Annotated in this window: 104 protein-coding genes (2 of these 104 only partly in view); 54 read left to right on the plus strand and 50 right to left on the minus strand. The window is 51.5% G+C overall.

Annotated elements, in window-relative coordinates:
* The 7 genes from GWC94_RS04660 to GWC94_RS04690 form a co-directional block, all read left to right on the plus strand.
* Positions 1 to 870, plus strand: partial view of a DEAD/DEAH box helicase gene (locus tag GWC94_RS04660; protein WP_161833863.1) — the 3' portion only. It extends 804 nt beyond the left edge of the window; only the last 870 of its 1,674 coding nucleotides appear in the window; its start codon lies off the left edge, out of view; the stop codon is at positions 868 to 870.
* Positions 871 to 964: 94 nt separating this feature from the next.
* The gene (locus GWC94_RS04665) at positions 965 to 2,050 is read left to right on the plus strand and encodes a chorismate mutase (RefSeq protein ID WP_161833865.1); all 1,086 of its coding nucleotides are present in this window, start codon (positions 965 to 967) and stop codon (positions 2,048 to 2,050) included.
* Between the two features lie 21 nt (positions 2,051 to 2,071).
* Complete coding sequence (aroB, locus tag GWC94_RS04670; protein WP_161833867.1) at positions 2,072 to 3,103, plus strand: 3-dehydroquinate synthase; 1,032 nt, start codon at positions 2,072 to 2,074, stop codon at positions 3,101 to 3,103.
* Entirely contained in the window at positions 3,100 to 4,368 is a 1,269-nt protein-coding gene (gene aroA / locus GWC94_RS04675) for a 3-phosphoshikimate 1-carboxyvinyltransferase (protein ID WP_161833868.1), read from the plus strand. Before aroB ends, aroA begins: the two co-directional genes overlap by 4 nt.
* Positions 4,369 to 4,483: 115 nt before the next feature.
* Positions 4,484 to 5,479, plus strand: coding sequence for a chorismate synthase (locus GWC94_RS04680; RefSeq protein WP_161833869.1), 996 nt, complete (start codon positions 4,484 to 4,486; stop codon positions 5,477 to 5,479).
* Positions 5,476 to 5,784, plus strand: coding sequence for a DUF952 domain-containing protein (locus GWC94_RS04685; RefSeq protein ID WP_161833870.1), 309 nt, complete (start codon positions 5,476 to 5,478; stop codon positions 5,782 to 5,784). Before GWC94_RS04680 ends, GWC94_RS04685 begins: the two co-directional genes overlap by 4 nt.
* A 5-nt stretch (positions 5,785 to 5,789) precedes the next feature.
* The gene (locus GWC94_RS04690) at positions 5,790 to 6,089 is read left to right on the plus strand and encodes a thiamine-binding protein (RefSeq protein ID WP_161833871.1); all 300 of its coding nucleotides are present in this window, start codon (positions 5,790 to 5,792) and stop codon (positions 6,087 to 6,089) included.
* On the opposite strand, the gene GWC94_RS04695 is transcribed toward GWC94_RS04690, so the two are convergent.
* Positions 6,083 to 6,436 carry a hypothetical protein gene (locus GWC94_RS04695; RefSeq protein ID WP_161833873.1) on the minus strand — a complete coding sequence of 118 codons (354 nt, stop codon included), beginning with the start codon at positions 6,434 to 6,436 and terminating at the stop codon, positions 6,083 to 6,085. The two genes, GWC94_RS04690 and GWC94_RS04695, sit on opposite strands and share 7 nt — an antisense overlap.
* 199 nt (positions 6,437 to 6,635) lie before the next feature.
* Between GWC94_RS04695 and GWC94_RS04700 the strand changes: the two genes are divergently transcribed.
* Both GWC94_RS04700 and GWC94_RS04705 read left to right on the plus strand, forming a co-directional pair.
* Positions 6,636 to 7,874, plus strand: a complete 1,239-nt coding sequence (locus tag GWC94_RS04700; protein ID WP_161833874.1) for a septal ring lytic transglycosylase RlpA family protein — start codon at positions 6,636 to 6,638, stop codon at positions 7,872 to 7,874.
* Positions 7,875 to 7,959: 85 nt separating this feature from the next.
* Complete coding sequence (locus tag GWC94_RS04705; protein ID WP_161833875.1) at positions 7,960 to 9,318, plus strand: OmpA family protein; 1,359 nt, start codon at positions 7,960 to 7,962, stop codon at positions 9,316 to 9,318.
* Positions 9,319 to 9,847: 529 nt separating this feature from the next.
* On the opposite strand, the gene murB is transcribed toward GWC94_RS04705, so the two are convergent.
* From murB to GWC94_RS04750, 9 genes are all read right to left on the minus strand, one after another.
* Positions 9,848 to 10,858, minus strand: a complete 1,011-nt coding sequence (gene murB / locus GWC94_RS04710; RefSeq protein WP_161833876.1) for a UDP-N-acetylmuramate dehydrogenase — start codon at positions 10,856 to 10,858, stop codon at positions 9,848 to 9,850.
* A gap of 9 nt (positions 10,859 to 10,867) precedes the next feature.
* Complete coding sequence (gene priA / locus GWC94_RS04715; protein WP_161833877.1) at positions 10,868 to 13,318, minus strand: replication restart helicase PriA; 2,451 nt, start codon at positions 13,316 to 13,318, stop codon at positions 10,868 to 10,870.
* 9 nt (positions 13,319 to 13,327) lie between these two features.
* Positions 13,328 to 14,086: a lysophospholipid acyltransferase family protein gene (locus GWC94_RS04720; RefSeq protein WP_235918459.1), complete on the minus strand. Its 759-nt coding sequence runs from the start codon at positions 14,084 to 14,086 to the stop codon at positions 13,328 to 13,330.
* A gap of 129 nt (positions 14,087 to 14,215) precedes the next feature.
* Complete coding sequence (locus tag GWC94_RS04725; protein ID WP_161833878.1) at positions 14,216 to 15,250, minus strand: porin; 1,035 nt, start codon at positions 15,248 to 15,250, stop codon at positions 14,216 to 14,218.
* A 162-nt stretch (positions 15,251 to 15,412) separates the two neighbouring features.
* A complete protein-coding gene (locus tag GWC94_RS04730; protein WP_161833879.1) occupies positions 15,413 to 16,759 on the minus strand; it encodes an ammonium transporter in 1,347 nt (448 codons plus the stop codon).
* A 216-nt stretch (positions 16,760 to 16,975) separates the two neighbouring features.
* Positions 16,976 to 18,448 (minus strand): glutamate synthase subunit beta, encoded by a 1,473-nt coding sequence (locus tag GWC94_RS04735; protein ID WP_161833880.1) that lies wholly within the window; start codon positions 18,446 to 18,448, stop codon positions 16,976 to 16,978.
* Positions 18,449 to 18,592: 144 nt separating this feature from the next.
* A complete protein-coding gene (gene gltB / locus GWC94_RS04740) occupies positions 18,593 to 23,125 on the minus strand; it encodes a glutamate synthase large subunit (protein WP_161833882.1) in 4,533 nt (1,510 codons plus the stop codon).
* Between the two features lie 168 nt (positions 23,126 to 23,293).
* On the minus strand, positions 23,294 to 24,115 hold the full coding sequence (gene ispE, locus GWC94_RS04745; RefSeq protein WP_161833883.1) for a 4-(cytidine 5'-diphospho)-2-C-methyl-D-erythritol kinase: 822 nt from the start codon (positions 24,113 to 24,115) through the stop codon (positions 23,294 to 23,296).
* Positions 24,112 to 24,699: a bifunctional nuclease family protein gene (locus GWC94_RS04750; RefSeq protein ID WP_161833885.1), complete on the minus strand. Its 588-nt coding sequence runs from the start codon at positions 24,697 to 24,699 to the stop codon at positions 24,112 to 24,114. The genes ispE and GWC94_RS04750 overlap by 4 nt, the downstream gene beginning before the upstream one ends.
* Positions 24,700 to 24,900: 201 nt before the next feature.
* Between GWC94_RS04750 and abc-f the strand changes: the two genes are divergently transcribed.
* The gene (gene abc-f, locus GWC94_RS04755; RefSeq protein WP_161833886.1) at positions 24,901 to 26,808 is read left to right on the plus strand and encodes a ribosomal protection-like ABC-F family protein; all 1,908 of its coding nucleotides are present in this window, start codon (positions 24,901 to 24,903) and stop codon (positions 26,806 to 26,808) included.
* Between the two features lie 146 nt (positions 26,809 to 26,954).
* Here abc-f and GWC94_RS04760 read toward each other — a convergent pair whose 3' ends face one another.
* The gene (locus tag GWC94_RS04760) at positions 26,955 to 27,389 is read right to left on the minus strand and encodes an FKBP-type peptidyl-prolyl cis-trans isomerase (RefSeq protein WP_161833887.1); all 435 of its coding nucleotides are present in this window, start codon (positions 27,387 to 27,389) and stop codon (positions 26,955 to 26,957) included.
* Positions 27,390 to 27,575: 186 nt separating this feature from the next.
* Between GWC94_RS04760 and GWC94_RS04765 the strand changes: the two genes are divergently transcribed.
* Genes GWC94_RS04765 through GWC94_RS04775 form a run of 3 tightly spaced genes read left to right on the plus strand, consistent with a single transcriptional unit; the run spans position 27,576 to position 31,449 of the window.
* Entirely contained in the window at positions 27,576 to 28,436 is an 861-nt protein-coding gene (locus tag GWC94_RS04765) for a GLPGLI family protein (protein WP_161833889.1), read from the plus strand.
* A gap of 60 nt (positions 28,437 to 28,496) precedes the next feature.
* The gene (locus tag GWC94_RS04770; RefSeq protein WP_161833890.1) at positions 28,497 to 28,751 is read left to right on the plus strand and encodes a hypothetical protein; all 255 of its coding nucleotides are present in this window, start codon (positions 28,497 to 28,499) and stop codon (positions 28,749 to 28,751) included.
* 40 nt (positions 28,752 to 28,791) lie between these two features.
* Positions 28,792 to 31,449 (plus strand): TonB-dependent receptor, encoded by a 2,658-nt coding sequence (locus GWC94_RS04775; RefSeq protein ID WP_161833892.1) that lies wholly within the window; start codon positions 28,792 to 28,794, stop codon positions 31,447 to 31,449.
* 111 nt (positions 31,450 to 31,560) lie between these two features.
* On the opposite strand, the gene GWC94_RS04780 is transcribed toward GWC94_RS04775, so the two are convergent.
* Entirely contained in the window at positions 31,561 to 32,607 is a 1,047-nt protein-coding gene (locus GWC94_RS04780; RefSeq protein WP_202628643.1) for an NAD(P)-dependent alcohol dehydrogenase, read from the minus strand.
* Positions 32,608 to 32,692: 85 nt separating this feature from the next.
* Here GWC94_RS04780 and GWC94_RS04785 point away from each other — a divergent pair, with 85 nt between their 5' ends.
* Entirely contained in the window at positions 32,693 to 33,682 is a 990-nt protein-coding gene (locus GWC94_RS04785) for an aldo/keto reductase (RefSeq protein WP_161833893.1), read from the plus strand.
* Positions 33,683 to 33,748: 66 nt separating this feature from the next.
* Here the strand turns inward: GWC94_RS04785 and GWC94_RS04790 are convergent, their stop codons facing one another.
* Positions 33,749 to 35,002, minus strand: a complete 1,254-nt coding sequence (locus GWC94_RS04790; RefSeq protein ID WP_161833895.1) for a serine hydrolase — start codon at positions 35,000 to 35,002, stop codon at positions 33,749 to 33,751.
* 42 nt (positions 35,003 to 35,044) lie between these two features.
* Entirely contained in the window at positions 35,045 to 35,314 is a 270-nt protein-coding gene (locus tag GWC94_RS04795) for a hypothetical protein (protein WP_161833897.1), read from the minus strand.
* Between the two features lie 225 nt (positions 35,315 to 35,539).
* On the opposite strand from GWC94_RS04795, the gene GWC94_RS04800 reads away from it, so the two are divergent.
* The gene (locus GWC94_RS04800; protein ID WP_161833898.1) at positions 35,540 to 35,944 is read left to right on the plus strand and encodes a hypothetical protein; all 405 of its coding nucleotides are present in this window, start codon (positions 35,540 to 35,542) and stop codon (positions 35,942 to 35,944) included.
* 178 nt (positions 35,945 to 36,122) lie between these two features.
* On the opposite strand, the gene gcvP is transcribed toward GWC94_RS04800, so the two are convergent.
* Positions 36,123 to 38,984 carry an aminomethyl-transferring glycine dehydrogenase gene (gene gcvP / locus GWC94_RS04805; protein WP_161833899.1) on the minus strand — a complete coding sequence of 954 codons (2,862 nt, stop codon included), beginning with the start codon at positions 38,982 to 38,984 and terminating at the stop codon, positions 36,123 to 36,125.
* 100 nt (positions 38,985 to 39,084) lie between these two features.
* Complete coding sequence (locus GWC94_RS04810; RefSeq protein WP_161833900.1) at positions 39,085 to 40,062, minus strand: sterol desaturase family protein; 978 nt, start codon at positions 40,060 to 40,062, stop codon at positions 39,085 to 39,087.
* Positions 40,063 to 40,165: 103 nt separating this feature from the next.
* Between GWC94_RS04810 and GWC94_RS04815 the strand changes: the two genes are divergently transcribed.
* Entirely contained in the window at positions 40,166 to 40,648 is a 483-nt protein-coding gene (locus GWC94_RS04815) for a YkgJ family cysteine cluster protein (protein ID WP_161833901.1), read from the plus strand.
* Positions 40,649 to 40,713: 65 nt separating this feature from the next.
* Here the strand turns inward: GWC94_RS04815 and GWC94_RS04820 are convergent, their stop codons facing one another.
* The 3 genes from GWC94_RS04820 to folK are packed head-to-tail and all read right to left on the minus strand — an operon-like array spanning position 40,714 to position 43,135.
* On the minus strand, positions 40,714 to 41,955 hold the full coding sequence (locus tag GWC94_RS04820; protein WP_161833902.1) for an MFS transporter: 1,242 nt from the start codon (positions 41,953 to 41,955) through the stop codon (positions 40,714 to 40,716).
* A gap of 29 nt (positions 41,956 to 41,984) precedes the next feature.
* Positions 41,985 to 42,617: a deoxynucleoside kinase gene (locus tag GWC94_RS04825; RefSeq protein ID WP_161833903.1), complete on the minus strand. Its 633-nt coding sequence runs from the start codon at positions 42,615 to 42,617 to the stop codon at positions 41,985 to 41,987.
* Between the two features lie 29 nt (positions 42,618 to 42,646).
* On the minus strand, positions 42,647 to 43,135 hold the full coding sequence (gene folK, locus GWC94_RS04830) for a 2-amino-4-hydroxy-6-hydroxymethyldihydropteridine diphosphokinase (RefSeq protein WP_235918460.1): 489 nt from the start codon (positions 43,133 to 43,135) through the stop codon (positions 42,647 to 42,649).
* 63 nt (positions 43,136 to 43,198) lie between these two features.
* Here folK and sppA point away from each other — a divergent pair, with 63 nt between their 5' ends.
* Positions 43,199 to 44,953, plus strand: coding sequence for a signal peptide peptidase SppA (gene sppA / locus GWC94_RS04835; RefSeq protein ID WP_161833905.1), 1,755 nt, complete (start codon positions 43,199 to 43,201; stop codon positions 44,951 to 44,953).
* On the opposite strand, the gene GWC94_RS04840 is transcribed toward sppA, so the two are convergent.
* Together GWC94_RS04840 and GWC94_RS04845 are read right to left on the minus strand one after the other, a co-directional pair.
* Positions 44,946 to 45,440 (minus strand): RES family NAD+ phosphorylase, encoded by a 495-nt coding sequence (locus GWC94_RS04840; RefSeq protein ID WP_161833906.1) that lies wholly within the window; start codon positions 45,438 to 45,440, stop codon positions 44,946 to 44,948. The genes sppA and GWC94_RS04840 overlap by 8 nt on opposite strands.
* Positions 45,437 to 45,877 carry an antitoxin Xre-like helix-turn-helix domain-containing protein gene (locus GWC94_RS04845; RefSeq protein WP_161833907.1) on the minus strand — a complete coding sequence of 147 codons (441 nt, stop codon included), beginning with the start codon at positions 45,875 to 45,877 and terminating at the stop codon, positions 45,437 to 45,439. The genes GWC94_RS04840 and GWC94_RS04845 overlap by 4 nt, the downstream gene beginning before the upstream one ends.
* A gap of 108 nt (positions 45,878 to 45,985) precedes the next feature.
* Here GWC94_RS04845 and GWC94_RS04850 point away from each other — a divergent pair, with 108 nt between their 5' ends.
* Both GWC94_RS04850 and GWC94_RS04855 read left to right on the plus strand, forming a co-directional pair.
* On the plus strand, positions 45,986 to 47,092 hold the full coding sequence (locus GWC94_RS04850) for an ABC transporter permease (RefSeq protein ID WP_161833908.1): 1,107 nt from the start codon (positions 45,986 to 45,988) through the stop codon (positions 47,090 to 47,092).
* A gap of 1 nt (position 47,093) precedes the next feature.
* A complete protein-coding gene (locus tag GWC94_RS04855) occupies positions 47,094 to 47,588 on the plus strand; it encodes an SRPBCC family protein (protein WP_161833909.1) in 495 nt (164 codons plus the stop codon).
* 21 nt (positions 47,589 to 47,609) lie between these two features.
* On the opposite strand, the gene bioA is transcribed toward GWC94_RS04855, so the two are convergent.
* Positions 47,610 to 48,878: an adenosylmethionine--8-amino-7-oxononanoate transaminase gene (bioA, locus tag GWC94_RS04860; protein WP_161833910.1), complete on the minus strand. Its 1,269-nt coding sequence runs from the start codon at positions 48,876 to 48,878 to the stop codon at positions 47,610 to 47,612.
* Between the two features lie 52 nt (positions 48,879 to 48,930).
* Between bioA and GWC94_RS04865 the strand changes: the two genes are divergently transcribed.
* A complete protein-coding gene (locus GWC94_RS04865; RefSeq protein WP_235918461.1) occupies positions 48,931 to 49,527 on the plus strand; it encodes an RNA polymerase sigma factor in 597 nt (198 codons plus the stop codon).
* Positions 49,517 to 50,926, plus strand: coding sequence for a hypothetical protein (locus GWC94_RS04870; RefSeq protein WP_161833911.1), 1,410 nt, complete (start codon positions 49,517 to 49,519; stop codon positions 50,924 to 50,926). Before GWC94_RS04865 ends, GWC94_RS04870 begins: the two co-directional genes overlap by 11 nt.
* An 11-nt stretch (positions 50,927 to 50,937) precedes the next feature.
* Here the strand turns inward: GWC94_RS04870 and queG are convergent, their stop codons facing one another.
* The 3 genes from queG to GWC94_RS04885 are packed head-to-tail and all read right to left on the minus strand — an operon-like array spanning position 50,938 to position 53,275.
* Positions 50,938 to 51,867 (minus strand): tRNA epoxyqueuosine(34) reductase QueG, encoded by a 930-nt coding sequence (gene queG / locus GWC94_RS04875; protein WP_161833912.1) that lies wholly within the window; start codon positions 51,865 to 51,867, stop codon positions 50,938 to 50,940.
* 18 nt (positions 51,868 to 51,885) lie between these two features.
* Positions 51,886 to 52,251, minus strand: a complete 366-nt coding sequence (locus GWC94_RS04880; protein WP_161833913.1) for a hypothetical protein — start codon at positions 52,249 to 52,251, stop codon at positions 51,886 to 51,888.
* Positions 52,252 to 52,261: 10 nt separating this feature from the next.
* Positions 52,262 to 53,275, minus strand: coding sequence for a serine hydrolase domain-containing protein (locus GWC94_RS04885; RefSeq protein WP_161833914.1), 1,014 nt, complete (start codon positions 53,273 to 53,275; stop codon positions 52,262 to 52,264).
* A gap of 129 nt (positions 53,276 to 53,404) precedes the next feature.
* Between GWC94_RS04885 and clpB the strand changes: the two genes are divergently transcribed.
* From clpB to GWC94_RS04910, 5 genes are all read left to right on the plus strand, one after another.
* The gene (gene clpB, locus GWC94_RS04890) at positions 53,405 to 56,014 is read left to right on the plus strand and encodes an ATP-dependent chaperone ClpB (protein ID WP_161833915.1); all 2,610 of its coding nucleotides are present in this window, start codon (positions 53,405 to 53,407) and stop codon (positions 56,012 to 56,014) included.
* A gap of 451 nt (positions 56,015 to 56,465) precedes the next feature.
* Complete coding sequence (locus tag GWC94_RS04895; protein WP_161833916.1) at positions 56,466 to 56,843, plus strand: hypothetical protein; 378 nt, start codon at positions 56,466 to 56,468, stop codon at positions 56,841 to 56,843.
* A gap of 43 nt (positions 56,844 to 56,886) precedes the next feature.
* Positions 56,887 to 61,248 (plus strand): CusA/CzcA family heavy metal efflux RND transporter, encoded by a 4,362-nt coding sequence (locus GWC94_RS04900; protein ID WP_161833917.1) that lies wholly within the window; start codon positions 56,887 to 56,889, stop codon positions 61,246 to 61,248.
* Between the two features lie 6 nt (positions 61,249 to 61,254).
* On the plus strand, positions 61,255 to 62,376 hold the full coding sequence (locus GWC94_RS04905; RefSeq protein WP_161833918.1) for an efflux RND transporter periplasmic adaptor subunit: 1,122 nt from the start codon (positions 61,255 to 61,257) through the stop codon (positions 62,374 to 62,376).
* 63 nt (positions 62,377 to 62,439) lie between these two features.
* A complete protein-coding gene (locus GWC94_RS04910; protein ID WP_161833919.1) occupies positions 62,440 to 62,952 on the plus strand; it encodes a YdeI/OmpD-associated family protein in 513 nt (170 codons plus the stop codon).
* Between the two features lie 87 nt (positions 62,953 to 63,039).
* Here GWC94_RS04910 and GWC94_RS04915 read toward each other — a convergent pair whose 3' ends face one another.
* Entirely contained in the window at positions 63,040 to 63,801 is a 762-nt protein-coding gene (locus GWC94_RS04915; RefSeq protein ID WP_161833920.1) for an NIPSNAP family protein, read from the minus strand.
* A 161-nt stretch (positions 63,802 to 63,962) separates the two neighbouring features.
* Between GWC94_RS04915 and GWC94_RS04920 the strand changes: the two genes are divergently transcribed.
* Together GWC94_RS04920 and GWC94_RS04925 are read left to right on the plus strand one after the other, a co-directional pair.
* Positions 63,963 to 64,832: a DUF4382 domain-containing protein gene (locus tag GWC94_RS04920; protein ID WP_161833921.1), complete on the plus strand. Its 870-nt coding sequence runs from the start codon at positions 63,963 to 63,965 to the stop codon at positions 64,830 to 64,832.
* 184 nt (positions 64,833 to 65,016) lie between these two features.
* The gene (locus GWC94_RS04925) at positions 65,017 to 66,234 is read left to right on the plus strand and encodes a TCR/Tet family MFS transporter (RefSeq protein ID WP_161833922.1); all 1,218 of its coding nucleotides are present in this window, start codon (positions 65,017 to 65,019) and stop codon (positions 66,232 to 66,234) included.
* 44 nt (positions 66,235 to 66,278) lie between these two features.
* On the opposite strand, the gene GWC94_RS04930 is transcribed toward GWC94_RS04925, so the two are convergent.
* Positions 66,279 to 66,926 carry an SMI1/KNR4 family protein gene (locus tag GWC94_RS04930; protein WP_161833923.1) on the minus strand — a complete coding sequence of 216 codons (648 nt, stop codon included), beginning with the start codon at positions 66,924 to 66,926 and terminating at the stop codon, positions 66,279 to 66,281.
* Positions 66,927 to 66,946: 20 nt separating this feature from the next.
* Positions 66,947 to 68,764, minus strand: a complete 1,818-nt coding sequence (locus GWC94_RS04935) for a M61 family metallopeptidase (RefSeq protein ID WP_161833924.1) — start codon at positions 68,762 to 68,764, stop codon at positions 66,947 to 66,949.
* A gap of 212 nt (positions 68,765 to 68,976) precedes the next feature.
* Between GWC94_RS04935 and GWC94_RS04940 the strand changes: the two genes are divergently transcribed.
* The 7 genes from GWC94_RS04940 to GWC94_RS04970 all read left to right on the plus strand — a co-directional run bounded on the left by GWC94_RS04940 (position 68,977) and on the right by GWC94_RS04970 (position 74,576).
* Positions 68,977 to 69,180, plus strand: coding sequence for a cold-shock protein (locus tag GWC94_RS04940; RefSeq protein WP_161833925.1), 204 nt, complete (start codon positions 68,977 to 68,979; stop codon positions 69,178 to 69,180).
* 102 nt (positions 69,181 to 69,282) lie between these two features.
* Positions 69,283 to 70,104 carry a purine-nucleoside phosphorylase gene (locus tag GWC94_RS04945; protein ID WP_161833926.1) on the plus strand — a complete coding sequence of 274 codons (822 nt, stop codon included), beginning with the start codon at positions 69,283 to 69,285 and terminating at the stop codon, positions 70,102 to 70,104.
* Between the two features lie 63 nt (positions 70,105 to 70,167).
* Positions 70,168 to 72,219, plus strand: coding sequence for a putative porin (locus GWC94_RS04950; RefSeq protein ID WP_161833927.1), 2,052 nt, complete (start codon positions 70,168 to 70,170; stop codon positions 72,217 to 72,219).
* A 46-nt stretch (positions 72,220 to 72,265) separates the two neighbouring features.
* Positions 72,266 to 72,649 (plus strand): HYC_CC_PP family protein, encoded by a 384-nt coding sequence (locus tag GWC94_RS04955; RefSeq protein WP_161833928.1) that lies wholly within the window; start codon positions 72,266 to 72,268, stop codon positions 72,647 to 72,649.
* Positions 72,650 to 72,743: 94 nt separating this feature from the next.
* Positions 72,744 to 73,175, plus strand: a complete 432-nt coding sequence (locus GWC94_RS04960) for a heavy-metal-associated domain-containing protein (protein WP_161833929.1) — start codon at positions 72,744 to 72,746, stop codon at positions 73,173 to 73,175.
* 65 nt (positions 73,176 to 73,240) lie between these two features.
* Complete coding sequence (locus GWC94_RS04965; protein ID WP_161833930.1) at positions 73,241 to 73,753, plus strand: heavy-metal-associated domain-containing protein; 513 nt, start codon at positions 73,241 to 73,243, stop codon at positions 73,751 to 73,753.
* 10 nt (positions 73,754 to 73,763) lie between these two features.
* Positions 73,764 to 74,576, plus strand: coding sequence for a hypothetical protein (locus tag GWC94_RS04970; protein ID WP_161833931.1), 813 nt, complete (start codon positions 73,764 to 73,766; stop codon positions 74,574 to 74,576).
* An 83-nt stretch (positions 74,577 to 74,659) separates the two neighbouring features.
* Here GWC94_RS04970 and GWC94_RS04975 read toward each other — a convergent pair whose 3' ends face one another.
* Together GWC94_RS04975 and pafA are read right to left on the minus strand one after the other, a co-directional pair.
* Positions 74,660 to 75,631 (minus strand): YitT family protein, encoded by a 972-nt coding sequence (locus GWC94_RS04975; protein WP_161833932.1) that lies wholly within the window; start codon positions 75,629 to 75,631, stop codon positions 74,660 to 74,662.
* A 184-nt stretch (positions 75,632 to 75,815) separates the two neighbouring features.
* Entirely contained in the window at positions 75,816 to 77,462 is a 1,647-nt protein-coding gene (gene pafA, locus GWC94_RS04980) for an alkaline phosphatase PafA (protein ID WP_161833933.1), read from the minus strand.
* A gap of 131 nt (positions 77,463 to 77,593) precedes the next feature.
* Between pafA and GWC94_RS04985 the strand changes: the two genes are divergently transcribed.
* On the plus strand, positions 77,594 to 78,853 hold the full coding sequence (locus tag GWC94_RS04985) for an aminotransferase class I/II-fold pyridoxal phosphate-dependent enzyme (RefSeq protein ID WP_161833934.1): 1,260 nt from the start codon (positions 77,594 to 77,596) through the stop codon (positions 78,851 to 78,853).
* Between the two features lie 88 nt (positions 78,854 to 78,941).
* Here GWC94_RS04985 and GWC94_RS04990 read toward each other — a convergent pair whose 3' ends face one another.
* The 3 genes from GWC94_RS04990 to GWC94_RS05000 all read right to left on the minus strand — a co-directional run bounded on the left by GWC94_RS04990 (position 78,942) and on the right by GWC94_RS05000 (position 81,859).
* The gene (locus GWC94_RS04990; RefSeq protein WP_161833935.1) at positions 78,942 to 79,784 is read right to left on the minus strand and encodes a DUF2911 domain-containing protein; all 843 of its coding nucleotides are present in this window, start codon (positions 79,782 to 79,784) and stop codon (positions 78,942 to 78,944) included.
* Between the two features lie 123 nt (positions 79,785 to 79,907).
* The gene (locus GWC94_RS04995; RefSeq protein ID WP_161833936.1) at positions 79,908 to 81,293 is read right to left on the minus strand and encodes a carboxypeptidase-like regulatory domain-containing protein; all 1,386 of its coding nucleotides are present in this window, start codon (positions 81,291 to 81,293) and stop codon (positions 79,908 to 79,910) included.
* Positions 81,290 to 81,859: an RNA polymerase sigma factor gene (locus tag GWC94_RS05000; RefSeq protein WP_235918462.1), complete on the minus strand. Its 570-nt coding sequence runs from the start codon at positions 81,857 to 81,859 to the stop codon at positions 81,290 to 81,292. The genes GWC94_RS04995 and GWC94_RS05000 overlap by 4 nt, the downstream gene beginning before the upstream one ends.
* Positions 81,860 to 81,937: 78 nt before the next feature.
* Between GWC94_RS05000 and GWC94_RS05005 the strand changes: the two genes are divergently transcribed.
* Positions 81,938 to 83,866: a vWA domain-containing protein gene (locus tag GWC94_RS05005; RefSeq protein ID WP_161833937.1), complete on the plus strand. Its 1,929-nt coding sequence runs from the start codon at positions 81,938 to 81,940 to the stop codon at positions 83,864 to 83,866.
* Between the two features lie 75 nt (positions 83,867 to 83,941).
* Here GWC94_RS05005 and xerD read toward each other — a convergent pair whose 3' ends face one another.
* Positions 83,942 to 84,841 (minus strand): site-specific tyrosine recombinase XerD, encoded by a 900-nt coding sequence (xerD, locus tag GWC94_RS05010; protein WP_161833938.1) that lies wholly within the window; start codon positions 84,839 to 84,841, stop codon positions 83,942 to 83,944.
* Positions 84,842 to 84,939: 98 nt separating this feature from the next.
* Between xerD and GWC94_RS05015 the strand changes: the two genes are divergently transcribed.
* Positions 84,940 to 85,452 carry a YkgJ family cysteine cluster protein gene (locus tag GWC94_RS05015; RefSeq protein WP_161833939.1) on the plus strand — a complete coding sequence of 171 codons (513 nt, stop codon included), beginning with the start codon at positions 84,940 to 84,942 and terminating at the stop codon, positions 85,450 to 85,452.
* Positions 85,453 to 85,647: 195 nt separating this feature from the next.
* Here the strand turns inward: GWC94_RS05015 and GWC94_RS05020 are convergent, their stop codons facing one another.
* Positions 85,648 to 86,007, minus strand: coding sequence for a YraN family protein (locus GWC94_RS05020; RefSeq protein WP_161833940.1), 360 nt, complete (start codon positions 86,005 to 86,007; stop codon positions 85,648 to 85,650).
* Between the two features lie 73 nt (positions 86,008 to 86,080).
* Here GWC94_RS05020 and manA point away from each other — a divergent pair, with 73 nt between their 5' ends.
* Both manA and GWC94_RS05030 read left to right on the plus strand, forming a co-directional pair.
* The gene (gene manA, locus GWC94_RS05025; RefSeq protein ID WP_161833941.1) at positions 86,081 to 87,283 is read left to right on the plus strand and encodes a mannose-6-phosphate isomerase, class I; all 1,203 of its coding nucleotides are present in this window, start codon (positions 86,081 to 86,083) and stop codon (positions 87,281 to 87,283) included.
* Positions 87,284 to 87,360: 77 nt separating this feature from the next.
* Positions 87,361 to 87,939 carry a DUF6580 family putative transport protein gene (locus GWC94_RS05030; protein ID WP_161833942.1) on the plus strand — a complete coding sequence of 193 codons (579 nt, stop codon included), beginning with the start codon at positions 87,361 to 87,363 and terminating at the stop codon, positions 87,937 to 87,939.
* A gap of 6 nt (positions 87,940 to 87,945) precedes the next feature.
* On the opposite strand, the gene GWC94_RS05035 is transcribed toward GWC94_RS05030, so the two are convergent.
* From GWC94_RS05035 to GWC94_RS05050, 4 genes are all read right to left on the minus strand, one after another.
* Positions 87,946 to 88,599: a Dph6-related ATP pyrophosphatase gene (locus tag GWC94_RS05035; RefSeq protein ID WP_161833943.1), complete on the minus strand. Its 654-nt coding sequence runs from the start codon at positions 88,597 to 88,599 to the stop codon at positions 87,946 to 87,948.
* A gap of 55 nt (positions 88,600 to 88,654) precedes the next feature.
* The gene (rnhA, locus tag GWC94_RS05040) at positions 88,655 to 89,152 is read right to left on the minus strand and encodes a ribonuclease HI (protein WP_161833944.1); all 498 of its coding nucleotides are present in this window, start codon (positions 89,150 to 89,152) and stop codon (positions 88,655 to 88,657) included.
* A 63-nt stretch (positions 89,153 to 89,215) separates the two neighbouring features.
* On the minus strand, positions 89,216 to 90,001 hold the full coding sequence (locus tag GWC94_RS05045; RefSeq protein WP_161833945.1) for a PhzF family phenazine biosynthesis protein: 786 nt from the start codon (positions 89,999 to 90,001) through the stop codon (positions 89,216 to 89,218).
* Between the two features lie 79 nt (positions 90,002 to 90,080).
* A complete protein-coding gene (locus tag GWC94_RS05050) occupies positions 90,081 to 91,706 on the minus strand; it encodes an acyl-CoA carboxylase subunit beta (RefSeq protein ID WP_161833946.1) in 1,626 nt (541 codons plus the stop codon).
* Positions 91,707 to 91,845: 139 nt separating this feature from the next.
* Here GWC94_RS05050 and GWC94_RS05055 point away from each other — a divergent pair, with 139 nt between their 5' ends.
* From GWC94_RS05055 to GWC94_RS05075, 5 genes are all read left to right on the plus strand, one after another.
* A complete protein-coding gene (locus tag GWC94_RS05055) occupies positions 91,846 to 94,656 on the plus strand; it encodes a 4-alpha-glucanotransferase (RefSeq protein WP_235918463.1) in 2,811 nt (936 codons plus the stop codon).
* Positions 94,657 to 94,719: 63 nt separating this feature from the next.
* Positions 94,720 to 95,733 carry a dipeptide epimerase gene (locus tag GWC94_RS05060; RefSeq protein WP_161833947.1) on the plus strand — a complete coding sequence of 338 codons (1,014 nt, stop codon included), beginning with the start codon at positions 94,720 to 94,722 and terminating at the stop codon, positions 95,731 to 95,733.
* A 228-nt stretch (positions 95,734 to 95,961) separates the two neighbouring features.
* Positions 95,962 to 96,513: a hypothetical protein gene (locus GWC94_RS05065; RefSeq protein WP_161833948.1), complete on the plus strand. Its 552-nt coding sequence runs from the start codon at positions 95,962 to 95,964 to the stop codon at positions 96,511 to 96,513.
* A 143-nt stretch (positions 96,514 to 96,656) separates the two neighbouring features.
* Positions 96,657 to 97,262: a TrmH family RNA methyltransferase gene (locus tag GWC94_RS05070; RefSeq protein ID WP_161833949.1), complete on the plus strand. Its 606-nt coding sequence runs from the start codon at positions 96,657 to 96,659 to the stop codon at positions 97,260 to 97,262.
* Complete coding sequence (locus GWC94_RS05075) at positions 97,259 to 97,738, plus strand: TlpA disulfide reductase family protein (protein ID WP_161833950.1); 480 nt, start codon at positions 97,259 to 97,261, stop codon at positions 97,736 to 97,738. The genes GWC94_RS05070 and GWC94_RS05075 overlap by 4 nt, the downstream gene beginning before the upstream one ends.
* A gap of 110 nt (positions 97,739 to 97,848) precedes the next feature.
* Here the strand turns inward: GWC94_RS05075 and GWC94_RS05080 are convergent, their stop codons facing one another.
* The 9 genes from GWC94_RS05080 to miaB form a co-directional block, all read right to left on the minus strand.
* The gene (locus GWC94_RS05080) at positions 97,849 to 98,040 is read right to left on the minus strand and encodes a hypothetical protein (protein WP_161833951.1); all 192 of its coding nucleotides are present in this window, start codon (positions 98,038 to 98,040) and stop codon (positions 97,849 to 97,851) included.
* A 74-nt stretch (positions 98,041 to 98,114) separates the two neighbouring features.
* Entirely contained in the window at positions 98,115 to 98,714 is a 600-nt protein-coding gene (locus GWC94_RS05085; protein WP_161833952.1) for a thioredoxin family protein, read from the minus strand.
* A gap of 47 nt (positions 98,715 to 98,761) precedes the next feature.
* Positions 98,762 to 99,778 carry a YihY/virulence factor BrkB family protein gene (locus tag GWC94_RS05090; protein ID WP_161833953.1) on the minus strand — a complete coding sequence of 339 codons (1,017 nt, stop codon included), beginning with the start codon at positions 99,776 to 99,778 and terminating at the stop codon, positions 98,762 to 98,764.
* 2 nt (positions 99,779 to 99,780) lie between these two features.
* Positions 99,781 to 100,815 (minus strand): endolytic transglycosylase MltG, encoded by a 1,035-nt coding sequence (gene mltG, locus GWC94_RS05095; protein ID WP_161833954.1) that lies wholly within the window; start codon positions 100,813 to 100,815, stop codon positions 99,781 to 99,783.
* Positions 100,816 to 100,881: 66 nt separating this feature from the next.
* On the minus strand, positions 100,882 to 101,238 hold the full coding sequence (gene secG / locus GWC94_RS05100; protein WP_161833955.1) for a preprotein translocase subunit SecG: 357 nt from the start codon (positions 101,236 to 101,238) through the stop codon (positions 100,882 to 100,884).
* Positions 101,235 to 102,110 carry a hypothetical protein gene (locus tag GWC94_RS05105; protein WP_161833956.1) on the minus strand — a complete coding sequence of 292 codons (876 nt, stop codon included), beginning with the start codon at positions 102,108 to 102,110 and terminating at the stop codon, positions 101,235 to 101,237. The genes secG and GWC94_RS05105 overlap by 4 nt, the downstream gene beginning before the upstream one ends.
* A gap of 20 nt (positions 102,111 to 102,130) precedes the next feature.
* Positions 102,131 to 102,646, minus strand: coding sequence for an LPS assembly lipoprotein LptE (gene lptE, locus GWC94_RS05110; protein ID WP_161833957.1), 516 nt, complete (start codon positions 102,644 to 102,646; stop codon positions 102,131 to 102,133).
* 82 nt (positions 102,647 to 102,728) lie between these two features.
* Positions 102,729 to 104,006: a sigma-54 interaction domain-containing protein gene (locus tag GWC94_RS05115; RefSeq protein ID WP_161833958.1), complete on the minus strand. Its 1,278-nt coding sequence runs from the start codon at positions 104,004 to 104,006 to the stop codon at positions 102,729 to 102,731.
* 62 nt (positions 104,007 to 104,068) lie between these two features.
* On the minus strand, positions 104,069 to 105,505 hold the full coding sequence (gene miaB / locus GWC94_RS05120; RefSeq protein ID WP_161833959.1) for a tRNA (N6-isopentenyl adenosine(37)-C2)-methylthiotransferase MiaB: 1,437 nt from the start codon (positions 105,503 to 105,505) through the stop codon (positions 104,069 to 104,071).
* A 113-nt stretch (positions 105,506 to 105,618) separates the two neighbouring features.
* On the opposite strand from miaB, the gene GWC94_RS05125 reads away from it, so the two are divergent.
* On the plus strand, positions 105,619 to 106,593 hold the full coding sequence (locus GWC94_RS05125; protein ID WP_161833960.1) for a DUF3078 domain-containing protein: 975 nt from the start codon (positions 105,619 to 105,621) through the stop codon (positions 106,591 to 106,593).
* A 123-nt stretch (positions 106,594 to 106,716) separates the two neighbouring features.
* On the opposite strand, the gene GWC94_RS05130 is transcribed toward GWC94_RS05125, so the two are convergent.
* On the minus strand, positions 106,717 to 107,838 hold the full coding sequence (locus GWC94_RS05130) for a 5-(carboxyamino)imidazole ribonucleotide synthase (protein ID WP_161833961.1): 1,122 nt from the start codon (positions 107,836 to 107,838) through the stop codon (positions 106,717 to 106,719).
* A gap of 290 nt (positions 107,839 to 108,128) precedes the next feature.
* On the opposite strand from GWC94_RS05130, the gene hppD reads away from it, so the two are divergent.
* Positions 108,129 to 109,250, plus strand: coding sequence for a 4-hydroxyphenylpyruvate dioxygenase (gene hppD, locus GWC94_RS05135; RefSeq protein ID WP_161833962.1), 1,122 nt, complete (start codon positions 108,129 to 108,131; stop codon positions 109,248 to 109,250).
* Positions 109,251 to 109,494: 244 nt separating this feature from the next.
* Complete coding sequence (locus GWC94_RS05140; RefSeq protein ID WP_161833963.1) at positions 109,495 to 110,244, plus strand: L,D-transpeptidase family protein; 750 nt, start codon at positions 109,495 to 109,497, stop codon at positions 110,242 to 110,244.
* Positions 110,245 to 110,271: 27 nt separating this feature from the next.
* Here the strand turns inward: GWC94_RS05140 and GWC94_RS05145 are convergent, their stop codons facing one another.
* A complete protein-coding gene (locus GWC94_RS05145; RefSeq protein ID WP_161833964.1) occupies positions 110,272 to 111,519 on the minus strand; it encodes an aspartate kinase in 1,248 nt (415 codons plus the stop codon).
* Positions 111,520 to 111,726: 207 nt separating this feature from the next.
* On the opposite strand from GWC94_RS05145, the gene GWC94_RS05150 reads away from it, so the two are divergent.
* The 6 genes from GWC94_RS05150 to GWC94_RS05175 form a co-directional block, all read left to right on the plus strand.
* Positions 111,727 to 112,221, plus strand: a complete 495-nt coding sequence (locus tag GWC94_RS05150; RefSeq protein ID WP_161833965.1) for a CAP domain-containing protein — start codon at positions 111,727 to 111,729, stop codon at positions 112,219 to 112,221.
* A gap of 168 nt (positions 112,222 to 112,389) precedes the next feature.
* Complete coding sequence (gene fbp / locus GWC94_RS05155) at positions 112,390 to 113,400, plus strand: class 1 fructose-bisphosphatase (protein ID WP_161833966.1); 1,011 nt, start codon at positions 112,390 to 112,392, stop codon at positions 113,398 to 113,400.
* A gap of 45 nt (positions 113,401 to 113,445) precedes the next feature.
* Positions 113,446 to 113,925 (plus strand): hypothetical protein, encoded by a 480-nt coding sequence (locus GWC94_RS05160; RefSeq protein ID WP_161833967.1) that lies wholly within the window; start codon positions 113,446 to 113,448, stop codon positions 113,923 to 113,925.
* 2 nt (positions 113,926 to 113,927) lie between these two features.
* Entirely contained in the window at positions 113,928 to 114,689 is a 762-nt protein-coding gene (locus GWC94_RS05165) for an ABC transporter ATP-binding protein (RefSeq protein WP_161833968.1), read from the plus strand.
* A gap of 37 nt (positions 114,690 to 114,726) precedes the next feature.
* On the plus strand, positions 114,727 to 115,254 hold the full coding sequence (locus tag GWC94_RS05170; protein ID WP_161833969.1) for a YfiT family bacillithiol transferase: 528 nt from the start codon (positions 114,727 to 114,729) through the stop codon (positions 115,252 to 115,254).
* Positions 115,254 to 115,343, plus strand: partial view of an NUDIX hydrolase gene (locus GWC94_RS05175; RefSeq protein WP_161833970.1) — the 5' end (the start) only. It continues 474 nt past the right edge of the window; the window shows 90 of its 564 coding nt (coding positions 1-90); its start codon is at positions 115,254 to 115,256; its stop codon lies beyond the right edge, outside the window. The genes GWC94_RS05170 and GWC94_RS05175 overlap by 1 nt, the downstream gene beginning before the upstream one ends.

A 115,343-nucleotide genomic window follows, 5' to 3' on the forward strand; every position in this document is an offset into this window, starting at 1 on the left:
TACGATATCGATGCACTGCATGGCGACCTTACCCAGGTGCAGCGCGACAAAGTGATGGGACAGTTCCGCGACAAGAGCCTGCAACTGCTGATCGCAACCGATGTGGCGGCCCGAGGCATCGATGTGCAGGGTATTACCCATGTAATCAACTATGAGCTGCCCGACGATGTGGAAGTGTATACGCACAGAAGCGGCCGTACCGGTCGCGCAGGTGCACAGGGTATCTGTATCTCTATTGTACATGCCAAGGAAATGTACAAGCTGAAACAGATCGAGCGCGTGAACCAATCACAGTTCCACAAACTGGATATACCCAGCGGAAAAGACGTCTGCCGCAAGCAGTTCTTTCATTTCATGGACAAATTACTGTCTGCCGATATCAGCCATGGCGACTATGAGACCTATGTGCCGATGCTGGCCGAAAAATTTTCGGAAATCAGCAAGGAAGAAGTGCTCAAGCGCGTGGCGGCTATGGAATTTGACCGTTTTCTCAAATATTATGAGAATGCGGAAGACCTGAATATCCGTGAGCGCGACCGTTCAAAACGTGACGAAGCGCCAAGAAGAAAGGACGAACAGGGTGGCCGCGGAGACGGACGCAAACAATTCAGTCGCGGAGGCGGTTACAGTCGCCTGTTCGTGAACCTTGGCACAAAAGATGGTTTTTACAAAGCCAGTTTCCTGCAATTCATACTCGATATGAGCGACCTGCGCAAAGAAGTGCTGGGCAAGATCGACATGAAGGACATGAACAGCTGGATCGAGATCGAAAAAGGAGCCGCCCAGCAGATGATCCGTTCGCTGGATGGCAAGAATTACAAGGGAAGACGTATCCGGATGAACGATGCGGATACGGGCGGAAGACGATGAGGAAAAGCTGACTGGTTGATAGGTTGACAGGCGCACTGCAACTTATGACGGTTACTTTTCAGCTAATCAACTGGTCAACTGATCAACACTATATATGGAACAAGCAACAGCACAACTCTCAGCCATCGATGCCTTATTACAGAAAAGGCCGCTGGTGATCTCCGGCCCCTGCAGCGCGGAGACGGAAGAACAGGTAGTAGAAACGGCCAACCGCCTCGCCGCAACAGGTAAAGTAGACATACTGCGTGCCGGTATCTGGAAGCCACGTACGCGTCCGGGCAGTTTTGAAGGCATAGGCACCAAGGGGCTGCCCTGGCTGCAGCGCGCCAGAAAAGAGTCTGGGCTGCCGGTAGCCATCGAAGTGGCAACGGGTAAACAGGTGGAAGATGCCCTGCATTTTGATGTGGATATACTCTGGATCGGTGCACGCACCACGGTAAACCCCTTCAGCGTGCAGGAAGTGGCCGACGCATTGCGCGGCGTCGACATTCCCGTACTCATCAAAAATCCGATCAACCCCGATCTTGAATTATGGGTTGGCGCAGTGGAGCGCGTGGCCAAGGCAGGTATTAAAAATATCGGGCTGATACATCGTGGATTCAGCTCCTACGGCAATACAGAATACCGCAATGCACCGATGTGGCACCTGGCCATCGAGATGAAACGCCGCAATCCGGGCATGCTCCTGATCAATGACCCCTCGCATATCAGCGGACGCAGGGACATACTGCTGGACGTAGCGCAGAAAGCGATCGACCTCGATTTCGACGGACTGATCATTGAGAGCCATATCGACCCCGATAATGCATGGAGCGATGCCAAACAGCAGATCACACCCGAGAAATTGGGCGAAATGATCGGAAGCATCATCTGGCGTAAAGAAGACATCAATTCGGAGGAACTGCATGCGGCCATGGAAAAAATGCGGGCACAGATCAACCAGCTGGATGATGAACTGCTGCAGTTACTGGGTCAGCGTATGAAAGTGGCAGATAAGATCGGCCAGTACAAAAAGGACAACAACATTACCATCCTCCAGACAAACCGCTGGAACGCCATACTGGAAAGAGCGTATGCAAAAGGAGAGCAGGCGGGACTGAGCAAAGAATTCATCACCAAGTATTTTGACGCGGTGCATATGGAAAGTATCAATCACCAGAACAAGATCATGAATTCCTGATCCGGATCGCTGACAGTCTGCATGAAAAAACAATTTCAATTCTCGACGGCCAAGGTTGATTATTATTTCGATACCGGGTTTTCCTACCTGGAAAAACTGGTATCGAAAGACCAGGCCGTGATACTCACAGACACCCACGTGTTTGCCGCGCACAAAAAGTTGTTCAAAAACTGGCGCACCATTGTGATCGAGGCCGGCGAACAACATAAAAACCAGGCAACGGCAGACTCGGTGATCGAACAGCTGATCGCATGGGAGGCCGACCGGAAAACAACACTGATAGGCGTTGGCGGCGGCGTGGTAACGGATATGGCAGGATATGTTGCGGGTATTTATATGCGTGGTATACCCTGCGGTTTTGTACCCACCTCCCTGCTGGCCATGGTGGATGCCTCCATCGGCGGCAAGAACGGGATCGATGTGGGTGTATATAAGAATATGGTGGGACTGATCAGGCAGCCCCGGTTTCTGCTGTTTGACACAGGATTGCTGCGCACACTGCCCCTTGCTGAATGGCAGAACGGCTTTGCCGAGATCATCAAACACGCCTGTATCAGGGATGCAGCCATGTTCCGGTTGTTGGAGTCACATAAAGTTTCCGATTTCAGGAAAGACACGAAACTGCTGAATGCAATCGTAAAACGCAACGTGCTGATCAAGACAAAAGTGGTGGCAAACGACGAGTTTGAGCAGGGCGAACGCAAACTGCTCAATTTCGGACATACGCTGGGGCATGCCATCGAGAACATGTACCAGCTGAGCCATGGGCAGGCCATCAGTGTCGGCATGACCTATGCGGCAGTGTTATCGCAGCAGCTTACGGGGTTTAAACAGGCGCCGGAAGTAACAGCCTTGCTTGGCAGGTATGGGTTGCCCACACAGTATGATTTTGACCGTGCAAAAGCATTTGCCATCCTGAAACAGGATAAGAAAAAGAACAGGGACAGCATTCACTATATATTGCTGGAAAAGATCGGTAAGGGCACCATGCAGCTGTTGCCGTTTACCGGACTTGAAACATTATTGGCCAAAGACAAGACTGACGGAAAATGATAGCCAGAGTACAACCTTCGCAACTCCAGGGAACCATCACCGCCGCGGCGGGTAAAAGCAGCATGCAGCGTGCATGCGCGGCGGGCTTACTGACAAAAGGAAATACCACGCTTCTGAACCCGGGCAAGAGCAACGACGATCTGGCCGCCATCGATGTCATCCGGAAACTGGGCGCATCCGTTCAATACGATGCGGAAGGAAACCTGCTGATCCGTTCCGAGGGAGTCAGGCCGTTAGACAACGAAGTGAACTGTGGCGAGAGCGGCCTTGGTATCCGTATGTTCACACCCATCGCCGCTTTGAGCGATCAGCCGATCACCCTGAATGGATCGGGCAGCCTGCTCACAAGACCTATGGATTTCTTTGACGGGATATTACCACAGGTAGGCGTGAAAGTGAATTCCAATAACGGCAAACTGCCCTTGCAGATACAGGGGCCTTTACAGCCTGCCGATATAACCGTGGATGGATCGCTGAGTTCGCAGTTCCTCACCGGATTGCTCATGGCCTATGGCGCTGCAGGCGCAAAGAACATGACCATCCATGTGACTGACCTGAAAAGCAAACCGTATATCGATCTCACCCTTCAGGTAATGAAACATTTTGGGTGGGAAGTGACCCACGACAATTACCGGTCGTTTTCGTTTTCAGGCACCACCCCGGCTTTACCGGACACCAGCTACGCCGTGGAGGGCGACTGGAGCGGTGCGGCTTTTCTGCTGGTGGCAGGCGCCATCGCGGGACCGATCACGGTCAAAGGACTGAATCTGCAGTCCACCCAGGCCGACAGGGCGGTGCTGCAGGCATTGATCGACTGCGGATGCAGTATCTCTATCCAGGACGAACAGATACATATCGGCCCGATGCCGCTCAAAGCCTTTCATTTTAATGCAAATGATTGTCCCGATCTGTTCCCGCCGCTGGTGGCCCTGGCTGCCTACTGTGAGGGAACCACAACGATAGAAGGCGTAAACCGCCTCACCCATAAAGAAAGCAACCGGGCATTGACCCTGCAGGAAGAATTTGGTAAATTGGGCATCGCGGTTACGTTGCAGGACGACCTGATGCTGATCAAAGGAGGCACCGGTGTAAAAGCCGCAGCCACCCATTCACACCACGATCACCGAATCGCCATGGCCTGCGCCGTGGCAGCATTGAGAGCAGACGGAGAAATTAGCATAGACCAGGCCGAGGCGATCAATAAATCCTACCCGGATTTTTACGATCACCTGGCGCATCTGGGAGCAGGTGTGAGAACGGAATAGTTGAATGGCGGAATGATTATCTTGTTAAATGGCTGTTTCAACCATTTAACCATGTAACCATGTAACCATTCAAACAGTCAACCCACCCACTCCCTTAACCATTCAACCCCGCCCCATGAACAGTTTTGGCCGCTTATTCCGCATCCACATTTTTGGCGAATCGCATGGAGAATGCGTAGGACTGACCATCGACGGCTGCCCGGCAGGGTTACCGCTTGCCGTGGAAGATTTCCTGGAAGATATTGAACGCAGAAAAGGCGGTATGCAGAAAGGCACCACACCGCGTAAGGAAGACGACCTGCCGCTGTTCAAGACCGGTATGTTTAACGGACGCACCACCGGCGCCCCGCTTACCATCCTGTTCGAAAACAAGAATACCCGCAGCGGCGATTATGAAAAACAACGCGCGGTGCCCAGGCCCGGTCATGCTGATTTTACCGCACATGCCAAATACGGCGGTTTTGAGGATTTCCGCGGAGGAGGACATTTCAGCGGCCGCTTAACGGTTTGCCTGGTGGCCGCCGGGGTCATCGCCAAGAAACTGCTGAAAGAGATCAGCATACGGTCAACCATACTCGAGATAGGCGGCGAAACGGATCTCGACAAAGGCCTCGAAAAAGCCATCGCGGCCAAAGACAGTATCGGCGGTATTGTGGAATGCAGGGTAAACGGGCTGCCGGTTGGACTGGGAGAACATTTTTTCGACTCGGCAGAATCCCTGCTGGCGCATATGGCCTTTTCCATCCCCGCCGTAAAAGGGGTGGAGTTCGGCGCCGGTTTTGCGGCAGCCAGGATGTTTGGTTCGGAACACAACGATGCCATCGAGGATGCCACGGGAAAAACCCGTACCAACCATGCAGGCGGCATCGTTGGCGGTATCACCAACGGCAACGAACTGGTGTACCGGGTGGTGATAAAACCCACTTCTTCCACACCCAAGGAGCAACAAACCTGGAATTGGGAGACAAACGAGATAGACAGTTTTTCGGTGAAAGGCCGTCACGACCTGTGTATCGCGCTCAGGGTGCCGGTGGTGCTGGAGGCCGCCACTGCCATTGTACTGGCCGACCTGATGCTGCTGGCACAAAACAATAAACCGGTTTGGTCATGAATCATCCCCGCTATATCTACCACATCACCACCGCCGAAAAATGGACGGCCGCCCAACTGACCGGACAGTACGAAGCCGATTCCCTGCAAACGGAAGGCTTTATCCATTGCAGCACCGAAGAACAGCTGGCGGGGGTATTGCAACGGTATTACCAGGGAAAGAAAGGCCTGCTGCAGCTGCAGATAGACAGCCGGCTGTTGGTATCTGAGCTGCGGTACGAGCTGTCACCATCCATCGGCCAGGAGTTTCCGCATATTTATGGGTCGTTGAATATCAGCGCAATTGTGTCAGTAACGCAAATTTAATTATCATGCACCAGTTCCTTGTTAACGCATCCATCCAGGTATTGCCGGTTGTTCAGGACAGGCATCCGTATGAGTGGGTGGATGAGGCCATCGACATCATCAAACAATCCGGTATCAGGTACGAGGTTGGTCCGTTTGCCACGGTGATCGAAGGCCGGTACCAGGCCGTGATGCAGGTGATCGACCAGGTCAACGAATACCTCTACAGCCGGAACTGCGGGGAATGGATCACCAGCGTACAGATCCAGGTGCGCAGCGAAGGCGATATCACCGGCGAAGAAAAAACAGCCAAGTTCACTCAATAAAACCGGCGTCCCCAATACCGGTACCCCGCTATACGGGCATATTTTGTTCCGCCCCGATAGTGGTGTGGATAAACCCGTCCCTGGCCACCCGGATCCGTATGGTATATTTTTTCTTCCTGATTGATTTTCAGTAACATATCGATCTTACCGGATAATCCGGTGAAAGATACAAATGCGGTATCGCTGCTGGTGCTGAACGGAAAATAGCCGGCCAGTGCATGCTGCATCAGTTTTCTAGTGGAACCAGGTGCGCCGGCAGCTGAGCGCCTGCCGTTTGTCGTAATCCCATGAAAATCGTGCAGCAGCAGGTGCGATACCGCCCGCCACCAATCCGGAAGTTCTCTCAATAGTTTTAATTATTCATTTATAATCAATTAATTAAAAAGTTTATCGATAATTTATATTGAAATATTTATTTGGTTTTGGCATAATCTTTGACCTTTCCGGGGCGGTTCAAAAAATAACCTGGGAACCACTGTTTTCCGCAAGGGATTGGTTATTTTACCGGTTCGGAAACAGGGTGGAAAGTCAAATTACGGATTCATTATGAACTATTTCCTTAACCTGATCATATCGTTGACGCTGTGTTTACCCCTGCTGGCGCAGCGGGATTCGATCCCGGCAAAAACGCCGGCAGCCGATACCACCAAGCCGGCCTTCACCAAAACGGGCAGGCCGCTTACCGGCCGGATAGCGGTCTACGAAGCCGATCTTGACGGTGTAAGGACGGCTTCGGGTGAGGTATTCCAGCACGTAAGGCTCACCATTGCCAATAACGCCTTTCCACTGAACAGCTGGGTGTTGCTGACCAATCCCGGCAGCGGGCGCACGATCATTGCCCGGATCAATGACCGGCTACCCAAAAAGCAGGGCTCCAAAGCGGTTATTGCCAATGTTACCAGGGCTATCGTGGATACCCTGGCTATGATATCAGCTGATTTTACTAACATAAAAATAGAGTCAATTCTTCCAATTGACTCATTATCATTTCATAAATATTATTTTGACTCAGCCAGGCTGGCCCTGGCCGGGGTCAGGGCATTCCGTGCGGCGGGTAAGGCGGTGAACGGCATCGCGAGTTTTTACAGCGCCAACCTGGACGGCACACTCACTTCCACCGGCGAGCGGTACCGGAACCACAAGATGACCGCGGCAAGCAATCATTTTAAACTGAACACCTGGGTGCAGGTTACCAATACCCGGAATAACCGGTCGGTGATCGTCCGGATCAACGACCGGATGCATCCCCGCATGAAGCGCAAAGGGCGGGTGGTGGATATGAGCGTGGAAGCGGCCCGGCAGCTCGACTATATCGAAGACGGGCTTACCAAAGTGATCGTTCAGCCGATTGAATTCTTCCTTGCCCCGCCAACGCAGCGCGGCGACAGCATTGTGATCAACCTGGATTCCCTGCGCATCAAAGACTCACTGCATACGGCCGATTCCATGGGCCGGGCGGTGCCGCCGGCCGCGGGTCTGCGTACGGGCACGGCCAGTTTTTACAGCGCCAAGTTCGACGGGCGTAAAACATCCACAGGCGAAGTATTCCGCAACAACGGCATGACGGCTGCCAGCAACGATTTTGACCTGCGCACCTGGGTAAGGGTTACCAACCTGAACAACAACCGCTCGGTGGTGGTTAAGATCAACGACCGGATGCATAAGAAGATGCAGCAAAAAGGAAGGGTGGTGGATCTAAGCAGGAACGCCGCCCGGCAATTGGGCTTCCTGAACGCCGGACTGGCAAAAGTGAAAGTGGAGATCGTAGAGGAGGATGCGCTTTGATAAATTGGGTATAAGTATCACAAATTCTTTATTTTTTTAGTGCATAGCTCCGTGTATTTTTGTTCTCACTACTAAAAAACTGTTTATGAAGAAACTTCTTTTATCTCTGGCGGCTGTTGGTTTGGCGGCGGTTTCGTTTGCACAGACCCCCGTCAGCTATAAAAAACGCCCGAGCCTGGGCATGAACTTCCTGCTAAAAGACATGGGCACGGCCATCCTGATCGACAGGACCTCGGTGACCGAAGTGCTTTCTAAAGGACAGTGGACCCCGATCAGGGATATGTCGCCCGGCATGAGCCTGAGTTACTACCAGGGACTTTCCAATTACATTGATTTCAACACCAACCTCAGCGGTTCCTTTCTGCAATATCCTTTCTCCTATAATTCCGGCGTAACCAGGCCCAACAACAGCAAATTCCTGCTGGAACTGGATGCGAATGCCAATTTCAAATTGCTCCCCGATAAGTATACCGTGGTGCCTTACCTGTCTTTTGGCGTGGGTACATCCATGTATGCCGGAACCTATTTCGCAGCGTATGCACCGATGGGTGCGGGTCTGCAGATCAACCTGGGACAGGAAACTTTTGTGAATACCCGTTTTGTGTACAATGCCATGGTTTCGTCTCTTTCCGTAAACCACTTTACATACACCATCGGGATCAGTTCTCCGTTGAAAGACAGGGAGGAACTGGTAACGCCTCCTCCTCCGGCTCCTGCGGCACCGATTGATCCTGACACCGATAACGACGGTATCAAAGACAGCCAGGATAAATGTCCTACGGTTCCGGGTATCGCCAAATACAATGGCTGCCCTGTTCCCGATACGGATGGGGATGGTATCAACGACGAGAACGACAAATGCCCGCAGGTGAAAGGCCTGGCCAAATACGATGGCTGCCCGGTTCCTGACCGCGATAAAGACGGTATCAATGACGAGGAAGACAAATGTCCCGATGTATTCGGCGTAGCCCGTTACCAGGGTTGCCCCGTTCCCGACCGCGACAAAGACGGCATCAACGATGAGGAAGACAAATGTCCTGATGTACCGGGTGTTCGTGAAAACCAGGGTTGCCCTGTGGTGAAAGAAGAGATCGTAAAACGTGTGAATACCAGTGCACGTAATATTTTCTTCCAGACAAACAGCGCCAAACTGCTGCCCAAATCATTCAAGGCACTCGACGATGTGGTGTCGGTGCTGAACGAAGACAAAAACCTGAAACTAGATATTGAGGGACATACGGATATTACCGGTGGTGATAAGATCAACGTACCGCTGAGCAAGAACCGCGCGAAATCAGTGTACGATTACGTAGTGTCCAAAGGTATCGATGCCTCCAGGCTCAGTTCCGAAGGGTTCAGCTCTTCACGCCCTATTGCAGATAACAAAACGGTGAAAGGAAGGGCGCTGAACAGACGTACAGAAATGAAGCTGCGGTATTACTGATCGCATAAATTTGTCAGTTAATAAACCGGAGAGGATCGTAATGGTCCTCTCTTTTTGTTGGTAGCCACAATCTCTGTGTGTCTCCGTGATTCTGTGTCTCTGTGTTGAAAAAAAACTCAACCCTGCGGTGGTATGGATAGATGGAGGAGGTTTAACACAGAGACACAGAATCACGGAGGTACACGGAGATTGGGTGTTATAGGTATCGATGCCTCCAGGCTCAGTTCTGAAGGGTTCAGCTTCGCGCCCTATTGCAGATAACAAAACGGTGAAAGGAAGGGCGCTGAACAGACGTACAGAAATGAAGCTGCGGTATTACTGATCGCATAAATTTGTCAGTTAATAAACCGGAGAGGATCGTAATGGTCCTCTCTTTTTGTTGGTAGCCACAATCTCTGTGTGTCTCCGTGATTCTGTGTCTCTGTGTTGAAAAAAAACTCAACCCTGCGGTGGTATGGATAGATGGAGGAGGTTTAACACAGAGACACAGAGACACGGAGGCACGGAGGTACACGGAGTTTGGGTGTTATCAGATCATATTCACTTCCCGCTCGAGCGGGATGGAGAAGCGCTCACGCACACTTTGAATGATCTTTTCCGATAGTGCGTAGATATCGCTGCCGCTGGCATGACCGTAGTTGACCAGCACAAGTGCCTGTTTTTCGTAGCAGCCGGCATCGCCTTCCCGGTATCCCTTCCAGCCCGCTTTCTCGATCAGCCAGCCGGCAGGCACCTTGGTTTGCGAAGGTGCGGCAGCAAAACCCGGCATATCGGCATAGCTGCCAAGCAGGCGCTGGTATTGTTCCGTGGGAATAATTGGATTCTTGAAAAAGCTTCCGGCATTGCCGATCTTTTTCGGGTCGGGAAGTTTGCTGCTGCGTATGCGTATAACCGCTTCGGCGATGGCCTGTATACTTAAGGAAGTTACCCCTATGCGTTCCAGTTCCTGTTCGATCACCCCATAACCTGTATTGAACACCGGCACTTTGTTTAAACGGAAAGTCACGTTCAGTATCACAAACTGGTCCTTGTATTTTTTCTTGAACACGCTTTCCCGGTAACCAAAGGCGCAATCGTTCAGCGAGAATGTCTGCAGGCTCCGGTCACCTATATGCCAGGCATCGAGCGAGTGAAAAACATCTTTGATCTCCACGCCGTAGGCGCCAATGTTCTGCATGGGCGAGGCACCCGCGTTGCCGGGTATCAGGCTCAGGTTTTCGAGGCCTGCGTAATTCCGCTGCAAACAGTATTGCACAAATTCATGCCAGTTTTCTCCCGCCTGTACGGTTACATAATAATGCTGCTCGTCTTCCGCAACCAGTTCCATGCCCCTGAGTTCATTCTTTAAAACGATGCCGTTGAAATCTCCTGTAAAAAGCAGGTTGCTGCCCCCGCCGAGTACCAACCGTTGTTCCTGGCCGAAATCCCCGAGTAATTCCTGCAGTTGCGGGCATGAGGCAAATGCCGCAAAATATTTTGCACTGGCATCGATGCCGAAACTGTTGTAAGCTTGTAAAGACTGGTTGGCGATGACTTGCATGCAATGTGTTTATACGGGATCGATATCGGGTAAGATGGTTACGCTGCGGTAGCGTTTGTTAGACTGGATGATCACGGTCTGCTGTCTGATCTCCTGTTTGCCCTGTTTGATCAGACGCGCATCTTTTGGCAGTTTCAGCAATACCTCCCAGATATACTGGTTACGCACCCGATCCACCACCGGCTGTGCGGGCCCCTGTATATATCCGCCAAAGTTCGGCAGCAAACCCTGTACCATGATGTTGGCGGCTTCCTCGGCCAGGTGTTTCTCACGGTGTTTGAAAACAAGTCGTATCAGCCTGGTAAACGGCGGGTAGGCAAACTGCTTCCGGTTGGCGATTTCGTAGCGGTACAATAAACTGAAATCATGTGCCCTTACAAACTGCAGCACCGGGTGCTGGGCATTGCTTACCTGCACAAGCACTTTTCCGTGTCCGTCTTTTCTCCCGGCCCTGCCGCTCACCTGTTCCATCAGTTGGTAGGCGCGTTCGTTTACCCTGAAATCGGTAAAGTTCAGTATACCGTCGGCGTCTACGATGCCCACCAGGTTCACGCTTTCAAAATCCAGTCCTTTTACCACCATCTGTGTTCCTACCAGGATATCGATGCGGTGCTGTTCAAACAATTTGATCAGTGCATCGTGATCGTGTTTTCCTTTTACGCTGTCGTAATCCATCCTGGCAGTCCTGGCGTTGGGAAACTGTTCGGCCACCAGTTCCTCTATTTTCTCGGTGCCGAAATTCTTCTGGTTAAAATGGTGGCTGCCGCAGGCTGCACAGGTCTGGATCACCGGGTAGCTGGTACCGCAGTAGTGGCAGGCAAGCTGGTTTTTGAATTTATGATAGGTAAGCGTTACATCGCATTGCTGGCAATGGGGTATCCATCCGCAGGTATCACAGATCAGGTAGGGCGAATAGCCCCTGCGGTTCTGGAAAAGTATCACCTGTTTCTGTTGCTGCAGCGATTCGCCGATCGCATCGATCAGGGGCTGCGTCAGGGGTGTTTTTCCCTTGCCGGGCAGCCGGGTAAGATCAATGGTTTCGATGGACGGCAGCGGCACGGGGTGATAACGCTCGGGTAAACTGGCCAACCCGTATTTGCCCTGTTCGCAATTGAAATAACTTTCGATGGAGGGCGTGGCGCTGCCCAGCAGCACTTTGGCCCGGAACAAAGAGGCATAATAAATGGCGGCATCCCTTGCATGGTAACGCGGCGCAGGGTCCTGTTGTTTGTAGGAGGGGTCCTGCTCTTCGTCGGCAATGATCAGTCCCAGGTCTGCAAAAGGCAGGAACAGCGAAGACCGTGCGCCAAGTACGATCTTTGTTTCGCCGCTTTTTACTTTGTTCCATATTTCCACCCGCTCGTTGGGATTGAATTTGGAATGATAAATGGCGATATGACCGCCGAAGTATTTCTGCAGCCTGCGTATGATCTGCGAGGTAAGCGCTATCTCGGGCAGCATATACAGCACCTGCCTGCCCTCGCTGAAACAGGATTCAATGAGTTTGGCGTAGATCTCTGTCTTGCCGCTGGCGGTAACACCGTGCAGCAGGCACACATTGGTGCCGCCGAACTGTGTGTTGATCTCGTTCAGCGCCTGCTGCTGCCGGTCAGAGAGCCGGAAATCCATCTGTACCGTTTTCGGCAGGGCCTGTATCCGGTCGGTTGCCCTTTTTTCGATACGCAGGATCTGCTTATCGGCAAGGGCTTTCAGCTGCGCGGCGCTGGCATTGGCTTTTTTGAGCAGCTGTGATTGGGTTACCTCGCCTTCTGTCCGCACCAGGTGCAGATAGGCGAGGAGCAGTTCCATTTGCTTGGGTGCACGGCTCCAGTTGTTCAGGAGATCGGACAGCTGGTCTTCATCGCGGTATTGCGGATCCAGCATAATATAGGTTTCGGTCTTGACCCGGTATTTTTCTTTCAGTTCCTCCCAAACATAGCATACGCCTTTATCGATCAGCTTGCGGATAACAGGGTATACATGGGAGGAATCGAGCAGCTGCTGCACTTCGGATAAACGGAGTTCCTTTTTTATTTCCAGCGCTTCTGCAACAATGTATTCGTTATCCGAGAGGTCGCTGAAATTGCCGGATCGCTCCTCGTTCCATTGCAGTATGCTCTCGCTGGACAGTTTGAGGTTGGATGGAATGGCCGCCTGCATCACTTCTCCTTCACTGCACAGGTAATAATCCGCCATCCATTCCCATAAGGCAAGCTGCTGCGGATGCACCAGTGGGTCCGTATCCAGGATGTTGATGATCTCCTTGGGTTTGAAAGCCTCGGGCTGTGCCACGATTTTTTTTACGATACCCGCGTAGCGTTTGTTCCTGCCAAGTGTTACCTCCACACGCAGACCGGGTTGTATGGCGGACTGTAAATGCTCGGGAACCGACCAGGTGTAATTCTTGGGAAGCGCTAACGGTATAATGACTTCAACGAACAATACGGCAAATTTTTCCAAAAATAAGCTTTAGGCAGAAGGATACCTGCGGTATCGCCTCAGGCCGGCATCCATCATATCGTATACTTTTTGTTTCAGCATGCCGATATCCCGGGATGACAGACCCTGCACGGGAACTTCTTCCAGGTAAACCACGCGGTTGGGCCCCGGCGTCAGTTCAAACAGTCCGCGGTAATGCAGCCTGTCCGGCGTATCCACAAAAAGCATGGGTTTGATAGGGGTCTGTGTTTCGATGGCGATGCGGAAGGCCCCGTCAAAAAAAACTTTAAGCGGTTTGCCCGTTTCGTTAAATGTGCCTTCGGGGAAAAGAAATATCGAGATATGCTGCCTGAGTGCGGCTTTCAGCGCCCGCACGCTTTTGGCCCTGGTCTCGGGATTGCTTCTGTCAACCAGTATCACCGCTGCGCGATAGATCCATCCAAATACGGGTATCCGTATCATCTCTGCTTTGCCAAGCACACGAACCGGCTGGTGGGCGGTCATTACGATGGGCGGTATGTCCATATAGGAAATATGGTTGGCAACAAAAATGTATTGCCGGCTCCTGTCGTGCGGTGTTTCATAAATTTCCTGGTGAGAGATGCCGGTCAGGAAATACCAGATGGTGCCCCATAGCCTGCATAACTGGTAAATGATATTGCCACCCCTGACCTTGCCAAACAGCAGCGAGAGCATGACAAAAGGAAATACGAGGAGCATGATCACGATGAACATCAGCAGCGCATACAGACAATACAGGTATTGAATAAGCCGCAGCAGGGGTTTCATGAACCGAAAATACCCCCTAATTCATAACCGGCATCAATAATTGGTGTTCCTGAATAAAGAAAGGGCAACAATGGTGTTGCTCTTTCTTTGTTCGATCAGAAGAATGATTGCTTGTTTATCCGCCGCGTATTAAAATTTGTAGGTGGCCGCCAGGATAAATGTTCCTGTTCCCTTGATGGGAGCGCCCTTGCTGTCGGTAAATACCTTGCCGCTGGCATTGTCAAGCCGCAGCTCGGGAATAACGGTCAGGTGGTTATCGATCTTTGCATTTCCCGAAAGCGTGAGTGCAAACATTTTGTTGGCTGATCCCAGCAGGGGGTTGATCTTCCTGTCGTCAAAATAATCCGCACGCAGTGTCAGTCCGAAGGCAGACACGGGGTCGTAGTTCAGGTATACCGCATGACTTTTCCAGCTGGAATTCTGTGTGCCCTGTTTGGTGGACTGCAGGTTTCCGTCGTAAACGATATTGAACTGGTCGCTGATCACGCCGTTCACCACCAGGTTAATATGCGTGAGTCCGGTGGCTCCCTGGAAGTTCAGCCAGGCTTTCAGTTTATCATTTTTGGTTGCCGTGCTCAGCTGTGCCAGCACCACTTTTACGGTAGAGGTAGTGGTTACATAATCCGTGGGGTTGGCGATGCCGAGCATCAGCGCAGTTTTGCCGCCCAGCGATATATCCGCTTTCAGACCGGTGTGGAAGAAAGGGCCATACGAAAACCCGTAAGACATGCTGTAATTGCGGTTGGCATAGGCATCCAGCAGTTCCCAGCCCACATGTGTGGCCCATTTGCCAAATGTGAACTTCACTTTATCGGAGGGTGCATAGCTTACAAATGCCTGTTTGATGGCCGTGAGCGTATTACCCACATCGTTATACGAAAACTCCTGCGCCCTTCTGCCAAAACCGATATCGGCGGTGGCAGACACCTTGCCATAACTATGGTCAACGCGAAGCGATGCCATACCGAGTTCAAATGAATTCTGCGAGTTGGTAAAACTGGTGAGGTTATTGGTTGCACCGGGCGGGTTGGAAAAATTAAAACGATAGTAAGCATCTATCGAACCGGTGAAACTGGTTGTTGATTTTTTTGCCGAATCAGTCTGTGCATACATCGTAACACAGCCGAAAATTCCGAGACATGCAGCAGAAATTTTGTGTAACATTGCAATGGGTTTTATGATTAACAAATAGGTACAGCCGCTAAACCTGGTCAGAGGTTTACCATATGGCTGTACCTTATTTTTTAAGGGTTTAATAACCGGATGAACAAACCTGGTCAGAGGGGTTCATCCGGTCTCACTCGTTAGGTATAGGAAACAGCGATCCTATGCGATCTGTGGGGTTCTTCCGTATTTCTCATCGTGCTGCGAAGCATCCAGTCCGATCTCTTCTTCCTCGCTGCTTACACGAAGCGGCAGTACAAAATTGATGAACTTGAAGATGGCAAACGATACCACAAAACTGTAGGTAACCACAATCAGCATCGCCTTCAGCTGTGTAAGAAAGAAAGAAGCGTTACCGTACAGCAGGCCATCGGCGCCGGCTGCGTTCACGGTCTTTGTGGCAAAAATGCCTGTCATCAGCATACCCACCATACCACCCACACCGTGGCAGGGGAACACATCGAGTGTATCGTCGAGGCTTGTCTTGGTTTTCCAGTAAGAGATCAGGTTGGAGATGATGGCCGCCACAACGCCGATAAAGATGCTCTGCGGAATGGCTACAAAACCGGCTGCGGGAGTGATGGCAACCAGGCCAACCACGGCGCCGATACAGAAACCGAGTACAGAAGGTTTTTTACCGCGCAGTACATCAAAGAACATCCAGGAAAGACCAGCGGCTGCTGCAGCTGTATTGGTGGTGGCGAAGGCGGACACCGCAAGAGAAGATGCGCCTACGGCCGAACCGGCGTTAAAGCCAAACCAGCCAAACCAGAGCAATCCGGTTCCGATCAGTACATAGGGGATATTGGCAGGGGGCACTTCGATATGGCTCATGTGCGACTGCCGGCGTTTCAGCACCAGCGCGCCGGCAAGGGCCGCGCAGCCGGCAGAGATATGCACTACGGTGCCGCCTGCAAAATCAAGCACGCCCATTTTGAAGAGAAAACCATCGGGATGCCAGGTCCAGTGCGCGATGGGGGCGTATACCAGCAGGCTGAACAGGGCGATGAACAGGATATAGGCCGTGAACCGAATCCGCTCAGCTACGGCGCCTACCACCAGACCGGGGGTAATGATCGCAAACATCAGCTGGAACAGCGCGAACAGTGTCAGCGGGATGGTGGGTGCCAGGCTCCAGGGAGCGCCCGATGCCACGTTCTTAAAGAAAAGATGCGGGGTAGGGTCTCCCACAAAACCGCCGATGGAAGGGCCGAAACAAAGGCCGTACCCGATCACCACCCAGATGATGCTGACCACTCCGGCAGCCACCACGCTTTTAATCATGGTTGAGATCACATTCTTGCGGTGTACCATACCGCCATAAAAAAAGGCAAGACCGGGTGTCATCAGAAATACCAGGGCCGTTGCCACGATCATCCAGGCAATATCAGCCGTGCTGTACTTGCCGCCATCATCAAAAGCAGGAAAAGAGGGAATAAAGATCGCTGCGATGGCCACAGCCACCAGCACTAAGAATGGTGCCAGTTGTTTAAATGTCAGTTTTTGCATCTCCACAGGGTTTAGTGATATAATAAAAAATATATATGAATTATTATTTCACTAAAGTAGAAAGAAAAAATGATTTAGTTAATAAAAATATTAACATTTTTATTTTTACTATACAAAATATAAGATCCGGGCAGTTTTTTGGAAATCGGTCAAAATCCCCTGTAAAATAAAAAATCCCGCCACCGGCGGGATTTAAGAACAAATGATATTGCAAAATTAAATATTTGTAAGAAAACTGCGATCCTTGCTTTCCAGCACCGAATGGCCCATCAGGTATTCGTCTACTTTACGGGCGCATTCCCGGCCCTCGCTTATGGCCCATACCACCAGCGACTGTCCCCGGCGCATATCACCCGCCGTAAAGATCTTGGGGATACTGGTCTGGTAGGTTTGCTCGCCGGCTTTTACATTGCCTCTTTCATCCAGGTCTATTTCCAGTTGCCTGATCAATCCTTCGTGTTGGGGGTGAACAAATCCCATGGCCAGTAAGGCCAGCTCGCAGGGTATTTCGCGTTCCGAGCCGCTGACTTCTTCAAAACTGGCGGGGCCGCCGCCTGCAGGTGTTTTCCATTCCAGGTCTACCACTTTCAGCGCTTTCAGCTGTCCGCCGGCATCCCCCACAAATGCCTTGGTGGCGATGGCCCAATGCCGGTGCGCACCTTCTTCATGCGAGGAAGTTGTTTTCAGCAGCATAGGATAGGATGGCCAGGGCATGGAACTCGTTCTGTTCTCGGGCGGTTTGGGTAACAACTCAAACTGGGTTACCGACAAAGCGCCGTGGCGGTTGGAAGTGCCCACGCAATCGCTTCCGGTATCGCCGCCGCCGATCACCACCACGTTTTTTGCCGTGGCAAAAATATCTTCTTCCTCCACCGCTTTCTCGCTTACCCGTTTGTTCTGCTGTTTCAGGAAATCCATCGCGTAATAAACACCTTTCAGTTCCCTGCCGGGTACCGGCAGGTTGCGCGGAATGGTAGACCCTCCGGCCAGTACCACCGCCTGCGATTCGCGCAGCAGGTCGTTGATGCTGGTATTGCCACCCACATTGGCATTGCACCTGAAAATAATGCCTTCCTCTTCCATCAGCGCAATACGCCTGTCAACCACCCATTTCTCGAGTTTGAAATCAGGAATGCCATAGCGAAGCAATCCACCCGGTGCATCGTCTCTTTCGTATACGGTAACGGTATGTCCGGCATAGTTAAGCTGCGCCGCAACCGCAAGACCCGCCGGTCCCGATCCCACCACGGCTATTTTTTTGCCGGTACGGAGATTGGGTTTGCGCGGTTTTACAAATCCTTTGTCGAATGCGATTTCGATAATGTGTTTTTCGATCTCCTCGATGGCCACAGGCGGCTGGTTGATACCCAGTACGCAGGCGCTTTCGCAGGGAGCAGGACAGATTCTTCCGGTAAACTCGGGAAAATTATTGGTGGCGCTCAGGATATCGTAGGCTTCTTCCCAGCTTTTGCGGTACACCGCGTCGTTGAACTCGGGTATGATATTGCCCAGCGGGCATCCGCTGTGACAGAACGGTACGCCGCAGTTCATACACCTGGCCGACTGCTCATTCAGTTTCTGTTCGGGAAAACGCTCCACGAATTCGTTATAGTCATGGATGCGCTCTTTGGCCGCTCTTTTTCCCGGCAGTTCCCTCGTAAATTCTATAAAACCTGTTGGTTTACCCATATCGTCGCTTTTATTCCTTGGCTGAATTTGGTTGATTATGGATTGGCGGATGATGTATTTGTGGATTTTTTCGGGAACGCGCGTTACCGCTGCATTCGGATAATCCGTAATCCACGAATCCGTAATCCATACATCCGCAAATCATTATTTTTCGCTTTTCACTTTTGCTTTTTCGGTTCGTTCGCTCATTACCTTTTTATAGTCTCTCGGGAACACTTTGATGAAATGCTTCAATTGGTTCTCGAAATCATCCAGCAGGAATTTGGCAACCGTGCTTCCGGTATAGGCATAGTGCTTTGTGATCATATCGTTCAGCGTTCTGGCATCCTCCTGGTCAAGCGGGTCGAGGTCTACCATTTCGGTATTGCAGTTCTGTTCAAAACGCGAACGTACATCATATACATAGGCAATACCACCGCTCATACCCGCGGCAAAGTTCCTGCCTGTGCCGCCGAGTATCACGGCAAGTCCGCCCGTCATGTATTCGCATCCGTGATCGCCCACGCCTTCCACCACTACCCGCGCGCCTGAATTGCGTACAGCAAATCTTTCCCCGGCCTTACCGCGGATAAATGCTTCGCCCGAAGTGGCGCCGTAGAAAGCCACGTTGCCGATCAGTATGTTCTCTTCCGGAACAAAGGATGCCTGCTTGGAAGGATACACGATCAGCTTTGCGCCGCTCAGTCCCTTTCCAAAATAATCGTTTGCATCGCCTTCCAGTTCCAGCGTTACGCCTTTTGTATTGAAAGCGCCGAAGCTTTGTCCCGCAGTGCCATTGAAGGTAAAGTGAATGGTATCCTCGGGTAACCCCTCGGCCTTGTACTTTTTCGTGATCTCGTTTGAAAGGATCGTTCCCACCGTTCTGTCCGTATTCTTTATCGGGAAGGAGGCAGCCACACGCTGGCCGTTGTTGATGGCAGCCTGTGCGGCTTTCAGCAGTTTCCAGTCAAGCACATCGCTGATGCCGTGGTCCTGTTCTTCCTGCTTGTACAGCCCGGTTTCGGCAGAAGCGGGTTCCTTGTACAGTATCGCCGACAGGTCGAGCTGGCCGTATTTCCAGTGGTGGATATCGTCGCGCATTTCCAGGTTTTCCACCTGGCCGATCATTTCGTTAATGGTGCGGAAACCCAGCTCGGCCATGATCTCTCTCAGTTCTTCGGTGATAAAACGGAAGAAATTGACCACATGATCCGGGTCTCCCGTAAAGCGTTTGCGCAGTTCGGGGTCCTGTGTGGCAACGCCCACCGGACAGGTGTTCAGGTGGCATTTGCGCATCATGATACAGCCTTCCACGATCAATGCCGCCGTGGCCACGCCCCATTCTTCTGCGCCGAGCAGCGTTGCGATCGCGATATCGCGGCCTGTTTTCATCTGTCCGTCGGCCTGTAATACCACCCTGCTGCGGAGTTTGTTCCGTACCAGCGTCTGGTGCGATTCCGACAGACCCAGTTCCCAGGGTAAGCCGGCATGTTTGATGGAACTGATGGGAGAGGCGCCGGTTCCGCCATCGTGGCCCGATACCAGCACCACATCGGCTTTTGCTTTTGCCACGCCCGCCGCGATGGTACCCACACCGGCTTTCGACACCAGTTTTACATTGATACGTGCCGCGCGGTTGGCATTCTTGAGGTCGAAGATCAGCTGGGCCAGGTCTTCGATGGAATAAATATCGTGGTGCGGCGGGGGCGAGATCAGTCCCACACCCGGTGTGGCATGTCTTGTTTTACCGATCCAGTCATCCACTTTATGCCCGGGCAGCTGGCCGCCTTCGCCTGGCTTGGCACCCTGCGCCATTTTGATCTGCAGTTCGTCTGCTTCGGTAAGATAATAGCTGGTAACGCCAAAACGCGCCGATGCCACCTGTTTGATGGCCGAGCGCATGGAGTCGCCGTTGGCGAGGGGCTGGTAACGGATCTCGTCTTCGCCGCCTTCGCCCGTATTGCTTTTGCCGCCCAAACGGTTCATGGCCACCGCAAGCGTGGTATGCGCCTCCCAGGAGATGGAGCCGAACGACATAGCGCCGGTGGCGAAACGCCTGTAAATATTCTCTGCCGGTTCTACCTCGTCGATCGATAGGGACGGCCTGTTGTGTTTAAACCGGAACTGGCTGCGCAGTGTGCAGGCTTTTTCGGCCTGGTCGTTCACCAGTCTCGAATATTTCTTGAAGCTGGTGTAGTCGTTTGATTTTGTGGCGTGCTGCAGCAGGTGTATCGTCTGCGGGTTGAACAGGTGAAATTCGCCCTTGCGTTTCCACTGGTAAACACCGCCCACCGGCAGCCTGTCCACCGGCAGTTCCTTGCGGCTGAAGGCAAAGAAATGTTTGGAAAGGGTTTCTTTCGCGATCTCGTCAAGTCCCATGCCCTGTATGCGTGATGTGGCGCCGGTGAAATACTGGTCTACCACCGATCTGTTCAGTCCGATGATCTCGAATATCTGCGCGCCCTGGTAAGACTGCAGTGTGGAGATGCCCATTTTAGAGAACACTTTGAGCAGTCCTTCGTTCACCGCCTTGATATAGTTCTTCTTCAGGTATTCGGGATCGAGATCTGTCTGCATTTTGCCGTCCAGGCGCATATCGCGGATAGACGACAGTGCCAGGTAGGGGTTGATGGCGGTGGCGCCGAAAGCCAGCAGACAGGCAAAATGATGCACTTCCCATACATCGCCCGCTTCTACGATGATGCCTACCTGCCCGCGGTACCCCTTCCTGATCAGGTGGTGGTGTACGGCAGCCGTGGCCAGTAAAGAGGGTATGGGTGCGTGATCGGAATCGATCGCCCGGTCGGTCAGGATCACCACTTCAAATCCGTCTTCCACCGCATCGGTGGCATAACGGCACAAACGGTCGAGGCCCGCTTTCAGCGAGCCCGGTTTGCCATCGGCGCGGAAATAGGTCTGCAGGGTTTTTGCCTGGAAGATACCGGTATCGATACTCCTGATCTGTTCCAGTTCGTGGTTGTTCAGCACGGGGTGTTTCAGCGCAACGCTATGGCAGGCCAGCGGGTCTTCCACCAGCAGGTTGCCATTGCTGCCCGCAAAGGTGGCGAGCGACATCACCATTCTTTCCCGTATGGGATCGATAGGCGGGTTAGTAACCTGCGCAAAAAGCTGTTTGAAATAACTGCTCAGGTGCTGCGGCTGATCGCTCAATACCGCCAGCGGAACGTCTGTGCCCATGGAACCGATCGGCTCTTTTCCGTCGATGGCCATCGGTGCAATGATGGTGTCCAGGTCTTCGGTTGAATAGCCGAATGCTTTCTGGTATTTGAATACCTGCTCGTGTTCCAGGTGTGTGAACATTACCCGGGGTTCGGGCAGTTCCTCGAGGCGTATCTTGTATTTGTTGAGCCATTCTGCATAAGGTTTCTGCGAGCAGATGGATTGTTTGAGTTCTTCATCGCTGATGATCCTTCCCTGTTCCATATCCACTACAAACATCTTGCCCGGCTGCAGCCTGCCTTTTTCTTTTACCAGCGATGGGTCGATGGGTAATACCCCGGTTTCGGAGGCCATGATCACCCTGTCGTCGTGCGTAACGGTATAGCGGGAGGGGCGCAGACCATTGCGGTCCAGCGTGGCGCCGATCATCCTGCCATCGGTAAAGGAGATCGAGGCCGGGCCGTCCCATGGCTCCATCATACAGGCGTGGAATTCGTAGAATGCTTTTTTTACAGGATCCATCTGCTCGTTGCCGTCCCATGCTTCGGGTATCAGCATCATCATCACATGCGGTAACGAACGGCCGGTAAGCGTCAGCAGTTCTATCATATTGTCAAGACAGGCCGAATCGGATTGTCCGCCCGTTACGATCGGCAGCAGCATATCCATTTCTTCCTTGGTAAAATAGGGCGAAGTAAACCCTTTCTCGCTGGTGCGAAGCCAGTTAAGGTTGCCCTGCAGCGTATTGATCTCGCCGTTGTGCGCAATATAACGGAAAGGCTGCGCCAGTTTCCAGGAAGGGAAGGTATTGGTGGCGAAACGGGAATGCACCAGTCCGAATGCAGACACCATTCTCTTATCACTCAGATCGGGAAAATAATTCCTGACCTGCATACTGGTGAGCTGGCCTTTGTAAATAATGGTTTTGTACGACAGCGAAGAAATATAAAAACCGATCTCATCCTGTCTTACCGTGTTGCGGATGGTATGACTCGCATAATTGCGGAGCACGAACAGTTTTCTTTCGAAATCATCGGGGTTGGTGATGGCATCCGGACAGGTCACGAACACCTGCTCCATACAGGGTTCTACAGACAATGCGGTCTGACCGATGTCTTCTTTGTTAACCGGCACTTTGCGGTAAGTGAGTATCTCCAGCCCTAATTTTTCGGCAGAGCGGTTAAAGATGGCGCGGCATTCTTCGCGAAGCCTGATCTCTTTGGGAAAGAACAGAAAACCCACCCCGTATTTACCAAAGGAGGGAAGGTGCACACCCAGTTTGAGGCATTCGTCAAAAAAGAATTCATGCGGGATCTGCAGCATGATACCGGCGCCATCGCCGGTATTGCTTTCACAGCCGCAGGCACCGCGGTGTTCCATATTCTCCAGCACGGTCAGTGCATCCGAAATATAGTCGTGGGATTTATTGCCTTTGATATTTGCTACGAATCCTATACCACAGGCGTCACGTTCATACGAAGGATCATACAATCCCCCGTTTTGAGTAGGCACAAGCATGTCAACCGAATTTTGAGACTTGAATAAAAGGCAGGCAATCGTTGCGGAAAATTACAAAAAAATCCGGGTTTGTCAAAACCGATCAGGACTAATTATCCAGAAACGTGAATAATATTTAATAAAACGTTGGAGTTATTGAAAAATGTCTTATCATAAAACTAACATTTGTTAACCTGTGGTATAGGTGGTATACCCGGCAGGAAACGCCGGCAGGGGCTGGTGGTTGCGGTTAAACAGCCCGTATACGGCACTTCCGCTTCCGCTCATGGAAGCGTATACGGCGCCTGCTTCGTACAGTGTTTTTTTGATCGCCGCGATCTCGGGGTGCAGGGCGCAAACAGTGGCTTCAAAATCGTTCGTGAGCAGCTGCTTCCACCGGTCAACCGGAGAATTGATAAGGGTGGCGAGTGATTGTTCGGGTTGCCGGGGCTGTATACCGGAAAAAGCGGCGGCGGTAGACACATGTATGCCGGGATGCACCAGTACAAAGCGGTAGACGGAAAGATCCAGTGCCAGCGGCTGCAGCTTTTCGCCCCTTCCGGTGGCGTGGCAGGGGCGGTTCAGGATAAAGAACGGACAGTCGCTGCCCAGCCGGAGGGCGTAGTCCAGCAACTGATCGGTGGAAAGAGGAAGCTGAAAAAAATCGTTGAGCAAACGCAAAGCGAATGCACCGTCGGAGCTGCCGCCGCCGAGACCGGCGCCCATCGGGATATTTTTATGCAGGTGCATGCGCACAGGGCCGATCTGCGGAAAGTCTTTTTTAAGCAGGTGCCAGGCTTTTACACAGAGGTTCTGTTCCGGCGCCGCTGAAACGGGAATACCGGATGTGGTGAGCGAAACGGCTTCATCGCCGCCGGCGCCCTGGATACATTCCAGCGCATCCTGCCATGCCAGCGGGTAAAAAATGGTTTCAAGATCGTGGTACCCGTCTTCCCGTTTGCGGGTGATATGCAGTCCCAGGTTGATCTTGCAGTTAGGGAACAGGATCATTTTCTTTTGTTGATCTCGTCGCGGATAGAGATGGCCCGGATATAGTCTTCCTGCTCCAGCACTTCGTTCAGCAGGGTTTCCAGTTCGTCGAGGTTCATCGCGCTCAGGTCTTCGCGGGCGCTGCCGGTTTCTTCTACACCCACGGCTTCGGGTTTGGGCTTTTTGGGATTGCTGTCTTCCATCAGGATACCGGCGCTTTCCAGTATGTTCTCATAGGTGTAAATAGGACAGCCGAATCGTACCGCCAGGGCCAGCGCATCGCTGGTGCGGCTGTCGATCTCAATGGTATCATGTTCGGTGAAACAAACCAGTTTGGAGTAAAAGATGCCTTCCTGCAGGTCGCTGATCACGATCTCCTGGAGTTCTACGCTGAAGGCGTTCATGAAGTTTTTCATCAGGTCGTGGGTGAGCGGGCGACTGGGTTGCATATGTTCGAGCGCCACGGCAATGGCCTGGGCTTCAAAACCGCCGATTACGATCGGCAGCCTGCGTAAACCGTTGACCTCGCCCAAAACCACCGCATAGGAATGCGTTTGCGTAATACTGTGCGACAGAGCCACAATTTCCAGTTCGATCTTCTTCATAGCGGATACGAAAGTAACGAATTTGAAAATTTGACAATTTGAAAATTTGAAAATGGGTTTGGGGGCGGATTGTCGCATGGTTGAATTGTTTAATGGATAGAAGCCCCCCGGCAAGCAATACAACCATGCTCTCATTTTCAAATTGTCTAATTGTCAAATTTTCAAATTGTCTCATCTTCAAATTAACCCCACCTTTGCCGCATGCATTATGTTTCTGTCGAGGGTCTGACCAAGAGTTATGGCATCAACCCGCTCTTCCGTAATATTTCGTTTCATCTCAGTGAGGGCGATAAAATTGCCCTGATCGCCCGGAACGGGGTGGGTAAATCCACTTTGCTCCGCATCCTGAACGGCACCGAAACGGCCGATGAAGGAAAACTGTTTATTCACAAAGACGTAACGGTGGCGCTGTTTGAACAGGATCCCGTATTTGATGAGGAAAAAACCGTACTGGAAAATATCTTTCATAATGACCACCCCGTGCTGAATGTGATACGGGAGTACGAAGTGGCCAGCGAGAACGAGGACGGTGAAAAACTTGCGCAGCTTTTTGTGCGGATGGATGAACTGGGCGCCTGGGATTTTGAGGTAAAAGTGAAACAGATATTGTCGAAGCTCAATATTCATCACCTGGCCCAGCCGGTAAAAGACCTCAGCGGCGGACAGCGGAAACGGATTGCACTGGCCAAAACCCTGATCGATATCGGGTTTGACCACAAACATACCCTGCTGATGATGGACGAGCCTACCAACCACCTGGATGTTGGTATGATCGAATGGCTTGAAAATTACCTGAACCAGGAAAACGTAACCCTGCTGCTGGTAACACATGACCGCTATTTTCTCGATGCGGTCTGCGGGGAAATATGGGAGCTCGAAAGAGAGAACATGTATGTGTATACCGGCGATTATGAGAACTACGTAGAGAAAAAAGCAGCCCGCATAGAAAGCGAACTGGCCAGCATCGATAAAGCAAAGAACGAATACCGCAAAGAACTGGAATGGATGCGCAAACAGCCCAAGGCCCGTACCACCAAGAGCAAGGCCAGGCAGGACAGGTTCTATGATGTGGAGAGCCGCGCCAAACAGAAAATAGAAGACGCACAACTGCAATTGCAGGTCAAGATGAGCCGGCTGGGGGGTAAAGTGGTGGAGATGAAAAAAGTGTATAAGAGTTACGGTGACCTGGCGGTGCTGAAAGGGTTTGATTACAATTTCAGCAAAGGTGAGCGGATAGGTATCATTGGTAAGAACGGCGTAGGAAAATCAACGTTCCTGAACATCATACAGCAGATTGAATCTGCTGATAGCGGCAAGATCAATATTGGCGACACGGTGATATTCGGTAATTTCTCGCAGCAGGGACTGGTGATCAGGGAGAATATGCGGGTGATAGAATACGTGAAGACCTTTGCAGAGAACTTCCCGCTGGCCAATGGCGGCAGTCTGAGCGCCGCGCAGTTCCTCGAGTTATTTCTGTTTACGCCCGATAAGCAGTATACCTATCTTGAATCGCTGAGTGGCGGAGAAAAGAAAAGACTGCAACTGCTTACCATACTGTTTCGCAACCCCAACTTCCTGATACTCGATGAGCCTACCAATGACCTCGATCTGCCCACATTGGCGGTTCTGGAGAATTTTCTCAGCGAATACCAGGGCTGCGTACTGATCGTAAGCCACGACCGTTATTTTATGGACCGCCTTGTGGATCATCTCTTCGTATTTGAAGGCGATGGTGTGGTAACCGATTTTCCGGGTAACTATACGCAGTACCGTTTATCGCAGAAAGAACAGGAGCGCAACGAGGCAGCGGGCACAAAAACCGAAGCCTTACAAAGAAAAACAGACAGCCCCGGAAAAGAGAACGGAAGCGACGCGGCACCGGCGGAAGCGCGGAAGAAAAAAGGATTCAAGGAAAAACGCGAATTTGAAACCCTGGAAAAAGAACTGCCGTTGCTGGAAAAAGAAAAAGCGGTCATCACCGAAAAAATGAGCAGCGGAAATCTTCCCTTCGATGAACTGCAGCAGCTCAGCGAAAGAATGACCGCCATCACCAACGAAATAGAAGAGAAGGAAATGCGCTGGCTGGAGTTGAGTGAGATGGACTAAGCGATTGGGGGATGATGGATTGGTGGATTACGGATTAGTGGATTATGGATTTTTCCGGCGGACAATACCTGTTCTCTGCGGCCAGGAACCTGCGACGGAGAGAAAAAACGCGATCCGTTAATCCGTAATCCACTAATCCGTAATTCTCACGTAAAGCTAATCAGCTCCACATCAAACACCAGTGTGCTGTTGGGTCCTATCTGTGCGCTTACCTGCCTGTCGCCGTAACCGAGATGCGGTGGAATGAAAAAACGCCATTTACTGCCGGTGGGCATCAGCTGCAGACCTTCTGTCCAGCCTTTGATCACCATATTCAGCGGAAAGCTTGCGGGTCTTCCTCTTTGCACCGAAGAGTCGAAAACGGTGCCGTCTGTCAGGGTGCCGTGGTAATGACAGGTAACGGTATTCATTTCATTTGGCTTGGGACCATTGCCCTCTGTGAGTACTTCGTATTGCAAACCGCTTGGCAGTTCTACAACATCCGGCCTGTTTTTATTGGATGCCAGGAATTCCTGTCCCGCCTGCAGGTTGGCGGCTGCTTTCTGCGCTTTTGCCTGCGCCAGTTGTTCTGCTGCTCCCATACGTGTGTTTTTGCGAAGGTAAGGGAACTGTTGTATGGAATGCAGGAATTGTGAAGCGGCTCCTGATATCCCCCAAAAGCGTCTGAGGCCGTTTTCTGTGACCTGGTCGGTGAGAAAAAACTATATTGCAGAAACAGCCGGCTCACTCCCCCCTGGCCGGTTGCATCCATCTTATAACCATTGTTTATGAAAAAAATCCTTGCCCTTATTCCGGGCGCGTTCTTTTGCGTGACCGTATCAGCCCAAACCGATCAGGCCCTGGCCACGGCGCGTTATACGCTTACACATGTGTCAGACACCACCCAGCCCGAGAAGCCCCTGGTTCAAAAATTCATCCTGTACCTCGGCAGCAGCATGAGCCGTTATGCAAACGATATGCAGAACGGTCCGGGCGGCAACATCGTCAGCCTGGGTGCGCTGCGTAATGTAACAACAACCGGGGTCGGCAATATACAGGCTGTTTCGGTTCCTGCCGGTGATATGAAAAACTGGCAGCTGGCCAACTCCTATATCAAACTGTCGGCTGAAAACAGGCTGTCGTACCTGGCTATGGCAGGTATGAAACTGTTTTCGGTGGAGGAGCCCGCACCCGCGATCGACTGGGCGATAGCGCCCGATACCCGGCAGATCATGGGGATGCCATGTCAGAAAGCAAACGGCCGGTTCAAGGGAAGGGATTACGAAGCCTGGTTTGCGGCGCAGCTGCCCTACAGCAACGGTCCGTGGAAACTGGGCGGACTGCCCGGGCTGATACTGGAAGCCTACGATACCAAAAAAGAAGTGGTATTTACGTTAACGGAATTCAAAGCGGTAAAAGATACCGCAATTGAAATTGCCATTCCGGCAACCGCTATTAAAACCACGCCGAAAGAATACAAACAATACCGCGAAGCGTTAATGCAGCAGGTGGCAGCCGGTGGCGTAACTGATGTTGCAGCGGGTACACTGCGGTTCTCGGGCACTGTTTCAGGCGGAATAACGTCTGCAGGACAGGCAACCAGGCCAAGACAATTCAATAATCCGATAGAAAAAGAAGAGAAAAACTAATAAAATAGTTATATAACTAAATAAATAGTTTATTTTGCGGACAACCAGTAAAAACTGTTTATGAAAAATATGATTGTTTGCCTGTTCCTATGCCTGCTGGCATGGGGCGCCGGCGCGCAGATCAGCGGCCAGGCGTTTGCATCGGTCAAATACCGCTTCACCCATATCAATGATACAAGCCAGCCCGGTGATCCGTATACCGAAACGATGATCCTGCTGCTGGGAAAGCAATACAGTGCTTACCAGAGTTATGATAAAATGGTGCGCGACTCGGTGGGCGGAAAGGTGTTTATGGTGGTCCGCCAAAACGCATGAAAATATTGAATAATCCCCTCGAAAAAAACCATCCCTGATCATGAAGCTGAGCTACAGGATACTGATGGTGCTGCTCCCGGTCTGTGCCGCGGCTTCGCTGCACGCGCAGGTAACGGCCTCCGGCATGGTAGCGGACAGCAGCGGCAAACCGGTAGCAGCCGCAAGCGTAACGCTGGTAAAAAAGAACGGGGTGATACTTGCATTCGCCATCACCAATGCAGGCGGCGGTTACAAACTGCGGCATACGGCTGCTTCTGTAAAAGATACCCTTTCGGTGACCGTCAGCGCGCTGGGTTTTGCCAAACAAACGGTGGCATTGGTTTCGGCCGACCAGCGATCCGATTTCAGGCTGCGCGGAACAAAGGAGGTATTGCCCAATGTAACGGTAAACAGCCGGTCCATGCTGCGCAGGGAAGGCGATACACTGAACTACGATGTGGCTTCTTTCAGCGAGAAACAGGACCGCACCATTGGCGATGTGATCAAAAAACTGCCGGGCGTGGAGGTGGATGACAGGGGGCAGATATCCTACGGTGGAAAACCGATCAACCGTTTTTATATCGAGGGTGATAACCTGCTCGACGGAAAATACAATATTGCCACCAAAAGCATTCCCTCCGATGCGGTATCAAAAGTGCAGGTACTCGAGAATCACCAGCCGGCAAAAGTGCTGAAAGACCTGGTGCCGAGCGACCAGGCTGCCATGAACATTGTGCTGAAAGACAAAGCCCGTCTTCGCCTGATGGGTACCGGGGATGCGGCGGCGGGAACACCGGGTGTATACAATGCTTCCGCAAATCTGATGCTGTTCAGGAAACAGGTGAAATTCATCAACTATACCAAACTGAATAACACCGGCAACGACCTGGCCGATGATGTGACCAATTTTTTCGGATCGGAAAATACACCGCCGGCTTCGCTGATGAGCGCCAGTACGGCAGGTACGCCTGATATTTCGCGGAAACGTTCGCTGTTCAATAATGCCGTGCTGGTTACGGCCAACGATCTGGTAAACCTGAAAAAAGACTGGCAGCTGCGTATCAATGCACATTTTCTTGCCGACAAACAATTTCAGTCTTACCGCTACCGTGCAACCTATTATCTGCCGAACGATACCGTTCGGTATGCCGAAGCACTGGACAGCAGGAAATCGACCAATACCTTCAATACGCAGTTTACGCTGACCGCCAACCGCGAAGATTATTTACTGAATAATGTGACCATACTGGAAAACACCCCGCAGGAAATTTCCTCCAGCCTGTTAGCCACGGGCAACGGTGCGTTGGCGCAGAAGTTTAGCGGAACCACTGCGAATATCTCCAACCGGTTTAATTTAATCCGCAAGCTGCGCAGGGGATCCAGTTATGAGCTGTATTCATTTCTCAACCGGGTATCCAATCCCGCCACATTACAGGTGCGCCCGGGCTTATTTGCCGCGCAGCTGAACAACGGACAGCCTTATGCGGGACTTGAACAAACAGGCGCCGTGCCTACCTGGTATACGGAGAATTACCTCAGTTTCGGGATCCCCGGTTCCAAATTAAAGCAGCGGTACCGCGTAGGGTTCAATTACCAGCAGCAGGAACTGAATTCGCTGTTATCATCCGAGCAGAACAGCGGCAGTAAAGCGCTGGTGGCCGACAGTTTTATCAACCGGCTCGAGTGGAACAGACTGCGTGTGTATGTGCAGGCGGATTATTCGTATATCACTGATAAGATCGTTTTTTCCCTCTCACTGCCGCTTGTGTACCAGAACATACGGTATACAGGCAGAAAGCAAAGCGGTAACCTGCGCGATTTTCCGGTAACACCGAGGGTAAGCTTACGGTACAATACGGGTCAGGAAGACTTTGTTTCGCTGGGGTATTCGTATGGCAACAACTGGGGTGGTATCGACCAGGTGTACGACGGGTATATCATGCGCAGCTACCGCGATTTTTATTCCAACGGCAGTTTGCTGAACGAGTCAACAAGCCATAGTCTCAGCGCTTCCTACAATTTCAGGAACACACTTAAGATATTTTTCTTTTCGCTGGGTGTTTCGTACAGCGTTTTTGAGCGCAATACCATCAGCCGGCAGCAGATCAGCTCACTGGTGCAACAGGCGAGTCTGATTCCTTTCAACAACGGTTATTCAAGTATCGCAACTTCTGCCAGCATCAGCAAATACCTGTTTCCGCTGATGACAACCATCGGCGGCAAGCTGGGCTGGTCAAGATCCAGGGCCAACCAGTTCCAGAACGGAGACCTGCTGGCCGTGCAGAACGATATGTATGTTGCGGGACTGAACACCAACACCAAATTTGCAAGCTGGCTGACCGTTGGATACAACGGCAGTTTTACCGCCAGCAATGCCAGTCTGCCGGACGGCGGTAAACGCTCTGCCACACCGGCGGTGAAAAAATGGCTGCATTCTGCAGATGCAGCCATTACGCTGAGCAAAACGCTCACGGCAAAACTGGCAGCCGATAATTATACATATCTCGTACCCGGTGCACAGGATGTGCGGGTAACTTTTGCCGATCTGTACCTGACGTATTATCTCGACAAATTAAAATCCAATATCGAATTCTCTTTAACGAATATCATGGGCACGGATGAGTATACCAATGTATCCATGTCTGCCAACAGCATTTCAAGCGCGGCCTATACCATCCGTCCGCGGATGGCGTTGCTGAAATGCTATTTCAGGTTCTGATGCAGGGTGGCCGGGCGGCGCTGTCGGGTGGTTCTTATGCATGGCTGTTTTCTTCATGTGCTTATGAAAAATACGAAATGCAAACCCGATGGCCCGGCCCGGCCATACCATTTATTTCAGGGTGGCGATATCGATCACAAAGCGGTAACGTACATCGCCCCTGATCACTTTCTCGTAAGCTTCGTTGATGTCTTTGATATCGATGACTTCCACATCCGACACGATATTGTGTTCGGCGCAGAAATCGAGCATCTCCTGTGTTTCGGCAATACCGCCGATCAGTGAGCCGATGATGCTGCGGCGTTTCATGATCAGGTTAAAGGCAGGTACCTCAGACGGGGATGGCGGAACACCCACCACGATCATGGTTCCGTTGGTGCCGAGCAGGTTGAGGTAGTCGCCATATTGATGCGGCGCTGAAACCGTATTCAGTATCACATCAAAATAACTGGCTTTCTCCTTCATTGCCTTTGTATCGGTGGTAAGCAGAAAATGATGCGCTCCCAGTTTTTTTGCATCGGCTTCTTTGGAAGGCGACGTGCTGAGCATGGTCACTTCCGCACCAAATGCGGCGGCAAATTTTACACCCATATGCCCGAGTCCGCCAAGACCCACAACGCCCACTTTCTGTCCCTTGCCCACTTTTACATAGCGGAGCGGTGAATACGTGGTAATGCCCGCGCAAAGCAATGGCGCCACACCTGCCAGCGGCAGTTTGGGTGATATCTGCAGCGTGTAGTTTTCATCCACCACGATTTGTGTGGAATACCCGCCGTAAGTGGGTGCGCCGGTCTTTTTTTCCCTGCCGTTATAGGTGCCTACCATGCCTTCATCACAATATTGTTCAATGCCGGCCTTACAGTTTGGACAGCTGCGGCAGGAATCGACAAAGCAACCCACGCCGGCCAGGTCGCCCACTTTAAATTTGGTTACCTTATCGCCAACATGCGTAATGCGGCCAACGATCTCGTGACCCGGTACCATCGGAAAAATGGAGCCGCCCCATTCATCGCGTACCTGGTGAATATCGGAGTGACAGACACCGCAGTACAGTATCTCTATCTGAACATCGTGGACGCCGGGTTCTCTTCTTTCCAGACCGAAAGGGGTTAGGGGAGTGGTGGCAGACTGCGCTGCATATGCTTTTGTTGCTATCATGTGTTTTGTTTGTGTATACAAATATCGCAAAGAATTCCTCATGACGGATCAGCGGTTTTTATGAACTTTATATAAACGAATGTTTATGGCGATAAGAAAACTGGGTTCTCAGGGACTCGAAGCTTCACAGCTGGGTTTGGGTTGTATGGGTATGAGTGAATTCTACGGTGAGACGGATGATACCGAGAGCCTGGACGTATTGCATAAGGCGCTGGATCTGGGTGTGAATTTCTGGGACACGGCGGATGTATACGGACCGTTCACGAACGAGGTGCTTGTAGGAAAAGCGCTGAAGGGAGTCCGCGACAGGATTGTACTGGCCACCAAGTTTGGCATTCTTCGCGACCCGTCTGATCCCGCCAAACGCGGGTTCAGCGGTAAACCCGCGTATGTGCAATCGGCCTGCGAAGCGAGTTTGAAAAGACTGGATACGGATATCATCGACCTGTATTACCTGCACAGGGTAGACCCCGAAACGCCGATAGAAGAAACCGTGGAGGCCATGGCAAAACTGGTGCAGCAGGGAAAAGTGAGAGCGATCGGTCTGAGCGAGGTATCGGTGAATACCCTGCGCAGGGCACACGCGGTATTTCCGGTAACGGCGGTGCAAAGCGAGTATTCCCTGTGGACAAGAGACCCCGAAGAAGGGATGCTGGATGCATGCCGGGAACTGGGTATCGCATTTGTGGCGTACAGCCCTCTGGGCCGCGGGTTTCTCGGCGGACAGATCCGGAAATTTGAAGACCTGGCGCAGGATGATTATCGCAGGTTTTCTCCGCGTTTCCAGGGAGATAATTTTGACAAAAACCTGGCGCTGGTGCAAAAAGTGGAGGAGATTGCGGTCGAAAAAGGCTGCACGTCTTCCCAACTGGCCATTGCCTGGGTGATGGCCCAGGGCGACCATATTTTTCCGATACCGGGTACCAAGCGTCTGAAATACCTCCAGGAAAACATCGGGTCACTGAATGTGCAGCTTACCCAATCCGACCTGGAAAGAATAGACGCCGTTTTCCCTCCCGGTATCGCCAGCGGTCTTCGCTATCCCGAAAATATGATGGGCAGGATCAATGCATAAAGGCGCTGCGGAAAATTGCAAAGAATCCCCATCGGCAATCGGCCATCACAAATCGGCAATTTCCCCCTACCGGTAGCTGAGCCTGAACTCGTCCAGTACCGGTTTGTATTTCCTGGGTCGGGTTAATTCGTACTGGTAAATGATCTCACCGATCTCTCTGAAAAAGGGGTAGCCGGTTTCGTTGTATTCGTATTTGTTGTCATTCAGCACTCCATCCCTGTTTACATAAATATTGGCGCTGATCATGAACTCCGTATTGTGCAGGAAATCGACGATATAGGCGGCATCCGTCAGGTAGCCGTACGACCAGCCCGGTTTATTGAAGATGCGGATATAGGGAGGCGGTTTCTGTTTGCCGGCCTTGTACAGAAAGAACTTGGTGTAGCTGTCAAAGAACTCCGTGGTATCGTAATTGGGAAACCTGCTTTCAGACGGAAGTTCCGACATGTACTGCAGCAGGAACTGTCTGTCTTCAGCGCCCAGCCTGAAACGTCTTCTGGCAGGAACGGACCCGGGAAAGACGACGGATTGCAGCATATACTGCAGGTCTTCCAGCGGGAAATTGTTGTGACGGGTAAAATCCATCGGCGCATGGATCAGCGAATCGTTTTTGTCCCAATGCGCCTGTCCCACCAGTACCTGTTTGCTGTAGTCAAATGCCAGGGTGCTGTACGCAGGCGGTATCGTATACAGCGTCTGCGTATCCTTTACAAAACGGATGGGGTTGGTATGCCGGTTCTCTTCCTCTGTCATCCCAACAAACCTTCTTACGATACGCGTGTCCAGGTAGCCTTTTTTTTGTAAGGTTTCATTGAGGGATTGCTGCCCGTTGAATTCATACAAACGGTTATAGGCATCGTTATCGCTTACCAGGAATATTTTCTTTACATATTGTGCAACAGAGGGCAGTCCGTTGCCGGCAGAGCTGTCTGCATGCACCACCGTCTGGTGATGCCAGCCGCTGTCGGTCAGCATAGGCGTATACTTGTCTACACCGTACCGCTTGAGTGCATGTATCTTTTCGAGTGCAGCCAGCGCCACCGGCAGCTTTACGGTTGAGGCAGGGTTATAATACCGGTCCCTGTCGGTATGCAGGTAGTATTGCTCAAACGAAGGCCGGTTCCGGCTGTCGCGGCTGATCTGCGTATAGATGATCTGGTACTGAAAACTGTCGGGGTGATCCAGCACTTTTTTCAGGAGGGGAGAAGCTTTGCTGTACAGGAGCTGCTTCAGCCATTCGCTGTTTTTTTCCTGCGCCTCTGCCGGAAGAGACACGGCAATACAGCAACAGGTGACCAGCAGGGACAGGATGTTTTTCATGGCAGACAGGTATGGGCCGTCAAATATAACGAACCCTGCAGATCAGCTTCTTTTTGCCTGTTGCAGCAGGTAGGCGGCTTCCACCAGTTTCTCGAGTTTTTCGTACAATTCGAGGATGGCTTCGCGTTCCGGCCTGCCCAGCTGTTTTTGAAAACCGCCGGTAACGCTGGTTTTCAGCCAAAGCCATAGCAACCGGCGAACATCATCGATGTCTGCGAAATCAAAGAGCTCGTCTGCAACCAGCAGCGGGTTGCGGATTTCTTCGGGGGATAAGACCGTAAGGCTTACCTGCCGTTTGGTGGATACAGGCATGGCAATAAGGTTTAGTTGGGCCTGTCTTACGATGCAATGGGTAGGTTCGAATATTGCCTGCGGTAAATACGCCCGTGAAAAATAAGGCAATAATGCGTATAAATCCTGTTGCAGGATTTATGAGCGACTGTTTATTTCGTAATGACTAATACAAACACAATATTATGATTTGGTCTATGAAATCAGGAAAAAATAATACCCTATTTTCTAACGTATTTATACCTGATGAGATTAGTTGACAGATTACAGGAATACCTGTGTTTTCACGGTATCACTGCCTATGCTTTTGAGCATAGCTGTGCGCTTTCCAACGGGTACCTGGGTAAACAACTGCGGGGCAAGGGCGCCATCGGCTCCGATATACTCGAGCGGATCAAGCAGCAATACCCGGATCTGAGCCTGGTATGGCTGGTAACCGGCAAAGGCAGCATGCTGCTTTCGCCCTATGCCACCGGCCCGGAAAGGAAGCTGCTCGACCTGAACGAAGAGCAGCAGGTTTATTTCACTTCAAAAGACGATGTTATCGGCGTTCTCAACAAACAAATAGAGAAACTCGAGAAAACGATAGACGATAAAGACAGGATCATCCAGCTGATGGAGAAGGAGCGGAAGGGCTGGAGGGGCGGGTGAGTTGTAATAGTCAAATGGCTAAATGGTTGAATGGTTACATGGTTAAATGGTTGCAGGGTGGTATCGCAGCAGCATTGCCTACACGGCACGCTGCTGCATAGCCACTACCTTCCTTCAACAATTGAACCATGTAACCATTTAACAATCCAACCATTTAGCAATGTACCCATTCCCCTCCTTATGCATACGCCTCGGTGGGCTCGCAGGTGCAGATCAGGTTGCGATCGCCATGGGTATTGTTTACCCGGGCTACACTTGGCCAGAACTTATTAAGGGTTACATAGTATAACGGAAAAGCCGCTTCCCGCCTGGTATATCCGTGGTTCCATTCTTCAGCACATATAACCGCCTGGGTATGGGGTGCATTTTTCAGGGGATTATCTGTCTTATCCGATTTTCCCGACTCGATCGCCGTGATCTCTTCGTGTATAGCGATCAGGGCATCGCAGAAACGATCCAGCTCTGCTTTGTCCTCGCTCTCTGTTGGCTCCACCATGATGGTGCCGGCCACGGGGAAACTCAGCGTTGGCGCATGAAAACCATAGTCGATCAGTCGTTTCGCCACATCTTCCGCTTCCACGCCCGCGCTTTGTTTAAAAGGCCGCAGGTCCACGATGAATTCGTGCGCACAGGAGCCATTGGTTCCGGTATACAGTATCTTATAATGTTTCTCCAGTCTTGCCTTCATATAGTTGGCATTCAGGATAGCGTATTCGGTGGCCATGCGCACGCCATCGGCGCCCAGCATTTTGATATAGCCATAGCTGATCAGCAGTATGCTCGCTGAGCCATACGGAGCGGCGCTGACAGCCCCCTTTGTTTTATTTTCAACATGTCCTGGTAAATACGGGGCAAGTTTTTCATTCACGCAGATAGGTCCCATGCCCGGTCCGCCACCGCCATGAGGTATCGCAAATGTTTTGTGCAGGTTCAGGTGGCAGACATCCGCACCGATTGAGCCCGGGCTGGTCAGTCCCACCTGCGCATTCATATTGGCGCCGTCCATATATACCAGTCCGCCGTTCTCATGAACGATCCGGCAGATATCCTTGATGGTTTCTTCAAATACACCGTGCGTAGAGGGGTAGGTAACCATCAGCGCACCCAGTGTGTCTTTGTATTGCACTGCTTTTGCCTGCAGGTCGGCCACATCGATATTGCCTGCTTCGTCGCATTTCACCACAACCACTGTAAAGCCCACCATTACCGCGCTGGCAGGATTGGTGCCGTGCGCGCTGATCGGTATCAGCACCACATTGCGGTGAGCTTCGTTACGGGCAATATGGTAATCGCGGATACTCAGCAGACCGGCATATTCGCCCTGTGCGCCGCTGTTGGGCTGCAGGCTGCAGGCGCTGAATCCCGTGATCTCGCAGAGGTATTTGCTGAGTTCATCGGTGATCTGCTGGTAGCCCGCTGTCTGCGTCAGCGGTGCAAACGGATGCAGTGCGCCAAACTCGGGCCAGCTTACAGGAATCATCTCGGATGCCGCATTCAGTTTCATCGTGCAGCTTCCCAGACTGATCATACTGGTATTAAGCGAAAGGTCCTTGTTCTCCAGCATCTTGATATACCGCATCATCTGGCTTTCGCTGTGATGGATATTGAAAACGGGATGGGTGAGAAAAGTACTGGTGCGTGCCAGCGCTGCCGGTATCGCGGATTCTTTTGACAGAGATTTTTTGTCAACAGTAACTGCATTTTTTCCCGTAACCGCTGCGAAAACGGAAAGCAGTTTGCTGATATTCTCGGCAGTGCTGGTTTCGTCGATGCTGATACCGATACTGCCATTGCTGTAATAGCGGAAATTGATCTCCTGTTTTTCTGCCGCGGTCTTCACAGCCGCTGCATCCATGCCGGTTATTGTAAGCGTATCGAAATAGGCTGCGTTCTCCTGCCTGATACCCAGTGCCGCCAGTCCGTCTGAAACCGTCTTCGCCAGCCGGTGAACGCGTGCGGCGATGTTCCTCAGTCCCTGCGGTCCGTGGTATACGGCATACATCGCGGCCATATTGGCCAGCAATGCCTGTGCCGTGCAGATATTGGAAGTGGCTTTTTCGCGTTTGATATGCTGCTCGCGTGTCTGCAATGCCATGCGAAGCGCCCGGTTGCCCTGGGCATCGATGCTTACACCGATCAGCCTGCCGGGCATACCGCGTTTAAAATCGTCTTTTGTGGCAAAGAACGCCGCGTGCGGTCCGCCAAAACCCATCGGAACACCAAAGCGCTGCGCAGATCCTATCGCCACATCCGCACCCAGTTCGCCCGGCGAAGCCAGAACGGTCAGCGCCAGCAGATCGGTTGCCATGATCACCAGTCCGCCTGCCCCATGCACTTTTTCGATGAACGAACGGTAATCCTCTGCCGATCCGTTATCGTTCGGGTATTGTACGATGGCGCCGAAATAGGTATTGTCTATAACAGCCGTGGCATAATCGCCATATACCAGTTCCACACCGATCGGCTGTGCACGCGTGAGCAACACATCTTTTGTCTGCGGGAAAATACAGTTGTCAACAAAAAGTTTTGGTCTTTCGATCAGGTCCGATTTGTTCACATGATGAAAGATCATGGCCATCGCTTCGGCGGCGGCTGTGGCCTCATCCAGCAGCGATGCATTGGAGATGGGAAGCCCGGTCAGATCGGATACCATGGTCTGGAAATTCAGCAGGCTCTCCAGACGGCCCTGCGATATCTCGGCCTGGTACGGTGTATACTGGGTATACCATCCCGGGTTTTCGAAGACATTACGGAGGATCACACTCGGGGTGATGGTTCCGTAATAGCCCTGCCCGATATAGTTGGAAAAGACCTTGTTCTTCGCAGCTGTTTTTTTGAGTTCAGACAGGTATTCGAACTCGCTGACGGCATCGGGTATAGCCAGTTTTTGTTTGTTGCGGATAGCGGCAGGTACGGTTTTGCCGATCAATTCCTCCAGCGAAGACACCCCGATGGTTTCGAGCATCAATTTGGTATCTGCAGGATTGGGGCCGATATGCCGCCCGTGAAATTCGGTTGACTGCTGATCGAATAGGTTCATAGCAAGAACATAGCTTTAGGTAGGTAATAAATCGCCGCAAAGTTACGCCGATACAACGGTAAAAACAGGGGCTTTGTGATCGCAGTTAATAACCTGTGAATCAATAGGGATTGACAGGCGCCGGCTCCAGTGCATAGCCCGTATCGGCCGCAAATGGGGGAAAGCCTTCTTGCCCGGATGGTTCGGTTCCGATCGCTTCCCGGAGGCGCATCTGTTCGCTGGTAAAACGGCTGCCATCATGGCTCCAGCCTGGCGCCCCGAACAGGTATTGCAGCCGGGTTTTAAAGGGAAGGCCTTTCTGTGTGATATCCTTCCACAGCTGGCTCCATTCGTGGAAGATCACACTGACCGCCGTGGGGTTCTCAATATTCTTTGTCAGACCATACCTGATGGGCTGGTAATTTTCGGCGGACAGCTCTTCCTGGAAAGTGCCAAACAGTTTGTCCCAAATGATCAGGAACATACCCATATTCCTGTCGAGATACCTGGGGTTGGAGCCATGGTGTACGCGGTGATGGGAGGGGGTAACCATAAAATATTCCAGTACGCCCATTTTACCGACCAGTTCGGTGTGCACGAATATGCCCCATATCTGCGTGAGCGAATAAATAAAGGCAATGTCCAGCGGCTGAAAACCCAGCAGGGCCAGCGGTATAAAATACATAAACCGGTACAGCGGCTGGAAAACCGACGACCGGAACCCGACGGTGAAATTCATCCGTTCGCTGCTGTGGTGTGTAACATGTACGGCCCAGAACAGGCGTATCCGGTGATCAAAGCGATGCAGCCAGTAATACAGGAAATCCTCGAGCAGCAGCAGCACCGTCCAGTAAAGAAAAGAGGGATGAATATGCGCTATGGCATGGACAAAGAAATAGTGCAGTGCCGCCAGGTACACAACCCTGAATCCCAGGTCGATGCCCGAATTCAGCAACAGCAGGTAAACGCTGGCAGCGGAATCCCTGAAAGAATAGCTGTTCCGGTTGTGGAGATGCGATAGCAGTATTTCGAGACCAATGATGATCGCATATAACGGGGTGGAGAGTAATATCAGCCATTGTTCCAGTATCGCACTCATACAGAAATACAGTATAGGAAGGATTTCTCATGAAATCCAGTTAATCTTGCATTGCAAATTACAGGTTAGGGCTTATATCATCTTCAACAGATTGTTAAGGATTATGGATGCGATCAAAATGGAAGGGTGGGAAAAACGGAGCGCGGAGCACCGGAAACAGTACAAACAACTGTTGAAAAGAGCCGATAAGAACAAAGTGCTCCGTCAATTACCCGAACTGCACGAACAGGCTTTTGAAAAGATCGATTGCCTGCAATGTGCCGCCTGCTGCAAGAATTATTCGCCCCGGTTCAAAACACCGGATATCAAACGCATCGCCAGGTTCCTTGGCATGAAGGAAGGCGATTTTATCGAGACCTATCTTTTTCTCGACCAAGAGGGCGATTATGTGGTGAAATCCAAACCCTGTCCTTTCCTCGGCGCGGATAACTGTTGCAGTATTTACGAGGCGCGTCCTTCCGACTGTCACCGTTTTCCCTATACCGATGAAGACGTGCTTCTCAAACGCCCCGCCATCACCCTCAAAAACGCCGGTTTTTGCCCCATCGTATACTACGTACTCGAAAGCCTTCTCCAAACCCGCTAACCCACCCTCCTCCACAACCACCAATCCAAAATCCCCAATCGGCCATCGCCCATCCAACCATCCCCTCAATATTCCATCTTTCTCAGCGAAGGCGCTTTTACCCAGGTGATGCCCACCACCAGCAGGGTCATAATGCCGCCAAAAACCACCGAGGGTATCACACCCATCAGTTTGGCCGCCACACCGCTTTCAAACTGTCCCAGTTCGTTGCTGCTGTTGATGAACATGGAGTTCACGCTCATTACACGTCCCCGCATATGATCCGGTGTTTTCAGCTGCAGTATGGTACCCCTGATCACCACGCTGATGCCATCCAGCATACCGCACAGCACCATTACCCCAAAAGAAACCCAGAACCATTGCGACAAGGCGAAAATGATGATGCAGGTGCCAAAACCTCCCACGGCGTACAACAGCCATTTTCCCTGTTTTTTGCGCAGGGGAAAAAGCGTAAGCAAAACAATAATGCATACCGAACCGATATCGGAAGCGGCGTTCAGCCAGCCGAACCCGATGGGGCCAACCTTCAGTATATCTTTTGCAAATACGGGTATCATCGCCACCGCGCCGCCGAACAATACGGCAAACATATCGAGCGATAATGCCCCCAGCACTTCCTTGGTGGAGAAAACAAAACGCAGTCCTTCTTTTACGCTGTCCATGGTCTTCTTCTCACCGGGTTCGTTCAGCGCCGGTTTGGGTTTCAGCTGGTACATAAAAAAGAAACCCGCGGTTACCAGTCCGCAGATGGTTACCAGCGCCGCGGTATTGCCCAGTCCCGCTATCAGGAAACCGGCGGTGGCATGCCCGCTTACCGATGCTGCCAGCCAGGTGGCCTGGTTCCAGGTGGTGGCATTGGACAATATGTTTTTGGGAACGATGGAAGCGATCATCACGCCAAACGTAGGCCCGGTAAAGGCCCGGAATACGCCGGTGCAGAAAATAATGATGTAGATCGCAAACGCAATCCAGTGCGTGCCGAGTTGTGCGGCCGTGTACCTGGCAGACAGTCCGGTCAGCAGCAAAGCGCATCCGAGATAAAGGGCCACGCCGCGCAGCAGCAGCTTTCTTTTTTCACTGATATCGATCACATGCCCCGCATAGAGCGAAAGCGATACCGCCGGGATCACTTCCGAGAGACCGATCAGCCCTATGGCAAAAGGTTCGTTGGTGAGTTCATAGATCCACCAGCCCACGAGGGTGCCCATCATCCGCAAACCCATGATAAAAAGAAAACGGCCCGCCAGTAGGTTGCGGTATTCTGCAATACGCACGGCGGCAAAGGGATCGTGTTTTTGTGTTTCCATAAGTTTTCGCTTCGGCAAACAACATGGGCTCAGGGAAGACTGAAATAGTGTTGTCCCTCGTCAAAATCCCGTTCCAGCGCATCGATTACCACCTGTAAATGCTTTTCATTGCCTAAAAAATCGGCGTTGCTGGCGTCAATGAAAATGGTTTTGATATTATGTTGCTTGATATAACTCGTATAGGTCTCTTGCAGGTTGAACAGGTATTCATCCGGTATGCTCTGCTCGTAGGAGCGGTTTCTTTTTTTGATATTGGCCTGCAGTTTCTGTACCGGCGCATGCAGGTAGATCAGTATATCCGGGAAAGCGATCTGCTGGTGGATGATGTCGAACAGTTTCTGGTAAAGCCTGAACTCCTCCTCGGGCAGGTTCACTTTGGCAAACAACAGGCATTTGGTGAACAGGTAATCCGAAATGGTCACGGTCTGAAACAGGTCCTTGGTATGCAGCATTTCCTTTAACTGCTTATAGCGTTCGGCCATAAAGAACAGCTCCAGCGGAAATGCATATTGCTCGGGGTTCTCGTAAAATTTGGGCAGGAAAGGATTGTCTGCAAACTCTTCCAGTATCAGCCTGGCATTGAAATGCTTCGCCAGCAGATGCGTTAGTGTGGTCTTGCCCGCGCCGATATTTCCTTCTACCGTAATGAAATGGTGCTTCATGGTTGCCGTAGCGCCAAAATTAGCAGCCCTCAGTTTGCGGCAGGAGATTTTTTTTGCACATCCAGCGGGTCTGTACACTCGGCAAGCAGCACGCTGATGGTCTTGTGCAGAACAGGGTGTACCAGCGCCGGCGCGATCTCGCTGAGCGGCAGCAGTACAAACCTGCGGGATGCCATGGCCGGATGGGGTAATGTTAATAAGTCGGTATGGATCACCTGGTCGCCGATCAGCAGAATATCGATATCGATTGTCCGGGGTCCCATCTTTACCGTTCTTGTCCGGCCCATCTCAGACTCTATCGCCAGCAACTCGCGCATGAGCTCCGCTGGCAGCAAACTGGTCTGCAGCGCCAGCGCCTGGTTGAAGAATGCAGGCTGGTCCCTCATTCCCCAGGCTTCGGTTTCATAAATCGAGGACGAACTTTGTATTTTGCCGCAGCGTTCTTCGATCAGTGCACACGCTTTTTGCAGGTTTTCTTCCCTGTTACCAAGATTACCGCCTGTCAGCAAATAAGCCATGTTCATATATTGCAGAAATTACCGGCGTCAAATATCTTTAAATTCAGTACCAATAGTCAAATTATGAGAGGCTTTTTCAAAACCTTTTTCGCTGCCTTCCTTGCGATGGTCGTTTTCTGTATACTGGGCATGTTCCTGTTTGTGGGATTCCTTGCCAGCATTACTTCCAAAGAAAAGCCCACCATACCCGATAAAGCGGTGCTGGTACTGGACCTGTCAACGCATTTCAGGGAAAAAGCGGAGAGTAATCCCGTAAATGCGGTATTGAACGGAGAGGAAGATGACCGGCCCACCTTGTATGATATGGTGCGGCTCATCCGCTATGCCGCAACGGATTCGTCTGTCAAAGGCATATATATACTCTGCGGCAGCAACGCCAACGAATATGCCGCCAGCGAAGAGCTGCGCGATGCGATCAGGGATTTCAAGGCGGGTCATAAGTTCGTGATCGCCTATGGAGAAGCCATTACGCAGAAAGGATATTACATAGGCTGCCTGGCGGATAAACTCTATTGCCATCCGCAGGGCGGTGTGGACTGGTCGGGTTTTTCCGCCGATCTTTTGTTCCTGAAGGGTACGCTCGACAAACTGGAGATACAGCCGCAGATATTTTACGCGGGTAAGTTCAAAAGCGCCACCGAGCCCCTGCGCGAAACGCAGATGACGGAGGCCAACCGCCTGCAAACCTCCGTATGGCTGGGCGGGTTGTACAGCCGCTTCCTGCAGTCGGCTTCCGAGGCCAGGAAGATCGATACCGCCGCATTGCATGCACTTGCCACAACAGGTACGATACAGACGGCAAACGATGCACTGAAGCACCGGTTGGTGGACGGACTGCGGTACGACGACCAGGTTAAATCCGAGATCTCGGCTTTGCTGAAGATCGATGAAAAGAAACAGATCGGGTTTGTCAATTTTACGGACTATTCCAACGGAACATCCTGGCGCAGGGCCAATGGCGGCAGGATAGCGCTGATACTGGCGGATGGCGACATCGTTTCCGGAAAAGGAGACAATGAGCAGGTGGGAAGCGACGAGTTCAGGAACATTATCCGCAAGGCAAGGATGGATAAAGACATCAAGGCCATCGTATTCCGGGTAAATTCTCCCGGCGGCAGTTCCCTGGCCAGCGATGTCATCTGGCGCGAGATCACACTTGCGCGGAAAGAAAAACCGGTTGTGGTCAGTATGGGAGGCGTGGCGGCTTCGGGAGGCTATTATATTTCCTGCAATGCCGATTCCGTGTTTGCCAATGCCAATACGATTACCGGCTCTATCGGCGTATTCAGCGTACTGCCCAATATGCAGTCGTTCTTCCGAAACAAACTGGGTGTCACATTCGACGGCGTCAAAACAGCGCCTTATGCAGACCTGGGCAATATCGGCCGGCCGCTTACCGAGCCCGAGAAACGAATGATGCAGGCAGCGGTGGATTCCATTTACCTCACATTCAAGGCAAGGGTGGCCACCGGGCGGAAAAAAGACATCGGTTATATAGACAGTATCGCACAGGGAAGGGTATGGACAGGCGCCGATGCACGAAAGCTTGGGTTGGTAGACAGGCTGGGTACGCTGCAGGATGCGATGGATTGTGCAGCGCGGATGGCTAAGCTCAAAGAGTACCGTGTGAAGGAGTATCCAGAGAAAAAAAGTTTCTTCGAACAGCTGCTGACGAATTACAAAAAAACAATTGGTAAGGATGTGCTGAAGAACGAGATCGGCGCCGAGCAGATGGCATTGATCAGGCAGTTCAAACAGGTAAAGCAGATGGCAGGAGAGCCACAGACAAGACTGCCGTTTACCTATACCCTCAGGTAAGACCGGCAGCTTTGTTTTTTTGTGCGGCGGCCGACCGTTTGAACAGGCGTTCGTCAAAATCAAAACCGCGGGCTGTGACCGGTTTCAGTTTCCTGAAATCGGCATGCAGGGGGTTGATCAGCAGGTTGTGTTCCGAAGGGATGACAGCCGAAGGGCACCTGATCAGCAGGGAGCGACTGTTCTGCAGCATTTCTTTCCCCATCCACTGCGTATACTCAAAATCATGCTGCCAGCCTTTTTTGAGGGCAGATAACGTAACCTCGTGCTGTGAAATGGTGTCGGGAAGCTGGATCTCCACCAGTTGAATAAGGTTCAGTTCTTCCAGCGTGGCGGTATTTACCAGAATCTCGAGCAGCGCAAGCGAAATATGTTCACTGGCATAGGTAACGGCCACACCCGGCGGGTTCCATCTGCCGCCGCGGATACGTGCACCGGTGCCGGAAATATCGAGTGCATATTTAGGATGCGCAAAACGGTAGATGATCATGTATAAACGCCGTATTGGATACGCAATAGCTGGTCGATCATTTCCTGGATGCCCCTGTCTGAGGCAAGCGAATGAAAATTGAGTACCTGCCCCATAACGGGCTTGTCTTTCTTCAGCCAGTTGTAAAAAGCCTGCCCGTCTGCAAAGGTTTCCAGCCCCAGTTCGATCATTTCCTGGAGCAGCAGGATGCGATCGGTATAGATACCCTCGAAGGAAGTGTTGTTTTTAGCATAACGCTGCAGGGTACGCTCGGAAAGATGCAGCATATCGGCCCATTCGCTCTGCGTAAAAGGCGCGGCATCCATTACTTTTTTTAGCTTTTTGTAAGAATAATCCGCAACGGAAACAGGTTTGCGCAAAGGCGCATACGCCGCCACAGGCTCCTGCATCTGCAGCGGCTTTTTTCTTTCCTGCCTGTATTTTACGATTTTTGCCATATACGTCAATTGTCGTCCAAATATACGACTTTTGTCCGGTCATTCAAAAATACCCGCTTTTTTGCTTTCGTGTAATAAAAGGATAGATTTGTCGGGTCAAAGTTCATTATGAAAGGAAACTACAGCCAGGCGCGTGCTATGCTGGCCATTACCAGGGGAAGCCTGCGGGCTATTTTCCGCAGTCCCTCAGCCGTTATTTTCAGCATCGCTTTTCCCCTGATATTTATCCTTGTCTTCGGTTTTATCGGCGGCAGCGGCAAAGTATCGATGAACGTGGCATTCGACAGGGCCACTGATACCCTGAACCCCATTTACCCCGTACTGAAGAAAATAGCCGGTCTCAATATCGTTACCAAAACCGGTGATGAGCTGCGGGAAGACCTGGAAAAAGGAAGGATCACGGCGGTGATCAATATCCAGAAATCCGGACTGGAGAACCCGCCCTACAATATCAGTCTTACCAGTTCCGAAGCGGTGAGCCCGCAGAACCTGCAGGTACTGCAGTCCATACTCAATGCCGTGATCGCCGGCATCAACCAGCAAACCTATGCCAATGCGCCCACCATTGCGCTGGTGAACAATCATGTGCAGAAGATACCCGGACGTATTTACCGTACCATCGATTTTATCCTTCCTGGGCAGCTGGGTTTTTCCCTGCTCAGCTCGGGTGTATTCGGGGTTGCCTTCCTATTTTTCAGTCTGCGTCAGCAACTCGTACTCAAAAGGTTTTATGCAACGCCGATCAGGCGTTCCTATATTGTTTTAGGAGAGGCTTTCAGCCGGGTGATATTCCAGATGATGACGGCGGTGATCATTATCGGGGTGGGGCATTTTCTTTTTAAGTTTACGCTGGTACATGGTATCACCACTTTTCTCGAGATCATGGTACTCAGCTTCCTGGCGCTTATCCTGTTTATGGGCTTCGGGTTTATTGTAAGCGGCCTGGCCAGGAACGAAAGCATGATACCGCCTTTTGCCAACCTGATCACGCTGCCGCAGTTTCTGCTGGCGGGCACTTTTTTTTCCATCGATGCATTTCCCGCCTGGCTGCAGCCTATCTGCCGTACACTGCCACTGACGCATTTCAACAACGCCATGCGCAATATCGCTTTTGAAGGTGCAAGCCTTGGCAGTTGCTGGCAGGAGATCGGTATACTGGGCATATGGACGGTGGTGGTATATACTGTTGCATTCAAGACATTCAAATGGGAGTAGTATGCGTTTTTTACGATTGATACTGATCAGTATCGCGCTGTTGTTCATCATTGCAACGCTGATTGGCGCTCTGCTGCCTTCGGTGGTACTGGTATCGAGGGCGGTGAACATTACCGCTCCGCGCGATTCGGTACTGCCGTATGTAAAAGATATCCATGGCTGGAAACACTGGATCGAGGGAATGGACGGCCCCTCCGTGCATATTCAGTCTCCCGTACAGGCCCAGCTGGGAAATACAGCGGTAACCATTTTGTCCGTTACCGATTCAACCGTTGTTGCGGACTGGCTGCCTGCAAAAGGAGCGCCGCAGACGGCTACCATGCGGCTGATCTCATCAGCAGATAAAAAAATCACCGTGGTGCAGTGGCAGTTCGAACAGAAGCTGCACTGGTATCCCTGGGAAAGACTGGGGTCGATGATGAACGACAAAATCCTCGGCACCATGATGGAGCGCAACCTCGGTAAACTCAACTCGGTAATTACTTCTCCCCGATAACCCCTGTTCCTGGTGGTTGGCTCAGATGCCCGACAGCAGTTTTTGTATGCAGCCGTACACCTTCTGCAGTTCCTGTTCCGTGATACAGTAGGGCGGCATGATGTATACCGTATTGCCAAGCGGGCGCAGGTAAACACCTTCTGCAAGTGACTGTTGCGTTAATACGCTGCCGATATGATTCAGGTATTCATCGGCACCCTGGTCTATTTCAAAAGCCAGCAGGGTACCCAGTACCCGTACGGATCTTATCGGGTAACCACCCTGTTGTATCGTTTCGGCGAACGACTCGTTGGATTTTTGAATGGCTGAGACGGTTTGCAGCGACTGGTTTTGCACAAGCAGGTCAAGACTGGCCAGCGCCGCAGCGCAGGCAATGGGGTTGGCGGTGAAGGAGTGTCCGTGGAAAAAGGTCTTGTACGCATCATCGCTGCAGTAAGCCTGGTAAATCAGGTCGGTGCAGGCCGTTACGCCCAGCGCCATGGTACCACCGGTGAGCCCCTTGCTCAGGCAAATGATATCGGGCCGCTGCTCCATGTATTCGCTGGCGAACAGTCTTCCCGTTCTTCCAAAACCGGTCATCACCTCATCGGCAATGCAGATGATCTGTCTTTGTTTGAGGTATGCCAGCAACTGGTTCAGCATTTCTGCCGCGTACATCTTCATACCGCCTGCTCCCTGCACCAGCGGTTCATAGATAAAAGCGGCGATCTCTTCCTGGTGCTGCCCGATCAGCTCGCAGGTGGCTGCGATGTTTTCGACCGTTGGCGTGTCGATAAAGATGACTTCGAACAGCAGGTCGTGAAAGGCAAGGGTGAACACACTGCGGTCGCTTACACTCATCGATCCGAAGGTATCGCCATGATAGGCATTGCGGAAAGCGAGTATTTTTTTCCGGCGTTTGTCGCCCCGGTTCCACCAGTACTGGATCGCCATTTTCATGGCCACTTCGGTGGAAGTGGACCCGTTATCGCTGTAGAATACCCTGCTGAACCTGCCCGGCAGCAGCGGCAGCAAGCGTTCTGCCAGCTGCACCGCGGGTTCGTGTGTAAAACCGGCAAAGATCACCTGTTCCAGTTCCAGTGCCTGCCGGTAGATCTTTTCGGCGATATACGGATGTGCGTGTCCATGCAGGGTTACCCACCAGCTGCTGATGGCATCGATATAGGCGTTGCCGTTTTCGTCGTACAAAAAACTTCCTTTTGCCCTGGTAACGGGAATAGGGGGGATGCCATTTTTTTGCCGGGTGAACGGATGCCAGATCACCTGCCGGTCTCTTTCGGATAAACCCATGCGCAAATGTAACTGGATTGACCGCAACTAAGATTTTTCCGGCGGTGCAACGATGGAACATGCAATGGTGTCAGAAGGGCAACAAGCCATGGCGGATCAGCACAAACTGGTAAAAGACTGTTTACGGAACCATCCGGCTGCACAGAAGCAGCTGTATGACCTGTATGCCGATACGATGCTGGGCATTTGCTACCGGTATACCAAAAGCATGAACGACGCGCAGGAAGTGCTGCAGGTAGGCTTTATCAAGGTGTTTAAAAACCTGCACCAGTTCAAACACGAGGGAGAACTGGGCGGGTGGATCAGGCGTATCATGGTAACCACGGCCATCAATTACCTCAAAAGAAAACCGCGCTACCAGCTCGATCTCAGTTTCGAAGACGCTTACCTGCACCCTGTTGAAAACGAAACGCCGGACCTGGCGCTGAATGTGAAAGACATTCTCAGCCTGATCAGGCAGCTGCCCGCAGGGTACCAGACCATTTTTAACCTGCATGCGCTGGAAGGGTACTCGCATGTGGAAATCGGAAAAATGCTGGGCATAAAAGAGGGCACAAGCCGCTCGCAATATGCAAGGGCCAGGGCCCTGCTGATTGGCTGGCTGGAGAAACATTCGGTTAACAGTAAAAAAAACAGTTATGGCGGATAGATCGTTCGAAGAACAGGTGCGCCGTGAATTGGAGGAGCTGCGTATGCAGCCCGACAGCCAGGTATGGGAGGATGTGAGCGCCGCACTGTCAAAAGAAAAAAAACGCTTTGGTGTTTTGTGGATATTGGTCCTGCTGATGGCGGCGGGCGGTACCTGGCTGTTTTTCGACCGGCAAATCCTGCCCGTGAACAGGCCAACGGCCGCTGGGCAGCAGCCGGGGGTACAGACAAATATTCCGGCAACTGCACCCGCCGTAAAACCGGTAATGAAAACGCCGGTCAGCGATTCCTTATCCACGCATCACCATGCCTTGCCGCTGCAGGCAACTGTAGCAGCGAATATGCCCCACACAATTGCCCATACATCCGCACCCGCGGGAAAAAGAACCGTTGCGGGGTCCCAAACCATATTGCCGGGCAGGCCCGTAACCGGTATAACCGCGGCTGACGAGACCGCTGCCCCTAAGCCAGTTCCTGTACAGCCAACCACAGCAAAAACGGCGGATCTGACTGACGCGGAAAAAACCAGTACCACCGTTACCCCCGCAGCGCAAGCCTCTCAAATGCAGCCAGGTGAAATACCGGCCAAAACAGTGGTTGAAAATAAAGACAGTGTTATCGCCGGCGCGGCAGAAAAGAAAACCAGTATCACGCAGAAGAAAAGACGCCCCTGGTCATGGCATATTTCCGCAGACTTGGGTATGGCAGGTATAGCGGAGAGAGCACCTGCTGCAGATTCGGCAAATTATGCATCACCTGCGCCGGGGGGCAACGGACTGTATAACCCGGGATCGGTGAACAATACCGCGGCGATATCCTATAAACTGCCCACCGAAAAAAACGGCGTGTACCTGGCCCTGCAGGTACACGCTACCCGTTACCTGGGTAAAGGATCGGAAATGGGGCTGCATATCGGGTATGCGCAATATGCCAACAGCACCGGTATCGGGCGGCGGCTAAACACACAATCCAACCTGCTGGCAAATACCGCTTTCGACAGCAGGAGTGATAACGGGTATGCCTACCTGAGCACCGACAGCGCCACCTACACCAACCGGTATCATTTTCTGTTGTTTGGGGCCGATTATTACCGCGCACTGGTAAAGAACGATAGCTGGTCGCTGCGTCTGCGTTTGGGAGCAGCGGGCGGAATACTGCTGGCAAGCAACGCGCTTTATTTCGATAAGAATGCAGGCGTATTGTACCGCAACAATGCCATATTATCCAAAACACAGGTACAGTTGTCAGCAGGGTTGGATATCGGGCTGGGTAAGCAGCCGGTATGGTACCTGGGGCCGCAGGTTGGCTATGTTTTGTCGAAGACTAACGATGCCTCTCCGGGAAAGCATTTATGGAATGCAGCAGTGCGCCTCACTGCCGTGCTGCCGCGGAAAAAATAGCCGCGGCCAATTTATTTTTCCTGGATGAAAGACAGGTTTCTTTTAATACCCGAAAATTTGCTCCTTTTCAGCGGCGAGTCTTTGAATACCTTTCTGAAAGCTTCTTCAGAGAGATCTTCCCATTCTTTCGTGGTCAGATTGAGCACTTCGGGAATCGGCGTGAACATAGGTTCATCGGTTGGCTGGCTGAAACGGTTCCAGGGACAGACATCCTGACATACATCACAACCAAACAGCCAGTTGTTGAATTTGCCTTTCATTTCATCGGGCAGCAATGCGTCTTTGAGCTCGATTGTATAGTAGCTGATGCATTTACTGCCATCAACTATTTTATCGGGAAGTATGGCATCAGTAGGACAGGCATCGATGCATTTCCGGCAGGTGCCGCAAAAATCTTTTGCAAACGGGTCATCATAGGCAAGATCGATATCAACGATCAGCGTGGCTATGAAAAAGAAGGAACCATTTTGTTTGCTGATCAGGTTGCCGTTGCGGCCAATCCATCCTGCCCCGGTTTTCTGCGCCCAGGTTCTCTCGAGTACGGGCGCCGAGTCTACAAATCCACGTCCCTGTATATCGCCGATCTGCCGGTTCAATTGTTGCATGAAATCACGAAGTTTTGCCCGGATCACTTCATGGTAATCTTTTCCGAATGCGTATTTGGCAATATGTGGTGTATGGGCCGCCTGTTGCTGTTCGGGAAAATAATTCTGTAATAGGGTGATCACCGATTTGGCACCGGGCACAAGTTTGCGTGGGTCTATGCGCAGGTCGAAGTGGTTTTCCATATACAGCATCTTTCCGTGCATGCCGCCGCGTAACCATTTTTCGAGCCTCCGGGCATCTTCATCGAGCGCTGCCGCCGCTGCGATTCCGCAATAGCTGAATCCCATTTCCTGTGAAATGCGTTTGATCAGCGCCGTATTTTTGGTGATATCCATGCTCCGGGGCAAAGTTACCTATTTCTCCTCCGCATGCAGTTTATGAAAAAACCGGTGGGCAATGGGTGTAAGCAGTATCCCGATATTGGTGATAAACGCAACGCCGCTGAAAAGGGCATAAACCGATGAAAACAGTTTGCCGCCGGTTGTCTTTACTTCCGCCACCGGCCCCATGCCGCTCAGTATCATGGACGCATTGTGCAATGCATCGATCCAGCTCATGGGCCCTCCGAAACGATAGCCCACCACACCGATCAGTAAACAGACCGAAAGAATACAGGATGCGAGCAGGACGTTCCGTTTCAGTCTTTTCAGAAAGACCTTCTTCGAGGCCAGCGGCTGGTACCTGTGCTCGTATTTGGAGGCATCGAACAACCAGAACATAGGCATGTATTTATTTACAGGTTGATTTGATCTGCGCATCAATCATCTCTTTCAGCTCCAGACAAAGCTGTTTGCGCTCTTCTTTCAGTTTTCCGCTGGTCAGGAGCACAAATCCGTACCCCCTGCATTTATCGATCATGGGCCATGTTCCGTTCATTCCCGGCATGGCGATCACGGTTGATTTGCCGTTCTCATCTCCCTGCAGTATCCATTCCCCAAAACCATAAGTATACCCTTTGGCAAAATCAGGCGCGTATTTGATCATGGCAGGCGTGGTTACAGCAGTCTGCATGTCTTCTATGGATTTTTCACTCAGTATGCGTTTACCGTTGAACATGCCTTTGTTCAGCAGCATCGTAAGAAAATTGCCCAGATCGTTTGGTGTAGACACGGCACCTGAAGATGGGCTGACGCCTTCCAGGCTCGCAAAACTGGTATTGCGCATCGCCAGTGGCCGGGTGATCCGGTCCTGCATCAGCTGCTCAAAACTTCTTTTCGTCATCACCTCCAGTATCCTGCCGGCAATATTCAGCCCGGTATTGCTGTAACGGAATTCGAGTCCGGGGTTAGACAGGATTTCCTTCTTTGACGCATGCTGTTCCGCTTCTTCTTCCAGGGAGGCGTATTTCTGTTTCAGCAGCGATCTTCCTGTCTCCGATTCAATCCCGGTCAGATCACCCAGACAATCCCTGATGGTAATAAATCCCTTGGCATATTTGGTATAATAGGGAAGAAACTTGCTGACCTTATCGCCAAGCGCAAGCTTTCCCTCGTCCACAAAACTCATGACCAGCGCAGCGGTAAGCCATTTGCTGGTATTGCCGATCGGCGACTGGGTTTTGATGCCGAACTCGCCTATGGCTTTCTGGTAAATGGGTTTGCCGTCTTTGGTAATCAACAGCATGGCATGGCCATCCAGCTCTTTTTTTGCCGCCTCCATCTTCTTGTCGAGCCCAGAAAAATCGTATTGGCTGAACGCAGACTGAAAGAATAACATGCCGGCCAGCAAAAAGCTGACTTTCATACAGCTGCGGAAGGTAAATGCAGACAGAATTTCAGGTTTTCTCATTGTGCAACAGGGAAGAACAGTTTTTGTGTATGTTGAATGACTTCTTACGGAAAAGATAAGGAGTTTATCACAATCCCAAAGACTATGAACGTTAACAATTATACAATCAAAGCCCAGGAAACCATTCAGTCCGCCCAGCAGCTGGCGTACAATAACGGCAACCCCAATATTGAAACCAATCACCTGCTGAAAGCATTGCTGACGGACAAGGATAGTCCACTGGAATTTTTATTGAAACGCAACAACGTCAATATTGGTTTTACGGAATCCAAGGTGGACGAAAGCATTGCCAGGCTTCCCAAAACACAGGGTAGCGAACCGGCGCAGAATGTAAGCCGCGACCTGAACAATGTATTCCTGAAAGCAAATGCCGTGCTGAAAGAGTTCAAAGATGAATTTGTAAGTCCCGAACACCTTATGCTGGCACTGTTACAGGTAAATGACGATACGGCAAAAACATTGAAAGCGGCGGGCCTTACCGAGAAAGGACTGATCACCGCCATCAAAGACCTGCGTAAAGGCGATACCATCAAATCGCAGACACAGGAAACACAGCTGCATGCGCTGAGCAAATACGCCAAAAACCTCAATGAACTGGCTATGCAGGGCAAACTGGATCCCGTGATCGGTCGTGATGAAGAGATCAGGCGTACGCTGCATATCCTGACACGCCGTTCCAAGAACAACCCCATTTTGGTGGGTGAACCCGGTGTGGGTAAAACCGCCATCGTGGAAGGACTTGCCATGCGGATCGTGAACGGCGATGTGCCCGATAACCTGCGCTCCAAGACCATTTACGGGCTGGATATGGGACAGTTGATAGCCGGCGCGAAATACAAGGGCGAATTTGAAGAAAGACTGAAAAGCGTGGTGAAGGAGGTGACGGAAAGCGAAGGCGAGATACTGCTTTTCATCGACGAGATACACACACTGGTAGGCGCCGGTGGCGGTGAAGGTGCGATGGATGCGGCCAATATACTGAAGCCGGCGCTGGCCCGCGGAGAACTGAGGGCAATAGGCGCCACAACACTGAACGAATACCAGAAATATTTTGAAAAAGACAAGGCCCTCGAACGGCGTTTTCAGAAAGTAATGATCGATGAGCCTACGATGGAAGACGCTATATCCATTCTGCGGGGCCTCAAAGACAGGTACGAAACACACCACCATGTACGCATCAAAGACGAAGCGATCATTGCAGCGGTGGAATTATCGACAAGGTATATGACCGATCGTTTCCTTCCCGACAAAGCCATTGACCTGATCGATGAAAGCGCGGCAAGGCTGCGCCTGGAAATGAATTCCATGCCGGAGGAACTCGATAAACTCGAAAGGCAGATACGCCAACTCGAGATCGAGCGGGAGGCGATCAAGCGGGAGAATGATAAGGATAAACTGAAAGAGCTGAACATTACCATCAGCAATCTTTCTGTGGAACGCGATACGCTCAAATCCAAATGGCAGCAGGAAAAAGAACTGGTTGAAAAAGTGCAGACAGCCAAAGCCGCCATCGAAGACCTGAAGCTGCAGGCAGAACAGGCCGAGAGAAACGGCGATTACGGCAGGGTGGCAGAGATACGCTATGGCAAGGTGCAGGAACAGCAGGCCGTTATCGATGAACTCAGCAAGCAGCTTGAAACCTCAACAGACAAACGCCTGCTGAAAGAAGAAGTGGATGCGGAAGACATTGCCGAGAATGTGGCCAAGGCCACCGGCATACCGGTAACCAAAATGCTGCAGAGCGAGCGTGAGAAATTATTGAATCTCGAAGAAGAACTGCATAACCGCGTGGTAGGGCAGGAGGAAGCCATCACAGCGGTGGCCGATGCCATCCGAAGAAGCCGTGCAGGCCTGCAGGATCCAAAAAAACCGATCGGCTCTTTTATTTTCCTGGGTACAACGGGTGTGGGTAAGACCGAACTGGCCAAAGCGCTTGCCGAATACCTGTTTGACGATGAGAGTATGATGACGCGTATCGATATGAGCGAATACCAGGAAAAACACACCGTGTCAAGACTGGTTGGAGCGCCTCCGGGATATGTGGGGTATGATGAGGGCGGCCAGCTGACCGAAGCCGTGCGCCGGAAACCCTACAGTGTTGTGCTGCTCGATGAAATAGAAAAAGCGCACCCCGATGTATGGAACGTATTGCTGCAGGTACTGGATGACGGCCGCCTCACCGATAACAAAGGCCGCGTGGTGAATTTCAAGAACACCATCATTATCATGACCAGCAATATCGGAAGCCACCTGATACAGGATGCGTTTGAAAATGTACAGGACGCCAATATAGACGAGGCAACCGAACGGGCGAAACTGGAAGTGATGGAACTGCTGCGTAAAACCATACGTCCCGAGTTCCTCAACAGGGTGGATGAGATCATCATGTTCCATCCGCTGCTGAAAAAACAGATCATGGGCATCGTGAAGATACAGCTGGAAGGCTTGAAAAAACTGGTGGCAGCCAATGGTATCCAGCTCGATTTCAGCAACTACCTGATGGAATTCCTGGCCGAACAGGGCTATGACCCGCAGTTTGGTGCAAGACCGCTGAAAAGACTGATTCAGAAACAGATTGTAAATGAACTGAGCAAAAAAATACTGGCAGGGGATATCGACAGGAACAAAACCGTACTGGCAGATGTGTTCGACGGGATAGTGATATTCAGGAACGAAGAACCTGAAAAAAAGTGATGTGCCGATCGTTCGCTGAACAAAAGCCGGGCCTGGTCCGGCTTTTTTGTGGCCGGTCTGCAACTGTTCGGACGAAAAGAGTCAAATAAAAGCTAGGTACTATCCTCTCTTTGTGTCTAAGTTCTTTATTTAACCAAATATCTTTTATTAGGAGGACGATTAGGATTGGTTGGTTTATGCAGTCCATTGGGGTCTTGCCTTCAGCGATGCGCGGTGATGGTAAAGCTTGGGTTTCGCATCCCTCTGTGTTCCTCCGTGCCCCTGTGGCTCTGTGTTGAAACGGTGTCTCAGTTGCCTCCCGGTTTCAATAACCCGATGGTCGAGATTTTTTCAACACAGAGCCACGGAGATACGGAGTTGCACAGAAATTTTTCTCCGGTCTCTGCGTCTGCACGGCACCGCTGGTGGATTGTGCCGGTGGTTATAACAAATTCTTTGTACTTTAGTCCGGTTGAAAAAGTGTATCGGCATATGGATTCTGGCAGTCTATGTATTTGCCTATGGTGAAGGACACCAGCTTCTCCGTATTCCCTACCTCGTAAAACATTACCAGAAACACAAACAGGCCGACCCCCGCATGACGGTGGCCAGGTTCATCCGCATCCATTACATAGAACAGGTACCACAGGGCGATGATTTTCAGCAGGACAAACAGCTTCCCTTCCGCACCATCGATGTAAGTCTGATGGCCGCCCTGTATAAAAGCGAACCGGCGTCGATAGAGATACAGCCGCTGCCCGCCGTGCGCACCGTTCACCGTTCTTACGAAGAGACCAACAAACCACTGTACAACCCCCTCGCTGTTTTCCAGCCTCCCCGAAACGCCTGAACGATACGGATCGATTCTTTTTTCAAGGCGTAAATCTTTTTACATGTTACAGGCTATCATTCGCTTTTCCGTGAGGAATAAGCTGATCATAGGTTTGTTCACGCTGGCGTTGGTGCTGACAGGCGTGATCAACCTCAGGCAACTGCCTATCGATGCACTGCCGGATATCACGAGCAACCAGGTACAGGTGATCACCACATCGCCAACGCTGGCCGCACCCGAAGTGGAGCAGCTCATTACTTTTCCCATCGAACAGGCATCGGCCCGCATACCGGGTATCAGGGAAATGCGGTCCATCTCGCGTTTCGGCCTTTCTGTGGTAACCATCGTTTTCAGCGATGAAACCGATATCTACTGGGCCAGGCAACAGGTGAACGAACAGATCAGCCTGGCGCGGGAGCAGATCCCCGCCGAAGCCGGCAAACCGGAACTGGCACCCGCAACAACAGGTCTGGGAGAAGTGTACCAGTACATACTCCGTGCCGCAAAAGGTTATGAAAACAAATACGATCTTACCGAGCTGCGGTCTATCCAGGACTGGATCGTAAGAAGACAGCTGCTGGGCACACCCGGTGTGGCCGATGTAAGCAGTTTTGGCGGTAACCTCAAACAATACGAGGTGGCCATTCAGCCCGACAGACTGAAAAGCATGAACGTAACGGTTTCGGATGTGTTCACTGCAGTACAGAAAAACAACCAGAATTCAGGCGGGGCCTATATCGAAAAAGGACCCACGGCGTTGTTCATCCGAACCGAGGGACTGGCGGGCAGCATGGATGATATCCGCAAAATGGTGGTGAAGTATACGCCCTCGGGTATTCCCGTACTGATCAGCGATGTGGCCGAAGTGCGTATCGGTCACGCGATCCGTTACGGGGCAATGACCTACAAGGCAGAAGGCGAGGTGGCAGGTGCAATTGTATTGATGCTGAAAGGCGCCAACGCCTCGCAGGTGGTGAACAGTGTAAAGGAACGCATTGAACAGATACGTAAAAATTTACCCGAAGGGGTGCTGCTCGAATCTTTTTATGACCGCACCAAAATGGTCGATAACGCCATCAGCACGGTAAAAAAGAACCTGCTCGAAGGTGCATTGATCGTGGTGTTTGTATTGGTGCTGTTCCTCGGTAATCTCCGTGCGGGACTGATCGTTGCTTCGGTGATACCGCTTTCCATGTTGTTTGCCGTGATCATGATGAACCTGTTCGGTGTATCGGGCAACCTGATGAGCCTGGGCGCACTGGATTTCGGACTGATCGTAGACGGCGCCGTGATCATCGTGGAAGCGGTGCTGCATCGCCTGACGCATCTCGGGTTGCTGCCCGGGAAAAAATCCATCACTCCGCAGGAACTGAACAGCGAAGTATCGGGTTCTGCGGGTAAGATGATGAACTCGGCCGTGTTCGGACAGGTGATCATCCTGATCGTATACCTGCCAATACTGACGCTTACCGGTATTGAAGGAAAAATGTTCAAACCCATGGCGCAAACGGTTTCTTTTGCCCTGATCGGCGCATTCCTGTTATCGGTCACCTATATACCCATGATCTCCTCGCTGGTACTTAGCAGGAGGGTGGCGGATAAGGAAAACCTGGCCGACCGGCTGATGCGGCGGGTGCAGCGCGTGTACGCCCGTTTGCTGAACGGCGCATTGCGTTTTCCCAGGCTGGTGGTTGGCGCGGCCGTGGGCTTATTTGTACTGGCCCTGGTGCTGATGCAATCGCTGGGCGGAGAATTCATCCCGGAAATGGAAGAAGGCGATTTTGCGGTTGATGCGCGGCTGATGACCGGCAGTTCGTTAACCGAAACCGTTCATACCACGCAAAAAGCCGTAGCCATCCTGCAGAACCGATTTCCGGAAGTGGAAAAAATTGTAACGCGTATCGGCGCCGCCGAAATACCAACCGATCCGATGCCGGTGGAGATGACGGATATCATGATCACGCTGAAGCCAAGATCCGAATGGGTGTCTGCCAGCTCCTTTGACGAACTCGCCAACAAAATGAGTGAAGCAATCAAACAGGTGCCGGGTATGACAGCCGGATTCCAGTTTCCCGTACAGATGCGTTTCAACGAACTGATCTCGGGCGCCAAACAGGATATCGTCTGCAAGGTATTCGGCGACGACCTCGACAGTCTTGCCGCATTCGCCGGCCGCATCGGCTCCATAGCCGGAACGGTAAACGGCGCCAAAGACATATACATCGAATCGGTTACCGGTCTGCCGCAGATCGTCGTGCGGTACGACAGGAACATGATGGCCGCCTACCAGCTTACCATCGAAGATGTGAACCGGGTGATCAGAACGGCTTTTGCCGGCTCCTCCGCGGGTATGGTTTACGAAAAAGAAAGACGGTACGACCTGGTGGTGCGTCTCAATAAAGAAGACAGGAACGATATCAGCGATGTGCAGCAGCTGCTCATACCCACGCCAACGGGTCTGCAGGTGCCGCTGTACCAGGTGGCGCAGGTAGCCATTGAACAGGGACCGAACCAGATACAGCGAGAGAACGCCCAACGCCGCGTGATCGTGGGGTTTAATGTGCGCGGAAGGGATATTGAATCGGTTGTAAACGAGCTGCGCGAAAAAGCAGGCAGACAACTGCGCATGCCGGCCGGGTATTTTATCACCTATGGCGGGCAGTTCGAGAACCTGGTAGAGGCCAAAGACAGGCTGGCCGTCGCCCTGCCTGCGGCCCTGCTGCTGATACTGCTGATGCTGTATTTCGCGTTCGGTTCGGTGAAATACGGGTTGCTGATCTTTTCTGCCATACCCTTATCGGCCATAGGCGGTGTATTTGCTTTGTTTGCCAGGGGAATGCCTTTCAGTATTTCCGCGGGGGTTGGTTTTATCGCCTTATTCGGTGTGGCCGTGCTGAACGGTATTGTATTGATCGCAGAATTTAACCGGATCAAAAAACAGGGAGTGCAGGATATGAAACAGATCATCATACAGGGAACAACCATGCGCCTCCGGCCCGTACTGATGACGGCGGCCGTGGCATCACTCGGATTTTTACCGATGGCATTCAGCAAAGGCTCCGGCGCAGAAGTGCAGCGGCCGCTGGCCACGGTAGTCATCGGCGGGCTGATCACCGCTACCTTTCTTACGCTGGTGGTATTGCCCATTCTTTACCGGTGGATCGAAACCCGGCGCAGGAAAAGCAGCAGAAAAACAATCACCACCCTGCTCTTGTTTTTATTCGTGTTAACCGCCGGCATCTCCCGGGCGCAGCAGGCTGTTCCGCTTGATTCCATGCTGCGGCAGGCCGAACGGCAGAACCTGGGCTTGCAGGGCGCGCGAAAACAATCCGAATACTGGAAACAATTGCAGGAAGGGGTATTCGATCCGCCTAAAATGCAGATGGGTGCTGAGTACGGCAACATCAACAGCGCGGTAAACGATACCCGTTTCCTGGTGAGCCAATCGTTTCAGCTGCCTGCCGTATACAACCGGCAACGCGTGTTATACCAGGCCGAGGAAACGACGCAGCGGCAGCTCGCCGGCTGGCGCAAAGCGGAGCTGTTCAGGGAAACCAAAAAACTGTTCTACCAACTGGTGGAACTGCAGGAGCGAAAAAAACTGTTACAGGAACTGGACTCCATCTATACCGAAACAGGAAAAGCCGCCAGCCTGCGTTTTTCCTCTGGCGAAACCAATTTTCTCGAAAAAACCAACAGCGAAGCGCAGGTGCTGCAGCTGCAGGTGCAATCGGCGCAGCTGGACGCAGATATACTGCTGACGCAGCGAAAACTGCAGTGGCTGCTGCAAACAGACAGGCTGTTACTGCCCTCCTATACATCGCTGAAAAAAACGGGCGAAGTCATGATCGATACATCGGTGTCGGCGCCGCACCCGCTGGTGCAGTACCAGCAATCGCTGGAGCGGACCGCCGCCGCACAGACGAATATGGAAAAGGCAAAGCGAATGCCCGAACTGGGACTGGGTTACAGCAACCAGTCGATTACCGGTTACCAGAGTCCGGATGGCCTTACACAGAAATACTACGGGTCGGGTAACCGTTTCCATGTGTTCAGCTTTTCTGTTGCCCTGCCGGTTTTTCAAAGCGCGGCGAAGGCCAGGATCAGGGCCGGCGCCGTACAGGAATCGGTGGCGCGTATCAATACAAAAATTGCAGAAGAACAACTGAAGAACGCGAAATGGCAGTTACTGGCCGAATGGCAGAAACAGCATGCCGTGCTGAAATACTACGAACAGAACGGCCTGCGGCAGGCAGAACAGATCATCTACAACGCCGGGCAAAACCTGCGAAGCGGTAACCTCAGTTACCTCGAATGGACCCTGCTGATGAACAATGCCATCAGCATCCGCATCAATTACCTCGACGCAATAAAAAAATACAACGAGTCGCTGATCGAACTCGAATACTTAAACGAAAAATAACCCGGTATGCGCAATAGCATCATGATCCTTACCTGTTTTCTCTATGCCTGTTCCGGCAAGCCCAAACCGGAAACGGCCATCGCAACCAAAACAGGCGATACCATCAGGCTCACAGAAGAACAGGTTCGGAATGCCGCCATCACAACAGGCGGCGTCAGCAAAAAAACACTGAAAACAGAACTGGTGGTCAACGGCGTGGCGGATGTGCCGCCGCAGAACATTGTTTCCGTCAGCTTCCCGCTGGGCGGGTACCTGAAGAGTACCAGACTGCTTCCCGGCATGCGGGTGAGAAAGGGCGAAGTGATCGCCACGGTGGAAGACCAGGCTTTGATTCAGTTACAGCAGGATTACCTGGTAACAAAAACACGTCTTGAATTTCTCGGCAAGGATTTTGAACGACAGAAGCTGCTGAACGAAAACAAGGTAAGCGCCGATAAGGTTTTTCAGCAAATACAGGCCGATTACCAGTCACAGAAAGTGCTGCTGAAAGGATATGGCGAAAAACTGAAACTGGTGGGTATCGATCCCGCAAAACTGGATGAGAATACGATATCAAGAAGCATTTCCCTGCATTCACCCATCGACGGCTTTGTTTCCAAAGTGAATGTGAACATCGGTAAATACGTTACCCCCTCGGAAGTTTTGTTTGAGCTGATCAACCCTTCGGACATTCATGCCGCATTGAATGTTTTTGAAAAAGACCTTGTCTTGGTGGCCCCGGGCCAGAAAGTGATCGTGACGCTGGTGGACGATCCGAAAAAAGAATACGAGGCGCAGGTGCTGCTGATCACCCGCAATGTTGATGAAAGCCGCTCGGCGCTGATCCATTGTCATTTTGAAACCAATCCCGCACATCTCCTGCCCGGTATGTTTTTGCGGGGCCGGGTGCAGGTGGCCGGCATGGAATCGGCTGCCGTGCCGGAAGACGCGGTGGTTCGTCATGGCGCCAATGAATTCATCGTGGAAGACATCGGGTCAAACCGCTATGTGCTGCTGCCGGTGAAAACGGGTGTACGGGATAACGGCTATGTAGCGGTAAGCATTCCGCAGGGCGAGCTGTTCGGCAGGAAGGTGGTGGTGAAAAACGCCTACCCGGTGTTGGCGGCTTTGCGTAATAAAACCGATTAGTGCGATGGAATCAGACCGACAGTATTCCCCACCGGCCTGTTTTGTATATTAGCGCCAGCAACCATGGTTCAGTTTACCGCCATCATACAGCAATTTGAAGAACAGGGAGAGAAAACCGGCTGGACCTATATCGAGCTTCCGCCAGCTATTGCCGGGCAACTGAAACCCGGAACCCGGCAATCGTTCCGCGTAAAAGGAAGACTTGATAAACACAGGATAGAAGGGGTGGCGCTGCTGCCGATGGGTGGCGGCCGCTTTATCATTCCCATCAATGCCGCCATGCGCAAAGGCATACGGAAAAAGAAAGGCGCCATGCTGGAAGCAGTGCTGTCTGTTGATACCAAACCGCTGGCTATACCCCCTGAGTTTTTGGAATGTCTCGAGGACGAGCCTATTGCCAAAGCCTTTTTTAACGAACTGAAATTATCGCACCGTAACTACTACACCAAATGGCTGACGGGAGTAAAAACAGAAACCGCCCGCACCAAACGCATCTCCCAGGCCATCACGGCGCTCTCCAAAAAACAGGATTTCGGAACGATGATAAGAAACATGAAAAAGAACAGGATTGATTGATGAACGATTGCCGATTGCCGATGGATATAATCAAATCGGCAATCGGCAATCGGCAATCGAAAAATCGGCAATCAGCTCCCAGCCATCTTACAATTCGGAAAACTCCGTGGGGTTCAGGAGCATCGTGTCGTTCTTCTGCACGGTATTCTTGTATTCTTCCATGGCGGAGAGTTTTTTCCATTCGGGGTCTGCGCTGAAAGCAGCCCAGTGTTCGTCGCGCTCTTTGCGGTTGTTGAAGCTGGTCATGTACATCAGGTTGGGCATGCGGCTGCCAGCAATCACTTCGCCATAGAAAACAGCGTTGAACCCGAGACGGTCAAACAAAGCGATCTCGCCGCCTTCGTTGAACATCTCCACTTTTTTCCGGTACAGCCGTTCGTTGGCAGATTCATAACTGCGCAATTCGAAGATGCGTTCTGTTTTGTTGCCCGAGAGGGAAGGGGCTTTCCATCCCGGCATCAGCGGAAATGCCTTCAGCAGGATGGTTTCGGTGCGGGTGTAGGGCGACTGGTTAAAGGCGGTATTCCAGTAGGCGGAGGACCTGATCGAAGCATTTTTTACCAGCAGGTCTTCGATCTTCTCGGCATGCCCAAAAGATTTCAGGGGAATAAAAACAAATATCCGTTTATCCGCCGCTGTATCGTTCGCGATATGGTGAAACACACCCACTTTGGAAACACCGGTAGCATGCAATGCCGGGAGATAGGTGTTTTTTAGGTACTCATCAACCTGGGCAACCTGCTCCGTTTTGGACACATGGTATACTTTGATTTCGTAAAACGCTCTTTTCTGGGCAGACAGTCCCAGGCAACCCATGCATACCCCGAGGGTAAGGAGAAAAATTTTCATATGTAATTTATTTGCAATTGTTTGGTCAAGATAATCCATTCCTTTTAAAAAAATAGTAACCCTTTAACAAATCCTTGGCAAACGTTTTGCATAGTTATTGTATCTCTTGAAAAATACCAATACCTACAGATGTAAGGAACTCTACTTTAAACAGAACCAACATGAAAAACAACCTCCTCTCCCTGGCCATCGTGGCGCTCTGCGTTATTGGTATGGCGGCCTGTAAGAAAAGCACCTCAGACGAACCTGCCGTTCCGCAGGGTAAAGAACATCTATCCTTATATCTGACAGACGGACCTGGTCTCTTTGACAAAGTACTGATCGATATCCGTTCGGTGAAAGTGCTGGTGGATACTTCGGCAAACACACGTAAGCACGATAACGAGGACTGGGACCACCAGGGCCGCGATGACGATCGCCGCAAAGATTCCTCTTTTGTATGGGAAACATTGAATATCAAAGCGGGTGTATACGATATCCTGACTTTCCGCAACGGTGCGGATACACTGCTGGCAGCTTCCAATGTTACCAAGGGCTCCATTCGTCTGATCAAGATCGAGATCGGCACCAACAACTCGCTGGTAAAGGACAATGTAACCTATCCGCTGAACTGGCCGGCCAACATGCCCAACTATGTATTGCTCAAACTCAGGGGTAATGAATGCGAATCTTACCTGCCGGGTAAAAAACGTCTCTGGGTTGATTTTGACGTAAGCAGGTCGATCGTAGAGAACAACAACGGGTTTTATCTCAAACCGGTGTTCCATTTCTTTGTGCTGTCAACCACCGGTACCGTTGCAGGCAAGGTAACGCCAAGGGAAGGTTATCCTGTTGTAACGGTGTTCAACGGATCCGACACGGCCTACGCACTGCCTAACCGCGACGGTTATTTCAAAGTGCGCGGTCTTGGAGACGGAACCTATTCCGTATTCGTGAATGCATCCAACGGCTATGCCGATACCACCATCACTAATGTTGTGGTAAAAGCACCGAAAGAAACATCGATAGGAGCCATCACGCTGCACAAATAAGGTAACATTATTCATATCATCTTCAAAGGGGAACAACTGTTCCCCTTGTTTTGTTTGCCGTAAACAGGCTTTTCTCTGCCGGCCGTGCCGCAGCGCTATTTTCTTTTTAAACGGCAATAAATTGAAGACCCCGCAGATGGTTTTCTCAACCGTTTCCAGCAATTTTGCTGCTCATACGCCTTCTATGCCCCTTAACAGAAAAGCCGCCATCGGTTTTATTTTCGTTACCCTGCTGATAGATATCACCGGGTTCGGTATCATCATCCCGGTTGTGCCGGGATTAATCCAGGAATTGCTGGGTATCAAAGATGTGAGTCTTGCATCCGAGTACGGGGGCTGGCTTACGTTTGCCTATGCTTTTATGCAGTTTATCTGCGCGCCCATTCTCGGTAACCTGAGTGATAAATACGGAAGAAGGCCCATCCTGCTTTTCTCGCTGTTCGGTTTCGGGGTCGATTATCTTTTTGTATTCTTTGCCCCCTCTATCTGGTGGCTGTTTGTAGGAAGGATCATTGCAGGGATTACAGGCGCCAGTTTTACCACGGCATCGGCATATATCGCTGATATCAGCACCAACGAGAACCGTGCACAGAATTTCGGCATGATCGGCGCCGCATTCGGACTGGGTTTTATCCTCGGACCTTTGCTGGGCGGACTGCTGGGCGAACTGGGACCGCGTATACCCTTTCTTGCCGCGGCCATACTGGCCCTGGCCAACTGGCTGTACGGGTACTTTGTATTGCCCGAGTCGCTCGACAAAGCGCACCGCCGCGATTTTGAATGGAGACGGGCCAACCCGGTGGGCTCCCTGCTGCAACTGAAAAAATACCCCGGGGTGGGCGGACTGATCGCATCGCTCACGCTTGTTTACCTGGCTGCCCATGCGGTGCAGAGCAACTGGAGCTTTTTCAATATTGAAAGATTTGGCTGGTCGCCGAAAATGATCGGCATCTCCCTGGCTGTTGTCGGATTGCTGATCGGCGCGGTGCAGGGCGGACTGGTGCGTGTGATTAACCCGAAGATCGGTAACGAAAGAAGTATCTATATTGGCCTTGGTTTGTATGCACTCGGATTACTGCTTTTTGCCTTTGCAACACAGAGCTGGATGATGTTTGCCTTTCTCATACCATATTGTATGGGCGGAATCGCAGGGCCTGCGCTGCAGTCGATTATTTCAGGACATGTACCACCCAATGAACAGGGCGAACTGCAGGGCGCCCTCACAAGCCTGATGAGCGCCACATCGATTGTTGGTCCGCCGATGATGACCAGTTTGTTCGCTTATTTCACCCATAAGCAGGCGCCTTTCTACTTTGCCGGCGCCTCTTTTTTCCTCGGCTTCCTGCTCATGCTCGCCAGCGCTATCTGGGCGTATTATGCGTTGAAGAAAGAGAGGAAATAGGTATAGTCTGCGGTCTGTTGTTGTCAAACAGACTACAAACTTCCTCACGGTTTCCCAAACACAATCTTCACCGTGGTGCCATCGGGCAAATGGTGTACCTGCCGGGCAACGGCCACATAGGATTTGAGGTAGAGCGGAAAGTCGACCACCTGCAGGTTGCCTGTCCGGAAATCGTTGCTGCTGACAAACGGCAGTTTCGGGAACAACCGCTGCTGGAAGGCAAAATCGTGTTTGGCATGCCATTCGTTGATCAGGCTTAGCCCGATATAATAACCGAAATGCCGGTACAGCGTGTCCAGCCATTCCATAAAATCAGCGGCCATATCCTCGCGTTTGCCGGTCTCGCTGTTGAACACCACGATCCGGTTATGGTTAGCGGTGTCAAAACAGAACTGGTTGCCGAACAGATCCTGTCCGAATGACAACAGCCCTTCATACATATCGCCGTATTCGTTTTTCAGCACCCGGTTAACAAATTCGATGTTGTTGAATTCGCGGTTGGCGGAATAGCTGTAGATATGCAGCGACTGTTTATAGAACAAACCGCCGTTATGACTTTCGATGATGAAATCAAAATAGTCGGTATCCCGGATAATGCCTTTGAACTTTGACAGCAGCATAAAATCGGGTTCGCCGGAATAGAACTCGCGTACCTTGTTATCTAACAGTTTGTTGAAAAATGCCTTATCCATGGTGGGTGTATGCGTTAGGCTTATTTTTTTACCTGTGTGCTGAACCAGCTGCTGCGGATATGCTTCGCCGCTTCATCGGCCGATCCCCTGTCAACCAGCATTATCATCGGCTGTTCTTTCAGCACCAGGGAAGTTGTTTTTTCAATGCCCCTGTGTTTGTAGGTAACGGTCACGGCATCGCCGGTTTTTTTGTTCTGTAAAAAATTGCCGAGGTCCGTATTGTTTTTGACGGCGGTGCCATCCAGTTTGATGATCTCGTCGTTGATATCCAGTCCGGCAATATACGCTGCAGACCCCCTGATGGTGCCGTTGGCGATGATGGCCCTGTTCGGGTCCGCGCTGCTCAGTGAAAACCCGATAGCGGGTCGGCCCTCGTTTATTTTTTTCAGGTCATATCCCCCTTTTGCCAGCAGCGATGCATAATCCACCGGTTCGTGTCCTGTGATATAACTGCTGAAAAATTTTGCGGCAAAAGCGGCATCTGTTACAGAAGCCAGTGCATCCTGCATACCGGCCAGGGTATAGGGGATTTCTTTTTTGCCGAATTTCTGCCACATCGCACGCATAAAGGCATCCAGTGTTTTGTGGTAACGCACCTGCATTTCCAGGTCAAGTGCAAGTGCAATGGCCGCGCCGTAGGTATAGTACGAGCTGAACATGTTCGCATAATTATTCCTGTCGATCGATACGGCTGCATCCACGAACACCGCATGGTTGCTGGCGTCTACCGGAGAATAGTAAGTGGCGCCGGGTGTGTTCATTTTGGCATTGACAAGTCCCCCGGCGGTAAGCAGGTAATTCTTTTCCTCCGTCAGACCGGCCCGCGCCAGCAGCAGGTTGCCGTAATACTGTGTGAATCCTTCTGCAAACCAGAGTTCGTGGCTCATATTGCTTTTGGCAAAATTGAAGGGCTCCAGGGTTTTGGGACGGATGCGTTCCACATTCCAGTTATGAAAATATTCGTGCGAGAACACACCCAGGAGCCTGGCGGGAGAAAAAACGCTCATAGTGGAGGAGATCATCGTAGCGTTGCGGTGCTCCATGCCATCGCCGAACACATAAGGATTGGCGCTGGCGATAAACGTGTAGCTGCCATGATCGTATACCGGGAATTCACCAAAAACCGCGCGCGCTTCCTCCACGATTTTCTTTACGTTATCGGCCAGCTCATCTGCCTGCCGCTCCGTGGCCGCCGCCTCAAGGGCAATGCGGATCGTAAAGGTCTGACCTCCGGGATTGCTCACTTTCCATTCGCGCATGATGAGATCGCCGATCTTGGTGGGACTGTCCATAAAATACTGGAGCCCCGGTGCGCTGTAGGTATCGGATTTGCCGGCAACAGGCACCAACTGGGTGGCAACGATACCTTTGTTTTCTTTGGGTAAAGCAAACCGGATCTCGATCGGCGCATTTTCCATGCCTTTTACCCACATAAAACAGGCGGGCATGTTCAGGTGAATACTTTCCGGATCGATACCGGCATAGGTGCCGTCGGGGTAATTCGCAAAAAGCGTGTAACTCACCGTAACAGCGCCTTTGTGTGCCGGCACTTCATAGATATCGCCATCTACGCGGTTGATGCGGATGGCTTTGCCGGTATTGTCGTAAGCGGTCACATCATACACATTCTTGCCGAATTCGTGCGTGGCATACCTGCCGGGCGAGGAACGGCTCATCAGAAAGACCGCGGGTTTACCGGCGGGCAGACCGCTGGCGGTTACCTCAATATGCGCTTCGTGGTGAACAGCGTTGGGGAACGAGACTTTGTATTGTATCTTCTGTGCGGATACGGCGGTCAGCATCATCAGGCCGATACAGCAGGCAATCAGTTGTTTCATGCAGCGGGATTATGGTAATTGCTAAGATAGGGGATTGGCTGCAGGGTTGGGAAGGGGACTGGCTGAAAGGCGGACCAGGGACGATGTGGGGGCGATGCAGGGAAAAATGCAGGTTTTCCGGACTGTTAAAATCCTTCACAATTCCTATTTAATTAGGTCGGTAAGCATTTTACGGTTACCTTTGCGTCTTATTTAAATACACAATTTTACAAATGGACACACAAATTACAGGAACTGTAAAGTTCTTCAATGAAGAGAAAGGATTTGGTTTTATCAAGCACGATGATTCCAGCAAAGAAACTTTTGTACACGCAAAAGGTCTGATCGATCAGATCGAGGCGAATGACAAAGTTGTTTTCGACGTTCAGGAAGGCCGTAAAGGTCCGAACGCTGTAAATGTTAAACGTATCAGTTAACATACTGCTTTCTTAAAGCAAGGGCTACCCTAACCGGTAGCCCTTGTTTTTTGGCGGCTATTCGATCCCTCATACAGTATATTTGCACCCAATTATTTGTTTATGACAGCAGCCATGCAGCAACTACAGGAAACAGCAGCATACATAAAGCAACGGGTAAGCGGCCAGTCCGCCATCGGTATCATATTGGGCAGCGGGTTGGGCAACCTGGCCAACGAGATCAAAACAGAAACAGAGATCCCTTACCAGGATATTCCCCATTTTCCCGTAAGCACGGTGGAGGGTCATAAAGGCAAACTGATTTTTGGTGAACTGGGCGGGAAAAAAGTATGGGTGATGGGCGGAAGGTTTCATTATTACGAGGGCTATACACCGCAGCAGGTGGCTTACCCTGTTCGTGTTATGCGTTTGCTTGGTGTGGAAACCCTGCTTCTGTCCAATGCAGCGGGCGGTGTGAACACCTCTTTCAAAGTGGGCGACCTGATGGTTATCACGGATCATATCAGCCTGTTTACGCAGAATCCCCTGCTCGGAAAAAACATCGACGAACTCGGAACGCGTTTCCCCGATATGAGCGAGCCTTACAGCAAACAACTTATCGCCCGCGTACAGGCCATCGCTGCAAAACACCAGATCAAACTGCAGCAGGGTGTTTACCTGGGCGTTACCGGTCCTACTTTTGAAACACGCGCCGAATACAGGATGATCCATGTGCTTGGCGGTGATGCGGTGGGTATGAGTACGGTGCAGGAATCGATCGCAGCCATTCATAGCGGTATGAAAGTGTTTGCCATGAGTGTGATCACCGACCTGGGTATACGCGAAGAAGACAATATCATCACCCACGAAGAGGTGCTGCAGGCGGCCACCGATGCAGAACCGAAACTCACTTTGCTGTTCCGCGAACTGGTGCAGGAACTGTAGGGTATTGTCTCAGTTTTAACGGGCCGGAAACGGTGTTTATCGTATTTTACAGATCAATTGCCCATGCATCTTTTCTCACGGAAGCAGTTATGTTTGTGCCTGTTCCTGCTGGTGGCGGGAACCGCGCAGCTTTACGCACAGGTGAGAACAGGTATGGAGCAGCTCAGGCGGAACGGAGGCATCGGCACCGGCAGTGTTACGTACGACAGCCAGGGAAGGATGATCAAACGCAGCAAGGGCAACGATTCCCTGCAGCGGCGCAACAGCAACGAGGATTCAATCACCATCTTCTACCATTATTTTGATTCGAGCAGGTTGCTGAAACTGGATTCGTCCATCAACGATTTCAGCAAACGGGCGCCGGTTCCCTGGTATTACCATACGATGGGCACCAGTTTAACCGCCGCACAGTCTTTTCTGTTCAATCCCTTGCTGAAAGCCGGTTTCGACGCCGGGTTTCACCAGTACGATATTTACCGTTTTACCCCTGAAAATACCAGGATATACCAAACCACCCGTCCCTATACGGAACTGATGTACCTGCTGGGCAGTAAAGCCGAACAGATTCTGGGAGTGACGCATACCCAGAACAAAAAAAGCAATTTCAATTTCTCGCTCGAATACCGTTTCGGTAATTCGCCGGGCGTACTGAAAACGCAGAATGCGAGTCAGAGCAACCTTCGTTTCACCACGCATTACCAGACAAACAACCGCCGGTACGAAAATTTCCTGATACTGATCAGTAACAAAAGCGCCTCTTCGGAAAACGGCGGACTGAAAGATCCCGCCAAACTCGACAGCCTGGCGCTGAACGATCCTTTTGAGCTCGATACGCGCCTGGGCAGATCCGGCGCTCTGAGCCGCAACCCGTTTAATACCACTGTAAACACCGGCAATACCTATCGCGATTTTACCGCGCTGTTCAGACACCACCTCGATATCGGCAAGCGCGATTCACTGGTAACGGATTCGGTAACGATACAGCTTTTTTACCCGCGGTTACGGGTAGAACACACGCTTCGGTACACCAATGCCAGTTACCAGTTCCTGGATTATTTTCCCGACTCCGCCAGTTACCGGAAATTCTATAACTACCCGCTGCTGCGGGATACGGTCAGTTTTAAAGACGCGTGGACCGATATCAGCAACGAATTCAGCCTGATCTCGTTTCCCGATAAGAACAACCAGGCCCAGTTCCTGAAAGCCGGCATCGTGGTGCAAAACCTGTTTGGAAAATTCGACGATACCGCCGCCCGAAAAAATCTTTACAACCTGTACGGCATAGGAGAGTACCGCAACCGTACCAGGAACCAGTTATGGGATATCGAAGCCACGGGACAATTATATCTGAACGGATACAATGCAGGTGATTACGCGGCTTATATCAGTATGCGGCGCTCTCTGGGAAACAAACTGGGTAACCTGGTGATCGGGTTCCAGAATGTGAACCGCTCGCCTTCTTTTATCCTCGACCCGCTGAGCCGGTTCCCGCTGCACAACCGAACGGGTTTTGGCAAGGAGAATATCATCCGCCTGTTCGGCGCCTATGAAAACCCGCGCAATAAATGGAAACTGACGGGCGAGTACTATGCAGTGAGCAACTATATGTATTTCGACAGTTTTTTCAGTGCGAGGCAGGAGGCTACGCTGTTCAATGTACTGCATTTCAGCGCTGAGAAACAGTTCCGACTTTCGCGTTACTGGAACTGGTATACCGAGATCCATGTGCAGCAGGCAACCGGACAGGCGCCCGTTAACCTTCCTTTGCTGCTGACAAGAAACCGCATTGCTTTTGAAGGCAATTTTGCGACGAATCTTTTTTTATCGACAGGACTCGAGATCAGGTATTATACACCTTATAAGAATGATAACTATTCGCCTTTCACAGGGCAGTTCTTTTACCAGAACAGGTATTCGATGCATAACAGACCCGATATAAATGCCTTTGTTCATTTCCGCATCAAGAGTTTCAAGGGTTTTTTCCGGCTGGAGAACCTTAACACGCTGAACCCTTCCGGAGGATTCGGTTTCAACAAATACAATTTTGCTTCGCCCGAATCGCCCTATACCGGTTTGTGGATGCGGTTTGGCCTGTGGTGGAGTTTTGTGAACTGACCCCGTTTTTAACAGGCTTTTTTGATAAGTTTAATATCTTTGACGCATGCTCCGCTCCCTGGTAGCCATATTGACCGTTATCTATTTCGCTGTCAGCAGCGGTGTGGTGATGAACGTTCACTACTGTATGGGCAAGCGGCAATCGGTTAACCTGAATGTATTGGGTGCCAGGACCTGTGGCTGCGGTAAGAAGAGCGAAAAGAAAGGCTGTTGCAAAACGGAGTCCAGGATATTCAAGCTGGACGATGTTCAGCATGCGTCTTATACCAACTATGCGATACATGCCCCCGAAGCGGAGGCAGCGCAGGCCGTTCCCGTATGGAACCGGGAAGCCGTTGTTTCTGCCGACCGTATAGAACCGGCGGTTCATTCACCTCCTTTGCTGTCGGAGCAGGATACCTATCTCCGTAATTGTGTTTTCAGAATCTGATACGTTGGGTTAAGCCGGTCACGACTGCACGCGTTTGCATGCATCCCTGCATGTAACGGACATGGGTACATTTTATCAAATTCAAAACACCATTATGAAACTTTTATCATACCTCACAGGTCTCTGCCTGTTTATTTCCATCACTTCATTCAGCCAGTCAAAAACAGCCGAACAAACCGAAACCATCAAAGTATGGGGTAACTGCGGCATGTGCAAGGGCCATATCGAAAAAGCGGCCAAAGAGGCCGGCGCCACCTCTGCAGTCTGGAACAAGAACACCAAGGTACTGTCGGTTACCTACGAATCTTCCAAAACCAGCAACCGCCAGATACAGGAAAAAGTAGCGGCTGCAGGTTATGATACCCGCGATATCGCCGGCGATGATAAGGCCTACGACAACCTAGATGACTGCTGCAAATACGAGCGCAAATCAGCCACAAAAGAAAAGCGGAAAAAAACTGCGATGAACTGCTGCAGTCCGGAGAAATCTGCCTGCTGCCACAGCGATGAAAAAAACTGTTGCTGATCATTTTTAATTTATTCATCTGCGGATCATCCCGCATTGCGGGATGATCCGTTAACCCCATAATCATGAAAAAATATCTTTTCCTGTTGGCTGTACTGGCATCGGTAAGCGCCGGTGCACAGATCACCAAGGCGCGTTTGCAGGCCAGCGGTCTTACCTGCGCCATGTGTTCCAAAGCGGTATACAAAGCTTTGTCTTCGGTGGCATCCGTTGAGAAAGTAACACCCGATATCGAGGGTTCTTCCTACGATATCAGGTTTAAAAAGGATGCGGAAATAAAACTCGATGACCTGAGCAAAGCCGTAAGCGACGCGGGATTCTCCGTTTCCGGTTTACAGGTTACGGCAAAATTCCAGAACGAGAAGGTGGAACCGAATACACATCTCAGTATCGATAACCAGTTGCTTCATTTTGTCAATGTTCCCGCACAGACGCTGAATGGAGAAAAGACGGTACGCGTGGTGGATAAGAACTTTGTTTCGGAAAAAGAAGCAAAAAAATACGAGAAGCTCACTGCGCTGAAATATTATGCATCCGGAACCATGGATGGCAAGCGTGTGTATCATGTAACCCTTTAAAACCGCTTCTATGCGTATATGGACGATCCTGGCGCTGTTCCTTTCGGTAAGGGCGGCGGGGCAGGAGTTGTATGTGTTTTCCGAACCGGCCAGCAATATGCCATCGCGTTCGCTGGGTGTAAAGCAGACTGCAAAATGGCTGCGAAGCGATATGTCGGCACGCACCGAGAGCCGGCATACCACGGAGCTGATGCTGGGTGTGAACAAAAAGCTTATGTGGCATGTAGCGGGCACTTTTTCCGATATGTATTCTTCCAGCCTGCGGTTTGAGAGCGTGCGTACCTATGCCAAATACCGGTTCCTGTCTTCCGACGATATGTACCGCCATTTCCGGATGGCGGCTTTCGCTGAAGCGTCTTACAGCCGCAACAAAGCCATGTACGATGAGCTGAGCCTGGAAGGAGACCAGTCGGGAATACAGGCGGGTATCATCGCCACGCAGCTGCTGCACAAACTGGCGCTGTCTTCGACCATCAGTTTTACGGAACTGTTGCAGGAGAGCCGCTGGAACAAGACCCTGCCGCAGGTTGCGCCCTACCAGGCGTTTAACTATTCGCTGTCTGCGGGATACCTTGTTTTGCCGAAAAAATACACCAGTTATAACCAGATGAACCTGAACCTGTACCTGGAGTTACTGGGTCAACAGACAACCGATAAAAAACGGTATTTCGTTGACCTGGCGCCGGCGGCGCAGCTGATCTTCAACAGCGAGGCAAAGCTGAATGTAGGGTACCGTTTTCAGCTGGGAAGTGATATGCATCGTATGTCGCCTAACAGCTGGCTGCTGAGCCTGGAATGGCAGTTTCTGAATGTGCTTAAATAGGAGCCGGCCGGCATTCGTATTTACCCGAATGAGTGCAGCCCACAAATCAAAAGCGCCGGAACATATATCCGGCGCTTTTTACTTCAGTGTTTCAGTGCACGTTTTTTGATCATACCGCCCTTGGTGTCTTTCACGCTGTTCATCACCACAAAGGCATGCGGATCGATCTTCAGTATCTCGACCTTGAGTTTGTTCAGTTCCAGTCGGGTGATCACGGTGTACAGGATATCGATGTCTTTTTTCTCCCCGCTGGTGCCATAACCGCGTTTGCCCCGGTATACCGTAATGCCGCGTCCCAGTACGGTGGTGATCATTTCCCTGATCTCATCGCTATGGGTTGATACGATCGTAACACCGGTGTATTCATCGATGCCTTCGATGATGAAATCGAGGGTTTTGGATGCGCACAGATAGGTGATCATCGAATAAAGCGCCATTTCCAGGCTGAACAGGTACGCCGCCGTTGAAAAGACAATAACATTGATGATCACAATGATATCGCCGATGGTGGTGCCGAATTTGCGACTGAGAAAAATGGCCAGCACTTCGGTGCCATCGATCACGGCGCCGCCTCTCACGGCCAGCCCGATACCCGCACCGAGAAAGAAACCGCCGAATACGGCTACCAGCAGTCTGTCATGTGTAACCTCCGGAAAATGAAAACTGGCAACACAGATGGCAAGACCGGTGATGGCCAGCGCGGTCTTGATGGCGAAGGAGCGCCCCACCACTTTGATCGCAAGAAACATAAAGGGAATATTCACCAGCGGTATCAGGAAATACAAAGGGATCTTCGCGGTCTCACTGATCAGCAGCGAGATACCGGTGGCGCCGCCGTCGATAAAATTGTTCGGTAACAGAAAACCCTCGAGGCCGAATGCAGCGGAAGCAATGCCAAGCGTGACCAGGAAAATATCTTTCAAACCGCGGGACAGCGTGATCTTTAATTCGCGGAAGCCTTTTGCCAGTGCATAGTCTGAATACACTTCGTTCTTCTGCGCATTTTTATCCTTTAGGATCAGTTCGGTAATGATCTTCTGTAGAAATCCCCTCATATCGCTAAAAATAAGGGAATGAGAAAAGAATGCGCAGCGATAAATGTTAAAAAAATCAGTACGAAAAAAATAAGCGCCGACTTATCGGTGATAGTCAGCGCTTACAGTTGCCGGTAACAAAAAAATATTCTAACGGTATTCTAATCTGCGCAGGGCAAACTGTTTTCCGATGTCGCAGCGGTATTTATTTCATCACTTCTTCTATCACTTTGCCCACAGAACCGCTTGGCATCTGGATATTGAGCAGTCCGGCAACCGTGGGTGCGATATCGGTCATATAGGTTTCGCGTTTTGTGTTGCCTTTTTTGATGCCCCATCCATACCATAACAAAGGGATATGTGCATCGTAGGGATACCAGGCGCCATGCGTGGTGCCGGTAAGACCGCCTTCGATGTATCCGGGTTTCAGTATCAGCTGCACATCGCCGCTGCGTGCGGGATAATAGCCATTGGCCAGCATTTCGCGCAGTGTTTTGGCGATGGGCACGGTCATGATATCGGCGGTGGCAAATGCATTGGCCACTGCGGGGTTGGCTTTCAGCGTATCGATGATCAGTTTTTTGATCGCAGCCTCATCCAGTTTTGCAGAATCGATCTTCGGATGGTTCAGTGAAAGCTGGTAGTTGTAGGTGCTTACCACCAGGTTATCGATGCCATAGAGCGATTTCAGTTTTGCATTCAGCGATCTGCGCATACCCGATTCATCAAACAGCCCTGCAGGCAGTTTATGCTCTTTCATAAAACCGGGCACATGCGCCACGGCATGGTCTGCCGTAAGAAAGGCGGTGTATTGTCCTTTTCCCACCGTGGCATCCAGGTAGGCAAAGAGGCGTCCCAGGTCATCGTCAAGACGGATATAATCATCCACCTGCTCTATCGAATTGGGACCGAAAGCATGTCCCACATAATCGGGGGAAGAAAAACTTACGGCTAAAAAATCGGTGGTGTTTCCTTTGCCAAGCTGCTCGGCCGCAACGGCCGCTTTGGCCATTTCCACGGTGAGTGTGTTACCCCATGGGGTGGAGGAGATCTTGCCGTAGTCCTTGCCCGCAAATGCCGTCAGGTCATAGGGAAATCCTGTGGCCGTGTTTCCCAGCGGGCGGCCTTCGTAGGCCTTGCTGTCTTCGGTGGCGTATCTGGCATAGTCCCCCGCGGGCATACGCAGTTTCCAGTTCAGTTTATACAGCGAGTCAACCAGTTTGCGGTTGTTGAAGCGGGTTACCCAGGCGGGTAATTCGTTCATATACCAGCTGCTGGTGATAAAGTTTCCGGTACGCGCTTCGTACCAGTAGGCGGCATTGGCCGAATGGCCTGCAGGCAGTATTGCACCGCGGTCTTTGATGGCGATGCCGATCACTTTGTTCTGGAAATTGCTTGCCAGGCGCAGTTCGTCGCAAACAGTGGTCACCAGCATGTTTTTGGGACTCATCTGTCCGTCTTCGGCAGACTGGCTGCCAACACCAATCACGGTTTTGTCTTCGCTGCAGTACACGGAGCGCATGGCCTGGTTATCCCACCAGGCATTGCCTGTAATGCCATGGATGGCGGGCACGCTTCCCGTATAAACGCAGGTATGACCGCAGGCCGTCACGGTGGGGGTGTAGGGGATCAGGGTATTGTCGCAGGAAAAGCCTTCGCCCATCATTCGCTTAAAACCACCGGTGGCTTTGAACAGCGGGTTGAACCGGTACAGGTAATCCCAGCGCATCTGGTCGATGACGATGCCCACCACCAGTTTTGGTCTTTGGGCGCCCGTTTCGCCGGTTTTTTGTGAAAAAGCCGCCTGGCAGGAAAAAATGCCGGCAAATGCTAACAAAATCACTCGTTTCATTTGTTTCTTGTTGGTTTTCAGTCCTGAGTTCCGGGTGTGAAGATAAGTGTTGACGAATAATTGCCTTGCCCTTTATGCCCTAAAAGGTTAGCTTTGCACCGATTTTTCATAAAAAGTGATAATTTGATAATATGGCAGACATTTTCGAGAAATTACTCAGGAGTTATGGTCCCATAGGACAGCACCGTGAAAGAGCACATGGTTATTTTGCCTTCCCCAAACTGGAAGGAGAGATCGGCAGCCGCATGAAATTCCGAGGGAAGGAAATGGTGGTCTGGAGCCTGAACAATTACCTCGGTCTGGCCAATCATCCCATTATCCGCAAAACAGATGCAGATGCGGCACAGCAGTTTGGCCTGGCCTTACCGATGGGTGCGCGTATGATGAGCGGCAACAGCAACTACCACGAACAGCTGGAACGCGAGCTGGCCGAATTCGAGGGCAAGGAAGATGCGATACTGATGAATTTCGGTTACCAGGGTATCATGAGCGCCATCGATGCGGTCTGCGGTCGCCACGATGTGATCGTTTACGATGCGGAAAGCCATGCCTGTATCATCGACGGTCTGCGGCTGCATCCCGGTCACCGGTATGTGTTCAAGCACAACGATATCGAGGATTTCGATAAGCAGATGGAGCGCGCCACGGCCCTGATCAGCAAACAGAATGCAGGCGGTATACTGGTGATCACAGAGGGCGTATTCGGCATGGCCGGCGACCAGGGTAAACTGAAAGAGATCATCGATCTGAAAAATAAATACGAATTCAGGCTGCTGGTGGATGATGCGCATGGTTTTGGAACGCTGGGTAAAACCGGCGCCGGCGCAGGAGAGGAGCAGGGCTGCCAGGATGGTATCGATCTGTATTTCTCCACCTTCGCCAAATCGATGGCTTCTATCGGCGCATTCCTGGCAGGCGACAAAGCGATCATCGATTATATCCGTTACAATATCCGCTCACAGATATTCGCCAAAAGTCTGCCGATGCCGATCGTGATCGGTAACCTGAAAAGACTCGAGATGCTGCGTACCATGCCCGAGCTGAAAGAAAAACTCTGGCAGAATGCGCTGAAGCTGCAGGCAGGACTGACAGAAAGAGGATTTGATATCGGCAATACCAATACCATGGTAACACCGGTATACATGAAGGGCGGCGTGGAAGAAGCCACAGCCATGGTGATGGATCTCCGTGAGAACTACCATATCTTCTGCTCCATCGTGGTATACCCGGTTATTCCTAAAGGACATATCATTTACCGGCTGATACCCACCGCTTCGCATACCGATGCGGACATTCAGGAAACCCTTACGGCGTTCAGCGAAACCAAGGCCAAACTTGATGCCGGCGCCTACAAGGCAGAGGCGATACCGGATATGGCCGAAGTGAAGTAAACGGAAACCGGAAAACGAAAATCAACAATAAAAAAGGGACAGCCGATGTGATCGACTGTCCCTTTTTACTGTTGTAATGCAAGGACCGCTATAGCTTTTTCAGCAGTTCATTGGCCTGCCGTACATAGTCATCGTTCTTTGCTTCCGTGGCAACTTCGATGGTTTTTTCGGCGCTTGCTTTGGCGCCGGCCTTATCGCCCATATCTTTTTGAATACGCGCCTTCATCAGGAACAGCCAGTAACCTTTTGGGTTGGCATCGGCAGCCTTGCTGATGTTTACCAGCGCCTTGTTCAGGTCTTTATCCCATTCGTAATAGAAGGTGGCGGCGGCCTGGTAGTTACCTGGTTCAACCTTATCTGCCGACAATGTTTTTTCAACCTGCGCGCGGATGCGGTCTTTGATATTGCTGCTCATCGGCACCCGAACAGCGGTATTGCTCCAGTAGGCCTGCAGTTCACAGCTTTCGCTCCTGATATCGCCAAACTGCATGGTAAAGGTTTCGATTTCCATACCCAGTTTCTCTGCTTTTACCCGCACGGTAACCACATCTTCACTTTCTTTATAACCATCGGTGCCGGAATTGGTAAGGCCTTTGTTGAAAATGATGTCCCAGTACTCCTTTCCGGGTTTTGCATACAGCACATAGCTGCCGGTATCGAGCAGTTTACCGCCTACCATTACCGGGTCGGTAAAACTGATACGGGTTGCCGCGTTGGCACCAAATCGCCACAGCTTACCCAGCGGTGCCAGTTCGCTGTTTTCTTTGAAAACCACGCGGCCGCGGATATTGGGCCGGGAATACGTGAGTTTGATGGTGCCCAAACCAAAAGCCTGCGTAATGGTTTGTGTGGTGCTGGGGGCAGGTATTCTTATCTGCGCAAAAGCACCGGCGCTGCATATCATAGCAGCCATCAGCAATGTTTTTTTCATATCGCGTAACTTGTTTAGACAGCAAACCTAATGTATTATCCGCCACAAATACCTCCGGATCTGCTGATTGCGGACAAGCGGTAACCAGTGTGATGACTGTAAAACGTTTTGGCGGGCCGATGATCAGAAAACGATCGTAACGCTGCGGGTGGTATTCACCAGTGGCTTGCCCCGTTCCGTCCAGCCGCTTACCTGCTTCAGCGTTTTGATAAGCGCTTCGCCGGCCTCCCTGCCAATGCTGCGGCGAAGGGTTACATCGTAAACCATTCCGTTCCTGTCTATGCTGATCTCAGCCTGTATAGGTGCCCCCGAAGTGCTGCGGTTTTTTATCAGGTTCGTACCGGCAAGCGCCTGTTTCAGCTGCCGGTTAAAAGACCCCCAGCCTTTATCCGGCTGGATGGTATTCAGCGCCCGGGCAAGAACGGAATCGTTGCCTGCCTGCGGATCGCCGGCAGCGGCCATCACCGTTTCAGCAAGCGCTTCGCGCGAAGGGCTGAGCAGGATTTCTGCGGGCCTGCCCGTAGCCAGCGTCAACTGCCTGGGAACAAACCCAACGGCGGCTACCTGTACCTGGTGTATGCTGTCGGGCGCCAGAAACCGGAACTCTCCCTTATCGTTGGTGGTGATACCGGTGGCAGCCATTCGTTTTTGGGAGGCAGCCTGCGTTTTTTCGCCGGTGAGAACAATGGTGGCATTGGGCACCGCCTCGCGGCTATCGGATTTTACCACGCCATTGAATTCAGACAGGACAATGCCGCTTGTATTTTTCCGGCTGATATTTTTCGCAGCTGCACCGGTAATACCCGGGTTTTGCTGCCGTCCAAAATGAGTAACCCCTGCGCCCTGCCGCCTGCGGATAACACCTACCGCTGCCAGCGACTGTTGTATCATTTCCGAATCGGATGGCGGGGGAGCCGCCGGCGGGTTAGGCTCCCTGGCGGTACGCGCGGCCATCAGCGAATGCTGTTCGGCCAGGTCGGCGGCCTGTTTTTCTGCCCGGGTCTTTTCGCGCCGCGCATTTTCCGCCCTTGCCATCAGTTGCCGCTCTCTGTCGGGTACTGTCTTAGTGGCTGCTGGTTTGGCTGGCTCAGCACGCGAAGCTGTGGTGCTGTCTGCTATAGCCGGTAACGGCGGTGTAACCCTTATGTCCGCGGTTTCCCGCTGCGTGCCGTTTTTGCTGTCAGACCTGAACAGCAGCCATCCGATACCGGCCGCACCTGTAACAAGGATAACACCCGCCGCAACGCGCCACCAGTTGGCTCCGCCCGCGGCACCGATGTGTTTTACAGGGGCGGGCTCCTGCAGCAACTGCTGTTTTATCGCCGACAGGTGCTGCCCGCTGACAGAACTGTCCGCCTGGTTGAAACCTTCGATCGCATCTGCCAGGAAGGGGTCCTGCAAAGCCGCTTTTTCCATGGCATGCATCTCGGTGGAGGACAGCTTTCCCTGCAGGTATCTTTCGATATCTGAATGTGTATAAGGGGTAGTATGTTGGCGGCGTTCGCTCATGTTTTTTCCATACAGATTTTCAGGTTCCTTCTTCCGTTCTGTATGAGACTTCTTACTTTGTTCCAGTCAGACCCGGTGATTGCGGTGATCTCGTTGTAGCATTTTCCCTGCAGGTAAAACAACCGTATGCTGTTGCTTTGTTCTGCCGGCAGCGCATCGATGCATTTTTCCAGTTTCTGCAGTTCGTTTTCTTTGTCCAGTACCGTATCCAGATGACTGAAATCCTCCGATTGCATAAAATTCGCCTGAAATTCCACCGTAACCGTTTTTTTCTGCTTTCGCAGGATCATCAGGCAATGGTTTTTAACAACCACATATAACCAGCTCCTGAAATTGTCTACCTCGTGCGCCGGCAGTTTTACCAGCAGTTCCTGGTAGATATTCATCACGGTATCCTTGGCCTGTTCGGCATCTTTCAGGTATTTCAGCGCAGTGCCGTATACCAGGTCGGAATAGCGCAGGTAGAGTGTGGCCAGCACCTGCTGGTCGCCATGGGCACGGAACCGCCTGAGCAGCGATTCGTCCGACTGCGGATCGGGATTATCCATATGTATCACCGGCACCATGGTAACCTGAAGATAATTTTTTTTCGATACGGTTGTGTAATCGGTAAAATTCGGGCATCCTTCCCGAAAACATGCTTTATGAAACAGCTATTGTGCAGCCTGCTGTTATGGGTGATGGCAGCGGGTTTTGTGGTGCCGCCGCATACGGTAACCGGAAAAATTGTGGACGATAAGGGGCAGCCCATCGGTTATGCCACGATACTGATCAAACAAACCAGCAAATCGGTATCGGCGGCAAGGGACGGCAGTTTTACGATCCAGGCAAACGATGGCGATGTGTTACTGGTCAGCAGCATCGGCTATCAAACCACCGAGGTGCCGATAGGCTTGGGCAAACCCCTGCGCATCGTATTAAAAGCGATCGAACCGGCACTGAACGAAGCCATGGTGGCCGCTCAGAAGCAGCTTGCCGGCGCAAGGGATAAGGCCACACGACTTACTGCAGCAGCCCGGCATACCCTGGTGGCCACCGCCGGTCTGAACAGCGCAGCAACGCCATCGATCAGCTACGGGTATGGCAGTGCGCCGCGGATGCAGCTGCCCTTGCCAGGCTTTGACAGGGAAGGATATGATCACATCACCGATAACCCTTACCAGAAAGTGCTGGACAATCCACTGTCCACTTTTTCCATCGATGTGGATGCGGCATCCTACAGCAACGTACGCCGGATACTTAAAAGCGGTCAGCTGCCACAGGAAGGCGCTGTGCGTGTGGAGGAACTGGTCAATTATTTCACCTACCGGTACGAACAACCCAGGAATGCCGATCCGTTTTCGGTGCATACCGAACTGGCCGTATGTCCCTGGAATCCGCAGCACCAGCTGGCGATGATCGGCCTGCAGGCAAAAAAAATCGATATGTCAAGACTCCCCGCTTCCAACCTGGTCTTTCTGGTCGATGTAAGCGGCAGCATGTACTCTCCGGATAAACTGCCGCTGGTCAAAGAATCGCTCAAACTGCTGGTTGACCAGCTGCGGGAGGAAGACAGGGTTTCGCTGGTGGTGTATGCAGGCAGGGCAGGACTGGTATTGTCACCTACCCCGGGCGATCAGAAAATGCGGATCAGGGAAGCGATTGACCAGTTGGAGGCAGGTGGTTCAACCGCGGGCGGAGAAGGTATTCAGCTGGCGTATAAAACCGCGCGGGAACATTTTATCAGTAAAGGCAACAACCGCGTGATACTGTGTACCGACGGTGATTTTAACGTAGGTCTTTCGAGCGATGATGCGCTGGAACGGATGATTGAGGCAGAAAGAAAAAGCGGTGTGTTTCTGACCGTACTGGGTTTTGGCAGCGGCAATTACCAGGATGCCAAAATGCAGAAGCTGGCCGACAAGGGCAATGGCAACCATGCCTACATAGACCAGATCGGCGAAGCCAAAAAAGTGTTCGTGTCTGAATTCGGCGGCACCTTGTTCACCGTTGCCAAAGATGTAAAGCTGCAGGTGGAGTTTAACCCGCAGCAGGTGCAGGGTTACCGCCTGATCGGTTACGAGAACCGGATGCTGGCAAAAGAAGATTTTAACGACGATGCAAAAGACGCGGGCGAACTGGGCAGCGGGCATACCGTAACGGCTTTGTACGAGATCGTTCCCAAAGGCGTGCCCATGCCTGCAACGGGTAAGGTGGATTCGCTTCGCTACCAGGTAAACCTCTCCGCAGCAACCGCCGATCAGCAAAAACCGGCCGGAGAGGTACTGACGGTAAAAGTGCGTTACAAACAACCCGATGGCGATAAAAGCAACTTGTTATCGTTTCACCTGAAAGGAGATGCGAAAGGGCTGGACCAGTCCTCCCAGAATTTGCGATTTGCTTCTTCGGTGGCATCTTTCGGTATGCTGCTGCGCAACTCGCCGTACAAAGGCCACAGCAGTTATGCATCCATACTCAGTCTGGCCGAAAAAGCAATAGGTGCGGATGAAGAGGGCTACCGGAAAGAGTTCCTGCAACTGGTTAGCAAAGCCGCATCGATCAGCGGAAAAAAAGACCTGGCGCGAGAGGAGTAGGGGAAGAATTTGGAATTTGAAATGGGGGATTGGGAATTGGGAATTTGGGTTGGTGGGTTTGCGGCTCAATCCTCTTTATTTGAATGCGGGATGAAACTGCTGTAAGGTATCTCTGAGGTAATCCCTGTCGAGATGTGTGTAGATCTCGGTGGTGGTGATGCTTTCATGGCCCAGCATTTCCTGCACGGCACGCAGATCGGCACCGCCTTCTACCAGGTGTGTGGCAAAGGAATGACGGAAGGTGTGCGGGTGGATGTTCTTGGTGATACCGGCTTTGCGGGCGAGGTCCTTGATGATGTAAAAGATCATCACCCGGCTCAGCGGTTTACCCCGTTTGCTGAGGAACACGATGTCTTCGAACCCCGGTTGTATGGGCTGGTGTACGCGGATGTTTTCTTTGTACAGCGTAAGGTATTTCACCGCGTCGGAACCGATGGGAACCAGCCGCTCCTTATCGCCCTTACCCGTAACCCGTATAAAACCGATATCGAGGTAAAGCGCCGATAATTTGAGGTTCACCACCTCGCTTACCCTAAGCCCGCAGCTGTACATGGTTTCCAGAATGGCTTTGTTGCGGCCGCCCTCGGGTCTGCTCTGGTCTATTTGTGCGATCACGTTTTCAATCTCTTCAAAACTCAGCACATCGGGAAGTTTTCTCCGGTTCCTGGGTGCTTCCAGCAGGGCAGAGGGGTCGGCCTGTGTCAGCTGTTCCACCAGGCAATACCGGTAAAAACTCCGGATGCCCGATATCATCCTCGCCTGGGAAGACGGCGTCATACCCAGTTCCCCAACCCATTTTACAAATGCCTGCAGATCAGTCAGCATTATTTCGTCGGGTGTTTTGAGCAGGTTGTTTGTCTGCAGGAAGCCGGTGAGTTTTTCCAGGTCACGCAGGTAGGCTTCAACAGAATGATCGCTGAGCGATTTTTCGAGCTGCAGCCAGGCCTTATACCCTTTTTTATACGGTTCCCACATACGATTTACACCGGGTTATGCATAGATAATCCACCGGCAGCTTCCATTTTTGGAATTGATGGCAAGGTAAACGATATTGCCTTTTTTTATCAAATCGTTTGGCAAATTCCATGATCGTATCGCTCCGCACCTTCCGTAAGAAAATGAAAGAGAACCACCGCAAACTGCGCAGGTACCTTGGCCGGCTGGAAAAAGACCCCGCACCCGGACTGGATAAGATGGCAGAACAGATAGACGCGGAAGTATGGGCCGAAACGGATTGCCTGGCCTGCGGCAACTGCTGCAAGCGCATGACACCTACCTTCAAGCGAAAAGATGTGCTGCGCATTTCCGCACATCTCAATATGACGCCTGCCGCCTTTACGGAAAAATGGCTGGTGTATGAAAAGAAGGATGGCGACTGGATCAATAAAAAACAGCCCTGCCAGTTCCTCGACAGGAAAACAAATAGGTGCAGTATCTACGCGGTGCGCCCCGCCGACTGCGCCGGCTTTCCCTATCTCAAAAAGAAAAAGATGAAGGACTACCTGCATGTGCATCAGCAGAACGTGGAGTATTGTCCGGCTTCTTACCGTATGGTGGAGAAACTGATGGAGCGGGTGGTTATATGAGTGGATTCCGGATTAGCGGAGTATGGATTGGCGGATTATGGATTAGCGAATTCGCGGATTCTCTGCGAAACACCACATCTCTTCGTTTAAAAAGAAAGTGAAGCGTTCACCGCAGAGACGGGGAGGGGCAGAGTTGCGCAGAGAGAATCCACTAATCCATAATCCGCCAATCCACTAATTCAGTATTCCTTCTTCTCAGAAATACACATCTTCAATCAGAAACACTTCTTTGGCGGTTTCATCGATTACCGTGATGGCCATTACATCGAACTGGATGTATTTCCATTTGGGATGCCGGTACTGGTATTCTTCTGCAAGCTGTTTGAGGTGATTCATTTTCTCGCGGCTGATACTTTCTTCCGGTCTGCCATAGCGAAGGGACTGTCTTGTTTTTACTTCGATAAAATGCAGCCGGTCGCCCCGCGCGGCAATGATATCGGCTTCCCAATGACGGAAACGCCAGTTGCGCTCGATGATACGATAGCCTTTGGCCGAGAGAAAGGCCGCCGCCATTTCCTCGCCTTTTTCACCGGTTTGCCGGTTGGATGATTGCATAGGCTGAAAGTAACGCGGGATGCCTGATATTTGCGCAGGGGCAGGGCCCGATTAATACCCGTAATTAATACGTATGCAACTCAAAGAAAAGGTCTATAAACTGAAGGGTAAAGTGTTCCATTATGCCTGGGGGGGGTATGCGTTTTTGCCGGCATTGCTGGGCGAAGACAATAGCCGGCTTGCGCCCTATGCCGAGTACTGGCTGGGCGCCCATGCGCTTGCGCCATCTGAACTGCAGACGGAACAGGGCGCCGTTCCCCTCAGCCGGCTGATTGCGGAGGATGCGGTCGCTGCGCTTTCGCAGGAAGTGGCCGACCGGTTTGGCGAACTGCCGTATCTTTTTAAAGTGCAGGATGTAAAAGACATTCTCTCCATACAGGTGCATCCCTCCAAGCAGGAAGCGGAAAAAGGGTTTGACAGGGAAGAGGCGCTGGGCATTCCGCGCGATGCTGCGCACCGCAATTACAAAGACCGCAACCACAAGCCCGAAATGATGGTGGCGCTGAGCGAATTCTGGCTGCTGCACGGGTTCCTTCCGCTTGCCGCCATTGAAAAAGTGCTGGATGAAACACCCGAGTTCAATGTATTGCTTCCCTATTTCCGCAAGGAAGGGTTGCAGGCCCTGTACCGGTTGGTGATGGAAATGCCGCAACTGGATATAAACTTTCTGCTCGAAGACCTGGTTAAACGCGAGATCAGGCGTAAACGGGAAGGAGAACTGACAAAAGAAATGCCCGGCTGGTGGGTGGCGAGACTATTCGAGACAGCGCCCTTCACCGGTGAAATAGACAGGGCTGTTTTTTCGATCTACCTGTTCAATATCGTTAAGGTAAACCCGGGAGAAGGCGTTTTTCAGGGAGCCGGCATACCGCATGCCTATATGGAAGGCCAGACGATGGAACTGATGGCCAACAGCGATAATGTACTGCGGGGAGGTCTTACGCCCAAACACATCGACGTACCGGAATTACTGAAGCAGACATCATTCCAAAGCATCGTTCCCCAAATTATGAAAGGTGAGGAGCGGCTGCCCGGTGAAACACTGTACCCCTGTCCGGTGGCGGATTTTGGTATGGCGCGTATCCGGCTGACGGGCGGCGGTCAGTACAGCGGCCAGGCAGCTTCGTTTGAAATAATCATCGTGACCGAAGGCGGTGTGCTGGTCAATAATTCGCTTGTACTGAAACGCGGCGAAGCCGTGGCGGTGCTGCCCGGCGGGGAATACACCATTGATGCTTCAGGACACGCCCTGCTGTTCAAAGCGTTTATTCCGTAAAAGCTATGCACACCCGTTGAAAATTGCCCTTTGTATAAAGGCCATAACGCTTATTTTTGTAGCCGAAATAACAGAAAATGAAAATCAACAGATCATTAATCATTTCATTGGTGCTGATGGTGGTAGTAAGTGCATTGTATCGCATTATGCCCCAGCGGCCAATGGGATTTGCCCCGCAGATTGCGATAGGGCTGTTCAGCGGCGCCATTTTTGTCAAAGACAAGAAATGGGCTTTTGCAGCACCGCTGATATCCCTGTTACTGTCTGATCTGCTCTACGAAGCCATGTACATCTACAGCAATGGCAGCACGCTGATCAGGGGTTTTTATGATGGTCAGTGGATTAACTACCTCCTGTTTGTGGGCATTACCTGTTTTGGTTTCCTGATCAATACACGCAGGGTGGGTAATGTGGTGCTGGCTGCCCTGGCCGCGCCGACCACCTATTTCCTGATATCCAATTTCCTGGTATGGGCCAGCAACCGCGGATTCGGTCTCGACCGCCCGAAAACCTTTAACGGGTTACTGCTTACCTATGGCGATGCGCTGCCGTTTTTCAAGAACAGCGTAATGGCCACACTGGTGTTTTCGGCGGTGCTGTTCGGTATGTATTATATCGTAAAAGACAGGTTTGCGGCCAAAGAGGCCGAAGCCTAGCCAACCTTACCCTACCAGTTTCAATGAACTGAACCAGTAGTGCTCGTGTTGTGCCGTGCCGGTTACCGCTACGGGTATCCTGTTACGGAACAACGGGCAATGCAGCACCAGCGTATGGTATTCGCCGTTCTCGCCGCATGCATCAATGCCCAGTGCCTCGAGCTCTTCTATGAGTGAGGGTGTAATGGTTTTTCCGAGGAAACGTTCTCCCATCACGCTGTTGCAGCTTACGATGATGGTTTCTATCCCGCTTTGCAGCATCTGCATAACCAGGGCTTTCCGCTCGCGCTGCCAAAGCGGCAAAAGGGCGGTGAGACCCACTGCCGCGCAGACTTTTTCTTCCCAGTCGCGGTGCGGCTGCAGATCGATATCGCCAAATACCGCCTGCTGCAGGTTGTAGGCAGTCTTCAGTTCGGTCAGCGCCTGTTTGAAATTGGGTTCGTAATCCTGCCAGCTGCTGCTGATTAGGTGTATGGGCAGTCCCGCCGCTGCTGCCTGGGCTTCGAGTATGTCTGATGGAATGCCGTGACTGCGTGAGATCCTGCCCGCTTCGTTCAGTACGTTCAGCAACACAAGGGGCACCACGCCCAACTGCATCGCCTGCATCAGCGCATAGCAACTGTCTTTTCCCCCGCTCCAGCTACATAGTGCATTTTTCATGCTGAAAAGTCAAAAGTAAAAAATTGGTTGGCTGATCCAACCGCAGATCCACTGCTTAATCCTTACTCCCGCCAAACCGGATATTGTCCGTTTCACGTTCGTATGCTTCATCCACCAGTAAATTTCCGCCGTCTGCCGCAGCAGTGGCCAATTCGTCGCAGCGGTTGTTCATCGGGTTGTCTGCATGGCCTTTTACCCAAACAAATTTTATCTGGTACTGTCTGGCAAGCTGGTGGTATTGCAGCCAGAGATCCTTGTTTTTTTTACCGCCTTTGAAATCCGTCCTGATCCAGTTATCAAGCCATTTTTTCTCCACCGCGTTCACGATATACTGGCTGTCGGTATAAATGGCAAGCGGTATATTCTTTTTTGTCAGCGACTGCAATGCAACGATCACGGCCAGTAATTCCATTCTGTTGTTGGTGGTGAGGCGGTAACCGGCAGACAATTCTTTTCGCCGCTCGCCCCATAGCAGCACAACGCCGTAACCACCCCTTCCGGGATTGCCTCTTGCCGCGCCGTCGGTATAAATGATCAATGGGTGTGCAGACATGTAAGATCAGATCAAAGTCAAAAGTAAAACATTCACAAAAAAACGGCCTGTGCAGCAGGCTGTTTACAGGTAATAGGTTCCCTGCATATACAGTACCGCTTTGCCGGCAATGGTTACCCTGTCGTTTAACGACGTGCACCAGAGATGCCCTTTTCTTTTTGATAGCTGCGCGGCGGTAAGTGCGGGTTTGCCAAGCTCCTTTGCCCAGTAAGGGATCAGTGTTGCATGGGCGGAACCGGTTACCGGGTCTTCGCCGATCACGGAATTGGGTACAAAAAACCGGGATACAAAATCGGTGTCATCGCCCTGGGCAGTGATGATCACGCCGAGTGTTTCAACCTTATTTAAATACTGGAAATCGGGCACCACCTGCACCACTTCCTGCTGCGAGCGATATACGAGGAAATAATCCCGCGAGCGAAGTATTTTGGCGGGTGCGATGGAAAATCCTTTCAGCAGTTCTTCGGGTGGCGTGCAGTTAACCGGCATACGCGCAGGGAAATTCATTTCAAGCAGATCGCCTTTTTTTATTACGGTGAGATCACCGCTTTTCACTGTGTGAAAAAGTATCTGATCGCTCTCATGACCCAGGTGATGAAAAATAATGAATGCAGTAGCCAGGGTGGGATGTCCGGCCAGGTCTATTTCCAGTTCAGGCGTAAACCAGCGGATATCGTAGCTGCCGTCGGGCCGCTTCACAAAAAATGCGGTCTCCGAAAGATTGTTTTCATTGGCAAGCCGCTGCATGGCACTGTCGGGCAGCCATGTCTGAAGGGGACAAACCGCTGCAGGGTTGCCGCCGAATACATGATCGGTAAAAGCATCAACGGTGTATATCGGATAATTCATAGCCGGTTATTGAATCGGCAAGGTAGCGCATAAACGGTAACGGGCGTTTACAAATAAAACACCCGGGAAAATGCGATTGTCAGACCTGGAACACACCCGTTTTGAAATCGCCGGATACCGGGTTCTGGTTGGCTGCATGAATTCCTTCTGCAATCACCTGCCTGGTCTGTAACGGGTCTATGATATTGTCTACCCATAAACGCGCGGCAGCATAGTAAGGCGATGTTTGTTTATCGTAGCGGCTGCGGATGGTGTCGAGCAGTTTTTTTTCTTCCTCTGCCGGCACCGAAGTTCCTTTTGCTTTCATGGCCGCCACCTGAATCTGCAGCAATGTTTTAGCGGCCTGTTCGCCACCCATCACCGCTATCCTGGCTGAGGGCCATGCATAGATAAAACGCGGGTCGTAGGCTTTGCCGCACATGGCATAATTGCCGGCGCCAAAACTGTTTCCTACAATGATCGTGAATTTGGGCACAACGGAATTGGCAACGGCATTCACCAGTTTGGCGCCGTCTTTGATGATGCCGCTCTGCTCGCTGCGGCTTCCTACCATAAAACCGGTCACATCCTGCAGAAACACCAGCGGTATCTTTTTCTGGTTGCAGTTCATGATAAAACGTGCGGCTTTGTCGGCGCTGTCGTTATAGATCACACCGCCTATCTGCATCTCGTTCTTTTTTGTTTTGCTCACCAGGCGCTGGTTGGCAACAATACCCACCGCCCATCCGTCTATTCTTGCATAGCCGCAGAGAATCGTTTTTCCATAATCCTGTTTGAACTGGTCAAACTCGCTGTTGTCAACAATACGCTCAATAATGCCCAGCATATCGTAGGGTTTGGCATTTCCCTCGGGTAGGATGCCGTACAAACCGGCGGCTTCTTTTTTCGGTGCAGCAGGGGTGATCCTGTCGAAGCCCGCGCTGGCAGGGCATCCCAGTTTGCTTACGATCTTTTTGATATGATCCAGGCAGGCTTCTTCTGTTTTGAATTTGTAATCCGCAATACCGCTGATCTCGGTGTGCGTAACCGCGCCGCCAAGGGTTTCGCTGTCTACCTCTTCGCCGATGGCGGCTTTGACAAGGTAGGGGCCTGCAAGGTAAATACTCCCGTTGCCTTCCACCATCAGCGTTTCATCGCTCATAATGGGCAGGTAGGCGCCGCCGGCCACGCATGCACCCATCACGGCCGCTATCTGCGTAATGCCCATTGCGCTCATACGCGCATTGTTGCGGAAGATGCGGCCAAAATGTTCTTTGTCGGGAAAGATATCATCCTGCATGGGCAGGAATACGCCGGCACTATCTACCAGATAAATCACCGGCAGGTGGTTCTCCATGGCAATCTCCTGCATCCTCAGATTTTTTTTGCCGGTAACCGGAAACCAGGCGCCGGCTTTCACTGTCTGGTCGTTGGCAACGATCATGCACTGCCTGCCGCTCACATACCCAAGGCCCGCCACGGTACCGCCCGCAGGACAGCCTCCCTGCTCCTCGTACATCTCAAAACCGGCAAAGCTGCCGAGTTCGATAAAGGGCCGGTCATGATCGCACAGGTAATCGATCCGTTCCCTCGGCGTGCGCTTGTTGCGTTCGTGCTGTTTGTCGATGGCTTTTTTGCCGCCGCCCAGCCGGATCGTTTCCCGGTACCGGTTCATCTGATCGAGGCTTTGCAGCATCCAGTCTTTATTGGGGTTATCCATATTCATGCGAACGGTTGTTAGTTACAAATATAGGCAGCATTCGGGTTGATCGTTCGTTTGGCGGTGGCTGTCTAACCCTGCGGCTGTTTTGATGTGTTTTCTTTACACATTGTTTTATTATCTTAGGGCTCCAAAATGATTTGCATTGCCCAGGAAGAAGTTACCAGCAGAACACAAAAACGATAAGGCTTTGGCTGGCGGGGATACCGGCCGTATACCGCCCGCCGGCGAGGCAAAAAAGCCGGCAGCCGGTTTGCAGAAACTGATTTTCCGGGTGGGTTTTCATACGGAGTTCGGGCAGGAGCTTTTCCTGATGGGCGACCATCCGCTGCTGGGCGGCAACCAGCCCGAGCAGGCCCTGCCCATGCAATATTTTGACGAGGGCAACTGGTACCTGGCAATCGATGTGTCTTCCATCGCGTCGCTCGACCAGAAAATCGTATACAATTATGTTCTCCGCAACGCGGACGGCACTTTTCGCTTTGACTGGGGCACGGATAAATACATCCATCCTTCCAGGGTCAGCGCTGAAGAACTGGTTTGTATAGACGCCTGGAACCATGCAGGTTATTTTGAAAATAGTTTTTACACCGAGCCTTTCCGCAAAGTGCTGCTGAAGGACAACCATACGCCCGTTGTCATTGCATCGCCTGAAAAATACACGCATACCCTGCATGTAAAAACGCCGTTGCTGCCCCGGGGACAAACGCTGTGTGTACTGGGAAGCTGCGCTGCGCTGCGTAACTGGGACGAAGAGCGCCCGCTGCTGATGGCCCGCGCGGCAGGAGAGGATGCGTATGAACTGCCGGTGGACCTGTCGGGAGATAGCTTTCCCATCGCCTACAAATACGGGGTATACGATACGGTTGCCGGGAAGTTTGTGGGTTACGAAGACGGCCGCAACCGCGTGCTGCACGATTCAGGGAAAGCGGGCCGGCAAACGCTGGCCCACGACGGATGGGCGGCCCTGCCCGCCGACACCTGGAAAGGCGCAGGCATTGCCATACCCGTGTTCAGTCTGCGTACCGGGAACAGTTTTGGCATTGGCGAGTTCAGCGATATACCCTTGCTGGTTGACTGGGCCAAAAAAGCCGGTCTTACCATGATCCAGCTGTTGCCGGTGAACGATACAACGGCAACGCATACCTGGATGGATTCCTATCCTTACGCGGCCATCTCGGCTTTTGCGTTGCACCCCATCTACCTCAACCTCGATAAACTTGCCGGCAAAACCAGGGCACTGCAGAAACTGGAGGCGGAGCGTAAACGGCTGAACGCGCTTGACAAAGTGGATTATGAAACCGTTGCCGCACTTAAATGGCAATACATACAAACGGCATATAAGGCATCGGATGGAACCTTTCTGCAGGAGCCCGAATACCAGCAGTATTTTTCGCAGAACCAGCACTGGCTGGTTCCCTATGCCGCATTCTGCTACCTGCGCGATCAGTATGGCACCGTTAATTTTCACCAGTGGCCTGCCTATAAAAAATACGATGAGCAGTCGGTCAGCGAACTGACCGATCCATCTTCCAGGGCGTTTGCAGAAATAGCGCTGCATTATTTTGTACAGTATCACCTGCACAAACAGCTGAAAGAAGCCACTGCGTATGCACATGCAGGCGGACTGATCGTAAAAGGCGATATCGCCATCGGTGTATACCGCTACGGCGCCGATGCCTGGCAGTCGCCCGAACTGTACCATATGGATTTCCAGGCGGGCGCACCGCCGGATGATTTTGCCGTTACGGGGCAGAACTGGGGTTTTCCGACCTACGACTGGGAACGCATGCGCAAAGACGGGTTTGCCTGGTGGAAACAGCGCTTTGAACAGATGAGCGATTATTTCGATGCCTTCCGTATCGATCATATACTGGGGTTCTTCCGTATCTGGAGCATACCCATGGATGCGGTGGAAGGCATCATGGGGCATTTTGTTCCTGCCATACCCGTACATATTTCAGAATTCCACAGCAGGCAGATCTGGTTTGACCATCACCGTTATACCCGGCCCTTTATCAACGATGAAGTATTGCGTGAACTGTTTGGCGCCGACAGTGAACTCGTGAAAAGCCTGTTCCTGAAATACGATGGCTTTGGCCAGTATGCACTCAAACCCGAGTACGATACGCAACGGAAAGTGGAAGCGCATTTCAGCACACTGGAACAGGATACCCTGCATTCGAAAGTGCAGCAGGGACTGTACCAGCTGATCAGCAATGTGCTGCTGTTTGAAGCAGAGAACGGCGAGGCGCAGCAGTACCATTTCCGTTTCGGTATGGAGCATACCAGTTCTTTCCGGCAGCTTGATCCGCATACACAATACCAGCTGAGGGAAGTGTACGTGGATTATTTTTTCCGCAGACAGGACGATTTCTGGATGCGCGAAGCCATGCAGAAACTGCCGGCGCTGAAGCGTGTTACGAATATGCTGGTATGCGGCGAAGACCTGGGTATGGTACCGGCCTGTGTGCCCGATGTAATGAAACAGCTGGGCCTGCTCAGCCTGGAGATACAGCGTATGCCGAAAAATCCTGCCGAGGAATTCTTTCATCCCGCCAATGCACCGTACCTGAGTGTGGTAACACCTTCTACGCATGATATGAGCACGGTTCGCGGCTGGTGGACAGAGGACCGCGAACGCACGCAGCATTTTTACAACCAGCAGCTTGGCCAGCCCGGGGAAGCGCCACAGGATTGCGAAGCCTGGATCAATAAAGCGATCCTGGTGCAGCACCTGTATTCTCCCGCTATGTGGAGCGTGTTTCAGTTGCAGGACCTGCTGGGCATCGATGAAAGCTTACGCAGAAAAGATCCCGTCGAAGAACGCATCAATATACCTGCCAACCCCAGGCATTACTGGCAATACCGCATGCATATCTGTCTTGAACAGCTGCTCGCCGAGGAGTCGTTCAACACGGCCCTGAACAAAATGGTGAAAGACAGCGGCCGGTAGTGCGTCCATGCCTGCGATGGCGGTTTCGGGCTTCTTCTGTTTCTTTGCAAAAAACAACCGCCATTGAAGCTGTACTACCGATCTGTCAGTCTTGCCTTTGAATACCCGTTTACGATCTCCGGCGGCCGCAGCAAAACGCACCAGCCTTCCCTGGTGGTGGCGCTGCAATTGGGCGACCAGGTGGGTTATGGAGAAGCACCGGCCATTGCGTATTACAATGTAACGGTGGAGCAACTGATAGAGACGCTGGAATCGAAAAGAACCCTGGTGGAGAAATTTGCCCTGACGGAGCCCGAGCGCTACTGGCATTACCTGCACCATCTTTTTCCCAACGATCCCTTCCTGGTATGCGCGCTTGATATGGCCTGCTGGGACCTGTTTGGTAAAATGAAAGGGAAACCGCTGTTCCGGCTCTGGAATACAGCCTGGGAGAACACACCTGTCACCGACTACACCATCGGAATCGATACCATTGAAAAAATGGTGGCAAAAATGAAAGCCAAACCATGGCCGGTATATAAGATCAAACTGGGCACGGCCGAAGATATCGGTATCGTGGAAGCCCTGCGCAGACATACCGATGCGGTGCTTCGTGTGGATGCCAACGCCGGCTGGACGGTTGATGAAGCACTGGCGAAAATACCCGCGCTTGCTTCCCTGGGCGTTGAATTCATTGAGCAGCCGCTGGCAAAGGACGACTGGGAGGGGATGAAAATCCTGTACGCCCAATCGCCGCTTCCGTTGTTTGCAGATGAAAGCTGTGTATCGGAAGCAGATGTCAGCAAATGCCAGAACCATTTTCATGGCATCAATATCAAACTCACCAAATGCAGCGGCATCACACCCGCACAGCGGATGATCAGGGAAGCGCGTGCACTGGATATGCAGGTAATGATGGGCAGTATGAACGAATCCTCCATCGGCTCCGCAGCCATCGCCAATTTTCTTCCCCAGCTGGATCATGCAGATATGGACGGCCCTTTGCTGCTGTCAGAAGACCTCGCGACAGGCATCTCGTTCCAGGATGGACAGGTAGGGTTGTCGGGAGCGCCTGGTCTGGGGGTGAGGGTGGTGTGAGAGGTTGCATTGTTATATGGTTAAATGGTTGTATGGCTGCATTGTTTCCAGACAACAATTCAGCCATACAACCATATAGCCATTTAGTAGCAATACCTTCCCGCCGCCTTCCATCCCCCCACTCGCCGATAACCGATCCCGCCCGCGCAATCATTCACAGAACTATAACAGTTGTTAGTATTTCTGGCACCGGCTTTGGATGGTACTGGGTAATAAAAACCATTCTATATGAAAAATTTATTACTCGCAACGGCTTTCGCGGTAGGTGCTTCTCTTTATGCAAATCATACGGAAGCACAGCTGCGTGTGAACGTGAACCTGAATATTGGTCGTCCCAGCTGGGGTATCCCGGGCCAGCAGATGGGTGATTTTTATTACCTGCCCGAGATAGACGCTTATTACGACCTGCAGCGTGCGCAGTTCGTTTATTTCGATAACAGGGGACAATGGATCTATGCACAGCAGTTGCCCGGCTATTATAGGAATTATGACCTGGCACGCGGTTACAAGGTATTTATCAACGATCCCTGTCCGTACGCGCATCCTGATAGGTACAGGAGAAAATACGCCAGGTATTACAATGGATACGGTTACCAGGGCATGATGAACAACAGGCGAAACAAGTGGGAGGATGACGATGACGACGACCGCGACGACCGTTTTAACCGCGGCAGGGGTAACCAGCGATTTGACAACCGACGTTTCGAAGACGGGCGCGATAACGACCGCGACTACGATAACTGGAATGGCGGCGGTCGCTGGAACGGCAGAAGAGGTTAGGTTAATGGCTTCTAATGATTGCGGCGCGGTGGTGTAAAGCCATCGCGCTTTTTTTGCCGTCGGTATGGATTACCGGTTGCCAATTCTTCGTTATTAAGGATCGCTGCGCTACATTTGGTCTTCATTTTTATCTTTTACTGTTCATGACCCCGCAACGATACCAGAAGCTTTGGAATGTACTCAGTAAACGCCAGGCAGGACTGGCGGTGGTGATGGAAAACGTAAACGACCCGCACAATATTTCCGCGGTAATGCGTACCTGCGATGCGGTAGGCATACAGGATATCTACATACTGAACACAAAAATACCCAGGCATAAGAAATTCGGCGCCAAAAGCAGCAGCAGCGCGGCCAAATGGCTGTCTGTTCACCAGTACGAGGATACGCAGGCATGTTTTACCGAGTTGCGGAAACATTACGACAAAATACTGACCACACATCTTTCTTCGGATGCCGTAAGTTTGTATGAGATTGATTTTACGGGAAGGATCGCACTGGTTTTTGGTAATGAACATGCCGGTGTGAGCGAGGAGATCAGGGCATTGGCCGATGGCAATTTTCTGATACCGCAGATGGGCATCATACAAAGCCTGAATATTTCCGTGGCATGCGCCGTCAGTATCTACGAAGCCCTGCGGCAGAAAACCCTGGCGGGGCAGTATGCAGCGCCTTCGCTTCCGGAGCAGAAAAGGGAGACGCTGATGAAAGAATGGGGATTGAACGAAAACAACGCTAATACCGCATTATGAAAAAGATAGGCATCGTTCTGCTGCTGCTCTGCTTCCTGCAGGCACTGCAGGCCCAGGAGATCAAAAAACTGAAAATAGACCAGTTGACCAGGCTCATTGATACGAGCTCCGTTCCCACGGTAGTTACTTTCTGGGCTACCTGGTGCGGCCCCTGTGTACGGGAGATACCCTGGTTTGAAAAAAATGTGGCGGCCTACGGCAAGAAAATAAAGATGCTGCTGGTAAGCATCGACTTCGCCGAAGACTATCCCGTATCCATCCGCGATTTTGCAAAGAAACAGGGATACAAATCGCAGGTGCTATGGCTTAATGAAACCAATGCCGATGTGTTTTGTCCGCGCATCGACAAGAGCTGGGAAGGCGCCATTCCCGCCACCCTGATGGTCAACAACAAAACCAAATACCGCCAGTTCTTCGGCCAGCAATTGCCCGAAGAAAGATTTAAACTGGAACTGGAGAAACTGGTAAAGGAATAGGGGAGAAATCAAAAATTAAAAATCAAAATTCAAAATTTTTTGGCCGCAGATTCGCAGATGTCCCATAATCTGCGGATCTGCGGCCATTTTGAATATTGATTTGTTCGATCCTATACTTCCTCCTCTTCGGCGCTCTGCGTCAGCTGGTTTACGAGGTAGATGCAGACCCAAAGCGCGCCCAGGCTTCCGAGGGCCAGGAAGATGCCGAGGGCATTGTAATTGTTGATACTGTCGGCTAATGCATAGGTGATAAAGAAGAGTACCACCAGAATGATGCTGTTGCGTAAAAATGGACGATACATAAGCAAACGTTTAGGTGAGCAATCGGGATTTACTATGTGATGCCGTTTTTCCGGGATTCCATAAAAAAGGGGAATTAACTGCGTTTGATGCCACAACCCATTGACCGGCTTTCTTTTACCGTTACGGGTTTGCCGGCGGCCATTTCCAGTATCGCTTCCCTTGCATGGTTTCTTTTTACATTGCCCGCGTTGGCGGGGTTATCGTCTATGGCCCCTTTGTATTGCAATTTGTCCGCTGCATCAAAAAGGTATACTTCCGGGGTGCGGCTGGCGCCAAAGGCATTGGCCATTTTTGACTCCTTGTCCAGCACGTAATAAAAACGATAGTCCTCTGTTTTGGCGTACGCCTGCATATCAGCAAAAGAGTCTCCGTCGTCGCGCCCGCCTTCGTTGGAATTGAGCAGGATCACGCCTATCTGGTGCTGTTTTGCAAACGCTGCCAGCTGCCTGGTGCGCGCCCTGTTCTTCATCACATAAGGGCAGGTATTGCAGGAAAACATCACCAGCAGGCCATTCTTCAGCCTGGCGTCGTTCAGCGATACTTCTTTTCCGGAAATATCTTTCATTTCGGTTTGTGCCATTGGGATCTGGCTGCCCAGCGCGAGAGAAGTTTGTTGCGCGCGTAAAACGCTTCCGGTCAGTAAAAAAAGGACTGCTGCGATAACTGTTTTCATATGATCTGGAAATGAATAGTGAATAATCGGCCACCTGTGATGAGGTGCTACTTTTGGTTGTTGGCCTTTGGTCTGTGGCTTTCTTCCCCGAGTGCTTTTTCTTCCAGTTTTGCCTCGTCGCGCTGCATGCGGGCCTCGGCCTCTCTGGTAAGATAAACAATACTTACATTCAATTCAAAGCCGATGAGCAGAATTAACGAATTGATGTAGATCAGCACCATGATGATCAGCACCGTGCCGATGGAGCCGTACACCTTGTTATAGCTGCCGAAATTGTTGACCCAATAAGAGAACAGGGCGATGGTGGCCAGTGTAAGCGCCGTAGCCAGTATGGCGCCGGGTGAACGCAGTTTCCAGCGTTTCCGGATAGAGGGCGCATATTTGTAGATCAGGGCTATACCAAAATAAAGCAGGCCCAGGATGATGGTCCATCGCAGGCCGTTCCACCAGGGAATCCGCTCGGCCCTTTTCATGTTGAAGATTTTCTTGAGTACAAAAACCAGTTGCTCACCGCCCACCAGCAGTGCAAACGTAGAGATCATCACCAGCACGATCAGGAGGAACGTAAGCCGGATGGCCCGCACCCTTTTCTGGAAAAAATACCTTCGCTTCGGTTCATGGATCGATTTGTCGAAACTGCGGATCACACCCATCATGGCATTGGAAGCATAAAAGATCAGCGCCAGGAAGCCGAAAGAAAACACACCCGCATGACCCGTGTTCAGCAGATCGGTGATCAGGTTCCTGATAAGCTGGTAAGTATTGGTGTTTGGCGAGATATCCCTGAATACATTCAGTATTTCCTTCTGCATGTTCTGTGCATTGGGGAAAAACGGTATCAGCGAAAAAAGAAACAGTATGGCTGCAGGCAGGGCCATCACCAGGTTAAAAGAGATCGCTGCCGCCCGCTCGTTGAGTCCCACTTTTTGGACCTGTTTGGTAAAGAACACGATCACATCATACAGCGGCAGGTTCTGGAAACCGGGCAGCACAATGGTCTTGCTTTTCGTAACCAGAAAAGCTCCCGGTGCAGAGTCCCATATCATTTTTTCCAGCTTTGTCAAGACTATAGGTTTTGCTGTTTACGGGCCATGTACGCGTCCAGCGCTTTCTGATAGGCTTTGGCGTAGGTATTGTGTTCGTCGTAGTTACTGCTGAAATGATGGTAGCCGCTGAAATCGCTTTTGGCAACAAAATAGAGATAATCCGTTTTGGGTGCGTCGAGTATGATATCGATTGTTTTGGGCGACGGCGTGCAGATCGGTCCCGGCGGCAGTCCTTTATGCCGGTAGGTATTGTAAGGGGAGGGGTTCACCAGGTATTTTTCATAGATCCTTGTCAGCGCAAAATTGCGCATGGCGTATTTGATGGTGGGGCAGGCCTGCAGCGGCATACCCGTATGCAGGCGGTTTAGGTATACGCTGGCGATCTTGTATTTATCGCTTTCAAAATTGGTCTCTTCGTCCACGATCGATGCAAGGATGTATACCTGCTCAGCGCTTAACCCCAGGGCTTTTGCCTTTTCCTGCCGGTTGTTTCTTTTCCAGAAAGCCTCTTTTGCATCGGAAAGCCTGCGGAGGATACGGCTTACAGAAGTGTTCCAGTAAAACTGGTAGGTATCGGGTATCATCAGCGTGAAAACAGAACCGGTATCCACGCCAAACGGTTTCAGCGAATCCTTCGAACCCAGGAACTTCATCACCGAAGCGGAATCGGGTCTGAAATTCTTGCCGATCAGTCGGGCCAGGTCCTCTTTCAGCCTGATCCGGTTGATCACGAGTTTGTATTCGGCCAGTTTGCCGTTTTTGAGCATACGCGCAATGTTCAGGGCGTTCTCGCCTTTTTTTACCTCGTATTTGCCGGGTCTGATCTTATCCCACACATGCATCCTGGAGGCCACCAGCGAAAAAGCCCAGGCACTGCCGATGATGCCGTTCTTTTTCAATACCGCCGTCACCGAAGCCCGATCGGTCTGTTCTTCCTCTATGATAAACGAATGGCTCTTTTCAGGAAAATCCGTTGCCGGTCCCAGCACTTTCCAGGTGATCAAGCCGGCAGCAAGTAAGAGTAGGATCACGAGGATCGTGAGAAATCTGGCCATACATCAAATTAAATAAAAAACCCTGCCTGAAATGACAGACAGGGTGTTAAATATCGGTGTATTGATCTATTTCTTCAGTGTATCTGCGGGTTTTACAGGAACCGTATTCGCAGGTATGCTGCCCGGTGCAGGTGCAGGTGCAGGTGCGGTTTGGTTGGTAGGCACGTTCTGGAGAGGATTTACGGTGCTTTCGCTGCCGCCTTTCAGGAACAGGGTAGAGAACAGTGCCAGCAGGGCAATGATGCCGGAAAACAGCCAGGTGCCTTTTTCCAGCACATCGGTGGTTTGCTTTACGCCCATGAACTGGTTGCTGAGGCCGCCTACATTTCCTGAAAGTCCGCCACCCTTGGGGTTTTGCACCAGCACCACAAAACCAAGCGCTACAGAAGCGATCACGATCAGGATCAGAAACAGAATGATCATATAATTCCTTTTAATTGTTCGATTCGAGCCGCAAAATAACTGGATTTTTCAGGATTTATGAAACTTAATTTGCCCAGCAGGTGGATAGCTTTTGCCACCTGTCCCTGTTTTACCAGCACTTCGGCCATGGCTTCGGTCAGCACTTCGCGCGAAACATTGGAGGTTTTGGCGATCTCCGCCACCGCGTCTTCCATTTCCGCCGTAGTGCCCAGGTCTGCGCCGGCCTGCCCGGTCTGCGGATTTTTCATTTCTTTCAGCCAGTCGGTGAACTTGCGGAGATGCGAGCTCAGCTTATCCTGCGGCAGCTTGTCCAGGTCGATCTTAATACCCTGCGAGGCAAAATAATCCACCGTATGCAGGCGCTCGCCCTGTGTTTCGATATCCAGTTTGTCGTTGTTGTCCACCGGCTTTTTGAAATCAGCGAACTGCTCCGAAAGAATGTTCGACAGTTTTGTCTCGGCCAGGTTTTCCTGTTCTTCGAGCGCTTCTTCGGGTAAGGTATCCTCTTCTTCCGGGGCCGGTTCTTCGGGTTCGTCCTGTATGGACTGGTTGCGGTCTATATTGCGCATGGTTTCCCGGATCGATTCCAGGGTGGGGATCACCGCTTTTTCTGCTTTGTCTGCAACCACCGCAACACTCGACTGAAGCTGGTACTGCAGCCAGTAGGGATTGCTGAAGTACAGGGCCGTTTTTACCTGCTGCGCCGCTGCGGCGGAAGGGGAGCGCTGCCTGAGTTTGGACGCGAGAAAGAATTGTGCGGGGGCGAAATATGGGTACTGTTCCGCCAGTTGCTGCCAGTATTCAAGCGGTATGCCGGCTTCATCAGAATTGCCGGTTAAATGATGCAACGCTTTTTCCCGGGTATTGTTCATCGGTTAAAAATAGGGATTGCTTACCACTCAGAGAAAATCTGGTTGAAAATTTCATCGGTCATCGTACGCACAATTTCATCCATCAGCGAAGCTTCGGCCTGCTGCAGCGATTGCGTGGCGGGGTAATCAAAACTCCGGCTTACCGAAAAATCTTTCGGCTCTTTTGTGGGATCGTAGTTGTACTTCACATTCATCCGTATGCTCACCGTTAACCGGTTTACCGTAGCCTGTGTTGAGCTGATGCCCACGGTTTGAGTGGCATCGTAATTCGTAACAGTGCCGCTGATCACCAGTCCCGCCGTTTCATCATTGGTACGTGCCAGTTTGGTGCCGCTGATCACTTTCTGTTGCAAACGTTCATAGAGTTTGGGTGCAAACTGGGGGCTTACATAAGTGGCCCTGTTCTCCAGAAACTTCACGTTTGCGGTTTTGACTTTTGCAAAGTCCATTCCGCCCGTATCCCTGAACCGGTAAATACCGCATGACCCCAGTGCCAGCAGCAGCACCGCAGCAATAAATATTCGTATCGTCCCCATTCTTTTCACAACTGTTTTTTACTAATGATGTTTGTTTCAGAAAGCGCCGTCTCCGTCTGGTGTGCTTCCCGGTTTGCCGTTCTCATTCCTCTATATCGTATTCCTTCAGCTTCCGGTACAGGGTGCGTTCGCTGATGCCAAGATCCAGCGAGGCGTCCCGTCTTTTGCCCTTGTGTTTTTTCAGCGCTTTAACGATCAGTTCTTTTTCCTTGTCCATGATATTGAGCGATTCTTCCACTTCTTCGTGGTGGTGGATATCGTCGTTATGCAGCAGCATCGGCTGCGAGCCTCCTGTTGCCGGCAGAAAAGACGGCTGGCTGTTTACCGCAGGTGCTATCGCCGGTGCGCTGATCACAGGCTGGATATCGCCGTTGGTATGGAAATCGTTCATGAGCGACTCACGCGTATAGCTGGCGGCATTGCTCATATGCGAAGGGTTCTGCAGTATGTCGAGGAACATTTTTTTCAGCTCCGTTACATCTTTCTTCATATCGAAGAACAGTTTGTACAGTATTTCGCGCTCGCTGGCGAATTCGCTGCCACCGCCCTGTGCGGACAGGATCATCTGCCGATTATCGATCTTTTCGGGCAGGAACCTGCGCATATCCTGGGCAGAGACCAGGGGGCTGGGAGCAAGCACCGATATCTGTTCTGCAATATTCTTCAGTTCACGCACATTACCAGGCCAGGGGTGGTTAATTAACAGATTCCTGGCTTCATCGTCCAGCTGCACCGCTGTGGTATTGTACCGCTCCGAAAAATCCACCACGAATTTGCGGAACAGGAGCGAGATATCCTCTTTCCGGTCGCGCAGCGAAGGCACCCGGATGGGCACCGTGCTCAGGCGGTAATACAGGTCTTCCCTGAATTTTCCTTTCTGCGTAAACTCCAGCAGTTCGCGGTTGGTGGCGGCGATCACGCGCACATCTGTCTTCTGCACTTTGGAAGAACCTACGCGGATGAACTCACCCGTTTCCAGCACGCGCAGCAGCCTTGCCTGTGTACCCAGCGGCATTTCTCCGATCTCGTCGAGGAAAATGGTGCCGCCGTTCACGGTTTCAAAATAACCCTTGCGACTGTCTACCGCCCCGGTAAACGCGCCTTTCTCATGACCGAACAATTCGGAATCGATGGTGCCTTCGGGGATGGCGCCGCAGTTAACGGCAATAAATGGGTTGTGCTTGCGCGATGACAGCGCGTGTATGATCTGTGAAAACGCTTCCTTGCCCACGCCGCTCTCACCAACGATCAGTACGGTAAGATCGGTGGCCGCCACCTGCACGGCTGTATTCAGCGCGTGGTTCAGTCCCGGCGAATTACCAATGATACCAAAGCGGTTTTTTATACTTTGTAAATCCATTGCTGTTGATAAGGCACCCCCGGCATACGCCCAGGGGTTGCGGTTTTTTGAATGTTGTATATCTATATCCGGCTCTCTTCCACCACCTGGCCCAATAAAGTGGCCTTGGTACACCCGGTAACTTTTACACTGGCATACTGGCCCCTGGTATACCCATGTCCCGCTTTGGGAAATACGATGGCTTTGTTCTGGCTGTTACGGCCCACCCAGTCATGCGCGCTCTTTTTACTGTCGCCTTCTATCAGCACCCTGAATGTTTTGCCAAGGTCTTTCTGGTTGCTCTCTTTCGACAGTCTTCCCTGCAGGTCAACGATCTCCTGCAGGCGGCGTTTTTTGGTTGCTTCGGGTATATCGTCTTCGTAACGTTTTGCCGCCAGCGTGCCGGGTCTCTCGCTGTAGAAATACATATAGCTGAAATCGTATTTCGCAAATTCCATCATGCTGAGCGTTTCCCGGTGGTCTTCTTCTGTTTCGGTGCAGAACCCCGCGATCATATCGGAAGTGATGCTGCAGTCCGGCATGATCTCCCTGATACGGTTCAGTTTAGCCATGTACCATTCACGGGTATAGGTTCTGTTCATCAGCTGCAGCACACGGGTGCTGCCGCTCTGTACGGGTAAATGAATGCATTTGCAGATATTCTCGTGTCTCGCCATGGTATGCAGCACTTCGTCGGTGATGTCTTTCGGATGCGAGGTGCTGAAACGGATACGCAGATCGGGACTTACCAGCGCGGCTTTTCCGAGCAGGTCGGCAAAAGTAACCGCCTGGTCGCCCTGTTCGTCTACCCAGTAATAACTGTCCACATTCTGCCCCAGCAGGGTCACTTCGCGGTAACCGCGCTGGTACAGGTCTCTGATCTCGGATAAAACAGAATGTGCATCGCGACTTCTTTCCCTGCCGCGGGTGAAAGGAACCACGCAGAAGCTGCACATATTGTTACAGCCGCGCATAATGGACACAAAACTGGTGATACCGCCCGAATCGAGCCGTACAGGGGCGATATCCGCATAGGTTTCTTCCCGGCTCAGCAATACGTTAACCCCTTTCTGACCTGTTTCGGCTTCTTTTACCAGTCCGGGCAGACTGCGGTAGGCATCCGGGCCGATCACGAGGTCCACCAGTTTTTCTTCTTCGAGCAGCCTGGCTTTCAGTCTTTCCGCCATACAGCCAAGTACGCCTATCAGCATGGAAGGATTCTGTTCCTTGTTTCTTCTGAACTCTTTCAGCCGTTTGCGCACCGTATCCTCCGCTTTTTCGCGGATAGAACAGGTATTGATCAGCACCAGGTCGGCCTCTTCGTAATTGCGGGTGGCGCCAAAACCTTCCTGTCCCAATATAGAAGCCACCACTTCACTGTCCGCGAAATTCATCGCGCAGCCATAACTCTCTATGTAAAAGCGTTTCCTGAAAGAACCGTTGAACAGGTCTGCAGGCAAAAATGCCTCACCCTGTCTGTTTTCATCATGCACTTTACCGGGTATCTCCAACAGGCCCATGTATTGTTAAAGTTTAGTCAGCAAAAGTACAAAAATATGCCAGATTGGCAGCATCGTTTGGGTTAAATGGGCATTACGATTAGATTTGCGGAAACCCCCGAAACCTGAACTGAATGAAGCAATTGGCGTTGTGTATCCTGCTGGCTTTTGGTATGAATGTCGCAACATCGCAGGAGCTTATTTTAGGAAAACTGAGAAACGAAACTTCCCGTACGATCAGGAAGGAGGCCGATACCTCCCGTTGGAACTGGAAAAAAGGCGGCCTGATGAGTTTTAACCTGTCGCAGGGCTCGCTGAGCAACTGGGCTGCCGGCGGCGATAATTTTTCGCTCGCGGTGAACGGTTATTTCAATTATTTCTTCTTTTTCAAACAGAAGCGGCAGTACTGGGACAATAACCTGGACATGAACCTGGGTTTTATCCAGACCACGAGCCAGGGTGGAAGAAAGAACGACGACAGGGTGGATTTCCTGAGTAAATACGGGTATAAGATCGACTCGCTTGGTAAATGGTATATCTCCACGCTGTTCAACTTCCGTTCGCAGCTGTTTGACGGGTATACGTACAGCGGGGGTGTGGGCGAATTGTCTTCCTCCTTTCTTTCGCCGGCCTACATGATCCTTTCTGCGGGTTTTGATTACAAGCCGAACGAGCGGTTATCGGTGTTCCTTTCGCCGCTCACATCCCGTTCCACCTTCGTAACCAAAAAACTGCTGGCCAACAAAGGCGCTTACGGTATACCGCCGGGAAGTTATATGCTTAACCAGATCGGCGCTTTTGCCACCATCAACTACAACAATGCCACGGTGGCCAAGAATATCGGCTATAAGGGAAGGCTCGACCTGTTCTCCGATTACGGAAACCACCCGCAGAATGTAGACATATTCATGACCAATCTTGTTTCTTTCAAGATCAATAAATATTTATCGGCCACCTACAGCCTTGACCTGATCTACGACGACGATATCCGTCTGTTCGGCCCGGTGAAACAGTCCCCCGGTCTCCAGCTAAAAAGCCTGATCGGTATCGGCTTCCTCAAACAGATCGCCGTAAGAAGATACCAGTATGCGCCGAAGATCATTGTGTAGATTGCCGATTTTAGGATTGCCGATTGCCGATTGGGAATTTGATTGAATATTTTTACTGCTTTGCTAACTACAGTTTTTTTAATCCCTCCGATAGGCAATTGGCAATCGGCAATCCCCAAATCTTTATTCCGCTGTTATCCGCAGCAGGTTCCTGATGCGGTGGGCTTTGTAGGTGAGGTCTGCGTAGTCTTTGTGCAGGATGGTTACATGTCCCATTTTACGGCCGGGCTTGGTGATCTTTTTGCCGTAGAGATGAACGAATACATTGTCCATTTTCAGCACTTCTTCCAGCCCCTCGTATCTGGCCGGGCCTGAATGACCGTCTGCGCCAACAAGGTTTACGATGGCGGAGGGGAGAATGGGATCGGGATTGCCAGGCGGGTAGCCGAGCATAATACGCCAGAGCATATCGAACTGGCTTGAATAGTTGGCCTCAATGGTATGGTGGCCGCTGTTGTGCACCCGCGGTGCCGTTTCGTTTACCCATACTTCATCGTCTTTGTCAACAAACAGCTCCACCGCAAACAGTCCCGGGCTTTTCAGTTCTTTCACCAGCCTGATGGCAATGGCTTCGATCTTCCACAATACGGTTTCCGGAAGCAGGGCCGGACTTACCTGGTGGTCGAGTAAATTTAATACGGGATCAACGACCATTTCCACCGGGGGAAAAAGAACGGGTTCTCCTTCGTTGTTCATGGCAACGATGATGGCGATCTCTTTCCGGATGTTCACTTTTTTTTCAAGCACGGATGGCGCATCGAATGCTTTGCCGAGATCGCCTTTTTCGTTCAACACCTGCACGCCTTTGCCATCGTATCCGCCCTGTCCGATTTTATGAACCGCGGGCAGGAAAGCCAGGTGCTGCATAAGCTCCGCCGCTTTATGGGTAACCACAAAATCGGGTGAAGGAATGCTGTGGGCTTTGTAAAATTCTTTCTGTGTGATCTTGTTCTTGATGATACGGATGGCGGCAGGCCTGGGGTATACTTTTACGCCTTCGCTCTCGAGTTTTTCAAGCGCGTCCACGTTAACCGCTTCTATTTCGATGGTAATGGCGTCGAGGTTTTTGCCAAATGCATATACCGTATCAAAATCGGTGATATCGCCCTTTATAAAATGATGGCATAAATGGGCAGAGGGACATTCGCTGTCGTTTTCCAGCACCCAGGTTTCCACCACGTAGTTGGCTGCTGACTGCAACAGCATGCGGCCGAGCTGGCCTCCCCCGAGAATACCTATTTTCATAAGCGCGAAGATATGCGAAAGCCGTTTGCCCGCGGCTTTGGGCTTTCGGTGTTTTAGACTAATTTTGACTATGCTTCCCGATTATCCCCATAAGGTTTTCAACGACAAGCGTATCTGCTATTGTCTGCTTATGGAAACACTGGCCATGCGAACGTTGTTAGCATAGATGCCGTAGCTGAAAGCAAATCGCTTTCGGTCAGGACCAATTCCTCTTTCCAAGCCCTTTTTTAAAATAACATCACCGGCAATCACCCCGCCGGTGCACCGCAATTAGTATACCGATGGAAACAATGACAAAAAACATACCTGCCGCTGCGGCGCAAACCGATTTTCTTCCCCTGCAGGGAACCGATTATGTGGAGTTCTATGTAGGCAATGCCAAACAGGCTGCGCATTTTTACAAGAGCGCATTCGGTTTTCAAAGCCTGGCCTATGCCGGCCCCGAAACAGGGGTCAAAGACAGGGCCAGCTATGCCGTGTGCCAGAACAAACTCGTATTCGTATTCACCACGCCGTTAAGAAGCCAGAACCCCATTGCAGACCATATTTACAAACACGGCGATGGTGTAAAAATGCTGGCGCTGCGCGTAGACGATGCCGCGGATGCCTGGCAGCAGACCACCAACCGCGGTGCAAAATCATACCTGGAACCGGTAACCACCGGCGATGCAGACGGCGAAGTGACCATGAGCGGTATCCATACCTATGGCGATACCATACACCTGTTCATCGAAAGAAAAAACTACCATGGCGCATTCCTGCCGGGTTACCGCGCATGGAAAACGGAATACAATCCCGCAGAGACCGGCCTGTTATATGTTGATCACTGCGTAGGCAATGTTGGCTGGAACCAGATGAATCCCTGGGTGAATTTCTATGAAGAAGTGATGGGCTTCCGCAATATCCTGAGCTTTGACGACAAGGATATTTCCACCGAATACTCCGCACTGATGAGCAAAGTGATGAGCAACGGCAACGGGTTCGTGAAATTCCCGATCAATGAACCGGCCGAGGGAAAGAAAAAATCACAGGTGGAGGAATACCTCGATTACTACGATGGCGAAGGCTGCCAGCATGTAGCCCTTGCCACGCACGATATAGTGAAAACCGTTAACGAGCTGCAGAGCAGGGGTGTGGAGTTCTTAAAAGTGCCGACCACCTATTACGACGACCTGCTCGACCGCGTTGGGCATATCGATGAAGACCTGGCGCCGCTGAAAGAACTGGGCATCCTGGTTGACCGCGACGAGGAGGGCTACTTATTACAGATTTTCACCAAGCCCGTGGAAGACCGGCCCACACTTTTTTTCGAGATCATCCAGCGCAAAGGTGCCAAGAGTTTTGGCAAGGGAAATTTTAAAGCGCTGTTCGAAGCCATTGAAAGAGAGCAGGAAAGCAGGGGAAATTTATAAGCCCGAAGGGTGCTGATCAACGGTCAATAACCATAACCGCCGGCCAGGGTTATTGACCGTTTTTTTGTGTGGCTGGCAAGAACTCCAAGGGCTGCTGCACCCGCAGCCTTCTCCCGGTTCGCTGTCCGGTACCTGCCGGGAGCTCCTGTCTGCCGGCCGGTTGCCACAATTTTCTCTGTTCTTCAACGTTAATTTAACGAACCCCGGGGTTTCCGGGAGTGAACATTCCTTTATTTTTGAGACCATGAAGCGCATTGTAATTACCCTTTTCCTGCTGGTATGTGGCGTAGTATCCTTCGCACAGTCTTCTGCTTTTATGAGTCAGCGCCTCAGCGCCAAGCTCAGTAATGTGATGCGTATGCGGGAAGATACCCTGCGCAAGGAACTGGCGGTAATGGGTATCGGCTGGCCCCTGAAACAGATTTATATCCGCAGCTTCAAATACGACAGCCAGCTCGAGGTATGGGTGCGCGGTGGCAGGAATGATGCATTCAAATTATTCCGGACTTACAAGGTATGCGCATTGTCCGGCGCACTCGGCCCCAAAAGAATCGAAGGCGATTACCAGGTGCCGGAGGGTTTTTATTATATCAACGAATTCAAACCCAACAGCACTTATAACATGGCACTGGGCATCAATTACCCCAATGCATCCGACAGGCTGCTGAGCGATTCCATCAAACCCGGTAACGATATCTATATTCACGGCAGCTGTGTTACCGTAGGCTGCATACCGCTGCGCGACCAGATAGAGGAACTGTACCTGCTGGCATCGTATGCGCACGACCAGGGACAGGATTTTATTCCCGTGCATATTTTCCCCATCCGTTATAATGTTGAAAAAAGCAAGGAAATACTTGCCAAGTCCACCAGGGAAGACGCCGAGTACCAGAAGTTTTCCGGGCGCCTGAAAGAGATGTTCGATTATTTTGAACAGCACCGGAAAATTCCGCTGGTTACCGTGAACCGCAAAGGCGAGTATATCCTGATGTAAGATTTTTCAGCGTTGTTCCGCTGCGTGTCACCGGTACAATGCCTGCACCGTTTCCTTTGTACGCTGGCTCAGCACGATCTCTTTGTCTTTTGTCAGGGATTCAAACACTTCCGTATTGTAATGCCGGATGGTGAGCAGGCTCAGCTGTTTTTCGAGATTCACATCAAACACCTGGCTGGCCTCTGTTGCCAGCTGGTTTACTTTGTCGGAACGGTCATCCAGGCAAACCTGCACGCTGATGGCACCGGATTGTATCAGGTTGGGTTTGATCTTCACTTTTGCAAACAGTTCATACAGCCGGCTCATCAGTTGCTCGCCCACAAATGAAAAATCCTTGCTGTGCAGGTGCAGCAGGGCCTGGTTTTCCTTGATCACGATGATGGGCGGCAGCGTTTTGCTGTTTTTGTGATGTATCACCGTTCCCGACAGGGAGGGATCGAGAAAACATTTTACAAAAAGCGGGATTTTTTTATTCTGTAAGGGCTTGATGGTTTTTGGATGGATCACCTGGGCACCGTAATAAGCCATCTCGATCACTTCGGTAAAACTCAGTTCGGTGATCAGCTGCGCCGAAGGGAATAATTTAGGGTCGGCATTCATAACACCTTCCACATCTTTCCAGATGGTAAGACTCCCTGCATCGAGTATATGTGCAAAGATCGCGGCCGTATAATCGCTGCCTTCCCTGCCCAGCGTAGTGCTTTCATTGTCATCGGTGGAGCCGATAAAACCCTGTGTAAGGTACATGCGGTCGTTACGGATGGTGCCGGTTATCCTTTCGGAGGTAACAGGCCAGTCGATGCCGGCATCACGGAAATTGTTATCCGTTCTTACCAGGTCGCGTACATCGAGCCATTCGTTGGCGGTGCCTGCTTCATTGAGGTAATGACTGATGATACAGGTGCTCAGGAGCTCACCCACACAAACGATCTGGTCGTAGTAATAATCGTATTCACGAACCGGTTTATCGTGCAGCAGCCATTCGATCTCGGTAAAGAAGTCGGTCAGTTGCGCAAGACAGGCATTGAAACCGGTTACCAGCAGGTATTTGGCGGTGGTGATATGGTGCTGTTTCACCGTTTCAAACAAACCCAGCGCTTCTTCTTTTTTCCCCTCGTAAAAAGTCTCCGCAACCTTCTCCAGCGCGTTGGTGGTTTTTCCCATGGCCGAGATGATCACCACCAGCGGGTCCTTTTCCTGCTGAAGGATGGCTGCCAGGTTTTTTATTCTTTCCACGTTGTTCACGCTGGCGCCGCCGAATTTAAACACTTTCATGCCTGCTTGCTTTACTTAGCGGGCAAAGCTAAGTGTTAATTGGTTAGTAGAGAATGGCACTGAATAGTGGCGGGATCGTTTTCTTGTTCGGGTTCTTTTAAGAAACGGGGCTGTTAACTTTTTACCGGGGGATGTGTTCCTGGGACCGGCTTTTCGAGACTGGTATAATTGTTGCCTCATCTTCTTAAAAAAATGCAGAAAACTTATATGGTTCTGATAGGCCTGGTTGGAATGGTGTTGTTATCCTGCGGCAAACCCACTGCGCCGTCTGCTTCCAGAACCGCTTCCCGGGCCCCGGAGCGGCCCGCAGCCGCCTCAACAACCAATATGGAGGCGTCCATACTTTCTTATATCAATGCGTACCGTCGCTCAAAAGGACTGCCCAACCTGCAAACAAGCGGCGCCGCCGAGCAGCAGGCAGAACTGCATAGCCGCAATATGGCCACCGGTCGCACTTCGTTTGGTCACGACGGGTTTCAGCAAAGGGTAAAAAATATTGCCGCCGCGCTTGGCTTTGTATCGGCCTCGGCCGAGAATGTTGCCTATGGCAGCCGTACAGCCCGGCAGGTGGTGGATGGCTGGCTCAACAGCTCGGGTCACCGCAGAAACATAGAAGGCAATTACAACCTTACCGGCATCGGTGTGTCCGCCGACCGCAATGGCGTACTGTATTTCACACAGCTATTTGTAAGGAAAGGGTAGGGCGCTTTGGTATGCCGCGTACCCAACGCTGTTTGAAAAAGTCGGATCGGGAATGGCTGCTGCATAATCCGTTCGCAGCTGTTTGCAGGGTGCAGGCACCGGTTCCGGTCCTCCGTCCCCGATTCGCAAACTACCTGCCCAACCCCTACCTTTGGTTAAAAGCTCCCTATGGCGATCAATCGCAGCGTTCTTACACTGGATGAATTTACCCTTGCACAGTTAAGACAGTTTCCTACGGCTACCGGAGAACTCAGCCGTTTGCTGCGCGATATGGCGCTTGCAGCCAAGCGTGTGAATGTGGAAGTGAACAAGGCCGGCCTGGTGGATATACTCGGTGATGCCGGTTCCGTGAATGTGCAGGGAGAAGATGTGAAGAAGCTCGATATTTTTGCCAACAACCAGTTCATGGGGGTGCTGAAACACGGCATCAGCTGCGCGGGCATCGGCAGCGAGGAGATGGATGATTTTGTGGTGTTCGACGATGAAGTGAGCAACCAGAGCAAATACGTGGTACTGTTCGATCCGCTGGATGGCAGCGGCAATATTGATGTCAACGTATCGATCGGCACCATTTTCAGCGTATACAGGCGGGTAAGCGAGCTGGGAAAACCCTGCACACAGGAAGATTTTTTACAGCCCGGCAACAAACAGGTGGCGGCGGGATATGTTGTATACGGTTCAAGCACCATGCTGGTGTATGCCACCAGGAGGGGCGTGAACGGTTTTACGCTCGACCCCTCCATCGGTGAGTTCACACTCAGCCACCCCGATATCAAATGCCCGGAAGCCGGTAAGTTTTATTCTGTGAACCACGGTAATTTTTTCCAGTACGACGAATCGGTGCGCAAATACATCGATGCCTGCCAGCGCAAAACAAAAGACGCCGGGGGGCCATATACGCAAAGGTATATCGGCAGCATGGTGGCCGATGTGCACCGGAACCTGATCAAGGGCGGTATTTTTATGTATCCCGGTACGATTGAAAAACCCGGGGGCAAACTGCGTCTGCTCTATGAAGCCAATCCTTTTGCCTTTATTGTAGGTGTGGCCGGCGGACTTGCCACCAACGGCAAACAGCGGATACTGGACGTACAGCCTGCATCGCTGCACCAGCGCACGCCTTTGTTCATCGGCAGTAAAAAAATGATGGAAGAACTGGAAACTTATATGAAAGCCTGATCTTTGGAAAAGAGAACACCCATGACTGCAGCAAACCACGGCCGGATGAAAAATGTTTTACTGTTACTGTTAACCTGCTTCTGGGCGTATACCGCGGGAGCGCAACAACGGATCGATACCAGGAAAATGAGTTTTATCCCCGGGCTCAAACCGAATAATATACTGTATAACGATACGCTGTACATGGGCAGCAGGCAGTTTATGTCGCTTTTTTACCGCACGCGCGACCAGGAGATCATTTATTATTACCGGAAGCACCAGTCGAACAAGATCGCAGGCAATATTCTTGGTGTAACAGGTACGCTGGCAACGCTGGTTGGTCTTGCCATCGTATCCGATAACAGCGGCACGGGATGGGCGCTTGCGGGTGCGGGTTTTGCCTCCACACTGGCGGGCGGGTACCTGCTGGTGCGGGGGCAGCAGAACCTGCAGACCGCCGTGATCCTTTTCAATAACAAATACAATAACGCAACGCTGAACCTGGGTCTGGGTGAAAAGCGTGCGGGGTTAACCTTTAATTTCTGATCATGAAAAACACCATCATACAGGTCAGGGATCTTCACAAAAAATACGGCGACTTTGAAGCGGTCAAAGGGATCAGTTTTGAAGTGTACGAGGGGGAGATCTTCGGTTTACTGGGGCCTAACGGCGCGGGCAAATCGACCACACTCGAGATCATTGAAACGCTGCGGGAGAAAACCAGCGGCGAAGTGTATGTGAACGGCATCAACCTTGATGAATCGCCCAACGAAATCAAAAAGATCATAGGCGTGCAGCTGCAGACATCGGGTTATTACCCCGGACTTAACCTTACGGAACTGATCGTACTGTTCGCGGGTCTGTATAACGAAACCATCGAACCGCTGGAACTGCTGGATAAAGTAAACCTGCGGGACAAGGCAAAAGCCAAATACAAGGAGCTGAGCGGCGGACAGAAACAGCGTTTTTCCATTGCCACCACGCTGATCAACCGGCCCAGGATCATTTTCCTGGACGAGCCTACCACCGGGCTTGATCCGCAGGCGAGAAGGAACCTGTGGGACCTGATCCGGAATATCCGCAACCAGGGGACCACCGTGATCATCACCACGCATTATATGGACGAAGCGGAAGTGCTGTGCGACAGGGTGGCGATCGTAGACAGCGGTAATGTGATCGCGATCAATACCCCAGATAAACTGATCGACGACCTGGTGGCCAGTGGGTTTGAAAAACCAAGAGAAGTGAAACAGGCCAACCTGGAAGATGTGTTCATTCACCTGACAGGAAAACACCTGCGGGAGGAATAAGGTTACCTGATTCTTCAATTTTTTAACCGGCACCCATATGAACAACGATCCACGCTACCCCATCGGCAAATACCAGCCCCAGCCGTTTTCGCAGCAGCAGAAAGAAAAATGGCTGGCAGATATCAGGTTCCTTCCCGAGGAACTGGAGCGGGCAACGCTAAATCTTGATGAAGCGCAGCTTAATACCCCTTACCGCGAGGGCGGCTGGATGCTGAAACAGGTGGTGCACCATGTTGCGGACAGCCATATGAATGCTTTTGTACGCTTCAGGCTGGGATTGACAGAGGACAACCCTACGATCAAACCCTACGATGAAAGCGCCTGGGCAAAGCTGGCCGATATCGATACCGTACCCATTAATGTATCGCTTACCTTACTGCATGCATTGCATAACCGCTGGTATCAGACCATTGCCGGTCTCGACGATGCGGCATGGGAGAGAACCGTAGTACACCCCGAACACGGACGCACCATGTCGTTATGGTTTTTGCTGGGTATGTATGCCTGGCATGGCAGGCACCATACGGCGCATATTACTTCACTGCGCGAAAGCAGGGGCTGGTAATGGAAAGAGACATGACATGGAAGACGCTTTCTTCCCGGCAACTGTTCAGCGAAACCTGGATGAATGTAAGGGCGGATACCTGCGAGAAG

The sequence above is a fragment of the Sediminibacterium soli genome, from assembly GCF_009939225.1.
Taxonomy (GTDB): domain Bacteria; phylum Bacteroidota; class Bacteroidia; order Chitinophagales; family Chitinophagaceae; genus Sediminibacterium; species Sediminibacterium soli.

Bases quoted from the DNA above. Each gene is read 5' to 3' on its own strand.
- GWC94_RS04665 (WP_161833865.1), top strand. From the start codon at position 965: ATGGAACAAGCAACAGCACAACTCTCAGCCATCGATGCCTTATTACAG.
- aroB (WP_161833867.1), top strand. From the start codon at position 2,072: ATGAAAAAACAATTTCAATTCTCGACGGCCAAGGTTGATTATTATTTC.
- aroA (WP_161833868.1), top strand. From the start codon at position 3,100: ATGATAGCCAGAGTACAACCTTCGCAACTCCAGGGAACCATCACCGCC.
- GWC94_RS04680 (WP_161833869.1), top strand. From the start codon at position 4,484: ATGAACAGTTTTGGCCGCTTATTCCGCATCCACATTTTTGGCGAATCG.
- GWC94_RS04685 (WP_161833870.1), top strand. From the start codon at position 5,476: ATGAATCATCCCCGCTATATCTACCACATCACCACCGCCGAAAAATGG.
- GWC94_RS04690 (WP_161833871.1), top strand. From the start codon at position 5,790: ATGCACCAGTTCCTTGTTAACGCATCCATCCAGGTATTGCCGGTTGTT.
- GWC94_RS04700 (WP_161833874.1), top strand. From the start codon at position 6,636: ATGAACTATTTCCTTAACCTGATCATATCGTTGACGCTGTGTTTACCC.
- GWC94_RS04705 (WP_161833875.1), top strand. From the start codon at position 7,960: ATGAAGAAACTTCTTTTATCTCTGGCGGCTGTTGGTTTGGCGGCGGTT.
- murB (WP_161833876.1), bottom strand. From the start codon at position 10,858: ATGCAAGTCATCGCCAACCAGTCTTTACAAGCTTACAACAGTTTCGGC.
- GWC94_RS04720 (WP_235918459.1), bottom strand. From the start codon at position 14,086: ATGAAACCCCTGCTGCGGCTTATTCAATACCTGTATTGTCTGTATGCG.
- GWC94_RS04725 (WP_161833878.1), bottom strand. From the start codon at position 15,250: ATGTTACACAAAATTTCTGCTGCATGTCTCGGAATTTTCGGCTGTGTT.
- GWC94_RS04730 (WP_161833879.1), bottom strand. From the start codon at position 16,759: ATGCAAAAACTGACATTTAAACAACTGGCACCATTCTTAGTGCTGGTG.
- GWC94_RS04735 (WP_161833880.1), bottom strand. From the start codon at position 18,448: ATGGGTAAACCAACAGGTTTTATAGAATTTACGAGGGAACTGCCGGGA.
- gltB (WP_161833882.1), bottom strand. From the start codon at position 23,125: ATGCTTGTGCCTACTCAAAACGGGGGATTGTATGATCCTTCGTATGAA.
- ispE (WP_161833883.1), bottom strand. From the start codon at position 24,115: ATGATCCTGTTCCCTAACTGCAAGATCAACCTGGGACTGCATATCACC.
- GWC94_RS04750 (WP_161833885.1), bottom strand. From the start codon at position 24,699: ATGAAGAAGATCGAACTGGAAATTGTGGCTCTGTCGCACAGTATTACG.
- abc-f (WP_161833886.1), top strand. From the start codon at position 24,901: ATGCATTATGTTTCTGTCGAGGGTCTGACCAAGAGTTATGGCATCAAC.
- GWC94_RS04760 (WP_161833887.1), bottom strand. From the start codon at position 27,389: ATGGGAGCAGCAGAACAACTGGCGCAGGCAAAAGCGCAGAAAGCAGCC.
- GWC94_RS04765 (WP_161833889.1), top strand. From the start codon at position 27,576: ATGAAAAAAATCCTTGCCCTTATTCCGGGCGCGTTCTTTTGCGTGACC.
- GWC94_RS04770 (WP_161833890.1), top strand. From the start codon at position 28,497: ATGAAAAATATGATTGTTTGCCTGTTCCTATGCCTGCTGGCATGGGGC.
- GWC94_RS04775 (WP_161833892.1), top strand. From the start codon at position 28,792: ATGAAGCTGAGCTACAGGATACTGATGGTGCTGCTCCCGGTCTGTGCC.
- GWC94_RS04780 (WP_202628643.1), bottom strand. From the start codon at position 32,607: ATGATAGCAACAAAAGCATATGCAGCGCAGTCTGCCACCACTCCCCTA.
- GWC94_RS04785 (WP_161833893.1), top strand. From the start codon at position 32,693: ATGGCGATAAGAAAACTGGGTTCTCAGGGACTCGAAGCTTCACAGCTG.
- GWC94_RS04790 (WP_161833895.1), bottom strand. From the start codon at position 35,002: ATGAAAAACATCCTGTCCCTGCTGGTCACCTGTTGCTGTATTGCCGTG.
- GWC94_RS04795 (WP_161833897.1), bottom strand. From the start codon at position 35,314: ATGCCTGTATCCACCAAACGGCAGGTAAGCCTTACGGTCTTATCCCCC.
- GWC94_RS04800 (WP_161833898.1), top strand. From the start codon at position 35,540: ATGAGATTAGTTGACAGATTACAGGAATACCTGTGTTTTCACGGTATC.
- gcvP (WP_161833899.1), bottom strand. From the start codon at position 38,984: ATGAACCTATTCGATCAGCAGTCAACCGAATTTCACGGGCGGCATATC.
- GWC94_RS04810 (WP_161833900.1), bottom strand. From the start codon at position 40,062: ATGAGTGCGATACTGGAACAATGGCTGATATTACTCTCCACCCCGTTA.
- GWC94_RS04815 (WP_161833901.1), top strand. From the start codon at position 40,166: ATGGATGCGATCAAAATGGAAGGGTGGGAAAAACGGAGCGCGGAGCAC.
- GWC94_RS04820 (WP_161833902.1), bottom strand. From the start codon at position 41,955: ATGGAAACACAAAAACACGATCCCTTTGCCGCCGTGCGTATTGCAGAA.
- GWC94_RS04825 (WP_161833903.1), bottom strand. From the start codon at position 42,617: ATGAAGCACCATTTCATTACGGTAGAAGGAAATATCGGCGCGGGCAAG.
- folK (WP_235918460.1), bottom strand. From the start codon at position 43,135: ATGGCTTATTTGCTGACAGGCGGTAATCTTGGTAACAGGGAAGAAAAC.
- sppA (WP_161833905.1), top strand. From the start codon at position 43,199: ATGAGAGGCTTTTTCAAAACCTTTTTCGCTGCCTTCCTTGCGATGGTC.
- GWC94_RS04840 (WP_161833906.1), bottom strand. From the start codon at position 45,440: ATGATCATCTACCGTTTTGCGCATCCTAAATATGCACTCGATATTTCC.
- GWC94_RS04845 (WP_161833907.1), bottom strand. From the start codon at position 45,877: ATGGCAAAAATCGTAAAATACAGGCAGGAAAGAAAAAAGCCGCTGCAG.
- GWC94_RS04850 (WP_161833908.1), top strand. From the start codon at position 45,986: ATGAAAGGAAACTACAGCCAGGCGCGTGCTATGCTGGCCATTACCAGG.
- GWC94_RS04855 (WP_161833909.1), top strand. From the start codon at position 47,094: ATGCGTTTTTTACGATTGATACTGATCAGTATCGCGCTGTTGTTCATC.
- bioA (WP_161833910.1), bottom strand. From the start codon at position 48,878: ATGGGTTTATCCGAAAGAGACCGGCAGGTGATCTGGCATCCGTTCACC.
- GWC94_RS04865 (WP_235918461.1), top strand. From the start codon at position 48,931: ATGGAACATGCAATGGTGTCAGAAGGGCAACAAGCCATGGCGGATCAG.
- GWC94_RS04870 (WP_161833911.1), top strand. From the start codon at position 49,517: ATGGCGGATAGATCGTTCGAAGAACAGGTGCGCCGTGAATTGGAGGAG.
- queG (WP_161833912.1), bottom strand. From the start codon at position 51,867: ATGGATATCACCAAAAATACGGCGCTGATCAAACGCATTTCACAGGAA.
- GWC94_RS04880 (WP_161833913.1), bottom strand. From the start codon at position 52,251: ATGTTCTGGTTGTTCGATGCCTCCAAATACGAGCACAGGTACCAGCCG.
- GWC94_RS04885 (WP_161833914.1), bottom strand. From the start codon at position 53,275: ATGAAAGTCAGCTTTTTGCTGGCCGGCATGTTATTCTTTCAGTCTGCG.
- clpB (WP_161833915.1), top strand. From the start codon at position 53,405: ATGAACGTTAACAATTATACAATCAAAGCCCAGGAAACCATTCAGTCC.
- GWC94_RS04900 (WP_161833917.1), top strand. From the start codon at position 56,887: ATGTTACAGGCTATCATTCGCTTTTCCGTGAGGAATAAGCTGATCATA.
- GWC94_RS04905 (WP_161833918.1), top strand. From the start codon at position 61,255: ATGCGCAATAGCATCATGATCCTTACCTGTTTTCTCTATGCCTGTTCC.
- GWC94_RS04910 (WP_161833919.1), top strand. From the start codon at position 62,440: ATGGTTCAGTTTACCGCCATCATACAGCAATTTGAAGAACAGGGAGAG.
- GWC94_RS04915 (WP_161833920.1), bottom strand. From the start codon at position 63,801: ATGAAAATTTTTCTCCTTACCCTCGGGGTATGCATGGGTTGCCTGGGA.
- GWC94_RS04920 (WP_161833921.1), top strand. From the start codon at position 63,963: ATGAAAAACAACCTCCTCTCCCTGGCCATCGTGGCGCTCTGCGTTATT.
- GWC94_RS04925 (WP_161833922.1), top strand. From the start codon at position 65,017: ATGCCCCTTAACAGAAAAGCCGCCATCGGTTTTATTTTCGTTACCCTG.
- GWC94_RS04930 (WP_161833923.1), bottom strand. From the start codon at position 66,926: ATGGATAAGGCATTTTTCAACAAACTGTTAGATAACAAGGTACGCGAG.
- GWC94_RS04935 (WP_161833924.1), bottom strand. From the start codon at position 68,764: ATGAAACAACTGATTGCCTGCTGTATCGGCCTGATGATGCTGACCGCC.
- GWC94_RS04940 (WP_161833925.1), top strand. From the start codon at position 68,977: ATGGACACACAAATTACAGGAACTGTAAAGTTCTTCAATGAAGAGAAA.
- GWC94_RS04945 (WP_161833926.1), top strand. From the start codon at position 69,283: ATGACAGCAGCCATGCAGCAACTACAGGAAACAGCAGCATACATAAAG.
- GWC94_RS04950 (WP_161833927.1), top strand. From the start codon at position 70,168: ATGCATCTTTTCTCACGGAAGCAGTTATGTTTGTGCCTGTTCCTGCTG.
- GWC94_RS04955 (WP_161833928.1), top strand. From the start codon at position 72,266: ATGCTCCGCTCCCTGGTAGCCATATTGACCGTTATCTATTTCGCTGTC.
- GWC94_RS04960 (WP_161833929.1), top strand. From the start codon at position 72,744: ATGAAACTTTTATCATACCTCACAGGTCTCTGCCTGTTTATTTCCATC.
- GWC94_RS04965 (WP_161833930.1), top strand. From the start codon at position 73,241: ATGAAAAAATATCTTTTCCTGTTGGCTGTACTGGCATCGGTAAGCGCC.
- GWC94_RS04970 (WP_161833931.1), top strand. From the start codon at position 73,764: ATGCGTATATGGACGATCCTGGCGCTGTTCCTTTCGGTAAGGGCGGCG.
- GWC94_RS04975 (WP_161833932.1), bottom strand. From the start codon at position 75,631: ATGAGGGGATTTCTACAGAAGATCATTACCGAACTGATCCTAAAGGAT.
- pafA (WP_161833933.1), bottom strand. From the start codon at position 77,462: ATGAAACGAGTGATTTTGTTAGCATTTGCCGGCATTTTTTCCTGCCAG.
- GWC94_RS04985 (WP_161833934.1), top strand. From the start codon at position 77,594: ATGGCAGACATTTTCGAGAAATTACTCAGGAGTTATGGTCCCATAGGA.
- GWC94_RS04990 (WP_161833935.1), bottom strand. From the start codon at position 79,784: ATGAAAAAAACATTGCTGATGGCTGCTATGATATGCAGCGCCGGTGCT.
- GWC94_RS04995 (WP_161833936.1), bottom strand. From the start codon at position 81,293: ATGAGCGAACGCCGCCAACATACTACCCCTTATACACATTCAGATATC.
- GWC94_RS05000 (WP_235918462.1), bottom strand. From the start codon at position 81,859: ATGGTGCCGGTGATACATATGGATAATCCCGATCCGCAGTCGGACGAA.
- GWC94_RS05005 (WP_161833937.1), top strand. From the start codon at position 81,938: ATGAAACAGCTATTGTGCAGCCTGCTGTTATGGGTGATGGCAGCGGGT.
- xerD (WP_161833938.1), bottom strand. From the start codon at position 84,841: ATGTGGGAACCGTATAAAAAAGGGTATAAGGCCTGGCTGCAGCTCGAA.
- GWC94_RS05020 (WP_161833940.1), bottom strand. From the start codon at position 86,007: ATGCAATCATCCAACCGGCAAACCGGTGAAAAAGGCGAGGAAATGGCG.
- manA (WP_161833941.1), top strand. From the start codon at position 86,081: ATGCAACTCAAAGAAAAGGTCTATAAACTGAAGGGTAAAGTGTTCCAT.
- GWC94_RS05030 (WP_161833942.1), top strand. From the start codon at position 87,361: ATGAAAATCAACAGATCATTAATCATTTCATTGGTGCTGATGGTGGTA.
- GWC94_RS05035 (WP_161833943.1), bottom strand. From the start codon at position 88,599: ATGAAAAATGCACTATGTAGCTGGAGCGGGGGAAAAGACAGTTGCTAT.
- rnhA (WP_161833944.1), bottom strand. From the start codon at position 89,152: ATGTCTGCACACCCATTGATCATTTATACCGACGGCGCGGCAAGAGGC.
- GWC94_RS05045 (WP_161833945.1), bottom strand. From the start codon at position 90,001: ATGAATTATCCGATATACACCGTTGATGCTTTTACCGATCATGTATTC.
- GWC94_RS05050 (WP_161833946.1), bottom strand. From the start codon at position 91,706: ATGAATATGGATAACCCCAATAAAGACTGGATGCTGCAAAGCCTCGAT.
- GWC94_RS05065 (WP_161833948.1), top strand. From the start codon at position 95,962: ATGAAAAATTTATTACTCGCAACGGCTTTCGCGGTAGGTGCTTCTCTT.
- GWC94_RS05070 (WP_161833949.1), top strand. From the start codon at position 96,657: ATGACCCCGCAACGATACCAGAAGCTTTGGAATGTACTCAGTAAACGC.
- GWC94_RS05075 (WP_161833950.1), top strand. From the start codon at position 97,259: ATGAAAAAGATAGGCATCGTTCTGCTGCTGCTCTGCTTCCTGCAGGCA.
- GWC94_RS05080 (WP_161833951.1), bottom strand. From the start codon at position 98,040: ATGTATCGTCCATTTTTACGCAACAGCATCATTCTGGTGGTACTCTTC.
- GWC94_RS05085 (WP_161833952.1), bottom strand. From the start codon at position 98,714: ATGAAAACAGTTATCGCAGCAGTCCTTTTTTTACTGACCGGAAGCGTT.
- mltG (WP_161833954.1), bottom strand. From the start codon at position 100,815: ATGGCCAGATTTCTCACGATCCTCGTGATCCTACTCTTACTTGCTGCC.
- secG (WP_161833955.1), bottom strand. From the start codon at position 101,238: ATGATCATTCTGTTTCTGATCCTGATCGTGATCGCTTCTGTAGCGCTT.
- GWC94_RS05105 (WP_161833956.1), bottom strand. From the start codon at position 102,110: ATGAACAATACCCGGGAAAAAGCGTTGCATCATTTAACCGGCAATTCT.
- lptE (WP_161833957.1), bottom strand. From the start codon at position 102,646: ATGGGGACGATACGAATATTTATTGCTGCGGTGCTGCTGCTGGCACTG.
- GWC94_RS05115 (WP_161833958.1), bottom strand. From the start codon at position 104,006: ATGGATTTACAAAGTATAAAAAACCGCTTTGGTATCATTGGTAATTCG.
- miaB (WP_161833959.1), bottom strand. From the start codon at position 105,505: ATGGGCCTGTTGGAGATACCCGGTAAAGTGCATGATGAAAACAGACAG.
- GWC94_RS05125 (WP_161833960.1), top strand. From the start codon at position 105,619: ATGAAGCAATTGGCGTTGTGTATCCTGCTGGCTTTTGGTATGAATGTC.
- GWC94_RS05130 (WP_161833961.1), bottom strand. From the start codon at position 107,838: ATGAAAATAGGTATTCTCGGGGGAGGCCAGCTCGGCCGCATGCTGTTG.
- hppD (WP_161833962.1), top strand. From the start codon at position 108,129: ATGACAAAAAACATACCTGCCGCTGCGGCGCAAACCGATTTTCTTCCC.
- GWC94_RS05140 (WP_161833963.1), top strand. From the start codon at position 109,495: ATGAAGCGCATTGTAATTACCCTTTTCCTGCTGGTATGTGGCGTAGTA.
- GWC94_RS05145 (WP_161833964.1), bottom strand. From the start codon at position 111,519: ATGAAAGTGTTTAAATTCGGCGGCGCCAGCGTGAACAACGTGGAAAGA.
- GWC94_RS05150 (WP_161833965.1), top strand. From the start codon at position 111,727: ATGGTTCTGATAGGCCTGGTTGGAATGGTGTTGTTATCCTGCGGCAAA.
- fbp (WP_161833966.1), top strand. From the start codon at position 112,390: ATGGCGATCAATCGCAGCGTTCTTACACTGGATGAATTTACCCTTGCA.
- GWC94_RS05160 (WP_161833967.1), top strand. From the start codon at position 113,446: ATGAAAAATGTTTTACTGTTACTGTTAACCTGCTTCTGGGCGTATACC.
- GWC94_RS05165 (WP_161833968.1), top strand. From the start codon at position 113,928: ATGAAAAACACCATCATACAGGTCAGGGATCTTCACAAAAAATACGGC.
- GWC94_RS05170 (WP_161833969.1), top strand. From the start codon at position 114,727: ATGAACAACGATCCACGCTACCCCATCGGCAAATACCAGCCCCAGCCG.